At 56.2% G+C, this 115,037-nt stretch carries 103 protein-coding genes and 1 riboswitch; of the genes, 50 read left to right on the top strand and 53 right to left on the bottom strand.

Translation table 11 applies throughout. The annotated features are described in order from the left end of the window. Positions 1 to 53: 53 nt before the first annotated feature. Positions 54 to 557, bottom strand: a complete 504-nt coding sequence (gene mobB / locus INF61_RS07055; RefSeq protein WP_023295648.1) for a molybdopterin-guanine dinucleotide biosynthesis protein MobB — start codon at positions 555 to 557, stop codon at positions 54 to 56. Then, positions 554 to 1,138 (bottom strand): molybdenum cofactor guanylyltransferase MobA, encoded by a 585-nt coding sequence (gene mobA, locus INF61_RS07050; protein ID WP_032672242.1) that lies wholly within the window; start codon positions 1,136 to 1,138, stop codon positions 554 to 556. Before mobA ends, mobB begins: the two co-directional genes overlap by 4 nt. 68 nt (positions 1,139 to 1,206) lie before the next feature. Between mobA and INF61_RS07045 the strand changes: the two genes are divergently transcribed. From INF61_RS07045 to dsbA, 3 genes are all read left to right on the top strand, one after another. Next, positions 1,207 to 1,476 (top strand): YihD family protein, encoded by a 270-nt coding sequence (locus INF61_RS07045; protein ID WP_003861904.1) that lies wholly within the window; start codon positions 1,207 to 1,209, stop codon positions 1,474 to 1,476. 75 nt (positions 1,477 to 1,551) lie between these two features. Then, complete coding sequence (locus INF61_RS07040; RefSeq protein ID WP_023295647.1) at positions 1,552 to 2,538, top strand: serine/threonine protein kinase; 987 nt, start codon at positions 1,552 to 1,554, stop codon at positions 2,536 to 2,538. A 27-nt stretch (positions 2,539 to 2,565) separates the two neighbouring features. Continuing rightward, positions 2,566 to 3,189 carry a thiol:disulfide interchange protein DsbA gene (gene dsbA / locus INF61_RS07035; protein ID WP_003861908.1) on the top strand — a complete coding sequence of 208 codons (624 nt, stop codon included), beginning with the start codon at positions 2,566 to 2,568 and terminating at the stop codon, positions 3,187 to 3,189. A 22-nt stretch (positions 3,190 to 3,211) separates the two neighbouring features. Here dsbA and INF61_RS07030 read toward each other — a convergent pair whose 3' ends face one another. Continuing rightward, positions 3,212 to 4,120, bottom strand: a complete 909-nt coding sequence (locus INF61_RS07030) for an acyltransferase (protein WP_032620765.1) — start codon at positions 4,118 to 4,120, stop codon at positions 3,212 to 3,214. Between the two features lie 439 nt (positions 4,121 to 4,559). Here INF61_RS07030 and polA point away from each other — a divergent pair, with 439 nt between their 5' ends. Beyond that, entirely contained in the window at positions 4,560 to 7,352 is a 2,793-nt protein-coding gene (gene polA / locus INF61_RS07025; RefSeq protein WP_062938420.1) for a DNA polymerase I, read from the top strand. Positions 7,353 to 7,664: 312 nt separating this feature from the next. On the opposite strand, the gene yihA is transcribed toward polA, so the two are convergent. Next, the gene (gene yihA / locus INF61_RS07020; RefSeq protein WP_032668938.1) at positions 7,665 to 8,294 is read right to left on the bottom strand and encodes a ribosome biogenesis GTP-binding protein YihA/YsxC; all 630 of its coding nucleotides are present in this window, start codon (positions 8,292 to 8,294) and stop codon (positions 7,665 to 7,667) included. A gap of 579 nt (positions 8,295 to 8,873) precedes the next feature. Between yihA and yihI the strand changes: the two genes are divergently transcribed. Next, on the top strand, positions 8,874 to 9,389 hold the full coding sequence (yihI, locus tag INF61_RS07015) for a Der GTPase-activating protein YihI (RefSeq protein ID WP_015569898.1): 516 nt from the start codon (positions 8,874 to 8,876) through the stop codon (positions 9,387 to 9,389). Positions 9,390 to 9,577: 188 nt separating this feature from the next. Further along, positions 9,578 to 10,951, top strand: coding sequence for an oxygen-independent coproporphyrinogen III oxidase (hemN, locus tag INF61_RS07010; RefSeq protein ID WP_193547642.1), 1,374 nt, complete (start codon positions 9,578 to 9,580; stop codon positions 10,949 to 10,951). 100 nt (positions 10,952 to 11,051) lie between these two features. Here the strand turns inward: hemN and INF61_RS07005 are convergent, their stop codons facing one another. From INF61_RS07005 to glnA, 4 genes are all read right to left on the bottom strand, one after another. Further along, positions 11,052 to 11,162, bottom strand: a complete 111-nt coding sequence (locus INF61_RS07005; RefSeq protein WP_017382667.1) for a YshB family small membrane protein — start codon at positions 11,160 to 11,162, stop codon at positions 11,052 to 11,054. 110 nt (positions 11,163 to 11,272) lie between these two features. Next, positions 11,273 to 12,685: a nitrogen regulation protein NR(I) gene (gene glnG / locus INF61_RS07000; protein WP_003861919.1), complete on the bottom strand. Its 1,413-nt coding sequence runs from the start codon at positions 12,683 to 12,685 to the stop codon at positions 11,273 to 11,275. Between the two features lie 11 nt (positions 12,686 to 12,696). Beyond that, on the bottom strand, positions 12,697 to 13,746 hold the full coding sequence (glnL, locus tag INF61_RS06995) for a nitrogen regulation protein NR(II) (protein ID WP_003861923.1): 1,050 nt from the start codon (positions 13,744 to 13,746) through the stop codon (positions 12,697 to 12,699). A 167-nt stretch (positions 13,747 to 13,913) separates the two neighbouring features. Beyond that, positions 13,914 to 15,323, bottom strand: coding sequence for a glutamate--ammonia ligase (glnA, locus tag INF61_RS06990; RefSeq protein ID WP_193547641.1), 1,410 nt, complete (start codon positions 15,321 to 15,323; stop codon positions 13,914 to 13,916). Between the two features lie 377 nt (positions 15,324 to 15,700). Here glnA and typA point away from each other — a divergent pair, with 377 nt between their 5' ends. Next, complete coding sequence (gene typA, locus INF61_RS06985) at positions 15,701 to 17,524, top strand: ribosome-dependent GTPase TypA (protein WP_006808726.1); 1,824 nt, start codon at positions 15,701 to 15,703, stop codon at positions 17,522 to 17,524. An 80-nt stretch (positions 17,525 to 17,604) separates the two neighbouring features. On the opposite strand, the gene ompL is transcribed toward typA, so the two are convergent. The 7 genes from ompL to yihU form a co-directional block, all read right to left on the bottom strand. Continuing rightward, positions 17,605 to 18,291: a porin OmpL gene (ompL, locus tag INF61_RS06980; protein ID WP_047726134.1), complete on the bottom strand. Its 687-nt coding sequence runs from the start codon at positions 18,289 to 18,291 to the stop codon at positions 17,605 to 17,607. Positions 18,292 to 18,365: 74 nt separating this feature from the next. Continuing rightward, positions 18,366 to 19,790, bottom strand: a complete 1,425-nt coding sequence (locus INF61_RS06975) for an MFS transporter (RefSeq protein ID WP_045331508.1) — start codon at positions 19,788 to 19,790, stop codon at positions 18,366 to 18,368. A 43-nt stretch (positions 19,791 to 19,833) separates the two neighbouring features. Beyond that, positions 19,834 to 21,216 carry an MFS transporter gene (locus INF61_RS06970; RefSeq protein WP_193547640.1) on the bottom strand — a complete coding sequence of 461 codons (1,383 nt, stop codon included), beginning with the start codon at positions 21,214 to 21,216 and terminating at the stop codon, positions 19,834 to 19,836. Positions 21,217 to 21,261: 45 nt separating this feature from the next. Continuing rightward, positions 21,262 to 23,286, bottom strand: a complete 2,025-nt coding sequence (locus INF61_RS06965; RefSeq protein WP_193547639.1) for an alpha-glucosidase — start codon at positions 23,284 to 23,286, stop codon at positions 21,262 to 21,264. 16 nt (positions 23,287 to 23,302) lie between these two features. Further along, positions 23,303 to 24,544, bottom strand: a complete 1,242-nt coding sequence (gene yihS / locus INF61_RS06960; protein WP_032668940.1) for a sulfoquinovose isomerase — start codon at positions 24,542 to 24,544, stop codon at positions 23,303 to 23,305. 14 nt (positions 24,545 to 24,558) lie between these two features. Further along, positions 24,559 to 25,434 carry a sulfofructosephosphate aldolase gene (gene yihT / locus INF61_RS06955; RefSeq protein ID WP_045327147.1) on the bottom strand — a complete coding sequence of 292 codons (876 nt, stop codon included), beginning with the start codon at positions 25,432 to 25,434 and terminating at the stop codon, positions 24,559 to 24,561. Between the two features lie 17 nt (positions 25,435 to 25,451). Beyond that, complete coding sequence (yihU, locus tag INF61_RS06950; protein ID WP_032649900.1) at positions 25,452 to 26,342, bottom strand: sulfolactaldehyde 3-reductase; 891 nt, start codon at positions 26,340 to 26,342, stop codon at positions 25,452 to 25,454. A 155-nt stretch (positions 26,343 to 26,497) separates the two neighbouring features. Here yihU and INF61_RS06945 point away from each other — a divergent pair, with 155 nt between their 5' ends. From INF61_RS06945 to fabY, 6 genes are all read left to right on the top strand, one after another. Next, entirely contained in the window at positions 26,498 to 27,394 is an 897-nt protein-coding gene (locus INF61_RS06945; protein WP_193547638.1) for a sugar kinase, read from the top strand. Between the two features lie 34 nt (positions 27,395 to 27,428). After that, positions 27,429 to 28,229, top strand: a complete 801-nt coding sequence (locus tag INF61_RS06940) for a DeoR/GlpR family DNA-binding transcription regulator (RefSeq protein ID WP_017382673.1) — start codon at positions 27,429 to 27,431, stop codon at positions 28,227 to 28,229. A gap of 118 nt (positions 28,230 to 28,347) precedes the next feature. Then, a complete protein-coding gene (yihX, locus tag INF61_RS06935; protein ID WP_017694048.1) occupies positions 28,348 to 28,947 on the top strand; it encodes a glucose-1-phosphatase in 600 nt (199 codons plus the stop codon). Further along, entirely contained in the window at positions 28,941 to 29,822 is an 882-nt protein-coding gene (locus tag INF61_RS06930; RefSeq protein WP_003861949.1) for a virulence factor BrkB family protein, read from the top strand. Before yihX ends, INF61_RS06930 begins: the two co-directional genes overlap by 7 nt. Then, on the top strand, positions 29,819 to 30,256 hold the full coding sequence (gene dtd / locus INF61_RS06925; RefSeq protein ID WP_015569909.1) for a D-aminoacyl-tRNA deacylase: 438 nt from the start codon (positions 29,819 to 29,821) through the stop codon (positions 30,254 to 30,256). Before INF61_RS06930 ends, dtd begins: the two co-directional genes overlap by 4 nt. 44 nt (positions 30,257 to 30,300) lie before the next feature. Then, a complete protein-coding gene (fabY, locus tag INF61_RS06920; protein WP_015569910.1) occupies positions 30,301 to 31,242 on the top strand; it encodes a fatty acid biosynthesis protein FabY in 942 nt (313 codons plus the stop codon). A gap of 8 nt (positions 31,243 to 31,250) precedes the next feature. Here fabY and INF61_RS06915 read toward each other — a convergent pair whose 3' ends face one another. Next, positions 31,251 to 32,171, bottom strand: a complete 921-nt coding sequence (locus INF61_RS06915) for an alpha/beta hydrolase (RefSeq protein WP_047716219.1) — start codon at positions 32,169 to 32,171, stop codon at positions 31,251 to 31,253. A gap of 198 nt (positions 32,172 to 32,369) precedes the next feature. On the opposite strand from INF61_RS06915, the gene INF61_RS06910 reads away from it, so the two are divergent. Together INF61_RS06910 and INF61_RS06905 are read left to right on the top strand one after the other, a co-directional pair. Beyond that, the gene (locus INF61_RS06910; RefSeq protein WP_015569912.1) at positions 32,370 to 32,612 is read left to right on the top strand and encodes a ribbon-helix-helix domain-containing protein; all 243 of its coding nucleotides are present in this window, start codon (positions 32,370 to 32,372) and stop codon (positions 32,610 to 32,612) included. A 2-nt stretch (positions 32,613 to 32,614) separates the two neighbouring features. Beyond that, positions 32,615 to 32,986, top strand: a complete 372-nt coding sequence (locus tag INF61_RS06905) for a PIN domain-containing protein (protein ID WP_193547637.1) — start codon at positions 32,615 to 32,617, stop codon at positions 32,984 to 32,986. A 39-nt stretch (positions 32,987 to 33,025) separates the two neighbouring features. Here the strand turns inward: INF61_RS06905 and fdhE are convergent, their stop codons facing one another. The 4 genes from fdhE to fdnG are packed head-to-tail and all read right to left on the bottom strand — an operon-like array spanning position 33,026 to position 38,549. Further along, positions 33,026 to 33,955 carry a formate dehydrogenase accessory protein FdhE gene (gene fdhE / locus INF61_RS06900; RefSeq protein ID WP_149121140.1) on the bottom strand — a complete coding sequence of 310 codons (930 nt, stop codon included), beginning with the start codon at positions 33,953 to 33,955 and terminating at the stop codon, positions 33,026 to 33,028. Then, the gene (fdoI, locus tag INF61_RS06895) at positions 33,952 to 34,587 is read right to left on the bottom strand and encodes a formate dehydrogenase cytochrome b556 subunit (protein WP_003861958.1); all 636 of its coding nucleotides are present in this window, start codon (positions 34,585 to 34,587) and stop codon (positions 33,952 to 33,954) included. Before fdoI ends, fdhE begins: the two co-directional genes overlap by 4 nt. Continuing rightward, the gene (gene fdxH, locus INF61_RS06890) at positions 34,584 to 35,486 is read right to left on the bottom strand and encodes a formate dehydrogenase subunit beta (RefSeq protein WP_014072386.1); all 903 of its coding nucleotides are present in this window, start codon (positions 35,484 to 35,486) and stop codon (positions 34,584 to 34,586) included. Before fdxH ends, fdoI begins: the two co-directional genes overlap by 4 nt. A gap of 12 nt (positions 35,487 to 35,498) precedes the next feature. Next, positions 35,499 to 38,549 (bottom strand): formate dehydrogenase-N subunit alpha, encoded by a 3,051-nt coding sequence (gene fdnG / locus INF61_RS06885; protein WP_085929672.1) that lies wholly within the window; start codon positions 38,547 to 38,549, stop codon positions 35,499 to 35,501. Positions 38,550 to 38,920: 371 nt separating this feature from the next. On the opposite strand from fdnG, the gene fdhD reads away from it, so the two are divergent. From fdhD to INF61_RS06855, 6 genes are all read left to right on the top strand, one after another. Then, a complete protein-coding gene (gene fdhD / locus INF61_RS06880) occupies positions 38,921 to 39,757 on the top strand; it encodes a formate dehydrogenase accessory sulfurtransferase FdhD (protein ID WP_109937889.1) in 837 nt (278 codons plus the stop codon). A gap of 114 nt (positions 39,758 to 39,871) precedes the next feature. Continuing rightward, positions 39,872 to 40,084 (top strand): DUF1471 domain-containing protein, encoded by a 213-nt coding sequence (locus tag INF61_RS06875; protein ID WP_032651998.1) that lies wholly within the window; start codon positions 39,872 to 39,874, stop codon positions 40,082 to 40,084. 464 nt (positions 40,085 to 40,548) lie between these two features. Beyond that, positions 40,549 to 41,256: a DUF1120 domain-containing protein gene (locus tag INF61_RS06870; RefSeq protein ID WP_032651996.1), complete on the top strand. Its 708-nt coding sequence runs from the start codon at positions 40,549 to 40,551 to the stop codon at positions 41,254 to 41,256. A 76-nt stretch (positions 41,257 to 41,332) separates the two neighbouring features. Beyond that, positions 41,333 to 42,019 (top strand): fimbria/pilus chaperone family protein, encoded by a 687-nt coding sequence (locus tag INF61_RS06865; RefSeq protein WP_032668945.1) that lies wholly within the window; start codon positions 41,333 to 41,335, stop codon positions 42,017 to 42,019. 26 nt (positions 42,020 to 42,045) lie between these two features. Continuing rightward, positions 42,046 to 44,469, top strand: coding sequence for a fimbrial biogenesis usher protein (locus INF61_RS06860; RefSeq protein WP_109937888.1), 2,424 nt, complete (start codon positions 42,046 to 42,048; stop codon positions 44,467 to 44,469). Next, complete coding sequence (locus INF61_RS06855) at positions 44,460 to 45,059, top strand: hypothetical protein (protein WP_017382680.1); 600 nt, start codon at positions 44,460 to 44,462, stop codon at positions 45,057 to 45,059. Before INF61_RS06860 ends, INF61_RS06855 begins: the two co-directional genes overlap by 10 nt. Positions 45,060 to 45,101: 42 nt before the next feature. On the opposite strand, the gene INF61_RS06850 is transcribed toward INF61_RS06855, so the two are convergent. Continuing rightward, the gene (locus INF61_RS06850) at positions 45,102 to 45,425 is read right to left on the bottom strand and encodes an AzlD domain-containing protein (RefSeq protein WP_015569921.1); all 324 of its coding nucleotides are present in this window, start codon (positions 45,423 to 45,425) and stop codon (positions 45,102 to 45,104) included. Continuing rightward, a complete protein-coding gene (locus tag INF61_RS06845) occupies positions 45,425 to 46,084 on the bottom strand; it encodes an AzlC family ABC transporter permease (protein ID WP_015569922.1) in 660 nt (219 codons plus the stop codon). The genes INF61_RS06850 and INF61_RS06845 overlap by 1 nt, the downstream gene beginning before the upstream one ends. A 103-nt stretch (positions 46,085 to 46,187) precedes the next feature. Between INF61_RS06845 and INF61_RS06840 the strand changes: the two genes are divergently transcribed. The 4 genes from INF61_RS06840 to INF61_RS06825 all read left to right on the top strand — a co-directional run bounded on the left by INF61_RS06840 (position 46,188) and on the right by INF61_RS06825 (position 51,300). Continuing rightward, entirely contained in the window at positions 46,188 to 46,736 is a 549-nt protein-coding gene (locus tag INF61_RS06840; protein WP_003861973.1) for a helix-turn-helix domain-containing protein, read from the top strand. Between the two features lie 17 nt (positions 46,737 to 46,753). Further along, on the top strand, positions 46,754 to 47,749 hold the full coding sequence (locus tag INF61_RS06835; RefSeq protein ID WP_003861974.1) for a LacI family DNA-binding transcriptional regulator: 996 nt from the start codon (positions 46,754 to 46,756) through the stop codon (positions 47,747 to 47,749). Positions 47,750 to 47,854: 105 nt separating this feature from the next. Then, positions 47,855 to 49,978, top strand: a complete 2,124-nt coding sequence (locus INF61_RS06830; RefSeq protein ID WP_047716212.1) for an alpha-galactosidase — start codon at positions 47,855 to 47,857, stop codon at positions 49,976 to 49,978. 44 nt (positions 49,979 to 50,022) lie between these two features. Continuing rightward, entirely contained in the window at positions 50,023 to 51,300 is a 1,278-nt protein-coding gene (locus INF61_RS06825) for an MFS transporter (protein ID WP_015569924.1), read from the top strand. Here the strand turns inward: INF61_RS06825 and rhaM are convergent. From rhaM to rhaB, 9 genes are all read right to left on the bottom strand, one after another. Beyond that, on the bottom strand, positions 51,288 to 51,602 hold the full coding sequence (gene rhaM / locus INF61_RS06820) for an L-rhamnose mutarotase (RefSeq protein ID WP_015569925.1): 315 nt from the start codon (positions 51,600 to 51,602) through the stop codon (positions 51,288 to 51,290). The two genes, INF61_RS06825 and rhaM, sit on opposite strands and share 13 nt — an antisense overlap. Then, complete coding sequence (gene fucO / locus INF61_RS06815; protein ID WP_193547636.1) at positions 51,599 to 52,747, bottom strand: lactaldehyde reductase; 1,149 nt, start codon at positions 52,745 to 52,747, stop codon at positions 51,599 to 51,601. Before fucO ends, rhaM begins: the two co-directional genes overlap by 4 nt. A 97-nt stretch (positions 52,748 to 52,844) precedes the next feature. Continuing rightward, entirely contained in the window at positions 52,845 to 53,849 is a 1,005-nt protein-coding gene (locus INF61_RS06810; RefSeq protein WP_015569926.1) for an ABC transporter permease, read from the bottom strand. Beyond that, positions 53,846 to 54,850, bottom strand: a complete 1,005-nt coding sequence (locus INF61_RS06805; protein WP_193547635.1) for an ABC transporter permease — start codon at positions 54,848 to 54,850, stop codon at positions 53,846 to 53,848. The genes INF61_RS06810 and INF61_RS06805 overlap by 4 nt, the downstream gene beginning before the upstream one ends. Further along, positions 54,851 to 56,353 (bottom strand): sugar ABC transporter ATP-binding protein, encoded by a 1,503-nt coding sequence (locus INF61_RS06800; protein WP_193547634.1) that lies wholly within the window; start codon positions 56,351 to 56,353, stop codon positions 54,851 to 54,853. A 99-nt stretch (positions 56,354 to 56,452) separates the two neighbouring features. Further along, positions 56,453 to 57,439, bottom strand: coding sequence for a rhamnose ABC transporter substrate-binding protein (gene rhaS, locus INF61_RS06795; RefSeq protein WP_032649875.1), 987 nt, complete (start codon positions 57,437 to 57,439; stop codon positions 56,453 to 56,455). Positions 57,440 to 57,521: 82 nt separating this feature from the next. Next, a complete protein-coding gene (rhaD, locus tag INF61_RS06790; RefSeq protein WP_015569930.1) occupies positions 57,522 to 58,352 on the bottom strand; it encodes a rhamnulose-1-phosphate aldolase in 831 nt (276 codons plus the stop codon). A 96-nt stretch (positions 58,353 to 58,448) separates the two neighbouring features. Continuing rightward, complete coding sequence (rhaA, locus tag INF61_RS06785) at positions 58,449 to 59,708, bottom strand: L-rhamnose isomerase (protein WP_015569931.1); 1,260 nt, start codon at positions 59,706 to 59,708, stop codon at positions 58,449 to 58,451. After that, positions 59,705 to 61,174 carry a rhamnulokinase gene (gene rhaB, locus INF61_RS06780; RefSeq protein ID WP_149121147.1) on the bottom strand — a complete coding sequence of 490 codons (1,470 nt, stop codon included), beginning with the start codon at positions 61,172 to 61,174 and terminating at the stop codon, positions 59,705 to 59,707. Before rhaB ends, rhaA begins: the two co-directional genes overlap by 4 nt. A 301-nt stretch (positions 61,175 to 61,475) precedes the next feature. Between rhaB and rhaS (INF61_RS06775) the strand changes: the two genes are divergently transcribed. Both rhaS (INF61_RS06775) and rhaR read left to right on the top strand, forming a co-directional pair. Further along, positions 61,476 to 62,312 carry an HTH-type transcriptional activator RhaS gene (gene rhaS, locus INF61_RS06775; RefSeq protein ID WP_015569934.1) on the top strand — a complete coding sequence of 279 codons (837 nt, stop codon included), beginning with the start codon at positions 61,476 to 61,478 and terminating at the stop codon, positions 62,310 to 62,312. Positions 62,313 to 62,385: 73 nt separating this feature from the next. Further along, positions 62,386 to 63,234 (top strand): HTH-type transcriptional activator RhaR, encoded by an 849-nt coding sequence (gene rhaR, locus INF61_RS06770; RefSeq protein WP_017382695.1) that lies wholly within the window; start codon positions 62,386 to 62,388, stop codon positions 63,232 to 63,234. Here rhaR and rhaT read toward each other — a convergent pair whose 3' ends face one another. Beyond that, on the bottom strand, positions 63,235 to 64,269 hold the full coding sequence (gene rhaT / locus INF61_RS06765) for an L-rhamnose/proton symporter RhaT (protein WP_017694058.1): 1,035 nt from the start codon (positions 64,267 to 64,269) through the stop codon (positions 63,235 to 63,237). A 288-nt stretch (positions 64,270 to 64,557) separates the two neighbouring features. Here rhaT and sodA point away from each other — a divergent pair, with 288 nt between their 5' ends. Together sodA and yiiM are read left to right on the top strand one after the other, a co-directional pair. Continuing rightward, entirely contained in the window at positions 64,558 to 65,178 is a 621-nt protein-coding gene (sodA, locus tag INF61_RS06760) for a superoxide dismutase [Mn] (RefSeq protein WP_003861999.1), read from the top strand. Between the two features lie 66 nt (positions 65,179 to 65,244). Then, positions 65,245 to 65,928, top strand: a complete 684-nt coding sequence (gene yiiM, locus INF61_RS06755) for a 6-hydroxyaminopurine reductase (protein ID WP_063135449.1) — start codon at positions 65,245 to 65,247, stop codon at positions 65,926 to 65,928. Positions 65,929 to 65,971: 43 nt separating this feature from the next. Here the strand turns inward: yiiM and cpxA are convergent, their stop codons facing one another. Continuing rightward, positions 65,972 to 67,345, bottom strand: coding sequence for an envelope stress sensor histidine kinase CpxA (gene cpxA / locus INF61_RS06750; protein WP_015569937.1), 1,374 nt, complete (start codon positions 67,343 to 67,345; stop codon positions 65,972 to 65,974). After that, positions 67,342 to 68,040, bottom strand: a complete 699-nt coding sequence (cpxR, locus tag INF61_RS06745) for an envelope stress response regulator transcription factor CpxR (RefSeq protein ID WP_003862004.1) — start codon at positions 68,038 to 68,040, stop codon at positions 67,342 to 67,344. The genes cpxA and cpxR overlap by 4 nt, the downstream gene beginning before the upstream one ends. Positions 68,041 to 68,190: 150 nt before the next feature. On the opposite strand from cpxR, the gene cpxP reads away from it, so the two are divergent. The 6 genes from cpxP (at position 68,191) to INF61_RS06715 (ending at position 74,318) form a co-directional block, all read left to right on the top strand. Further along, a complete protein-coding gene (cpxP, locus tag INF61_RS06740; protein WP_003862006.1) occupies positions 68,191 to 68,697 on the top strand; it encodes a cell-envelope stress modulator CpxP in 507 nt (168 codons plus the stop codon). A gap of 153 nt (positions 68,698 to 68,850) precedes the next feature. Beyond that, on the top strand, positions 68,851 to 69,735 hold the full coding sequence (fieF, locus tag INF61_RS06735) for a CDF family cation-efflux transporter FieF (protein ID WP_023304638.1): 885 nt from the start codon (positions 68,851 to 68,853) through the stop codon (positions 69,733 to 69,735). A 184-nt stretch (positions 69,736 to 69,919) separates the two neighbouring features. After that, a complete protein-coding gene (gene pfkA / locus INF61_RS06730) occupies positions 69,920 to 70,882 on the top strand; it encodes a 6-phosphofructokinase (protein WP_003862009.1) in 963 nt (320 codons plus the stop codon). A 213-nt stretch (positions 70,883 to 71,095) separates the two neighbouring features. Continuing rightward, a complete protein-coding gene (locus tag INF61_RS06725) occupies positions 71,096 to 72,085 on the top strand; it encodes a sulfate ABC transporter substrate-binding protein (protein WP_032668967.1) in 990 nt (329 codons plus the stop codon). Positions 72,086 to 72,196: 111 nt separating this feature from the next. Continuing rightward, entirely contained in the window at positions 72,197 to 72,940 is a 744-nt protein-coding gene (locus tag INF61_RS06720; protein WP_045334307.1) for a CDP-diacylglycerol diphosphatase, read from the top strand. A 73-nt stretch (positions 72,941 to 73,013) separates the two neighbouring features. Next, positions 73,014 to 74,318, top strand: a complete 1,305-nt coding sequence (locus INF61_RS06715; protein WP_023304636.1) for an SLC13 family permease — start codon at positions 73,014 to 73,016, stop codon at positions 74,316 to 74,318. A gap of 36 nt (positions 74,319 to 74,354) precedes the next feature. On the opposite strand, the gene tpiA is transcribed toward INF61_RS06715, so the two are convergent. Beyond that, positions 74,355 to 75,122 carry a triose-phosphate isomerase gene (gene tpiA, locus INF61_RS06710; protein WP_003862019.1) on the bottom strand — a complete coding sequence of 256 codons (768 nt, stop codon included), beginning with the start codon at positions 75,120 to 75,122 and terminating at the stop codon, positions 74,355 to 74,357. A 111-nt stretch (positions 75,123 to 75,233) separates the two neighbouring features. Then, positions 75,234 to 75,830: a DUF1454 family protein gene (locus INF61_RS06705; RefSeq protein ID WP_017383094.1), complete on the bottom strand. Its 597-nt coding sequence runs from the start codon at positions 75,828 to 75,830 to the stop codon at positions 75,234 to 75,236. Positions 75,831 to 75,942: 112 nt separating this feature from the next. Here INF61_RS06705 and INF61_RS06700 point away from each other — a divergent pair, with 112 nt between their 5' ends. Beyond that, positions 75,943 to 76,362 (top strand): DUF805 domain-containing protein, encoded by a 420-nt coding sequence (locus tag INF61_RS06700; protein WP_006808672.1) that lies wholly within the window; start codon positions 75,943 to 75,945, stop codon positions 76,360 to 76,362. Here the strand turns inward: INF61_RS06700 and fpr are convergent, their stop codons facing one another. The 4 genes from fpr to INF61_RS06680 all read right to left on the bottom strand — a co-directional run bounded on the left by fpr (position 76,363) and on the right by INF61_RS06680 (position 80,714). Then, a complete protein-coding gene (gene fpr, locus INF61_RS06695; protein WP_017383095.1) occupies positions 76,363 to 77,109 on the bottom strand; it encodes a ferredoxin--NADP(+) reductase in 747 nt (248 codons plus the stop codon). A 96-nt stretch (positions 77,110 to 77,205) separates the two neighbouring features. Continuing rightward, the gene (glpX, locus tag INF61_RS06690) at positions 77,206 to 78,216 is read right to left on the bottom strand and encodes a class II fructose-bisphosphatase (protein ID WP_015569942.1); all 1,011 of its coding nucleotides are present in this window, start codon (positions 78,214 to 78,216) and stop codon (positions 77,206 to 77,208) included. Between the two features lie 122 nt (positions 78,217 to 78,338). Continuing rightward, positions 78,339 to 79,847, bottom strand: coding sequence for a glycerol kinase GlpK (glpK, locus tag INF61_RS06685; RefSeq protein ID WP_006808669.1), 1,509 nt, complete (start codon positions 79,845 to 79,847; stop codon positions 78,339 to 78,341). 21 nt (positions 79,848 to 79,868) lie between these two features. Further along, positions 79,869 to 80,714: an MIP/aquaporin family protein gene (locus INF61_RS06680; protein WP_015569943.1), complete on the bottom strand. Its 846-nt coding sequence runs from the start codon at positions 80,712 to 80,714 to the stop codon at positions 79,869 to 79,871. A gap of 399 nt (positions 80,715 to 81,113) precedes the next feature. Between INF61_RS06680 and zapB the strand changes: the two genes are divergently transcribed. Further along, on the top strand, positions 81,114 to 81,353 hold the full coding sequence (gene zapB / locus INF61_RS06675) for a septal ring assembly protein ZapB (protein WP_003862031.1): 240 nt from the start codon (positions 81,114 to 81,116) through the stop codon (positions 81,351 to 81,353). A 586-nt stretch (positions 81,354 to 81,939) separates the two neighbouring features. On the opposite strand, the gene rraA is transcribed toward zapB, so the two are convergent. The 7 genes from rraA to priA all read right to left on the bottom strand — a co-directional run bounded on the left by rraA (position 81,940) and on the right by priA (position 89,874). Next, the gene (rraA, locus tag INF61_RS06670) at positions 81,940 to 82,425 is read right to left on the bottom strand and encodes a ribonuclease E activity regulator RraA (RefSeq protein ID WP_033487969.1); all 486 of its coding nucleotides are present in this window, start codon (positions 82,423 to 82,425) and stop codon (positions 81,940 to 81,942) included. Between the two features lie 92 nt (positions 82,426 to 82,517). Further along, complete coding sequence (gene menA / locus INF61_RS06665) at positions 82,518 to 83,444, bottom strand: 1,4-dihydroxy-2-naphthoate polyprenyltransferase (protein ID WP_085929678.1); 927 nt, start codon at positions 83,442 to 83,444, stop codon at positions 82,518 to 82,520. A gap of 62 nt (positions 83,445 to 83,506) precedes the next feature. Next, positions 83,507 to 84,838, bottom strand: coding sequence for an HslU--HslV peptidase ATPase subunit (gene hslU / locus INF61_RS06660; RefSeq protein ID WP_015569947.1), 1,332 nt, complete (start codon positions 84,836 to 84,838; stop codon positions 83,507 to 83,509). A 9-nt stretch (positions 84,839 to 84,847) separates the two neighbouring features. Further along, entirely contained in the window at positions 84,848 to 85,378 is a 531-nt protein-coding gene (hslV, locus tag INF61_RS06655; protein ID WP_193547633.1) for an ATP-dependent protease subunit HslV, read from the bottom strand. A 94-nt stretch (positions 85,379 to 85,472) separates the two neighbouring features. Then, complete coding sequence (ftsN, locus tag INF61_RS06650) at positions 85,473 to 86,441, bottom strand: cell division protein FtsN (protein WP_017383099.1); 969 nt, start codon at positions 86,439 to 86,441, stop codon at positions 85,473 to 85,475. Positions 86,442 to 86,533: 92 nt separating this feature from the next. Continuing rightward, positions 86,534 to 87,559, bottom strand: a complete 1,026-nt coding sequence (cytR, locus tag INF61_RS06645; protein ID WP_017383100.1) for a DNA-binding transcriptional regulator CytR — start codon at positions 87,557 to 87,559, stop codon at positions 86,534 to 86,536. Between the two features lie 119 nt (positions 87,560 to 87,678). After that, positions 87,679 to 89,874 carry a primosomal protein N' gene (gene priA / locus INF61_RS06640; RefSeq protein ID WP_193547632.1) on the bottom strand — a complete coding sequence of 732 codons (2,196 nt, stop codon included), beginning with the start codon at positions 89,872 to 89,874 and terminating at the stop codon, positions 87,679 to 87,681. A 200-nt stretch (positions 89,875 to 90,074) separates the two neighbouring features. Here priA and rpmE point away from each other — a divergent pair, with 200 nt between their 5' ends. After that, entirely contained in the window at positions 90,075 to 90,287 is a 213-nt protein-coding gene (gene rpmE, locus INF61_RS06635) for a 50S ribosomal protein L31 (protein WP_003862040.1), read from the top strand. 48 nt (positions 90,288 to 90,335) lie between these two features. On the opposite strand, the gene metJ is transcribed toward rpmE, so the two are convergent. Next, complete coding sequence (gene metJ / locus INF61_RS06630; protein WP_006179183.1) at positions 90,336 to 90,653, bottom strand: met regulon transcriptional regulator MetJ; 318 nt, start codon at positions 90,651 to 90,653, stop codon at positions 90,336 to 90,338. Positions 90,654 to 90,928: 275 nt separating this feature from the next. On the opposite strand from metJ, the gene metB reads away from it, so the two are divergent. The 4 genes from metB to katG all read left to right on the top strand — a co-directional run bounded on the left by metB (position 90,929) and on the right by katG (position 97,953). Then, positions 90,929 to 92,089, top strand: a complete 1,161-nt coding sequence (metB, locus tag INF61_RS06625) for a cystathionine gamma-synthase (RefSeq protein WP_017383102.1) — start codon at positions 90,929 to 90,931, stop codon at positions 92,087 to 92,089. Positions 92,090 to 92,091: 2 nt separating this feature from the next. After that, positions 92,092 to 94,524: a bifunctional aspartate kinase/homoserine dehydrogenase II gene (locus INF61_RS06620; protein ID WP_193547631.1), complete on the top strand. Its 2,433-nt coding sequence runs from the start codon at positions 92,092 to 92,094 to the stop codon at positions 94,522 to 94,524. A gap of 213 nt (positions 94,525 to 94,737) precedes the next feature. Then, on the top strand, positions 94,738 to 95,628 hold the full coding sequence (gene metF / locus INF61_RS06615; protein WP_023295622.1) for a methylenetetrahydrofolate reductase: 891 nt from the start codon (positions 94,738 to 94,740) through the stop codon (positions 95,626 to 95,628). Positions 95,629 to 95,772: 144 nt separating this feature from the next. Further along, on the top strand, positions 95,773 to 97,953 hold the full coding sequence (gene katG / locus INF61_RS06610; RefSeq protein ID WP_017383105.1) for a catalase/peroxidase HPI: 2,181 nt from the start codon (positions 95,773 to 95,775) through the stop codon (positions 97,951 to 97,953). 94 nt (positions 97,954 to 98,047) lie between these two features. On the opposite strand, the gene INF61_RS06605 is transcribed toward katG, so the two are convergent. The 3 genes from INF61_RS06605 to argE form a co-directional block, all read right to left on the bottom strand. Continuing rightward, positions 98,048 to 99,151 (bottom strand): glycerol dehydrogenase, encoded by a 1,104-nt coding sequence (locus tag INF61_RS06605; protein WP_003862047.1) that lies wholly within the window; start codon positions 99,149 to 99,151, stop codon positions 98,048 to 98,050. Between the two features lie 206 nt (positions 99,152 to 99,357). Further along, positions 99,358 to 102,009, bottom strand: a complete 2,652-nt coding sequence (gene ppc / locus INF61_RS06600; RefSeq protein ID WP_017383108.1) for a phosphoenolpyruvate carboxylase — start codon at positions 102,007 to 102,009, stop codon at positions 99,358 to 99,360. Positions 102,010 to 102,280: 271 nt separating this feature from the next. Beyond that, entirely contained in the window at positions 102,281 to 103,432 is a 1,152-nt protein-coding gene (gene argE, locus INF61_RS06595) for an acetylornithine deacetylase (RefSeq protein ID WP_193547630.1), read from the bottom strand. 88 nt (positions 103,433 to 103,520) lie between these two features. Here argE and argC point away from each other — a divergent pair, with 88 nt between their 5' ends. The 4 genes from argC (at position 103,521) to oxyR (ending at position 108,020) form a co-directional block, all read left to right on the top strand. Continuing rightward, complete coding sequence (argC, locus tag INF61_RS06590) at positions 103,521 to 104,525, top strand: N-acetyl-gamma-glutamyl-phosphate reductase (RefSeq protein ID WP_193547629.1); 1,005 nt, start codon at positions 103,521 to 103,523, stop codon at positions 104,523 to 104,525. Between the two features lie 6 nt (positions 104,526 to 104,531). Then, complete coding sequence (gene argB / locus INF61_RS06585) at positions 104,532 to 105,308, top strand: acetylglutamate kinase (protein WP_096159761.1); 777 nt, start codon at positions 104,532 to 104,534, stop codon at positions 105,306 to 105,308. 105 nt (positions 105,309 to 105,413) lie between these two features. Further along, a complete protein-coding gene (argH, locus tag INF61_RS06580; RefSeq protein ID WP_032104309.1) occupies positions 105,414 to 106,787 on the top strand; it encodes an argininosuccinate lyase in 1,374 nt (457 codons plus the stop codon). A 315-nt stretch (positions 106,788 to 107,102) separates the two neighbouring features. Further along, positions 107,103 to 108,020 (top strand): DNA-binding transcriptional regulator OxyR, encoded by a 918-nt coding sequence (gene oxyR / locus INF61_RS06575; RefSeq protein ID WP_003862055.1) that lies wholly within the window; start codon positions 107,103 to 107,105, stop codon positions 108,018 to 108,020. On the opposite strand, the gene sthA is transcribed toward oxyR, so the two are convergent. Continuing rightward, a complete protein-coding gene (gene sthA, locus INF61_RS06570; RefSeq protein WP_003862057.1) occupies positions 108,003 to 109,403 on the bottom strand; it encodes a Si-specific NAD(P)(+) transhydrogenase in 1,401 nt (466 codons plus the stop codon). The two genes, oxyR and sthA, sit on opposite strands and share 18 nt — an antisense overlap. A 196-nt stretch (positions 109,404 to 109,599) precedes the next feature. Here sthA and fabR point away from each other — a divergent pair, with 196 nt between their 5' ends. Then, positions 109,600 to 110,238, top strand: coding sequence for an HTH-type transcriptional repressor FabR (fabR, locus tag INF61_RS06565; protein WP_003862059.1), 639 nt, complete (start codon positions 109,600 to 109,602; stop codon positions 110,236 to 110,238). A gap of 9 nt (positions 110,239 to 110,247) precedes the next feature. After that, positions 110,248 to 110,607, top strand: a complete 360-nt coding sequence (locus tag INF61_RS06560) for a YijD family membrane protein (protein WP_017383113.1) — start codon at positions 110,248 to 110,250, stop codon at positions 110,605 to 110,607. A 79-nt stretch (positions 110,608 to 110,686) separates the two neighbouring features. On the opposite strand, the gene trmA is transcribed toward INF61_RS06560, so the two are convergent. After that, entirely contained in the window at positions 110,687 to 111,787 is a 1,101-nt protein-coding gene (trmA, locus tag INF61_RS06555) for a tRNA (uridine(54)-C5)-methyltransferase TrmA (RefSeq protein ID WP_003862063.1), read from the bottom strand. A gap of 104 nt (positions 111,788 to 111,891) precedes the next feature. Next, positions 111,892 to 112,068: riboswitch (cobalamin riboswitch) on the top strand. 65 nt (positions 112,069 to 112,133) lie between these two features. Between trmA and btuB the strand changes: the two genes are divergently transcribed. After that, on the top strand, positions 112,134 to 113,984 hold the full coding sequence (btuB, locus tag INF61_RS06550; RefSeq protein WP_017694253.1) for a TonB-dependent vitamin B12 receptor BtuB: 1,851 nt from the start codon (positions 112,134 to 112,136) through the stop codon (positions 113,982 to 113,984). Further along, complete coding sequence (gene murI / locus INF61_RS06545; RefSeq protein WP_003862067.1) at positions 113,929 to 114,780, top strand: glutamate racemase; 852 nt, start codon at positions 113,929 to 113,931, stop codon at positions 114,778 to 114,780. The genes btuB and murI overlap by 56 nt, the downstream gene beginning before the upstream one ends. Positions 114,781 to 115,037: the final 257 nt, after the last annotated feature.

Here is a 115,037-nt window from a genome sequence, read left to right as displayed (position 1 = left end):
TGTTTGTTGAAAAACGGCAGACCGGGTAAGGCGAAGCCGCCACCCGGCAGATCTCAGACTGCACACCACGCCAAAATAAACGCTGTAATCCCCTCCACATTATTCAAATCCAGAACCGGTACTTCCAGCGACAACGCAACGTCACTGGCCACGGCAATCACATGCTCATCCAGCATTAGTTCGCTAACATCATGCCCGGCGCCGTTTCTGAACAGCAAGATCTTAGGCACGGCCTCATGCTTAAACCCCTCAACCAGCACCAGATCCAGCGTGGAGTGATCCATCCGGCTGACAAGATAAGCGAGATCCAGCGGTGCTTCATCCGGTGTTTCTGTCATTAACGCCCAGCGCTGGTTACTCGCCACCATCGTTTGTGCAGCGCCAGCCTTACGCAGCTCATAGCTATCTTTCCCCGGCTTATCGACATCCATGTTATGGTGCGTATGCTTAATCAATCCGGGACGAATGCCTTTGGCGCAAAGTGCAGGTATTAGTTTTTTTAGCAGCGTAGTCTTCCCGGTGCCACTCCAGGCAGAGATCGCTAATACGGGTATCATTTCTTCTCCTGCATTATCTGCAAATCTTCCGTCGTGTTTACATTCACAAACGCCGATTTCATGTCGCTGAAATCAACGGAATGCCCTCCGGACTGACGCATAAATACCATAACGCGTCGCTCTCCTGCGGCCAGGTAATCTTCCAGCGCGGATATTAACGAGCGATTAATCAATGCGATCGCTGGATGGTCGCGTTCACCGTCGTGTACCCAGACGACGGGAGCACCACCGCGCCGCTGCACCAGACGTTCAACCAGGCAGGACGGGATGAAGGGCGTATCACATGAACAAAAGAGAAACCACTCTCCATGCGACTGCTGCATAACGGAAAGCATTCCCGCCAGCGGACCGGGGTAGTCCACCAGGTTATCCTGATAAACCGGATACCCGCTGCGCTGATAAATATCAACATGTCGGTTAGCGCTGATCGCCATCGAGGACACCTGATCTGCAAGCGTATCAGCAACATGCTGCCATAATGGTGTGTTGTTCAGGAGCTGAAGCCCCTTATCCTTTCCGCCCATTCGCGTTGCCCTGCCTCCGGCCAGAACAACTCCGATGATTTCCTGGCATTGATTCACGAATATCGCCTCTTTTATTGTGGGATTGACCCTGCTAACGTGTCTCTCTAAATGAAAGGAGCACTACCATGAAATGTAAACGTCTTAATGAAGTCATTGAGCTTCTCCAGCCGGCCTGGCAAAAAGAGCCAGAGCTGAATCTGATGCAATTTTTACAGAAACTGGCGAAAGAGTCAGGTTTTGATGGCGAACTGGCAGACCTTTCTGACGACATCCTGATCTACCACCTGAAAATGCGTGACTCGGCTAAAGATGCTGTTATTCCTGGCATTCAGAAAGATTATGAAGAGGATTTTAAAACCGCATTACTGCGTGCCCGAGGCGTAATTAAAGAGTAAAAGCTTGTAAGCGGAGCCACCGAAATCGCCACAAGATGATATCCTGAACCATTCGTATAATTTCCGGATGATCGGATGAACGACCAGGCTTTTACTTTCCAGACACTACACCCGGATACCATTATGGATGCGCTGTTCGAACAGGGTATTCGGGTGGATTCCGGGTTAACCCCTTTAAACAGCTACGAAAACCGTGTCTACCAATTTCAGGACGAAGAGCGCCAGCGCTTTGTCGTAAAGTTTTACCGTCCACAGCGCTGGTCCGCAGAACAAATTCAGGAAGAGCATCAGTTTGCCCACGATCTGCTGGATGACGATGTTCCCGTTGCGGCACCCATTAAATTCAATAACCAAACTCTGCTGACCCATCAGGGCTTTTACTACGCGGTATTTCCGAGCCTGGGCGGAAGACAGTTTGAGGCAGATAATATAGATCAGATGGAATGGGTTGCCCGCTATCTGGGGCGCATTCATCAGACGGGACGTAAAAAACCGTTTGTTGCCCGTCCGACGATTGGTGTTCAGGAATATCTTATTGAGCCGCGACAGGTATTCGAAACATCGGCGCTGATCCCGAATGCGCTAAAGGATAATTTCCTCACGGCGACCGATAAGCTTATTGATGCTGTAAAAGCCTGCTGGCGGGATGATATTACTACTCTGCGCCTGCACGGTGACTGCCACGCCGGGAATATTCTCTGGCGCGATGGCCCACTATTTGTCGATCTTGATGACGCACGTATGGGACCCGCGGTGCAGGATCTGTGGATGCTGCTCAACGGTGATAAAGCCGAGCAGCGCATGCAGCTTGAGACCATAATTGAAGCTTATGAAGAATTTAGCCCCTTTAATTCAGACGAAATTGCCTTGATAGAACCTTTACGTGCGATGCGATTTGTTTATTATCTCGCGTGGTTAATCAGGCGTTGGGAAGACCCGGCTTTTCCCCGAAATTTCCCCTGGCTTACCGGGGAGGATTACTGGCGCAACCAGATATCCACATTTACCGCGCAGGTTAAGGTTCTACAGGAACCCCCTTTGCAATTAACGCCGATGTATTAATTGGACACACCCAGGAGAGAGTTAATCATGAAAAAAATTTGGCTGGCGCTGGCTGGTATGATTCTGGCATTTAGCGCAACTGCTGCGCAGTTTACCGACGGCAAGCAGTACATTACGCTGGACAAGCCTGTTGCTGGCGAGCCTCAGGTGTTGGAGTTCTTCTCCTTCTACTGCCCGCACTGCTACGAGTTTGAGCAGGTACTTCATGTTTCTGACAACGTGAAGAAAAAGCTGCCGGAAGGCACCAAAATGACGAAATACCACGTTGAGTTCCTTGGCCCACTGGGTAAAGATCTGACTCAGGCATGGGCGGTCGCGATTGCGCTGGGTGTGGAAGATAAGATCACCGCGCCTATGTTTGAAGCCGTACAGAAAACCCAGACCGTACAAACTACGGCAGATATCCGTAAAGTGTTCGTGGATGCCGGTGTTAAAGGTGAAGACTACGACGCTGCCTGGAACAGTTTCGTGGTGAAATCTCTCGTGGCACAGCAGGAAAAAGCTGCCGCTGACTTCCAGTTGCAGGGCGTGCCGGCGATGTATGTTAACGGCAAATACCAGGTGAATATGCGTGGTATGGACACGACCAGCATGGATATCTTCGTACAACAGTACGCTGATACCGTGAAATACCTGGTTGAGAAAAAGTAACAAACATAAAGAAAAACGCCGGTCACTGACCGGCGTTTTTGTATGAAGATTTAATCTTCGCTATCTGCTCGTCTTTCTCTTTCCAGAGTGTATTAAGCCAAAGCTGGAAACGACGTTTGAAGTTTTTATCGTTGACATAATCCCCGTGCAGTTCAGTGTTGACGGGCATCAGATCAACGCGGACAACGATACGCGTCAGCCTGCCGCTGAGCATATCGTAGAACGGCGTCCTGTCATTTTCCGGATAGCAGAGCGTTACGTTCAACAATTTATCGAACTGCTCACCCAGCACGTTGAGCGCCATTGCGATGCCCGCAGCCTTTGGCGGCAACAGGTTCTGATAAGGAGAACGAGTCTGCTGGCGCTTCTCTTCGGTAAAGCGTGATCCTTCGACGAAGTTAACAATGGTGGTGGGATGCGCGCGAAACTTCTCGCAAGAACGGCGCGTGGTTTCCACGTCCTTACCGCGGCGTTCCGGATGACGAATTAAATAGCTGCGTGAATAGCGTTTCATAAACGGCATATCCAGCGCCCAGCAGGCCAGTCCAATGAAAGGCACCCAGGCCAGCTGCTGTTTCAGAAAGTATTTGTTCATCGGAATGTGTTTGCGAAACAGTACGCACAATACAACGATGTCGGCCCAGCTGTGGTGATTGCAGATCAGCAGATACCAGTTCTTTTTGTTCAGCTTCTCCAGCCCCTGAACATCCCACTTCAGCCAGGGGTTCAGATGCAGCAGGATCGCCAGCCCTTCACACCAGCAGTACATCATAAAATTACAAAAAGCAGACACCGCGCGCCATACCGGAGGGACAGGCAGCAGAAGTTTAATTATTCCGGCAACGATGATTGGCACAGAACAGGCGATGGTAACCAGAATAGTTAAAATGACGCTTAACCATAATGTTATCGCTGCGAGTATTCTCGACATAATGAATTTATTCAGATAGTTAGCTGTAATTGAGCAGCCGGCTATCCGGTGCTGGGCGCCGATCTTATCAGAAATTCGCTCAGACCAGGGCGGTTTCACACCAGGAGGCTGCGGCTTTTCCTGCCAGGCAGCGAATTTTTGCATATAGACAGAGTGCTTAAGTCTTATATCCACATAGACTAAATAAACATCAGTGAAGCGCGATCTTAAGTGATCTTATAACAATACTTTGATTTTATTAGATAAATAAGTTTTCAGTATCACTTTTATAAAGCTGTTATTCACCTGTATTAAAAATATGCACAAACTTATCCACAGTTTTGTTTTGCGAGCGATCTTCCCGATCGCAAAATCTTTTTCTGTATAAAGCGCTAAAACCTGATGTTTTCATCCTTCTGTGGCATCCTTTACCCATAAATTCATAAAAGGCACGGACATTATGGTTCAGATCCCAGAAAACCCACTTATACTCGTCGATGGCTCTTCTTACCTGTATCGGGCGTATCATGCGTTTCCTCCTCTGACCAACAGCGCAGGGGAACCTACCGGCGCAATGTACGGCGTGCTGAATATGCTTCGCAGCCTGATTCTGCAATACCACCCAACCCATGCGGCCGTGGTGTTTGATGCGAAGGGTAAAACCTTCCGCGATGAATTATTTGAGCATTACAAATCTCACCGTCCCCCTATGCCTGACGATCTGCGTGCGCAAATTGAACCGTTGCACGCTATGGTGAAAGCGATGGGGCTGCCACTGCTGGCGGTCTCAGGCGTTGAAGCTGATGACGTAATTGGTACCCTGGCGCGCGAAGCGGAAAAAGCAGGCCGCCCGGTTCTGATCAGTACCGGTGATAAAGACATGGCGCAGCTGGTAACGCGCGGGATCACGCTGATCAACACCATGACAAACACCATTCTTGGCCCGGAAGAAGTGGTCGCCAAATATGGCGTGCCGCCAGAGCTCATTATTGATTTCCTCGCCCTGATGGGCGATTCCTCGGATAACATTCCGGGCGTACCGGGCGTAGGCGAAAAAACAGCTCAGGCGCTGCTGCAAGGGCTGGGCGGGCTGGATACGCTGTATGCAGAACCCGACAAAATTGCCGGTCTTACCTTCCGTGGCGCAAAAACCATGGCCGGAAAGCTCGCCGATAACAAAGAGGTGGCTTATCTCTCCTATCAGTTGGCCACCATCAAAACTGACGTAGAGCTGGAGCTTACCTGCGAGCAGCTGGAAGTGCAGGAACCCGCCGCCGACGAACTGCTTGGCCTGTTCAGAAAATACGAATTTAAACGCTGGACCGCGGATGTTGAAGCCGGGAAATGGCTTCAGGCGAAAGGGGCTAAACCTGCGGCGAAGCCGAAAGAGACCATCGTTGTCAATGCCGAAGAGCAGGCAGAAGAAGAGGCGGTAGCGCTCTCCTTCGACAACTATGAAACCATCCTTGAAGAGCCACGGCTCATCGCCTGGATTGAAAAGCTGAAAAAAGCGCCAGTATTTGCTTTCGATACCGAAACGGACAGCCTTGATAACATTACGGCTAATATGGTGGGCCTGTCATTCGCAACGGAGCCGGGTATTGCAGCCTATGTTCCGGTGGCTCACGACTATCTGGATGCGCCGGAGCAAATCTCCCGCGAGCGCGCCTTAGAACTGCTGAAGCCGATTCTGGAAGACGAGAAAGTGCTGAAGGTTGGGCAAAACCTGAAGTACGACCGCGGTATTCTGCAAAACTACGGCATTGAGCTGCGTGGTATCGCTTTTGACACCATGCTGGAATCTTACATTCTGGACAGCGTGGCGGGCCGCCATGATATGGATTCCTTATCCGATCGCTGGCTGAAACACAAAACCATCACCTTTGAAGAAATTGCCGGTAAGGGCAAAAATCAGCTGACCTTTAACCAGATCGCGCTGGAAGAAGCAGGCCGCTACGCCGCGGAAGACGCTGACGTCACGCTACAGCTGCATCTCAAAATGTGGCCGAAATTGCAGAAGCACGAAGGGCCGCTGAATGTGTTCCAGAACATTGAGATGCCGCTGGTGCCTGTGCTGTCCCGCATTGAGCGCAATGGCGTTAAAATCGACCCAACGGTGCTGCATAACCACTCTGGTGAGCTGGCGCAGCGCCTGACCGAGCTTGAACAGAAAGCGCATGAGCTTGCTGGCGAGGCATTTAACCTGTCTTCACCGAAACAGCTGCAAACCATCCTGTTTGAAAAACAGGGTATCAAGCCGCTGAAGAAAACCCCGGGTGGCGCCCCTTCAACGTCTGAAGAGGTGCTGGAAGAGCTGGCGCTGGACTATCCGCTGCCAAAAGTTATTCTGCAATACCGTGGTCTGGCTAAGCTGAAATCGACCTATACCGACAAACTGCCGTTGATGATCAACCCGAAAACGGGCCGCGTGCACACCTCCTATCACCAGGCTGTGGCGGCGACCGGGCGACTTTCGTCAACCGATCCTAACCTTCAGAACATTCCGGTGCGTAATGAAGAGGGCCGCCGTATTCGCCAGGCTTTCATTGCGCCAGAGGATTATCTGATTGTCTCCGCGGACTACTCGCAAATCGAACTGCGTATTATGGCGCACCTGTCACGCGACAAAGGCCTGCTGACGGCCTTTGCCGAAGGGAAGGACATCCACCGGGCAACCGCTGCCGAAGTGTTTGGGCTGCCGCTGGAGAGCGTGACAAACGAGCAGCGTCGTAGTGCAAAAGCGATCAACTTCGGTCTGATTTACGGCATGAGTGCCTTTGGTCTTTCACGCCAGCTCAATATACCGCGTAAAGAGTCGCAGAAGTATATGGATCTCTACTTCGAGCGGTATCCGGGCGTGCTGGAATATATGGAACGTACCCGCGCACAGGCGAAAGAGAAAGGCTACGTTGAAACGCTGGATGGCCGTCGTCTCTACCTTCCGGACATCAAATCCAGCAACGCCGCGCGCCGGGCTGGTGCTGAACGTGCTGCGATCAACGCCCCTATGCAGGGCACTGCGGCGGACATCATTAAACGCGCAATGATTGCCGTCGATGCCTGGCTCGAAAAAGAGAAACCGCGCGTGAAAATGATCATGCAGGTACACGATGAACTGGTCTTTGAAGTTCATAAAGACGATCTGGAGACGGTCTCTCAGAAGATCCATGAACTGATGGAAAACAGCATGAAGCTGGACGTACCATTGCTGGTGGAAGTGGGTAGCGGCGAAAACTGGGATCAGGCTCACTAAGGGTTATCGGAATAACGCGCGTTTTATGTAAGTAAGCAACATAAGTACGCGCGTTTTGTGACGATCATTAGAATTCCCTATGTAAAGAATGAAAAAAAACTACAAAAAGTGCTTTGTCCAGCGATAAAAAAAGAGTAGAGTTAACGACGTAGGGTACAGAGGTAAGATGTTCTATCTTTCAGACCTTTTACTTCACGTAATCGGATTTGGCTGAATATTTTAGCCGCCCCAGTCAGTAATGACTGGGGCGTTTTTTATTGCGGCAAAGAAAGTTTCAGGCGAAAAAAAGCGCGGTCATCGCCGCGCCTGTTGTTACTCTGCTTCCGCTTCAGTCGCCGGTTCCAGATCGTTAAACCAGCTGTCGAGCTTCTGTCGCAGTTTATCCACGCCCTGCTTTTTCAGCGAGGAGAACGGTTCAACCTGTACATCACCGTTGAATGCCAGCACCGCTTCACGAACCTTGTTCACCTGCGCCTTGCGCGCGCCGCTTGCCAGCTTATCCGCTTTTGTCAGCAGCACCAGCACCGCAATATCGCTTGCCACCGCCCAGTCAATCATCTGCTGGTCGAGATCTTTTAGCGGATGACGAATATCCATTAGCACCACCAGACCTTTCAGACACATGCGTTTTTCCAGGTATTCGCCCAGCGCACGCTGCCATTTGAGCTTCATCTCTTCCGGTACCTGCGCGTAACCGTAGCCCGGTAAATCGACCAGGCGTTTGCCTTCAGCCACTTCAAACAGGTTAATCAGCTGAGTACGGCCAGGTGTTTTCGAGGTACGCGCCAGGTTTTTCTGATTGGTGAGCGTATTCAGGGCACTGGATTTTCCCGCATTGGAGCGGCCAGCAAATGCCACTTCAATCCCTGTGTCTGAGGGCAGGTGGCGAATATCGGGCGCACTGGTGACAAAATGCGTCTGTTGGTAGTTCCAGGTAGTCACGTGGTCGTCTCCAAAAATCGTAATCTGCGGGGATTATACCTGAATGCGGGCAAAAGGCTTTTCCCTTCGTCATTGACATGTAAGTGAAAGCCCTACGGAATGTAAGAGATCTGCCCTTAAGCGTATGAGAAATTTAAGAGAAATCGCAGGCGCTAAAAAACTCAAAATATTAAAATTCAAAGAGTTATTAATGAGTAATTATCTGAAAATCCGGTTTTGTACCTTTTCATAGCTTGTTAGTTTAAGGGAACAAGGTAAAGTGTGTGCCAGGGCGAGGATGCCAACAGGATAACGACTTAAGGATAAGGGTCAGGAGCGCCAGGAGGCGAAGACTCAGGATTGTCAGGACGACCGGCGCCTGGAGGCGTTTTTAACAGGAAACGGAACCGTATCACGGACGGTAGTAGCCAAGGGATAAACAGGGTTTGTTGCAGGCAAACAGGGAATGTCTGACCCGTTAAGGGTTGTGAGTCAGGAAAAAAGGCGACAGATTGCTCTGTCGCCTTTTTTCTTTGCTTGCTTTCTGCTAGATTTCGCCGCAATTCTATACTGAAGAAAACGACTTAAAGATAAAACATCATGAAAAAACCGACCTCCGCTGCGGGCGTGAAACGCCCTGCAAAAGCACGCCGCAAAACGCGCGAAGAACTGAATCAGGAAGCGCGCGATCGCAAACGCGATAAAAAACATCGTGGCCATGCTGCGGGTAGCCGTGCTAACGGTGGCGGTGCCGCAGGCGCTTCTGCAAAAGGCAAGCAGCAGAAAGATCCTCGTATCGGCAGTAAAACTCCCATTCCACTGGGCGTGACAGACACGCCGGTCACTAAGCAGCACAAACCAAAGAGCGAGAAACCTATGCTTTCACCGCAGGCTGAGCTGGATATGCTGGAGAACGATGAGCGCCTGGATGCGCTGCTGGAACGTCTTGAAGAGGGTGAAACCCTGACCGCTGAAGAGCAGTCCTGGGTGGACGCCAAACTGGACCGCATTGATGAACTGATGCAGAAGCTGGGTCTGTCCTACGATGATGAAGAAGACGAAGAGGAAGACGAAAAGCAGGAAGATATGATGCGTCTGCTGAAAGGTGGAAACTAACATTTGCACCCGGCAGGTACACTCGTCCTGCTTATAACCCTTCCGGTTATATGTTATCTGGTGTGGTTATTCGTTAAACTACGGCGGTTGTCGCGGCGACAGAAGTGGCTGCGCACCCGAATGATGTCCCGCAACGGGACCAGAAGGGGCCGCCGTATACGAACGCGACACCAACGGAAGGAGTGAGCATGTCTGTACCATTTATCGACTGGGATTTGGCCCTGATCCAGAAATATAACTATTCCGGGCCGCGTTATACCTCATACCCCACCGCGCTGGAGTTTTCTGACGCTTTCGGCGAGGCGGATTTTCAGCAAGCTGTGGCGCGCTATCCCGAGCGCCCGCTGTCGCTCTACGTCCATATTCCGTTCTGCCATAAGCTCTGCTACTTCTGCGGCTGCAATAAAATCGTTACCCGCCAGCAGCACAAAGCCGATCAATACCTCGATGCGCTCGAACAGGAAATTCTGCACCGCGCACCGCTGTTTAAAGGGCGTCACGTCAGCCAGCTTCACTGGGGCGGTGGTACGCCAACTTATCTGAATAAAGCGCAGATCAGCCGCCTGATGGCGCTGCTGCGCGGCAATTTTAGTTTTAACGACGACGCCGAAATTTCGATCGAGGTCGATCCGCGTGAAATCGAGCTGGATGTGCTGGATCATTTACGCGCCGAAGGTTTCAACCGCCTGAGTATGGGCGTACAGGACTTCAACAAAGAAGTACAGCGCCTGGTAAACCGCGAGCAGGACGAAGCGTTTATCTTTGCCTTACTCAACCATGCGCGTGAAATCGGCTTTACCTCAACGAATATAGACCTGATTTACGGCCTGCCGAAGCAGACGCCGGAGAGCTTCGCCTACACGCTTAAACGCGTGGCTGAGCTTAACCCGGACCGTCTGAGCGTCTTTAACTATGCGCACCTGCCGACGCTGTTCGCCGCTCAGCGCAAAATCAAAGATGCGGATCTGCCTTCCGCCCAGCAGAAGCTGGACATTTTGCAGGAGACCATCGCCTCGCTGACCGAAACCGGCTATCAGTTTATCGGAATGGATCACTTTGCCCGCCCTGACGATGAACTGGCGATTGCCCAACGCGAAGGTGTTCTCCACCGTAACTTCCAGGGCTACACCACCCAGGGCGATACCGATCTGCTCGGAATGGGCGTCTCCGCCATCAGCATGATTGGCGACTGCTACGCCCAGAATCAGAAAGAGCTGAAGCTGTACTATCAGCAGATAGACGAAACCGGCAATGCGCTGTGGCGCGGCATCGCGCTAACCCGCGACGACTGCATCCGTCGTGATGTGATTAAGGCGCTTATCTGCAACTTCCGTCTCGAATTTCGCGAGGTGGAGTCGCAATGGGATCTGCAATTCAGCGATTACTTTGCCGAAGACCTGAAGCTTCTGGCGCCGCTGGCGAAAGACGGGCTGGTGGATGTGTCGGAGAGTGCGGTTGTCGTCACGCCGAAAGGACGTCTGTTGATTCGTAATATCTGCATGTGCTTCGATGCCTATCTGCGTCAGAAGGCGCGTTTACAGCAGTTCTCGCGGGTGATTTGAGCTGTAATGCCGGGTGGCGGCTTTGCCTTACCCGGCCTACTTAAGTGCGAGATGTAGGCCGGGTAAGCGAAGCGCCACCCGGCTTTTCATCGACAGCTCGTTAGCTAAACAGCCCAACCAGTGCCGCACACAATACCGCCGCAACGGCAGTTTGTGGCGTGTGGCTTTCTGCTGCTCCGCTCGAAAGCAAAGTCACTAATGATTCCAGCATGATGCTCCCCCCTGTTTCCGGGCACGATCATACAAAACTCATCGGAACAGTAAAGCGCAAAATAACGGCACTTTGCGCTCAATTAGTAACCTTTACACAGCGGAGTAAGATCACTCCATTCCCAGCTCTTTCAGCTTGCGCGTCAGGGTGTTTCGACCCCATCCCAACAGGCGAGCCGCTTCCTGTTTGTGGCCCTGGGTATGACGAAGCGCGGTAGTCAACAGCGTGCGCTCCATCTCAGGCTGCGCTTCGGAGAGCAGATTTTGATGACCGGAACGCAGCGCGCGATCTGCCCACTGCGCCAGCAGCGTCGCCCAGCTGTCCGGCAGCGCATGTCCGGCGGTGCTTTCGGGCACGGTGGCTTCAAACAGCTCGGCGGGGAGATCCTGAATCAACACTTCCTGTCCGGCGGCCATTACGGTCAGCCAGCGACAGGTGTTTTCCAGCTGACGCACGTTGCCCGGCCACGCCAGACGGGTGAGGGCGGCATCCGTTTCCGGATGAAGCTGCTTGGCTTCCACGCCCAGCTCGCGGGCCGCCACTTGCAGGAAATGGCGCGCCAGACGCGGGATATCTTCCCGACGCTCGCGCAGCGGCGGGAGGTGGACGCGGATCACGTTCAGACGATGGAATAAATCCTCACGGAATTTCCCCTCCTGCACGCGCAGCTCCAGGTTCTGGTGCGTCGCGGCAATAATACGCACGTCCACCTTCACCGGCGCATAGCCGCCCACGCGGTAAAACTGGCCATCTGCCAGCACGCGCAGCAGTCGGGTCTGAACATCCAGCGGCATATCGCCGATTTCATCCAGGAATAGCGTTCCGCCGTCAGCCTGTTCAAAGCGTCCCTGACGAATGGTATTTGCCCCGGTAAACGCCCCTTTTTCGTGGCCGAACAGCTCAGATTCAATCAAATCTTTGGGGATCGCCGCCATGTTCAGGGCGATGAAAGGCGCTTTCGCCCGCGGGCTGTGGCGATGCAGGGCGTGCGCAACCAGCTCTTTACCGGTCCCTGATTCACCGTTAATCAAGACGCTGATAGACGAGCGCGACAGACGCCCGATGATGCGAAACACGTCCTGCATGGCCGGCGCTTCACCGATGATGTCCGTCGTAGGCCCGAAATCCGGCGCGTGGCGGGGCTGCTGTTGCTCCTGATAGTGGCTGATGGCGCGTTCGACCAGGGCAACGGCTTCGTCGATATCAAACGGTTTTGGCAGGTAATCAAACGCCCCCTGCTGGTAGGCGCTAACGGCGGCATCCAGGTCGGAGTGGGCGGTCATTATGATGACCGGAAGCATGGGGTGGCGCTGTTTGATCTGCTTTAAGAGCGCCAGTCCGTCCATGCCCGGCATGCGAATATCCGAGAGCAGAACGTCCGGCGTTTTGGTGGTGAGTGCGTCGAGCACTTCGCTGCCGCTCTCAAACGTCGTGCAGCTTAATCCCGCTCCTGTGAGCGCGCGTTCAAGCACCCAACGGATGGAGCTATCGTCATCGACTACCCAGACTATCCCTCGTTGCATAAACGTCACCTTTATTTTTTAATCGGCAGGAAAACCGAAAACTCGGTATGTCCCGGCCAACTGGTAAATTCAATTTTGCCGGAGTGTTGGTCAATCAAATTACGGGCTATGGATAACCCCAGCCCGGTGCCGCCTTCGCGACCGCTGACCATCGGGTAGAACAGGGTGTCCTGGAGATGCGGCGGGATCCCCGGCCCGTTATCTTCCACATCAATACGTGCCGCCAGACGATAACGCACGCCGTGCAGCGTCAGCTGGAACGCGGTGCGGGTACGCAGAATAATTTCGCCACCCTCCGGGCCCAGCGCCTGCAACGCGTTACGCACAATGTTCAACAGCACCTGTTCAATCTGGTCCGGATCGTGCGCCAGCTCCGGCAGGCTTGGGTCGTAATCACGCACCAGCGTGACGTTATCCGGCAGCTCCATAGAGACGAGTTTCACCACCCGCTCCGCGACCTTGTGAATGCTTTCTGAAACATGCATCCCCGGCTGCTGCGGCCCGAGCAGGCGATCGACCAGATTACGCAGACGGTCCGCCTGCTCGATAATGACGTTGGTATACTCCGCCAGGGCAGGGTCAGGCAGCGCTTTGGTCAAAAGCTGTGCCGCACCGCGTAAGCCACCCAGCGGGTTTTTAATTTCATGAGCCAGCCCGCGTACCAGGTCGCGCGCCGCAATCTGCTGAGCATGCTGTAGCTGCTCCTGGCTGAGACGACGCTGGTTATCCATCGGCGCCATTTCCAGCAGAATCATGCCATCTGGCAGGCGCTGTGCGGTGAGGGACAAAATATGCGAGCGTCCGTCAATCACCAGCGTCACTTCGTTATCGGTGAAGCCCTGACCCGCCTGCAAACTCTCCTGCATCAGACCAATATTCAGCGAGAAATAGCTCAGCAGTTCAGGCAGCGGCGTGCCAAACAGTTTACGGGCGCTTTGAGCGAGCAGCTGCTGCGCCGCCGGGTTGGCGTAATGCACCGCCAGCTCGTCGTCGACCAGCAAGATACTGTTAATCAAAGAATTGAGGATCTGCCCAGCATCGGGCAGCGTGCCAGTTGCCATTCAGCAGTCTCCTGGAGTCGTTGCACTATTTTAGTGCAGTATAGCGTTTTAGAGGTAAAAAGCGCGTGAGATCAGGTTGTTGGTGGAGAAAAAAGCCCATCCGAAGATGGGCTAAAGTTTCCACGGCAACTACTCCCGACGCGTATGCGCCGGGTAAAACAAATCAATTAAACGCTGTAGTACAGTTCGAACTCAACCGGGTGCGGCGTCATGCGAACGCGGTCGTTTTCTTCGGTACGCAGCGCGATGTAAGCGTCGATTGCTTCATCGGTGAACACGCCGCCAGCGGTCAGGAACTCACGGTCTGCGTCCAGCGCTTGCAGGGCTTCTTCCAGCGAGCCGGCGACCTGTGGGATCTCTTTCGCTTCTTCTGGCGGCAGGTCGTACAGGTTTTTGTCCATGGCTTCGCCCGGGTGGATCTTGTTCTTGATACCGTCCAGACCGGCCATCAGCAGTGCTGCGAAGCACAGGTATGGGTTAGCCGCCGGATCCGGGAAGCGCACTTCGATACGACGCGCTTTCGGAGACGCCACCACCGGGATACGGATAGAAGCAGAACGGTTACGGGCAGAGTACGCCAGCATCACGGGTGCTTCGTAGCCTGGGACCAGACGCTTGTAGGAGTTCGTGGTCGGGTTCGCCAGGGCGTTGATCGCTTTAGCGTGTTTGATAACACCGCCGATGTAGTGCAGCGCCTGCTCAGACAGACCCGCGTATTTGTCGCCAGAGAACAGGTTGGTGCCGTTCTTGGACAGGGACATGTGGCAGTGCATGCCGGAACCGTTGTCGCCGAACATGGGTTTTGGCATGAAGGTCGCGGTTTTACCGAAACGGTGCGCAACGTTGTGCACAACGTATTTGTAGATCTGAATCTCATCCGCTTTCTTGGTCATGGTGTTGAAGCGGGTTGCGATTTCGTTCTGGCCAGCCGTTGCCACTTCGTGGTGGTGCGCTTCAACAACCAGGCCCATCTCTTCCATGATCAGACACATGGTAGAACGGATGTCCTGTGAAGAATCGACCGGAGGAACCGGGAAGTAACCGCCTTTCACGCCCGGACGGTGACCTTTGTTACCACCTTCGTATTTGGTGGAAGAGTTCCATGCGCCTTCGATGTCATCGATAGCGACGTGGGAACCAGAAATGGAAGCACCAAAACGGATGTCATCGAACAGGAAGAACTCTGGCTCTGGCCCGAACAGAACGGTGTCTGCGATACCGGTAGAACGCAGGTACTCTTCAGCGCGTTTTGCGATAGAGCGTGGGTCACGGTCATAGCCTTGCAGCGTGCCAGGTTCCAGGATATCGCAGCGGATGACCAGCGTAGGTTCTTCGTAGAACGGGTCAATGAGCGCAGTGGTTGCATCTGGCATCAGAACCATGTCGGATTCGTTAATGCCTTTCCAGCCGCCAATGGAGGAGCCGTCAAACATTTTGCCTTCTTCAAAGAATTCGGCGTTCACCTGATGAGCAGGGATCGTGACGTGCTGTTCTTTACCTTTGGTATCGGTGAAGCGCAGATCAACAAACTTCACTTCATGTTCGTTCAGCATCGTCAAAACGTGTTCAGCGGACATACTTAACTCTCCAGATTGGTCATTGTCGTCGTGGTAACGAGGTCTTCAAATCGGCTGGGCTGCCATATTTTTACTGTATTTCTGTAAAGCGAAATCTGTGCCAACTTTTAAAACACCCCAAAAAGGCGTTATCATGCGCACCATAGTGCAGAAGGGCTGCACCACATTGGATTTGTTGCACCATTATAGTGCTTCTGTGTGAACATCGAGCACCATATTGGTGCAATTTACGTTAAAGTGCCCTTTTACCGCTCCGTGAAAGCGATCACAAAGCATCTCTGCAATACTTGTTTGCGGGGGATGTTTGTGATCCTGTTTTGTAGTGCGATTAATCCGTGTACAATAACGCGCTATTTCTAAATGCCTGAGGCAAAGTTGTGATCGAAAAATTGCGTAATATCGCCATCATCGCGCACGTCGACCATGGTAAAACTACCCTGGTTGATAAGCTGCTACAGCAGTCCGGTACGTTTGATGCTCGTGCCGAAACTCAAGAGCGTGTGATGGACTCCAACGATTTGGAGAAAGAGCGTGGGATTACCATCCTCGCCAAAAACACCGCTATCAAATGGAATGACTACCGTATCAACATCGTTGATACCCCAGGGCACGCCGACTTCGGTGGTGAAGTTGAGCGCGTGATGTCCATGGTGGATTCCGTGCTGCTGGTGGTTGACGCATTTGATGGCCCTATGCCGCAAACGCGCTTCGTGACCAAAAAAGCATTTGCCCACGGCCTGAAACCTATCGTTGTGATCAACAAGGTTGACCGTCCTGGCGCGCGTCCTGACTGGGTTGTTGACCAGGTCTTCGACCTGTTCGTTAACCTCGACGCGACCGACGAACAGCTGGACTTCCCTATCGTTTATGCGTCTGCGCTGAACGGTATCGCCGGTCTGGATCACGAAGACATGGCGGAAGACATGACTCCGCTGTACCAGACGATTGTTGACCGCGTTCCTGCGCCAAACGTTGACCTGGAAGGCACCCTGCAAATGCAGATCTCCCAGCTCGACTACAACAACTATGTTGGCGTAATCGGCATTGGTCGTATCAAGCGCGGTAAAGTGAAGCCTAACCAGCAGGTCACTATCATCGATAGCGAAGGCAAAACCCGTAACGGTAAAGTCGGTAAAGTTCTGACTCACCTGGGCCTTGAGCGTATCGAGAGCGACATCGCTGAAGCGGGCGACATCATCGCCATCACCGGTCTGGGTGAACTGAACATCTCCGACACCATCTGCGATCCGCAGAACGTCGAAGCGCTGCCAGCCCTGTCCGTTGATGAACCAACCGTATCCATGTTCTTCAACGTCAACACCTCTCCGTTCTGTGGTAAAGAAGGTAAGTTTGTTACCTCTCGTCAGATCCTTGACCGCCTGAACAAAGAGCTGGTGCACAACGTTGCGCTGCGCGTTGAAGAAACCGAAGACGCTGATGCATTCCGCGTTTCGGGTCGTGGTGAGCTGCACCTGTCTGTTCTGATTGAGAACATGCGTCGTGAAGGTTTCGAGATGGCGGTTTCCCGTCCGAAAGTTATCTTCCGCGAAATCGATGGCCGTAAACAAGAGCCATTCGAAAACGTAACGCTGGACGTTGAAGAGCAGCACCAGGGTTCTGTGATGCAGGCACTGGGTGAGCGTAAAGGCGACCTGAAAAACATGAATCCAGATGGCAAAGGCCGCGTACGTCTCGACTACGTGATCCCAAGCCGTGGCCTGATCGGCTTCCGTTCTGAGTTCATGACCATGACTTCCGGTACTGGTCTGCTGTACTCCACCTTCAGCCACTACGACGACGTTCGTCCGGGCGAAGTGGGCCAGCGTAACAACGGCGTGCTGATCTCCAACGGTCAGGGTAAAGCGGTTGCGTTTGCGCTGTTCGGTTTGCAGGATCGCGGTAAGCTGTTCCTGGGCCACGGCGCTGAAGTTTACGAAGGCCAGATCATCGGTATTCACAGCCGTTCTAACGACCTGACGGTAAACTGCCTGACCGGTAAGAAACTGACCAACATGCGTGCGTCCGGTACTGACGAAGCAACGGTTCTGGTTCCACCGATCAAGATGACGCTGGAGCAGGCTCTGGAATTCATCGATGATGACGAACTGGTCGAAGTGACGCCTCAGTCAATTCGTATCCGTAAACGTCACCTGACCGAGAACGATCGTAAACGTGCAATGCGCGGTGCGAAAGAAGAGTAATTCGGTTATGCCATAGGCCGGGTAAGCGCATGCGCCACCCGGCAACGAAAAAGCCGCTGAGCGATCAGCGGCTTTTTTTATTAGAACGAATACCGCAACCCTAAACGGATCCGGTACTGCTCGCGGTTGTAATCATTCCATCGGTCCAGCCACTGTAGCTCAAGATACGGCAGCCAGTTTTTGTCGATCTTATAGCTGAATTTATTGGTAATTTCCCAGTGATGGTCTTTGCCATTTTTGCTGTGGTAATCATTCACCCGCTGGAAAAAGTGCGGCTCAAAGGTGTAGAAAAACGCATCCGTCACTTTGAAATTCCAGTAGTTGGCAAATTCATGTGTGTCGTTCTTATCCATCTGCCCGTTATAGTCCGGCGTATCGTAATTGTTATGGTTATAGCGATAGCGGAACGTCAGATTAAACCAGTCCGTAAATTTGTAATTGGTATCTAAATAAACCGCGCCACCTGATCCTGCGCTGCTGTCATTAATCAAGCCGCCGGGCTGGAAGGTCAGTTTGTCGGTCGGTTTGAAGAGTGGATACCACCCCTCAATTTCGTTATAGCTGTGCTTCAGTTCGTCCCATTTCCCCACGTTATAAGCGTTGGTGAACATCAGTCCCGCGCCCATATCGAAGTTATAGCCCGCACGCAGGATCACTTCGTGCAGCTCAGAGGCGGTGTTGTAGGCTTCGCGCGTTTCGACATAGGCCCCGGCAAAAACCGGGCAGGACACAGACGACACGATCAGTACGGTGATGATTCTTTTCATAATTTGTCCATGTATCAGGTACAGAAAGGCCTCCCTCCTGATAAACAGGAAGGACATACTGGCCGGATTTATTGTTATAAAGTGACTGCTGACGCTTTATTGTTGGTGGTTATCTCAGGGGTATTTGCTGTCTGTTTTTTCCGTTTTCCAATCTCCTCGATAATAAAGGCGAAGCGCGCTTCGTTGAGTTTATAAAACAGCCCCATGGTCACGGCGGCAACGATCGCCAGGCCGCACGGCCAGAGGAAAATAAGCTGGCGCAACCCCAGCAGCGTGCCCGCGCTCTGCACGGCATGGGGAACGTAGCCAATCTGGGTCAGCATAATACCGGGCAGAAAACCGGCCAGCGCCGCGGAGATTTTGCGCGAGAAGGTATAGCCGGTATACACCGACCCTTCGGCGCGGATCCCGGTTTTCCACTCGCCGTAATCAACCGTATCCGGCACCAGCGCCCAGTTCAGGCTGTTCACAAACGCGGTGCCGAAAAAGGCCATGCAGGAAAAGAGCACGAACAGCAGGGAACTGGTTCCCCAGACGAAGTTCAGCACGTCGCCCACCGCCCACAGCGTCAGCCCGCCCAGATAGACCGGTTTCTTGCCAAAGCGCTTCACCGCGCCAGGCACCAGAAACACGCCAATCAGAATGCAGCCCATGCTGAAAAAGCCCATCCACGACAGGAGATGCACATCGTTCAGCACGTACTGGGTGTAATAGACCTGAATCGCCAGCTTGATGTTAAACGCGGCGAGGGTACACAGGTTGGCGATGCACAGCACCAGCAGCGGCGGGTTACGGAAAATCGCGCAGAACGATTTCAGAATGCCGGGCTTATGGTGATCGGGCGTAAGCTCGACGTAGCGCTCTTTCACCCCGCTGTAGCACCACCACATGCAGAACAGCCCCCCGGTGACAAACACCAGCGCGGCCACCAGATAGCCGAGTGAGGGCTGGCTGACGAACAGCGCCTGTATCGGCATAAAGCCGACGGTGCAGAGCAACAGCCCTACCGTTGCGCCGCCCTGACGCCACGCCGCAAGCTGCGCGCGCTCGTTCGGGTTTTTGGTGATGGCCGGAACCATTGCACCGTAGGCACAGTTCATCAGGCTGTAGCAGAGGCCAAACATCATGAAGAGCACGGTGGCGAGGGCCGTTTTCACCGTCAGGCTAAAGTCGTTGGCCATAAACTGCGCCGTGGCCACCAGCGCCACCGGAACGGAGGCGTAGAGAATGAATGGCCGGAATTTACCCCGCGCGCCGATATTACGCCGGGAGTCCAGCAGCACCCCGGTCAGCATGTCGGTAAACGCGGTAAAGAACTTGGCGACCAGAAAAATGATGCCGCCGTAGAACGCGGGCATGCCCAGCTCGTCCGTGTAAAACTTCAGCAGATACAGCGTGCCAATACATAGCATCAGGTTCGAGCCAAAATCACCCATCCCGTAGGCGCACTTCTCTCGCAGGCTCAATTTCAGGGTTAACGGATCAGTATTATGTGTCATGGTCGATCCTCAAAGCGCCCCGCAGGGCGCTCAATCACGTCATTTATGCCGTACGTTTGCGCAGCTCAATTTCTTCCACGATGCGCACATACATCTTCTCGTTAAGGTTGTAGAAGCAGCCCATCGCCACGATGGTGATGACTGCCAGCAGACTCGGATAGATAAATATCAGCTGCCGTAGCCCTTCAACCGTGCCGGCGGACTGCACCATGTTGGGCACATAGCCGATCTGCGTGAGCATGATCCCCGGGAAGAAGCCCGCCAGCGCCTGCGAGACCTTACGGAAGAAGGTAAAGCCGGTGTAGACCGTCCCCTCGGAGCGTACGCCGGTGCGCCACTCGCCGTATTCCACGGTATCGGACACCAGCGCCCAGTTCAGGCTGTTCACGAACGCGGAGCCAAAGAACGCCAGGCAGGAGAACGCCACGAAGCTCACCGAGCCGCCGCCGAAGAAGTAGTTAAGCAGATCGCCCGCCACCCAAATCATCAGCCCGCTGATGTAGACCTTTTTCTTACCGAAGCGCCGCACCGCGCTGGGCATCATAAAGACGCCGATAAAAATACAGCCCATGCTGAAGAAGCCCATGTACGACAGCAGGATCGGGTCGTTCAGTACGTACTGCGTGTAGTAGACCTGAATGGCGAGCTTAACGTTAAAGGCGCCCAGCGTGCACAGGTTAGCGATGCACAGGATAAACAGCGGACGGTTCCCGGCGATGGCGCGAAACGACTGCAACAGCCCCGGTTTCTGCGCCGGGTTAGCAGGCTGCGTCTCGACGTAACGCTCGGTTACGCCTTTATAGCACCACCACATAAAGAACAACCCGAACAGCGAGAAGAGGGTGGCGGCAAAGATGTAGCCAAGCTGGTCGTTGCCCTCAATCAGGTTCATCACCGGGACAAAGCCCACCGTACAGAGCAGCAGACCCAGCGTGGCGCCGCCCTGGCGCCAGGCGGCCAGCGAAGCACGCTCGTCCGGGTTTTTGGTAATGGCGGGTACCATCGCGCCGTAGGAGCAGTTCATCATGCTGAAGAACAGGCCGTACAGCATGAACAGCACCGTCGCCATCACCGTTTTACCGGTAATTTCAAACGGTGTGCCGACGAAGTTAGCTATCGCCAGCAACGTTACCGGGAAGGCTGCATACAGCACGAACGGGCGGAATTTCCCTTTCGGGCCGATCTTGCGCCGGGAATCGAGCATGATCCCGGTGCCCATGTCGGTGAAGGCGGTAAAAAACTTCGCAATCAGGAAGATAATCCCGCCGTAGGTGCCAGGCAGCCCCAGCACGTCGGTGTAGAACTTCAGCAGATACAGCGTGCCGATATCAAGCAGGATGTTAGAGCCGAGATCGCCCATCCCGTAGGCGAGTTTTTCTTTAAACGGCAGGCGCAGGGTTGCCGGATCAGAAGTATGTTGACTCATTATTGTTCTCCGTCTGCCCGCAGGTTTCCCCGCGGGCGAGCCTTATCAGATATGACGTAAGGTGCTAAACAGATCTGCCCATTCGCTGTGCTGGCGATAGAAGACCGGCGGTTTGCCGAGCGGGGCATCAACGGTGATGTCACCGCCCTGGCAGGTTTCCCCGGTCCACGCATTGACCCAGGTGTCCTGCGGCAGATAGAGCGACCAGTCGCGGCGTCCCTCTTCATGAACCGGCGCCACCAGCAGATCGCGGCCAAACAGGTACTGGTATTTCAGCGTGTAGGCGCGCGCGTCGTCCTCGTAGTGCAGGAACAGCGGGCGCATCACCGGTAGGCCGCTCTTCGCGTTCTGCGCTACCGCAGCTTTGATGTACGGCTTCAGAGTGGTGAAGACGGTGGTCATGCGCGCGAAGTGGGCGATGGTTTCCGCGTCGCCGTCGAACTGCCAGTTGTCGCCAGGGCGGTTGCCCTCGTGGGTACGCATCATCGGCGTAAAGGCGCTGAAGTCGCACCAGCGCAGCAGCAGCTCTTTGCTGCGCTTCATCTCGAAGAGGGTCGTATAGCCGCCAATGTCGCTGTGGTGCAGCCCGTGCCCGGTCATCGCCAGCGACAGCGCCGCCGGTACGACGGACGCCAGACCATCGTCCAGGCTCCAGTCGACGTTCTGATCCCCCGCCCACATCATCACCGAGTGCTTCTGGCTGCCGGTGTAGCCCGCGCGCATGAAGAACAGGATCTCCCCGAGCTTGCCGGTCTCCTCCAGCGCTTCGTAGTTACATTTCGCCCACAGGGCTGGCCAGGCGTTATGCATGATCTCCGCGCTCACGCCGTTGTGCAGGAAGGTATCGGTCGGCAGATATTCCCCGAAATCGGCCATCCAGCCGCCGCAGCCCAGTTCGATCAGGTTCTTTTTGATCACCTCTTTGTACCAGCTGTAGGCTTCCGGGTTAGTCAGGTCGATAACGCCCGCGTAGAACTCGCCGAACTCAACGTGGTAATCCTTGCCGTCGGCATCTTTGGTCAGATAGCCGCGCTTCGACGCCTCTTCGCAGAGATCTTTATCGCTGGCGACGTAAGGGTTGATATAGGAGAGGAACTGCACGCCTTCTTCTTTCCACTGCGCAATCCGCTCATCAAGCTGCGGATAGAGCGCGCTGTTCCACTTCCAGTTCCACATTACGCGTTTGCCAAAGGAGGTCATCCGGATGCCGGACCAGTCCTGCGCCCAGATGCCGTTTACCTTCACGCCGCCCTCGCGCATGGCGTCGAGCTTCTGCTGACACACCTCGGTGCCGCCCTGAATACCCAGCGTCACGCCGTTGTAAACCCAGTCCGGCAGTTCAGGCTGACGCCCCAGCAGGCCGGTCAGTTTTTCCAGCAGATCGACGTAGGTTTCTGCGCATTCGAAGCGCAGCGTGGCGTTATCTTCCCAGAATGCTAGCTCGTGGAAGTCCGGCGCGCTGAAGTCGAAGTTCATATAACAGCTGTTATCCACGTGGCAGTAGTACTTCTGGGTGCTCACGAAGGTAGGCTGTGGGAAGAAGGTCCAGTAGTAGTCGCCGCCCGCGTTCTCTTTGCAGTCGGCCTGCCAGGTGACGTAGGTCTGCTTATTGCGGCCCACGCCCTGCTCGCTGGTCCACAGCGGGAACGGCTTGCCGCGCAGATCGAAATACGAGAACTGCTCGCCGCAGCCGTAGATATGATCGTCAGGCTGAGCCGCCAGCCGCAGCCAGATGCGGTTATGGCTGGCGGCGTCATTTTTCAGCTTCAGCTCCAGACGGCCCTCACCATCCACGCCCACCAGCAGCGTCGCGCTCACCGCGTCGCCGCGGGTAAAGCGGATTGCCCAGCCCGCGCTTTGCTGCGTGACGGTCGCGTTCGTCAGGGCAATCTTTTCGTTAAGCTTGTCTTTGATGATGAAATTGCCGCGAAACATCTCGATATCCGCTTCGCCTGCACCGATCCACAGGCAGGGGGCATCCGCAGAGTGGGATAAAATCAGACGGTCCTGCCAGCGCAGGGTGAAACCACTTTCGTTATTTTTCAGGTCAATATTGTGTAGGGTACGCATAAAAACTCCGTCTTTATTATTTGGCCAGGCTATCCAGTAATCCGGCGGCGACGGCAGGGGCTAAGCCCGGCGCCAGCGGCAGGCGGGGGATCACCAGGCAGTGCAGCAGGTGGTAAATATCCTGCTTGCCGTCCCAGACTTTGGTGGTCACTTCGTTATTGGTGTCCAGCTCCTGCCACCATGAACCGTTTTCGTAATCCATCAGGTACTTGATGCAGTAATCCCACCATTTCTGATACCAGGCTTCGTACTGCGCCTCGCCGGTGACGGTGTAGAGCGCGTAAGCCGTGCCCATCGCCTCGACGATTGGCCAGCGCACGCGTTCGCGCACGATAGGCTTGCCGTCCCAGCCCACGGAGTAGACAAAGCCGTCCGCCCCGTCGGGTGCCCAGGCGTCGCGAATAGTGGCGTGAAACAGGCCTTTCGCATCTTCCAGCAGCCACTCCGGCGGGGTTTCAAAGCGGGCTTCCAGCGCGGCACGCAGGTGCAGCATCAGGCGGCCCCACTCGATCCAGTGCCCCGGCGTGCCGCCGTAGGCGCGGAAGCGGTGGGCAGGGTTATCGATGTTGTAATCGCGGATCGGGTTCCAGCTGGTGTCGAAATGCTCGTTAACGCGGTACTCCCCTTTGCGCGCCACGTCGTGAATAATCACCGAGGCGATACGCAAGGCGCGGTCGAGCCATTTCCGGTCGTGGGTCACGTCATAGACGATGAGGAAGGCTTCCACGGCGTGCATATTGGCGTTACCGCCGCGATAGTCTTCCGTTTTGCTGAAGGCTTCGTCCCAGGACTCCAGGCACATCTGCTCCTGTTCGCTCCAGAAGTAGCGCTCAATCACCTCGATGGCATTGTCCAGCAGCTTGCGTGCCTGCGGGTGGCCGGTGGTGACGGCGCTCGCCGCGCCCAGCAGGACGAAGAAATGCTGATAGCCCTGCTTGGACGCATCAATCACGCCTTCATCGTTTACGCAGGCGTACCAGCCGCCGTGCTGTTTGTCGCGCAGCGGACCGTTCAGGGCATTAATGCCGTGCTCAACCAGGGCGTACGCGCCGGGACGGCCCATGTTCGCTGCCACCGCGTACACGTGCAGCATGCGGGCGGTGATCCACAGATGGGTGCCCATATCGCTGCGCACCTGCCCGTTATTGCCCAGCCAGCCAAAGCCGGTTGGTACGGCGGCGTTTTTGCCGAAATCGAAAATGCGGTCGGTCTCTTGTTCGAGCCAGCGGTTATGGCTCAGGGTGTTAAACCATTTCATGTTCGGGTCCTTTTTCAACGGCGAGCCATCATTTCGTCGACGATCTCACCCAGACGCTGAAGTTTTGGTACGGAAATATCACGCAGCATCAGCTCGGTGTCCGGCAGGCCAATCACCGATGACCAGACGGCGCGCCCGGCTAAAAAGCCCGATGCCCCCGCCTGCATGGCGACGCTTACGGCACGCGGGAATAACTTATCGTCCACACCGGAGGAGAGGATCACCCACGGCATGGCGATGTTCTCGTTCAGCTTCTGCGAGGCCGTCAGTAGCTCGTGCTGTGTGCCCTTACCAAACAGCGGCATTTCCACTTTGTAGAGGTCGGCGCCGCTGTCGCCCAGCTCTTTGGCCGCATCGATGATCGCCTGCTCGCGGTCAAACGCGGCGCCGCGGCGCGGGGGACGCACCACCGGCTCGATAATGCTCAGCAGCCCGTTGTCGTGGCACAGCGTATTGAACGCTTTCACCATTTCCAGGCGCTGCTGCGGATCTTCATCGCTGCGCCACAGCACCAGCAGCTTCAGCGCCTTACCGCCATCGCGTTTGACCGCCTGCGCGTCAACGTTCTTGTCGATCACCACGCTGTCGACCGGAATGCCGTTCCCCGGGATAAACTCGTCGGCGGCGACAATCATTGCGCAGCTTTTGGCTACGGCCTGCTGCTCGACAATCTGGCGGTAGCAGAACTGCTGGTCGACGAGGATCGCAGAGGCGTACGGCGACAGAATTTTCGCCGCATTGACCTTGAAATCCGTCAGGTGCTGGTCGGTTACCGCCACCGGCGCGCCTGCGGCAGCAAACATCAGGCGCATCGCTTCGCGCTGATCCACGGCCAGCATCGCAAAACCGCCGGAAGGTCGGGTGATATCTTTCAGGGTGTACATCGTCATTCCTCAGTCCTTTCGTATCAGTGTGTTTTTTTCAGCCCGGCAGATGCGCGAACCTGTTCAAGAATGGCTGTCCAGTCTTCGCGCCCGCGCCCGGCGGCGCGTGCCTGGTTGTAAACTTCGCGGGAAGCCGCGCCCAGCGGCATCGGAACGTGGAGCTGGTTGGCCACGTCGAGGGCGATCCCCAGATCCTTATGCGCAAGGTCGATCATAAAGGCGGGTGAAAGATCCCCTTTCAGTACCTTGTTCGGCCATGACGTGGTGAAGTGGCCTTTACCCGCCGGCGTGCCGCTCATCACCTTGAGCGCCACGTCAAAGGAGAGGCCAAGCGCTTCGCACAGTACGGCGGCTTCGGCGGAAAGGGCGTTCAGGGCGATGCTCATGTAGTTATTGATGAGCTTCACGCGGATGCCCATTCCCGGCCCGCCGGCGTTAATCAGTTCATTGCCCATCGCCATTAAAACGGGGGTGGCGCGCTCAACCTGCTGCGCCGTACCGCCCGCCAGCAGGAGCAGCGTACCGGCGATGGCATGATCAGAGGTGCGTCCGACGGGCACGTCCATCAGGCTGAAGCCTTGCTCAGCCATGTCGCGGATCAGTGCGTCGGTTTGCAGCGGGTGAATGGTGGACATATCAATGACCAGCGCGTCGCGGGATAACCCTTCGCATACGCCGTGCTCGCCGAACAGCACGCTGCGCACCAGGTCGCCGTTTGGCAGCATGGTAATGACGAATTCGGCCTCCGTTACGGCCTGCGCTGGCGTTCCCGCCGCCCGGGCGCCGCTCTCTACCAGCGCCTGAACCGCCTGCGGGTTCACATCAAAAACGTTAAGCTGGTGGCCCTGTTTCAACAGATTCTTCGCCATGGGCGCGCCCATCTGTCCTAAGCCGATAAATGCGATTGCTGACATGCCTCTCTCCTGTCACATCGTGTCAATTTTTGCGCGTTTGTGGTGTCTGTTTTTGATCGTATTTGTAATTTATAGTCAAAAAATTGACACGGGTCACTTTTTAAACATTTGGTGAAATTAAAATGAAGGCATCAGAAATCGCAGAAGGAATCACCATGACTCGCATCGTTTGTGTCGGCATTACCGTGCTGGATCGCATCTGGTATCTCGATGATTTACCGAAAGAAGGTGGGAAATATGTCGCAAAAGAATATACGGAAGTGGGCGGCGGCCCGGCGGCAACGGCGGCAGTGGCAGCCGCAAAACTGGGCGCGGAAGTGGATTTTATTGGTCGGGTGGGGGACGACGATACCGGCAGACGACTGCTTGCGGAGCTGGAATCCCTGGGGGTGAACACCCGCTATACGCACATAGTTAAGGGAGCCCGATCGTCGCAATCGGCGGTGCTGGTGGATGCAAGCGGAGAGCGCGTTATTGCCAACTACCCCAGCCCCGATCTCCCTGCGGCGGCAGACTGGCTGCATGAAATCGACTTCTCTCAGTGGGACATTGTCTTAGCCGACGTGCGCTGGCATGACGGGGCAAAACAGGCATTTACCCTGGCCCGCCAGCAGGACGTACCGACGCTGCTGGATGCGGATGTCACCCCGCAGGATATCGCGGATCTGATTGCCTTAAGCGACCACGCGGCCTTCTCCGCGCCAGGACTGCGGCGTTTAACGCAGCTGGATGAAACCGAAAACGCGCTGAAGAAAGCACAAACGCTCACAAATGGACATGTGTATGTTACGCAGGGGCGAGACGGCTGTTTCTGGCTGGAAAACGACACGCTATGTCATCAGCCTGGTTTTGAAGTGAACGTCATTGATACCACCGGGGCGGGCGACGTGTTCCACGGTGCGCTGGCGGTCAGCCTGGGGCAGAAATTACCCGCCGCAGACGCCGTGCGTTTTGCCAGCGCCGTCGCAGCACTGAAATGTACAAAGCCCGGCGGGCGCGCGGGTATACCCGACTGTGATCAAACCCGCTCTTTTTTGTCACTTTTTGTATAAAATGCGGGGCGTGATGGTTTTCAGAGGACAGCCCATGAGCCTTACCGAACTGACCGGCAACCCGCGTCACGATCAGCTGCTGACGCTGATTGCCGATCGCGGCTATATGAACATTGATGAACTGGCGCAGCTGCTGGATGTCTCCACGCAAACCGTGCGCCGGGATATCCGTAAGCTCAGCGAGCAGGGGCTGATCACCCGTCATCACGGCGGCGCGGGCAGGGCATCCAGCGTGGTCAACACGGCGTTCGAACAGCGTGAAGTCTCGCTTACCGAAGAGAAACGGGCGATTGCCGAAGCGATTGCGGACTATATTCCCGACGGTTCGACCATTTTTATCACCATCGGGACGACCGTGGAGCACGTTGCCCGGGCACTGCTTAACCATAATCATCTGCGCATCATCACTAACAGCCTGAGGGTGGCACACATTCTTTATAAGAATCCGCGCTTTGAGGTGATGGTGCCCGGCGGTACGCTGCGCCCGCATAACGGCGGCATTATCGGTCCTGCGGCAACGGCGTTCGTGTCAGGATTTCGCGCGGATTACCTGGTCACCAGCGTCGGGGCGATAGAGCAAGACGGCGCGATGATGGAATTTGACGTTAACGAAGCCAGCGTGGTGAAAACCATGATCGCTCACTCCCGTCACATTTTACTGGCGGCCGATCATACGAAATACCACGCCTCCGCGGCGGTTGAAATTGGCAACGTGGCGCAGGCGACGGCGCTGTTCACCGATGAGCTGCCCGGCCCGGCGCTGCAAAATCACCTCAAATCCAGCAAGGTTGAGGTTGTCGAAGTCAATTCCGGAGAAGAGCAGCAGGCTGGCTGAAAATCCTATGGCCCGATATTGCGATTCGGGCCTTTCCTTTCTCTAAGCTGAATCTGGCGCATAGCTAAAGTTTCTCTTTCCCGCTACAGTTACTTTTCCACGGCGAAAGGAGATAAACATGCTTTATATCTTTGACTTAGGAAATGTAATCGTCGATATCGATTTTAACCGGGTGCTGGGCGCATGGAGCGATTTTAGCCGTGTTCCGCTGGCGACGTTAAAGCAGAATTTCGCGATGGGTGAGACTTTCCATCTGCACGAGCGCGGTGAGATCAGCGATGAAGCGTTCGCAGAGCGTTTCTGTCAGGAAATGGGTCTCTCGTTAAGCTACGAGCAGTTTTCCCACGGCTGGCAGGCCATATTTGTCGCGATCCGCCCCGAAGTGATCGACATCATGCACAAGCTGCGCGAGCAGGGGCATCGTGTCGTCGTCCTGTCGAATACCAACCGCCTGCATACCACCTTCTGGCCGGATGAATACCCGGAAATCCACGCGGCGGCAGATAAGGTGTATCTCTCCCAGGAGATGGGGATGCGTAAACCTGAGGCGCGTATCTATCAGGCGGTATTGCAGGAAGAAGGATCCACGGCGGCGGATGCGGTCTTTTTTGACGACAACGCCGATAATATAGAAGGGGCTAATCAGTTAGGTATCACCTCCATTCTGGTGACCGGAAAAGAGACGATACCGAACTACTTTGCGAAGCAGTTATGCTAAAAACCGTTCATCAAAAAGCCAATCACCACACGCGCCCGCTGAGGGCGTGGCTGAAACTCCTCTGGCATCGCATTGACGAGGACAACATGACCACGCTGGCGGGCAATCTCGCTTACGTGTCCTTGCTCTCGCTGGTGCCGCTGGTGGCGGTGATCTTTGCGCTTTTTTCGGCGTTTCCGATGTTTGCCGATGTGAGCATGCAGCTTCGCCATTTTGTTTTCGCGAACTTTATTCCTGCCACCGGCGATGTGATCCAGAACTACATTGAACAGTTTGTCGCTAACTCCAGCAAGATGACGGCGGTGGGGGCATGTGGGCTTATTGTTACCGCGCTGCTGCTGATGTACTCCATCGACAGTGCGCTCAACACCATCTGGCGGAGCAAAAAAGTCCGCCCGAAGGTTTACTCCTTTGCCGTCTACTGGATGATTTTAACCCTTGGCCCATTGCTAGCGGGGGCAAGCCTGGCGATCAGTTCCTACCTTCTTTCGCTGCGCTGGGCGACCGACTTAAACAGCGTGATCGATAACGTGCTGCGTATCTTCCCGCTGATTTTATCGTGGCTTTCGTTCTGGCTGCTCTACAGCGTGGTACCAACCACGCGCGTACCCAACCGGGATGCCGTGGTGGGTGCGCTGGTCGCGGCGTTGCTCTTTGAGCTGGGCAAGAAAGGATTCGCGCTTTATATCACCATGTTCCCCTCTTATCAGCTGATTTACGGCGTGCTGGCGGTGATCCCCATTTTGTTTGTCTGGGTCTACTGGACGTGGTGTATCGTCTTGCTTGGCGCCGAAATAACTGTCACTCTCGGGGTCTACCGCGAACTCAAAAAAGCAGCAGAAGCTGAAAAACAACAAGAAGCAGACCAACCATGATTGCATTGATTCAGCGCGTAACCCGTGCCAGCGTCACCGTGGCGGATGAGGTGACGGGTGAAATTGGCCCAGGACTTTTGGTGCTCCTGGGGGTCGAAAAGGATGACGACGAACAAAAAGCCAACCGCTTGTGTGAGCGCGTACTGGGCTACCGCATTTTCAGCGATGCGGAAGGCAAGATGAACCTGAACGTTCAGCAGGCGGGCGGCAGCGTGCTGGTGGTCTCCCAGTTTACGCTGGCCGCGGATACCGAACGCGGCATGCGCCCGAGTTTTTCGAAGGGCGCGGCACCGGATCGCGCAGAAGCCCTTTACGAGTACTTTGTTGAGCGCTGTCGCCAACAGGACATGAATACACAAACCGGACGATTCGCTGCGGATATGCAGGTTTCGCTGGTGAACGATGGCCCCGTCACATTCTGGCTCCAGGTATGAGCCAACTGGCGGCATGGCCGCGGGTAACAAGAGAGAGTACAGCTATGTATCACCTTCGAGTACCGCAAACGGAAGAAGAATTAGACGCTTATTACCATTTCCGCTGGGAAATGCTGCGCAAGCCACTGCATCAACCTAAAGGCTCTGAACGCGACGCCTGGGACGCGATGGCGCACCACCAGATGGTGGTTGATGAAGAGGGCAACCTCGTTGCCGTGGGACGTCTGTATATCAATGCCGACAACGAAGCTTCAATCCGCTTTATGGCCGTTCATCCCTCCGTGCAGGACAAAGGCCTTGGAACGCTGATGGCTATGACGCTGGAATCCGTTGCCCGTCAGGAAGGGGTCAAGCGTGTCACCTGTAGCGCCCGCGAAGATGCCGTTGAGTTCTTTGCCAAGCTTGGTTTCGTGAATCAGGGGGAAATCACCGCCCCGCAAACTACGCCGATTCGTCACTTTTTGATGATCAAACCCATCGCCACGCTGGACGATATTCTCCATCGCGCCGACTGGTGCGGGCAGCTCCAGCAGGCATGGTATCAGCACATTCCGCTCAGTGAAAAAATGGGTGTGCGTATTCAGCAATATACCGGGCAAAAATTTATTACCACCATGCCGGAAACCGGCAACCAGAACCCGCACCATACTCTGTTTGCCGGCAGCCTGTTTTCACTTGCCACGCTCACCGGCTGGGGACTGATCTGGCTGATGCTGCGCGAACGTCATCTCGGCGGCACCATTATTCTGGCCGATGCCCATATCCGCTACAGCGCCCCGATCAGCGGCAAGCCGAGCGCGGTTGCTGACCTGGGCGCACTGGGCGGCGATCTCGACCGTCTGGCGCGTGGACGTAAAGCACGCGTACAGATGCAGGTGGAGCTGTTCGGCGATGAAACGCCAGGCGCGGTGTTTGAAGGCACCTATATCGTTCTGCCTGCGAAGCCGTATGGCGCGTATGAAGAGGGCGGGAACGAGGAGGAGTAGTCTCCTTCTCACTCTCGCCCGGCATGGTTAATGCGCCAGGCAATATCTCGCATAACGTCTCGCGCTGACTGGCTAATTCCACCCAACTGGAAGAAGCCGTGTATTACACCCCGCCATCGTTGAGCGGTACACTTCACGCCTTGCTCCGTGAGGCGCTGATAAAGCGCCTCGCCTTCGTCGCGTAACGGATCATATTCCGCGGTAACAATATGGACCTTCGGCAGACCGCTAAAGTCGTTGCGCCACAGTGGGCTGACTTCAGGATGTTGACGGTCGGCTCCAGCCAGATACATTTCATAGCCGCTCAAAAGGGTATCGCGAGTAATCACGTAATCCATGCCATTGAGGGTATAGCTTTCAAAACTGGCCGTAGCGTCGAGCATGGGGTAGATAAGAATGAGCTGCGCGGGATCCCAGAGACCTTTGGCCTTAAGCCGCAATGACGTTACCAGCGCAAGATGACCTCCCGCGCTGTCTCCACAAAGTGTAATCCGGTTTTTATCCACACCTAATTGTTCTGCATTTTGCCAGACAAGATCTGCCGCTCTCTCTGCATCGTCATGCGCAGCGGGGAAAGTATTCTCGGGTGCGAGTCTGTACTGAACCGCAATGACCCGGCAGTTACCGTAAAACGCCAGTTGGCGAAGCTGATTATCATGGGTTTCAAACCCACCGCTGACAAAACAACCGCCATGATAGTAGAGGGCACAAGATAACGTTTCAGGGGCATTGAAAGGCGAAAATACCCGAAAGGTCATATCCTCAAGAACAAGCGTTACAACCTGGACACGCGTTTCTGTTTCCCCGGCTAGCGCTGTGCTGGCGACATATCCGCTTCTCCGGTCATCAATACTCTGCTTTCGCGAGGAAGGTCGTCCTGCGGCAATAAACTCCTGTACCAGCTTATCAATACCCTTTTCCAGTGCCATGATTACGTCCTTTTACTGTGTTTTTATACAGTTTATAGCCTGGTTTACAGCAGATGAAAACAGAGAAATATTGAGAGGTGCATATTGTGGAAAGCGGCTCGCAAAATCGATCATTCCCTAAAAAACGTCCTTTCACCCTAAATTGATAAAGAGTATTTTGCCTGAAAATTAACCAAAGATGATATACTAAGGTGATATATGAGCGTTTTGGCGGAACTTGATATGGGCAGAATACTTATCGATTTGTCTGATGACGTGATTCAACGTTTGGATAATCTCAAGCAATTGCGAAATCAACCACGTGCTGAACTGCTTCGGGAAGCGATAGAACTGTATCTCGACCAGCAGAGTTCTTCTGTTATCCGAAATGCGCTTGGTCTGTGGGGAGACAGAAAAGAGGACGGGCTTGAGTATGAACGCAAGCTGCGTGAGGAGTGGTAATCATGGAGCACATGGCAGTGTTTGATACCAATATTCTCATTGATCTCTTCAACAACCGTATTGAAGCTGCGGATGCGATTGAGCATACCGCGTCGCATCGTGCCATCAGCTTAATTACCTGGATGGAAGTAATGGTGGGCGCTCGCAGGCATGGTCATGAAGCGAAAACGGCAGCCGTTATGGGCGCTTTTGAAATTATTGATGTGTCTCGGGATATTGCGGAAAGAAGCGTTTTACTACGTGAGAAGCATGGAATGAAACTGCCTGATGCTATCATTCTGGCCATAGCGCAGAGCAGAAAATGTCCGTTGATTTCTCGCAACACGAAAGATTTTGCGGGTATTGACGAGGTCCTTACGCCTTACCAGGTGTAGGCCGGGCAAGCTCGCGCCGCCCGGCACTCTCACTGGAGATTACTCCCCTTCACCCGGGAACAGGAACGGGTTGATCGAGCTGCGGGCAAAGCCCTCCTGCTCCATCTTCGCGTCCAGAATCAGCGAGGCGAGATCGTCGGCCACGGCTTCGACTTTCGGGTCTTTTTCCTGATACAGAATCTTCAGGTAGGTCCCGCAGTCGCCGCAGCTCTCCGCTTTCACCGCCGCGTCTTCATTTTCCAGCGACCAGTAGTTCAGATCGCGGGTCTGTTCGCAGTTGCTGCACTTGATGCGCACCACGTGCCACTCGGTTTCACACAGGTTGCAGTGCAGGTAGCGCAGCCCCTGAGTGGTGCCGATTTGCACCATGCTGGAGACCGGCATTGAACCACACACCGGGCAGAACTGGCGCGCTTCGCCGTATTCGGCGCGGGCTTTACCTGGAATCAGGCTCGCCATTTGCGCCCAGTAGAGAGACAGCGCAGCCCAGATGAACGGCGCTTTATCGCTGCTCACCAGTGAGAAGTCGGAAGCAAACAGCGCGCTCGCCATCTCTTCCAGCTCCTGATCGGAGGCTTTTTCCAGGTTCTCAATGACTGCCAGCGCCGTGCCGCTCATCTCGGGCTTCAGCTCGGCGATCAGGGAATGCAGCAGCTTATGCCAGTGCTTGTCGCGCGGCAGGACGTGAATATCCAGCGGCGGTTTGCCATGCTCATTGGCTTCTTTGATGCGTGCGGTCAGGTCCATTTGCAGCGGATGGTCGTACAGCACCACTTCCTGCGCATGGGCGACCAGCGCGGCAAAACGCAGAAAATCGCCCAGCGGGTTGTTCTCTGCCAGCTCGCGCAGACGCTCTGCGCGGCGGTTGTAGAGGTTCTTGAGTCTGGGGAATAACAACGGCGGAATATACTCCGCCGTACGTTTCTCGCTCGACCCCAGCTCATCTTGCGGGATTATGCGAATACTCATTCAGATGACTTTTCCTGTTTCTGGCGGACTTCTCGGTACCAGCGCGGGTGATGTTTCTTCGCCCACGTTTTGGTGACCCAGCCTTCCACCATCGCGGTAATGGTGCCTTTCACCCAGAGGGCGGCGTAAATATGCACCATGATAACCACAATTAACGCCACTGCGGCAAATGAATGCAGCATCAGCGCGAATCGGATCACCGGGATTGAGAAAGCAGGCGCAAAGTACGGACGCCAGATGATCACGCCGCTCACCAGCAACAGGACCAGGAAGATAATCGCCGCCCAGAATACGCATTTCTGGCCGAAGTTATAACGCCCGGTATCACCCACTTCCTCGTTGACGACGATCTTACGAATATTCTTCGCCCAAAAGATATCATCCCGATTGATTAGGTTATGGTGCCAGTAACGGAAAAACATGATGATGAACGACGCGAACATGATGACGCCCACAAACGGGTGCAGTATACGCGCCAGCTGTGGTGTCCCCATGATCTGCATCAGCCAGTTGAAGGACGGGAAGAAGAACCCCAGCCCGCTTATCGCCGCCAGCATGAAGCAGAAGGCGGTGACCCAGTGGTTGATGCGTTCCGGCGCGGTGTAGCGCACGATGGTGTCACGTTTTCTCATTTGCGCACCTCGTCTTTCTCTTCATGCAGGTTGTCGTCTTCCTCTTCCGCACGGTTCGGACCAACGCCGACGTAGTGGAAGATGCTCGCTGCGAAGGTGGCCGCAAAACCGACCGCGGCCAGCGGTTTCCAGATGCCTTTCCAGAACTTCACGGTCGCGCTGATTTCCGGGTTCTCCGGCAGGCCGTGATACAGGTTCGGCTTGTCGGCGTGGTGCAGCACGTACATCACGTGCGTACCGCCAACCCCGGCCGGATCGTACAGGCCCGCGTTATCGTAACCACGAGTTTTCAGCTCGCCCACGCGCTCTGCCGCCAGCGTTTTCATATCCTCTTTGGAGCCAAAGTGGATAGCGCCAGTTGGACAGGTCTTCACGCACGCTGGCTCCTGGCCGACATTTACGCGGTCAACGCACAGCGTACATTTGTAGACGCGGTTGTCTTCCGGGTTCAGGCGCGGCACGTCAAACGGACAACCCGCGATGCAATAGCCGCAGCCAATACACTGCTCGGACTGGAAGTCGACGATGCCGTTGGCATACTGAATGATAGCCCCTTCTGACGGACACGCCTTCAGGCAGCCCGGATCCGCACAGTGCATACAGCCATCTTTGCGGATAAGCCATTCCAGTTTGTCGTTCTGCTCCACTTCCGAGAAACGCATTACCGTCCAGGACTTGGCGGTCAGGTCCGCCGGGTTGTCGTACACCCCGACGTTGTGACCCACTTCGTCACGGATGTCGTTCCACTCTGAACAGGCCACCTGACAGGCTTTACAGCCGATACAGGTGGTCACGTCGATAAGCTTCGCCACTTCCTGCTGGTGGTCCCGCGCCTGAGGCGCGGGCGTGAAACCGTTAGTCGCGGAACGACGGATAATGTCTTGAGATTGATAAGCCATAAGTCGTCTCCGTTACACCTTTTCCACGTTCACGAGGAAGGCCTTAAACTCCGGCGTCTGCGTGTTCGCATCACCGACGAACGGCGTCAGGGTGTTCGCAATGAACCCTTTCTTCGCCACGCCCTCATAACCCCAGTGAATTGGGATGCCGATGGTATCCACCTGCTGACCGTGAACGTTCAGCGTGCGAATACGCTTGGTCACCACCGCCTTGGCTTTGATGTAGCCGCGGTTAGAGGAGACCTTCACGGTATCGCCATGGGCAATGCCGAGTTTGTTCGCCAGCTTCTCGCCGATCTCCACAAACTGCTCCGGCTGCGCGATGGCATTCAGCAGCGCGTGCTTGGTCCAGTAGTGGAAGTGCTCGGTCAGACGGTAAGTGGTGCCGACATAAGGGAACTTGTCCTTTTTACCCAGCGCTTCAAAATCGCCTTTGAAGATGCGGGCTGCCGGGTTAGAGACCACGTTCGGGTGCAGCGGGTTAGTACCCAGCGGCGTCTCAAACGGCTCGTAGTGTTCCGGGAACGGACCTTCCGCCATCTTATCGATAGCAAACAGGCGCCCCATCCCTTCAGGCTGCATGATAAACGGCCCGACATCGCTGCCCGGTGCGGCAGTGCTGTAGTCCGGAATATCCACGCCGCCCCATTTCGCGCCGTCCCACTTCAGTAGCTGACGCTTCGGATCCCACGGGTTGCCTTGCGGGTCAGCAGAGGCGCGGTTATAGAGGATGCGGCGGTTAAGCGGCCATGCCCATGCCCAGCCCAGCGTATTGCCGAGGCCCGACGGGTCGGCGTTATCGCGGTTGGCCATCTGGTTGCCTTTTGGCGTCCAGCTACCGGCAAAGATCCAGCAGCCGCTGGAGGTCGTACCGTCATCGCGCAGGTGCGCAAAGGTGCTGAGCTGATCGCCTTTCTTCGCCAGCACCGCACCGGTCGCCGGGTCGATAACGTCCGCCAGCGCCTTACCGTTGCTCTCCATCGCCACTTCTTCCGGAGACGGATTCTCTGGCGTCGAGTAGTTCCAGGTCATGTTCAGCACCGGCTCAGGCGTTGCGCCGCCTTCAGCCGCGTACATTTTACGCAGACGTAAGAAGATACCGGCCAGGATCTCGCCGTCGTTCAAGGCGATGCCCGGGGCATCCGCGCCTTTCCAGTGCCACTGCAACCAGCGGCCGGAGTTGACGATAGACCCGTTCTCTTCCGCGAAGCAGGTAGACGGCAGACGGAACACTTCGGTCTGAATCTTCGACGGATCGACATCGTTCGACTCACCGTGGTTCTGCCAGAACGTCGACGTTTCGGTATTGAGCGGGTCAATCGTCACCAGGAACTTCAGCTTCGACAGAGACTCGACAACCTTGTTCTTGTTCGGGAACGACGCCACCGGGTTAAAGCCCTGGCAGATATAGCCGTTGACCTGGCCCTGGTGCATCATTTCGAAGTACTGAAGTACGTCGTAACCTTTGTCCCACTTCGGCAGCCAGTCAAAGCCCCAGCTGTTTTCTGCCGTCGCCTTGTCGCCGTAGAAGGCTTTCATCAGCGAGACGAAGAACTTCGGATAGTTGCCCCAGTAGTTCACCTGGCCTTCGAGCAGCGGTTTTGGCGTGCTGGCCGTCAGGTAGGTTTGCAGGTCGGTCTGTTTCTCGCTCGGCAGGTTCATGTAACCCGTCAGGCTCTGAGACAGCAGGCCGAGGTCGGTCAGACCCTGAATGTTGGAGTGACCGCGCAGGGCGTTCACACCGCCGCCTGCCATCCCCATGTTGCCGAGGAGCAGCTGAACCATCGCCATGGTGCGGATGTTCTGCGCGCCGATGGAGTGCTGCGTCCAGCCGAGCGCATACAGGAACGACGCGGTTTTATCTTTCGCGCTGGTTTCCGCTATCAGCTCGCACACCTTCAGGAAATCCGCTTTCGGCGTCCCACAGATGTTTTCGACAACCTCCGGCGTGTAGCGGGAAACGTGCTCTTTCAGCAGGTTCCACACGCAGCGAGGGTGTTGCAGGGTGGTGTCGCGCTTCGCAAAGCCGTTTTCGTCCAGCTCGTAGTTCCAGCTGGTTTTGTCGTATTTGCGTTTTTCGGCGTCATAACCGCTGAACAGGCCATCTTCGAAGTGGTAATCCTCACGCACGATCAGGCTGGCGTTGGTATAGGCTTCGGTGTACTCGCGGTTATATTTTTCGTTGGTCATCAGGTACAGCAATACGCCTGACAGGAAAGTGATGTCAGTACCTGAACGAATAGGGGTGTAGAAATCCGCCACTGACGCTGTACGCGTAAAGCGGGGATCGATCACAATCAGCTTCGCGCCGTTGTGGATTTTGGCTTCCATCGCCCAGCGGAACCCGACAGGGTGCGCTTCAGCGGCGTTACCGCCCATCACCACAATGAGGTTGGCGTTTTTGATGTCGACCCAGTGGTTGGTCATCGCACCGCGACCAAATGTTGGAGCAAGACTTGCTACCGTTGGTCCGTGTCAGACACGCGCCTGGTTGTCGACCGCGAGCATACCGAGTGCGCGCGTAAATTTCTGGGTTAAATAGCCGGTTTCGTTACTGGACGCAGAAGCACACAGCATGCCGGTGGAGAGCCAGCGGTTAACGGTGGTGCCTTCGGCATTCTTCGCGATAAAGTTGGCATCGCGGTCTTCTTTCATCAGCTTAGCGATGCGATCGAACGCTTCCTCCCAGCTGATTTGCTGCCATTTGTCAGAGCCGGGAGCGCGATACTCAGGAAACTTCAGGCGGCTTTCGGAGTGGATAAAATCTACCAGACCGGCCCCTTTCGGACACAGCGCACCACGGTTGACCGGGTGATCCGGATCGCCTTCGATGTGGAAAATGGATGCTTTGGCGTTTTTCGCACCGTCGCCGAGGCTATACATTAACAGCCCACAGCCGACGGAGCAGTACGTACAGGTGTTACGGGTTTCGCGGGTGCGCAGCAGTTTATACTGCCGTGTTTCCGCCAGCGCTACACCGGGCGCAAAGCCCAGTGCCGCCGCCGTGGTGCCTGCCATACCGCCAGCGCAGATCTTAAAGAACTGCCTTCTGCTGACCTGCATGGGTCACTCCTTGGTTCATTACGACATTGCTATGTAGTTTTACTTTGCGGTTGAGAATTAACCGCAAAGGAGAAAAATTTGCATTAATCCCTCATTTCTCCGAGGGATAAGCTCAGAATACCACAATGTCGGTACGCCTGTTCTAACGGGGTTAAAACAAAGTGAACGTATTATCACGGCATTGATTATAAAATGTGATATCAATCACATTTTATCCTGTGCATGTTAAAGAGGTGTAGCAGCTGATCGGTTGCACCCCTCCGTATTGAGTAGGAGAATGGTTGCTGAAAAGTTGATCCATACTATGCGTAAGGCCTGCCGTTTGTGTTGCAATAGCAGGCTCACTTCCGTGGTTGTTCAGGAATACCGTTGTGTCTAAACAAAACCGTGCTGCCCACGTGTCGCCAATGCCTGCGGGCATTGTGGAACTGTCGGTACACAGACCGCCTCACATTTCACATGCCACGCCGGATTTTCTGGCGGAAGAGGTCCCCGTTGCCCTGGTTTACAACGGGATTTCGCATGTGGTGATGATGGCTTCGCCGAAAGATCTGGAACTGTTCGCCATAGGTTTTTCCCTCTCGGAAGGCATCATTGCGCATCCGCAGGAGATCTACGGTATGGATGTGGTTCAGGCCTGTAATGGCCTTGAAGTACAAATCGAACTCTCCAGTCGTCGCTTTATGGGGCTGAAAGAGCGCCGCCGGGCGCTGGCCGGACGCACCGGCTGCGGCGTGTGTGGCGTTGAACAGCTTAACGATATCGGTAAGCCCGTCGCGCCGCTGCCGTTTACCCAGACTTTCAACCTCGGTAACCTCGACAAAGCCCTGGAGCACCTCAATGATGTCCAGCCCATAGGTCAGCTGAGCGGCTGTACACATGCTGCGGCGTGGTTGCTCCCGTCGGGCGAGATCGTCGGAGGTCATGAAGATGTGGGCCGCCATGTGGCGCTGGATAAACTGCTGGGCCGTCGCGCGCGTGAAGATGCCGTCTGGCAGCAAGGGGCCGCGCTCGTTTCCAGCCGCGCCAGCTATGAAATGGTGCAGAAAGCGGCCATGTGCGGCGTGGAGATCCTGTTTGCGGTGTCGGCTGCGACAACGCTGGCGGTCGAAGTGGCAGAGCGCTGCAACCTGACGCTGGTGGGGTTCTGCAAGCCGGGCAGGGCGACAATTTACACCCATCCGCAGCGATTAATTGTTAATCAGTAATTTTGAATGAGTATAGCAAAACCTTCCGCTTTTAGTTGTTCATGATGAGGGCTAGTATTTGTCTCATCAAGGCACGGTGCCTTATCTAAACAACTTAACGAAAAGGTTTATCTCATGAAAAGCATCAAAACTTTTGTCGCTTTAATCGCTCTGGCTACTTCTTTCGGTTCTTTCGCTGCGCAGACTGTGACTGCATCCGCCTCTACGCTGGATGGTGCAGAAGCTAAAATCGCCGCACAGGCTCAGGAAGCGGGCGCGTCATCCTACAAAATTACCCAGGCATTCACCGGTAACCGCGTACACATGACCGCTGAACTGAACAAATAAGTCATATAGCCGCTGTCCCTTGCTTTTCGGAGCAGGGACAGGTTTCATTCTTCTTCCTTCTGCTTAATTTTCTTTTGACTCCTCCCAAAACAGTCATATCCTCCTGGATAAACCTTATTAACTAAATAAAATAAGTAATAATCCGCTTTTTAATGTGACTTTTGTTTAAAAAACAACAATCCCATAAGTATATCAAGTAAATGGTCTGGCCAGTTGATTCCTTGTATTTATTCAATGAATGTTTTTGGCGGTTGCATTCGGTTATTTTAAGTTTCATATATAAAATATTTATTATTGATCTTGAGATTTAAGGAATTCCTCAGGCTCTAATCCTAAAACGTTTTGGGGTTATTGATCTGAGCTATCTGTAATGCTACTTTCTAAAACAATGTTTAGTAGTACCCCCTTAGGCCAAATATTAATTATTTGGCATATTTTGTATTTCACTTTTATAAGGAAATTAAATGAACGCGATGTTTAAAAAAGGAATGCTGGCGTCCGCGCTGGCTGTCGTGGCGTCCTCTGCTCTGGCAGCTTCCAGTGTTGATATTCAGGTGACGGGTAAAATCGTCCCCTCTTCCTGTACGCCTACATTTATTAGCGGTGGTGGTATTGCCGATTATGGCACGATAAGTGCGTCTTCACTGAATTCCACTTCGGCTACACCATTGGCGGATGTTAAAATTATTCCTGTTTCCATTACCTGTGAAGAGGCCACCCGCATTGCAGTAACGTTTAATGATGCCCATGCAGACTCAGGACCAACTCAAGTTTTGCCGACCAGTTTTATTGATACGGAATTTGGGAGAGAGGCGTACCAAACCGCCGGGCTGGGTATGTACAATGGTAAGAAAATTGGTGCCTACTCATTAGGGATTCAGCTTACGAAAGGCGCTGTCACGAACGACGCAGGCGATGAACTGTATCCTACTGCATCGCGCGATAACGGAACAACGTGGGCAACAACAGGCGGACAGCGCTATTTAAAAGTAAACACAGACAAAAGCGAATTATATTCCTTCAGTGACACATTGGGCGGCACGCCTGTCGCACAAACCAAGGTTAACTTTAATGTGGGTGTCGCCGCGATGATTAACCCAACCGATGATTTAAATATCACGGATGAAGCCACCCTGGACGGCTTAACCAACGTTGAGCTGGTTTATCTGTAATCGCACCCACGCATCATGAAATACCTGACACCCCACTCCGGCGGGGTGTCATTACCAATATTAATGGACTAATATTATGCTGCTTTTAAAGAGAACGCTGATCTGTGCCTGCCTGCTGGCCTCATTTAACGGTATGGCTGCCGGGATGGTGCCGGATACCTCGCTGCTTATTGTCAATGAAGACAAGCAGGGGGCCAGCATGGATGTTAAAAACACGGATGCTGAAGCACAGCTGCTGTACACCAAAATTATTGATCTCCCGGACGACCCCAAGCCGGGCCTGTTTGCCACGCAGCCGGTTGTGCGCGTAGATGCGGGTAAAACCCAGCGCGTACGTTTTGTGCTGAAAAGCAGCGCTGAGCCGCTGAAGGTGGAACATTTCAAGCGTGTCATTTTTACCGCTATCCCTCAGCGTGAAAAAAATAAAGTTAAAGTGGTGTTTAGCCAGAACCTTCCCGTCATTATTCACCCGGCTGGCCTGGCGGTAAATATTGAACCCTGGAAGGCACTCACCTGGCAGATAAAAAATGGCAATGTCACGGTTGAGAATAATACGCCTTATGTCGTCCGACTGGAGCAAAAGGTGAAATTAATGGCCTCGGGTACGATCGCGACATTAGCTAAGACTTACATTCTTCCTGGCGAAAAAATGATGGCCAGCGCCCCAGCCAAAATATCAGCATCCGAAAAACAAATCGAAATCTATCCGGCAACGCGTTATGGCTATAAGGCAGGGAATTATATCGCCGACCTTCAGCAATAAAATCACTTAACAAACATGGAGTAGTTATGTTAAACGGTTCCTGTAAAAAGGGAATGCTCGTGTTTTGCCTTAGCGTGCTGGCATTTAATATTCGGGCTGAGATTTCCTCTAATGCGAATGAATCTCTGGAACTGGCGCGAGCCATATTTGACAGCGATGCTTTAAAAAATAACGGGCTTGATCCGGCCATTGCGGATTACTATTCCCTCACTCCCCGTTTTACCCCTGGCTACCATAATGTGACGGTTAATATTAATGGTAAGCAGCGCAATATTATGCCCGTGAAATTTGATGAGGAAGGAACGCCCTGTATTGATAAAGCGTTTCTGGAAAACGCGGGCCTGATTAAACAGACGAAAAGAGGCACCTGCCCGAAGATTTATCACTACTGGTCCGGATCAACGATTCAGACTTCGCCGGATATTGATGAAATATCGGTTGTTGTACCACCTGAAGCGATCGACCCTGATTATGGCCGACAGTTCGCCGAGGTGCGCGGCGGACGTGCAGCCATGCTGAATTACTCCATGTTTGGCACCCATAATCACTATGATGATGAGAACGCTGACCGTTTCCAGTCGACCTTTGAAATGGGCTTTAATGCCGGAGACTGGATTGTGCGCAGCACGCAGTTCATTAGCGACGGCAGCGATCAGGATTTTGAGGTTGACTCCCTCTACACCTATGCCCAGCGTACCTTTACCGATTATGGCGTGATGGTGCAGGGTGGCCAGATTAACATCGCCAACAGCCGCTTCAGTATTCCGGGAATTTACGGGGTCCAGATGATGCCGGATACCGCACTCACTCCTCAGGTGGGGACGGGCGTCGAAGTCAGCGGTATTGCCCGTAATCCGCAGGCGCGCGTCGATATCCGCCAGGGCGGACAGCTTATTTACTCAACGCTGGTTCCTGCCGGTCCGTTCAACCTGGATGACGTGCCGCTGGCGAACCTCAACACCGACCTGAACGTAACGGTCACCGAGACTGACGGCAGCGAAAACCGATTCACTGTCTCGGCAAGTACGTTCCGCAGCAATCATATAGGCCGTGCCCCGGGCTTTACGCTGGCTATGGGCCGCGTTGAAAACATGGACTCACGCTTTGAAAATCCGTGGGTGGTGTCCGCCAACAACGGCTGGTCTGTCAATAAGCGTGTCAATTTCCTGGCCGGTATGGTGATGGCGGATAACCACTATTATGGCTTCTCCGGCAACCTCGATACCATACCGATGCAGAACCTGTATGCCTCGTTGGGTTTTCTGGCGTCAATAGACAACCAGACGCAAACTGACGGCAACAAAACGACGCTGGATCTGGGTTACTCCCTGCCGTGGGGCATTGGGCTTTCGCTGGGCGGTAGCTATGGCACACCGGACTATCGCGAGATGGCGGAACTTTACGGCGACGATGACGATATGTCGCAAACCAAATACGACACCAGCGTCGGTATCAACTGGTCGAGTACCACGCTGGGCCGCTTTTCCCTCAGCTATTATCGCAACGAGAGCTGGAACAGCGACTATGACAGTCGCCGGTTTATCTCGTCGTGGTCACAGACTTTTAAATACTTCAACGTGAGCGTGAACTGGGAGTCGGATGTCAGCCGGCACGACAGCAGCGACAACGATCAGTTTTACGTAAACGTGTCGATCCCGCTGGGACGCTCAGGCGTGACAACCAGCTCCTGGTATCGCGAGAGCGAAGGTAAGCGTTCTTACGGCACGCGGGCGATGGGCTCGCTCAACGCTGAGAACCAGTACACGGTGGGGGTCACTCAGGACCAGGAAGAGAACACCACCAGCTGGGACAGCTCGCTGAACAGTAATCTGCATTACACCAACCTGGCGCTGGCGGCAGGAGGAGATAACGACAGCAATACCAACTACTCAGCAGCATTAAGCGGCGGGATTGTCGCCCACAGCGACGGGGTGACCTTCTCGCCTTACCGCGTGACCGATACGTACGCCATTGCCAGACTGGATAAACCGGTGGCTGGCATCGAGATAGGTACCCCGCGCGGCGCGGTATGGACCGATAAATGGGGCCAGGCGATTATTCCTGCGCTGCCGCCGTTCCGTGAAAGCACGATTGAGATCAACACGGAAAGCCTGCCAGGCAATCTGGACGTAAGAAATGGCAGAACAGCGATCAAAGCGTCTCACGGCGCTGTGGCGAAGTGGGAGTTTGCGACGTTAAGCCAGCGCCGCGTGCTGCTCAGTATACGCCGTGCGGACGGTACGCCGCTGCCGGAAGGTGTCTCGATTGTGGACGCGGCAGGGGAGTATGTTACGAGTGCGCCAGAAGACGGCGTGATCTTCCTGAACGATATCTCTGCCAGCCAGCAGCTGTATGCGAAGCTGGATGAAGGGCGTTGCAGGCTGACGTACACCCTGCCGGAGGCAGAACCGAATAAATTCTATGAAGAGGTGACAGGGAAATGTCTCTGAATAACGTTCGTCAATACGCGCTGATGCTTATGCTGCTCTGCGGCGCAGCGGGACTTTCGGGAATGGCGCAGGCCGATGACGGCGCCTGTGAAATGATGTCGGCGGTGAAGAAAGTCGATTACGGGCGCTACCGTAAAGAGGATATGCGGCAAACGTCCGCTGAACATATTGGCAAAGTGTACAACGGTTATGCTTCTGTGATGCGTGAAGTTCAGGTTTCGGTGCTGTGTCCGGATGTGCGCAAAATGCGCATCTCCGTAGACGGGATTGCCCGACAGAACCTGGCGTATCGTTTTACGGACAGCGGCGCGATGAAAATCGAATTCAAAGATGGGCGGGTGGACGGGAACCCCGTGCAGCTGGCCGCGGTCGATATTGGCGCGGTAGCCGTTCAGGGAGGCGCTTCTCAGGTGACGCTGAAGCCGGAAAAAGCGCTGGCTGCGGTTAACGGCACGGAAGTGGCGGGCGAGCAGTTTGTCGCCACCATGATGATCACGACCTACCTTTCAGACAAGGCATTTAGCGTTACTAACACAACGGATTTTGAAGAAACGCTGACGCTCAATGTTGATACGCTTCCTGCGCGATAATCTCTGTTATGCCCGGCCGACCTGTTATGTCGGGCATATTTTCTAGTGGATCCCCGCCAGACGCAGCAGCGCCGTCACCACCGCCGCCGCGACGATCACCACAATTAACGGCATTTTGCGCCAGGCCAGAAACACCGCGAACCCCACCCCCAGTACGCGCGCCATCCCGGCAAAATGGTCCCCTTCATAAAACGTTGTTGCCAGCGCGACGGAGAACAACAAAACGGTTGCCGCGTCTGAAAGCAGCGCCTGCGACCGTTCAGAAAGCGCCAGCCGGCTACCGAGTTTCGCCCCGCCGAGACGCATCAGATAGGTTCCGGCAGAAAGAATGGCGATGCCGAGAATAAAGACCGTCATGTTTTCCATTATTTTTTCCTCGCGGCAAGGCCGAGCAAAGAGAGCAGCACCGGCAGGCCAACCGGCGCAAACGGTACGGCGGCCAGCGACAACACTGCGCCGCTACAGGCGCGGATCAGCGTGGTACGGTTTTTAAATGCCGGCACCACTAACGCCAGCAGGATCGCCGGGAACACCGCGTCCAGACCGATGGTTTCCGGGTCCGGCAGCAGCTTGCCGACCATCGCGCCCAGCACCGCCCCCAGCGGCCAGATGATTGCCACGCCCAGGCCGCACAGCCAGTAGGCCGCTTTACGCTGCTCGGCGGTTTTTTGCGACAGGCCGAACACCACACTTTCATCATTCATGATATGACAGCCCAGAAAGCTCAGGCCGCGCTTGCCCACCAGTTCACGCACCGTAACGCCGAACGGCACATGGCGCGCGTTAACCAGTAAACCGGCCGCTGCCGCTGCCAGCGGATTGCCGCCGCTCGCCACGATGCCGATAAACATAAACTCGGATGCGCCTGCCAGCACCGTGAGGGAGAGGACAAACGGCACCCACAGCGGGAAACCGTAGGCCATCGCCAGTGAGCCATAAGACATGCCGACCACGCCCACCGCGAGGCAGACCAGGACGATCGCTTTTATCGTGTCGCCTTTCAGGCAAGAGAGGTGATTCTTCATACCATTTTAGCCATATCGAACGTATTTCCATTATAATGAACGCATCAGAAACGTTTTACAAGACGAACGATTCGTTCGTTATAGAGAGAAAGAGGCCGTTATTATGACGCAGCCAATCAGCGTGATCGCCAAAAGCCTGGTGCGAGAGCGCCTGCGAACCGGGCTCTCACTGGCGGAAATTGCCCGCCGTGCCGGGATCGCCAAATCCACGCTTTCTCAACTGGAGTCTGGCAACGGCAATCCTAGCCTGGAAACGCTGTGGTCGCTTTGCGTGGCGCTGGATATTCCGTTTGCTCGGTTACTGGAGCCGCAGCAACCCGTCACGCAGGTGATCCGCCGCGGCGAGGGCACAAAAGTGGTTGCCGGGCAGGCGAACTACGAGGCGATTTTGCTCGCGGCGTGTCCGCCGGGGGCGCGTCGGGATATCTATCTGCTGCTGACTCAGCCGGGGGCAGACCGTATTTCCCAGCCCCATCCGCCTGGGTCGGTTGAGCATATTATCGTGACCCAGGGGCGGGCGATGGTCGGTCTGATCGACGCGGCGGAAGAGCTCGGCCCGGGAGATTACATTTGCTACCCCGCTGACCAGCCGCATATCTTTAAGGCGCTGGAGCCGGATACGCACGCGCTGCTGGTGGCGGAACAAAACTAACGAAGATACGGAAAATCATGTCGCTTAAAGCCATTGCCAAAGAACTGGGGCTGTCTGTTACCACCGTCAGCCGCGCCCTCAACGGGTATGACGACGTTTCTGCTGAGACGCGCGCCCGCGTGGAAGCGGAGGCCCAGCGCCGTGGCTACCGACCAAATACCTTTGCCCGTCGCCTGAAGATGGGCAAAATCGACGCCGTCGGGCTGGTGTTTCCGGTGCATCCTGTTCCGCTCAATAACAGCGTTTTTATGGACATGGTCGGCGAAATTAGCCACGAACTGGCGCGACATGAGATTGACCTGCTGCTCATCGCTGACGACGATCTGGCGGACAAACACAGCTATATGCGCATGGTGCAGAGCCGACGCGTGGATGCGCTGATTGTGGCGCATACGCTGGATCACGATCCGCGTCTTGAGCAGCTACAGGCCGCCGGGTTCCCGTTCCTGGCGCTCGGCCGCAGCCAGCTCCCGCAGCCGTACGCGTGGTTCGATTTCGACAACTATGCCGGCACATATCAGGCCACCCGCTGGCTGATCGAGAAAGGCCATCAGCGCATTGCGCTGCTGGGCGAAAGCAACAACCAGGCATTCATCACCCAGCGCCGCCAGGGCTACCTGGACGCGCTGCGGGAAGCCGGACTTTCCAGCGAATGGCTGCGCGCCATGCCCCCTTCGCGTCGCGTGGGGTATGCCACCACGCAAGAACTTCTCTCCCTGCCGCAGCCGCCCACGGCCATCATTACTGACTGCAACACCCACGGCGACGGCGCAGCGATGGCCCTGGCGCAGATGGGGCGCTTAACCGGTGAAAATGCCGTTTCGCTGGTGGTCTATGACGGCTTACCGCAGGACAGCATTGTCGATATCGACGTCGCGGCGGTGATCCAGTCTACCCGTCAGGGTGTCGGGAAACAGATTGCCGATATGGTGCGCCAGCTGATTAATGGCGACGACATTGACACCCTTCAGGTGCTCTGGCAGCCAGAATTCTCCCCAGGCCAGACTGCCTGATTACACCAAAAATTCCAAACCCGATCACAGATCCGAAACGTTTTGGTTTGTATCCGAAACGTTTCGGATCAACACTCAGGACATCCCGATGACAGGAGATGTCTGATGCAAGATTCCATTTTTCGACTTGAAAGCAATACGGTTGACGTGGTGGTAAAAACCCACCCGTTCGCCGAAATTCTCTACTGGGGGGCACACCTTCAGCACTTTTCGCCGCAGGATGTGCTGAGTATTGCGCGCCCGGTTGCTAATGGCAGGCTGGACGTCGACTCCCCCGTCACGCTGATGGCAGAGCTGGGGCATGGGCTGTTTGGCTCGCCGGGCATCGAGGGGCACCGCCAGGGGCTGGACGGATCGCCGGTATTTAAAACCACGCAGGTGCAGCAGGCGTTAAACGCCCTGACAATCACTGCTGAAGACGAGCATGCAGGCCTGCGTCTGACCAGTGAAATAACGCTGGATGCCAGCGGCGTACTGGTGGTGCGTCATGGGTTAACCAACCTGAAAACGCAGGCGTGGCAGGTGGATCGCTTTGCCGTGACGCTGCCGGTGGCCGAACGCGCGCAGGAGGTGATGGCCTTCCACGGACGCTGGATCAGGGAGTTTCAGCCGCACCGCGTGATGCTTGAACATGACAGCTTTGTGATTGAAAACCGTCGGGGTAAAACCTCCCATGAACATTTCCCGGCGCTGATTTCAGGTACGCCGTCATTCAGTGAAATGCACGGCAACGTCTGGGGTATACATCTGGGCTGGAGTGGTAACCACCGCTTGCGCGCAGAGGCGAAAACCGATGGCCGCCGCTATATGCAGGCCGAAGCGCTCTACCTGCCGGGTGAAATGGCGATTGAAGAGGGGGAAACGCTCTGGACGCCGCGCCTGTATGCCAGCCACTCCCCGCACGGGCTGAACGGCATGAGCCAGCAGTTCCACCGCTACCTGCGCGACAATGTTATCCGCTTCCCGGAAGATAAACCGCGCCCGGTACACCTCAACACCTGGGAGGGGATCTACTTCAACCACGACCCGGACTACATCATGCGCATGGCCGACGAGGCCGCAGCGCTGGGTGTCGAGCGCTTTATCATTGACGACGGCTGGTTCAAAGGCCGCAACGACGACCACGCCGCGCTGGGCGACTGGTATCTGGACGAGAAAAAATACCCGAACGGCCTAAAGCCGGTAATCGATCACGTTAAACAGCTCGGCATGGAGTTTGGTATCTGGGTTGAGCCGGAGATGATTAATCCGGATTCCGATCTGTATCGCGCGCACCCTGACTGGGTGCTGGCGCTGCCGGGCTACGCCCAGGCGACCGGGCGACACCAGCTGGTGCTCAATCTCAATATTCCGCAGGCCTTTGAATATCTGGTCGAACGCATGAGCTGGCTGCTGGGCGAACACGCGGTCGACTACGTGAAATGGGATATGAACCGCGAGCTGGTGCAGCCAGGGCACAAGGGCAAAGCCGCCGCCGACGCCCAGACGCGCCAGTTTTACCGCCTGCTGGACGTGCTGGGCGAGCGCTTCCCGCACATTGAGTTTGAATCCTGCTCGTCGGGTGGCGGGCGTATTGATTACGAAGTGCTGACCCGCAGCCACCGCTTCTGGGCGTCCGATAACAACGACGCGCTGGAGCGCAACACTATCCAGCGCGGCATGAGCTACTTCTTCCCGCCGGAGGTGATGGGGGCGCATATCGGTCATCATAAATGTCACGCCACCTTCCGCCAGCACAGCATTCAGTTCCGCGGGCTAACAGCGCTGTTTGGTCACATGGGGCTGGAGCTGGATCCGCTCACCGTCGATGCGCAGGAGCGTGAAGGCTATCGCCATTACGCCGCGCTGCACAAGCGGTGGCGAGAGGTCATTCATCACGGCACCCAGTGGCGCGTGGATATGCCGGACGCCACCACCCTGGCGCAGGGTATAGTGAGTGAAGATAAGACGCAGGGGCTGTTTTTGGTCAGCCAGCTCGCGATGCCGGATTACACCCTGATGATGCCGCTGCGCATGCCGGGGTTAGACGCCAGCGCGCTGTACCGCATCACGCTGCTCGATCACCCGAACATCCAGATTACGGGCGAGGGCGGGCACACCATGCGCAAGCTGCCTTCGTGGATGGAAGCGCCGCAAACGGTGAGCGGCGAGTGGCTGATGCAGGCGGGTATTGCGCTGCCGATTCTGGATCCGGAAACCGCCATTCTGATTGGTGTGGAACGCGTGTAAGGGTGACGGGCCGGGCAACCGGCCCTCCGTTGAGGATAAAAATAATGAACACAACAACCTGTACCCACAAAGACAACCCTAATTTCTGGATCTTCGGGCTGTTCTTCTTTCTCTACTTCTTCATCATGGCCACCTGCTTTCCGTTCCTGCCGATCTGGCTGTCGGACATCATCGGCCTGAACAAAACCCATACCGGGATTGTTTTCTCCTGCATCTCGCTGTCGGCCATTGCCTTCCAGCCGGTGCTGGGGGTCATTTCGGACAAGCTGGGGCTGAAAAAACACCTGCTTTGGATCATCTCGGTGCTGCTGTTCCTGTTCGCGCCGTTCTTCCTGTACGTCTTCGCCCCGCTGCTGAAAACCAATATCTGGCTGGGGGCGCTGAGCGGTGGGTTGTATATCGGCTTTGTCTTCTCAGCGGGGTCGGGGGCGATTGAGGCCTATATTGAGCGCGTAAGCCGCAACAGCTTTTTTGAGTACGGCAAGGCGCGTATGTTCGGCTGTCTCGGCTGGGGGCTGTGCGCCTCAACGGGCGGCATCCTGTTCGGCATCGATCCGTCGTACGTCTTCTGGATGGGGTCGGCCGCGGCGCTGTTGCTGATGCTGCTGCTGGTGGTCGCGAAACCGAAGCCTAACCAGACGGCGCAGGTGATGAACGCCCTGGGCGCGAATCAGCCGCAGATCACCGCTAAAACCGTTTTTACCCTGTTCCGCCAGCGCAGAATGTGGATGTTCATCCTGTACGTGATTGGCGTGGCCTGCGTGTATGACGTCTTCGACCAGCAGTTTGCCACCTTCTTCAAAACCTTCTTCGCCACGCCGCAGGAGGGGACCCGTGCCTTTGGTTTCGCCACCACGGCGGGGGAAATCTGTAACGCGATCATTATGTTCTGCTCGCCGTGGATCATTAACCGCATCGGCGCGAAAAACACGCTGCTGATTGCCGGGGTGATCATGGCGACGCGCATTATCGGCTCGTCGTTTGCCACCACTGCCGTGGAGGTGATTGCCCTGAAGATGCTGCACGCGCTGGAAGTCCCGTTCCTGCTGGTGGGGGCATTCAAGTACATCACCGGGGTGTTTGATACGCGCCTGTCGGCCACCATCTACCTGATTGGCTTCCAGTTTGCCAAACAGTCGGCGGCGATCTTCCTCTCCGCCTTTGCCGGAAATATGTATGACCGGGTCGGCTTCCAGGAGACGTATCTGATACTGGGCTGCTTCGTGCTGGCGATCACGGTGGTGTCGGCGTTTACGCTGAGTGGCAGGCGGGAGATTGCTGCCGCCTCGGGGGCAGCAGCGTTAACACATCAGTCCAGGTAAAACACCTCTTTCAGCGCCGAACTCACCGGGCTGTTATCCGGGTTCGACGGCATAACGTCACCCATATATTTCCACCAGCGCTGGCAGACATCGGTGTTTGCCACCGCGTTCCAGCGCTCTTCCGATTCAATCTCCACCGTCGCAAACAGCAGGTTGCGAGCTTTGTCGAGATAGATGGCGTAGTGGTGCGCGCCGTGGGCTTTCAGTACCGCCTCCAGCTCAGGCCAGATCGGGTTGTGGCGACGTGCGTACTCCTCGTGCGCGTCCGGGTTTACCTGCATCACAAACGCTTTGCGGATCATAAAGCCTCCAGGTACAGCTCGCGGACCTCATCGCGGCTGGCGGTGCGCGGGTTGCACGGCGCGCACGGGTCGGCGAGGGCTTTATCCAGCCAGCCTTCAATATCGGCTTTGGTGACGCCGAGCTGGCTAAATCCGGACGGAATGCCGACGCGAGCGCTCAGGTCGCGAATCGCCTGAATGGCCGACATGCTGGCCGCTTCATCGCTCATGCCGCGCGTGTCAACGCCCATCGCCTGCGCCACGCGGGCAAATCGGGCAACCGCGTTCGGGCGGTTAAAGTTTTCGATGATCGGCAGCAGAATGGCGTTGCACACGCCGTGCGGCAGGTTGTGCGTCGCGCCCGGCTGGTGCGCCAGGGCGTGCACCAGCCCCAGACCGGCGCTGTTAAACGCCATGCCCGCCAGATACTGACCAAAGGCCATCTGCTCGCGCGCTTCCAGGTTGTGACCGTCGTCGACCGCTTTCGGCAGCCAGAGGTTGATCAGGCGAATCGCTTCCAGCGCGTTGGCATCGGTCAGCGGGTGCGCGCCGACGGACACGTAGGCTTCAATGGCGTGGGTCAAGGCATCCATGCCGGTTGCGGCGGTCACGGAGGCCGGAATATCAAGCATCACGCTGGCATCGTCCACGGCGATATCCGGGATGATGTTCGGGTCGATAATCACCTCTTTCACCTGTCGCGCGGCGTCAATGATCACCGCGTTGCTGGTCATCTCCGCCGCCGTGCCTGCGGTGGTGTTGATCGCCACCAGCGGTACGCCCGCGTTTTTTACTTTGCCGACGCCGGAGTAATCGGTTGACGGACCGGGATTGGCGGTGAGGATTTTGATCGCCTTGGCGGTATCAATCGGGCTGCCGCCGCCAAAGGCAATCAGGTAATCACACTCCGCATCCTGATATGCCGCATAGCCTTTTTGCACCAGCGCTTCCGTCGGATTCGGGAATACCTCATCGAACAGGTGATACGACATCTGAAGGGCGTCGAGCGCGGAAAACAAACTGTCGAGCAGGCCAAGTTTCACCAGCTGGCCGTCGGTGACAATCAGCGCTTTTCCCCACTGTTTGTTTGCCACCAGATTGACCATATCGCCGATCGCGCCCGCGCCGTGCAGGCTGATTTTGGGGAGTGCCAACATAAAGCTCATGATAATTCTCCTTAATTACTGTGATTTTTATGCCCGGCGGCGCTGCGCTTGCGCGGGCCTACGGTTAAGTAGGCCGGGTAAACGCAGTGCCACCCGGCTATGAGATCCGTCTTCGCTGCATCACCCGGCGGGTAATAATCGGCAGCGAAATCACCACGATCAGCATCGCGCCGATAATCACCGACATCACAATGCCGGGCACGTTGAGCAGGCTCAGGCCGAAGGTCACCAGCCCCATCAGGAAGGCGGCGATAATCACGCCCACCATGCTGCCGGACCCACCGAGAATATTGACGCCGCCGAGCACCGCCATCGTCACCACCGCCAGCTCCCAGCCCATCGCGATGGTCGGGCGGGTACTGCCCAGACGCGAGGTGAGTAGCACCGACGCCAGGCCGGACATCAGTCCTACCAGCGCAAACAGGATCAGGTTGTGGCGCTTCACGTTGATGCCGGAGTACCACGCGCCGGTCGGGTTGTTGCCGATGGCGTAGGTGCGGCGGCCAAAATTGGTGCGGTGCAGCACAAAGGCAAACAGAGCGGCCAGCACGATAAACAGCGCGAACTCAAACGACAGCGCGCCCCAGACGTAGCCCTGGCCGAACCAGGCGAAGCTCTCCGGGTAGCTGTTCAGCGCCTGGTCCCCGAGCAGGATGTAGGTGATCCCGCGGTACAGGCTCATGGTGCCGATGGTGATGACGATGGACGACAGGTTAAAGCGCGTCACCAGAATGCCGTTGAACAGCCCGCACAGTAGCCCGACGCCTAATCCCACGCACACCAGCAGCGGCGTATCGACGCCCGCCGCCGCGCAAAAGCCCATCACCGTGGAGCTGAGCGCGATGGTGGAGGCCACAGACAGGTCAATTTCCCGGGCGATAATCAGCATCGCCATCGGCAACACAATGATCGCTTTTTCCGTGAAGTTGAACGTCGCGTCGGAGAGGTTCCAGATATTGAGGAAGTAGGGCGAGGCGAGCGCGTTCACCACAAACACCGCCAGCGTCACCGCCAGCAGGAAGCCCTCCCAGCACAGCAGGCGCTGGAAGATGCCCGGCGCAGAAGTGGGTTTGAACTCTTCAGATGTCATCATTTTGCTCATGGTTTCACCGCCAGTTTCTGACGTGCCAGCGCCGCGTCGCGCAGGATCAGCCTGCCTTTGCGCCTGTTGCCGCGCTCGTTCAGCAGCACAGCGATGACAATGACCGAGCCGGAAATCGCCATCTGCCAGAACGGGGAGACGCCGATCACCGGCAGGGCGTTGTTGATGACGCCAAGGAACAGCGCCCCGAACAGACAGCCGAGCACGCGGCCGGTGCCGCCCATGGTGCTGATCCCGCCAATCACACAGGCTGCCACCACCTGCAATTCAAAACCGTTAGCGACGTCAACATACGCAACGGCAAAGCGTGATATCCACAGGTAGCCGCAGAACCCGGCCAGCAGACCGGAAAGGCAGAAGCTGATGAACTGCATTTTCCCGGCGTTGATCCCGGTGTAGTACGCTGCCGTGGCGTTCCCGCCTGCGGTGTAGAGCGCCCGTCCGGTGCGACTGTAGCGCAGGAAGTAGCCCACCAGCAGCAGTACGGCGATGGTGCACCAGCTCAGCACCGGCAGGCCCAGCACTGACGCACGCGGCAGGCCGAGGAAGTCTGCACCCATCTGGTTGGAGTTCACCCAGCCGCCGCCGGAGAGCAAAAAGATCATTCCGCGGTAGATGCTCATGGTGCCGAGCGTCACCACAATCGCCGGAATGCCCAGTTTCCACACCAGCAGGCCGTTTATTGCGCCCATCAGCAGCCCAAGCGCGCTGGCAAGGATCAGCAGCGCCCAGACGGGCACGTCCGGGTAATGGAAATTAATCAGGGCGACAATCATCCCGGTCAGGGCCAGATTAGCCGCCATCGACAGGTCGATGCCTTTAGTGAGCAGCACCATCATCTGCCCGAGCGCGAGGACGATCAGAATGGCGGTGTCGTTAAACATCTCCACCAGGTTGCCCGGTGCGATAAACGATGGCACGCGGCTGCCAATGGCGACGACCATCAGGACAATCACCGCGCCAAGCAGCGCCTCGCGGTGTTTTAAGAGTGAGCTAAGCATTTATGCCGCCTCCTGTTTTGCACCGCTGGCGGCGCTGACGATGGTTTCCGCCGTCGCGTCTCCCGCCTGGTATTCGGCCACCATCAGCCCCTCGTGCATGACGATAATGCGATCCGCCATGCCCATCACTTCCGGCAGTTCGGACGAGACCATAATCACCGCCAGCCCCTGACTGACCAGCTCGGACATAAACTGATGCACGGCTGCCTTTGAGCCGATATCGATGCCTTTTGTTGGCTCATCGAGGATGATCACGTCAGGGTACGTCGCCAGCCATTTGCCGATCACCACCTTTTGCTGGTTGCCGCCAGAGAGGGTCTCCACCGCCTGCTTCCAGCTGAAGGCTTTCACTTGCAGGCGTTTGGCGTACTCGTCTGCCAGCTTCCATTCGCGGTCGTCGTGCAGTACGCCGTTCGGATTGAGCCTGCTGAGCTGAGGCAGGCTGATGTTCTGGGCAATCGGCAGGGCGATAATCGCCCCCTGTTTCTGCCTTTCTTCCGGCACGCAGACGATACCGGCTTTGATCGCATCCGCAGGCTGGCGGAAGCGCCGGGGCTGGCCATTGAGGATAATTTCCCCGGACGATGGCCGCGTGACGCCGGAAAGCGCCTGCATCAATTCGGTACGCCCGGCACCCACCAGCCCGTAAAAGCCGAGGATTTCCCCTTTACGCAGGGAGAACGAGATATGCGCAAACTCGGTCGGATGGCAGAGGTTTTTCACCTCCAGCACCGTCTCGCCTTTTTCGCAGTCGATTTTCGGGAAGGTTTGGGTAATGGCGCGCCCGACCATCATCGACACCATCCGCTCCTCGGTGATCTCATTTATTGCCCCTGCACCGACGAACACGCCGTCGCGCAAAATGGTGTAGTGATCGGCCAGCTCAAAAATCTCGTCGAACTTGTGGGAGATAAACAGGATGGCTTTTCCCTCCTGCTTTAAGCGCTCCACAATCTGGTAAAACTCGAGGATTTCATGCTGTGACAGCGCCGCCGTGGGTTCATCGAGGATCACCACCTGCGCCTCAAACGACAGCGCGCGGGCAATCGCCACCATGTGACGCTGGGCGATGCTCAGGGTTTTCAGCGTTGCGCGCGGGTCGATTTGCACCTCAAGGCGGGCGAGAATAGCCTGCGCCCGGCGGTGCATTTCCGGCCAGTCGAGCTTTTTCAGGAAGCCTTTGTGAAGGTACTGACCGACAAAGATATTTTCGGTGACCGAGAGTTCATCAAACAGCACGGTTTCCTGGTGAATGGCGGTGATGCCCATTTTATGCGCCGACTCCGGCGTCGGAAGGTGAACGGGGATCGCCTTGTAGAGAATTTCTCCCTCGTCGGGCTGGTATATGCCGGTCATCACTTTGACCAGCGTCGACTTGCCCGCGCCGTTTTCGCCTATCAGGGCGGTCACTTTGCCGGGCCACAGCGCAAGCTGCACGTTCTCAAGAGCACGCACGCCGGGGAATACCTTGGTGATGCCAGAAAGCTGTAGCAATGGGGTCATGATAGTTCTCCTGGACAGGGGAATTTGTAGGGCGGGTAAGCGGCAGCGCCACCCGCCTTTTGCCGGATGGCGCTACGCTTATCCGGCCTACAAATCGCATCAAAAGATTTTTGAGAACTTATCAATATTGCTGGCATCGTAAACGAACGGCTCGGCCATCGCGCCGTTGCCGTCGGCATCCAGCTTCACTTTGCCCAGCTTGCCCATGCTGGCCTCACCTTTCGTGGCGGTGCCTTTCACCAGGTCATCCGCCAGGTAGGTTGCGGCATAGCCCAGGTCAATCGGGTTCCAGATGGCAAAGCTCTTGCTTGCGCCGGACTTCACCGCGCCCGCCATCTCAGACGGCAGGCCTAAACCGGTGACGTACACTTTGCCAATCTTGCCCTGGTCCTTCACCGCCTGCGCGGCAGCCACAATGCCCACGGAAGAAGGCGAAACAATCACTTTCAGCTCCGGGTAGGTTTTCAGCAGGCCGACCGCTTCGCGGTAGCTCTTGTCAGAGAGATCGTCCCCGTAGGCCACGGTCACCAGATTGACGGACGGGTACTTCGGCAGCACCTTTTTCATCTCCGCAATCCAGGTGTTCTGGTTGGTGGAGGTTGGCGTGGCGCTCAGCACCGCCACATCGCCTTTCTCCACGTTCAGCGCTTTCAGGGCATCGGCGGCGAGCTTGACGTTAGTTTCGCCAATCAGGGCGTTATTGGACGGGTTGAGGTGGATCTGACGCCCGGCTTTCGCCACCCCGGAATCCCACGACACAACCTTGATGCCGCGCTGCATCGCTTTTTTCAGCACCGGCACGACGGCGTCCGGATCGTTCGCGGAAATCGCGATCGCATCCACGCCCTGGGCGATCAGCCCGTTCAGCACCTCGATCTGCGCTTCCGCCGTGGTGGTGGTCGGGCCGGTATAAATCACTTTTACATCGCCTAACTCTTTGGCCGCCTCCTGCGCGCCGACGTTCGCTGCCTCGAAGAATCCATTCCCTAAGGACTTCGCCACCAGGGCGATTTTCACTTCTGCTAAAGCGGAACCGGACAACGCCAGAGCGGCAACGGTGAGGATCAAGCTTGCTTTTATTTTCATTGCTTTTACTCCACTGACTTGAGTTAGTTGTAGGGATTGCAGGTGGTTTTCGCCCCGTCTCGGTGAGCGGGGCGCGATGTTGTTATTGGTACAGATCTAACGCCGACTGCATGGGGGTGACGCCAAAGCGTTTGCCCAGGGCGATCAGCTCTTCCCGGGTGATGGTCTGCTTCATGCCGCCCATGGAATAGACCTTCACCAGCACTTCCGCGGATTTCTCGGCGGTGTCGATCAGGCCGAAGGTTTCATCCAGCGTCGGGCCGCTGCCGAAGACGCCGTGGAACGGCCACAGCACCAGTGAATGTTTCTGCATGTCCGTCGCGGTTGCCTGGCCGATTTCGTCGGTGCCCGGCACCATCCACGGCAGAATGCCGACGCCGTCCGGGAACACCACCAGACACTCGGTGCTGCCTTCCCACAATTTGCGGGTGAAGAAATCAGAATTGTTTTCCAGCACGTAGGTCAGGGCGATCAGGTTGGTGGCGTGGCAGTGCATGATCACGCGGTCCTTGCCATTGGTCGCCTTGATGCGCTCGCAGTGGGAGAGGAAGTGCGCCGGCAGCTCAGAGGTTGGCACCGCCTCATCCGTCAGCCCCCACAGAATGTGGTAGCCCGCGCCGTCGCTATCCACTTTCACTACGCCGAGGTTGGCCTGCGGGTCGAGCTGAACGTTGCGGAAGAACTTCCCGGAACCGGTGACGATAAACGGCGTGTTGGCGAGCAGCGGCATCGGCTGGCTCAGGGCGATATAGCGCGGCTTCTGGTGGAAATCGGCGGCAAATGGCTCGATATCCGCGTCGTCCAGACGTAGCGTCAGGTTGCCGCCGTTGCGCTCGTCCCAGCCCTTCAGCCAGGCGTCGGAGGTGGCTTTGATCATGCCCTGGACGAACCAGGAGGTGGTGATGGTCTGCATACTGTGTTTCCTTTGAAAATGCCGGGTGGCGCGTTGCTTACCCGGCCTACTTTTACCTGTAGGCCCGGCAAGCAACGCGCCGCCGGGCAATGTTTTTTACTGACGAGCGGCAAGAACGTCTTTCTCATATGCCCGCACGTTGTCCAGCCACTGGCTGCCCGCAGGCGCATCGTGACGCTGGCAGTACATCTCCCACACCGCCTGCCACGGCAGGGATTTCTGCTCTTCCAGCAGCGCCAGGCGCGCGGTGTAGTCGCCGTTTTCTTCCAGCTGTTTCAGGGCGGCGACAGGCTCCAGCAGCGCGCGCAGCAGGGCTTTCTTCATGTTGCGGGTGCCGATAACCCACGCCGCGATGCGGTTGATGGAGGCGTCGAAAAAGTCGAGGCCAATGTGTACGCGGTCAAAGAGGTTGTGGCGGATGATTTCGCTGGCAATGGCCTGGGTTTCGTCATCCAGCAGCACCACGTGGTCGCTGTCCCAGCGCACCGGACGGCTGACGTGCAGCAGCAGGCGTGGCACGTAGAGCATGGCGGCGGAGATCTTGTCGGAGATCACCTCGGTTGGGTGGAAGTGGCCGGCATCCAGGCACAGCGCGGTCTGGCGGCTGGTGGCGTACCCCATGTAGAACTCGTTTGAGCCCACGGTGTAGCTCTCTGCGCCAATGCCGAACAGCTTGCTCTCGACGGCATCGATGTGGTGCGCCGGGTCCAGCTTCTCGCTGATGGCTTCATCCAGCGCGGCCAGCAGGCGCTGGCGCGGGGCCAGTCGGTCTACGGTGATATCCTTCATGCCGTCCGGGATCCAGATGTTCATCACCGACGGCGTGCCAAGCTGCTCGCCGAAATACGCAGAAACGCGGCGGCTGGCTTTGACATGGTCGATCCAGAACTGGCGGATTTCGTCGTTGGCGTGCGCAAGGGTAAAGCCGTCCGCGCTCAGCGGGTGCGAGAAGCAGGAGGGGTTAAAGTCCAGGCCCAGCTTGTTGGCTTTCGCCCACGCCACCCAGTTCGTAAAGTGCTCCGGTTTGATTTCATTACGCGCCACCGGCTCGTCGGATTCGAGATAAATGGCGTGCAGATTCAGGCGCTTTGGCCCGGGGATCAGGCTCAGCGCCAGCTCCAGATCCGCACGCAGTTCGGTGGCGTTGCGCGCTTTGCCCGGATAGTTACCCGTGGCCTGAATACCCCCCGTCAGGGAACCGCCCGGGTTCTCGAAGCCAGCAACGTCATCACCCTGCCAGCAGTGCATGGAGACGGGCAGACGGTCGAGCTGGCGCAGCGCCTCTTCGACATCCACGCCGACGGCGGCGAAACGCTGTTTAGCCAGGTCCCAGGCTTGTTCAAGTTGAGTGGTCATGCGCAAAGCTCCTTAGTCAGTCGTTTTTGCTGAAACTGCGCCCGGTAGCGGGCAATTTCATGGCAGGGATGGGGGGTGAAGGTGGTCAGGCTGTTATTCGCCGTCACCACCGAACGGAAATCGTCGACGTTTGAAAGTTCGTCCAGGGTCATCAGCTGAATGCCGATATTGCCGAGCGTGGAGGCTTCAATCGGACCTGCCACCACGGTAATGCCGCAGGCATCCGCGCAGAGCTGGTTCAGCAGCTGGTTCTGGCAGCCGCCGCCCACGATATGCAGCTGCGTGAACGGTTTGCCGCGAAGGTCAGCCAGCTCGCTCAGGATGTCGGCATAGAGCAGGGCGAGACTGTCAAAAATGCAGCGCGCCAGCTCGGCCGGGCTGGACGGCACCGGCTGCCCGGCCTCGACGCAGGCGGCCTGGATTTCAGCGCTCATGTGCGCCGGATTGATAAAGCGGTCGTCGTTCGGGTTAATCAGGAAGGTGCAGGCCTTCAGCGTTTCGGTTTCCGCGATAAGCGCGGGCAGGTCGGTGATGTTCTGCTCTTTCAGCACCCGCTGGAGCAGCCACAGGCCCATGATGTTCTTCAGCACCCGGTAGCGCCCTTCGGCGCCACCTTCGTTAGTGATGTTCGCCGCCAGTGCGGCATCGCTGGTGTAGGGTGTTTTGCTCTCGAAGCCCATCAACGACCAGGTGCCGGAAGAGAGGTACGCCGCGTCTTTGCCGGCGAGCGGCGAGGCAATGACCGCGCTCGCGGTGTCGTGACTGGCGACGGCGACAACAGGGATTTCATTCCCCTGCGGGCAAAGCCAGTGGCCGATCACATTGCCCGGATGGGTTGGCGCGCCGAACCAGGACGGCGAGGCGCCCGTCCAGGCCAGCAGATGTTCATCCCAGTTATCGGTGTTGATGTTAACCAGCTGCGTGGTGGTGGCGTTGGTGTATTCCCAGTTCATGTTGCCGGTCAGACGGTAGCTTAAGTAGTCCGGGATCAGCAGCGCATGCGCCACCTTTTCGACCAGCTCTGGCTGTTGCTCAACCAGCGCGCGCAGCTGATACAGCGTGTTAAACGGCAGAAACTGAATGCCGCTGCGACCATAGATGTTCTCCTTGCCAAGCTGGGCGATGGCGTGCGCCATTAGCCCATCGGTGCGGCTGTCACGGTAGGAGACGGGCAGGCCGACGCGTTCGCCGTGACTGTCCAGCAGTACGTAATCCACACCCCAGGTATCAATGCCGATACTGTCGATGCGAATACCGTCTTCGCAGACGTTGTGAAGTCCGGTGCGGATCTCTGCTTCCAGGGCGTCGATATCCCAGGTAACAAAACCGTCCTGTTTTTGCAGACAATTGGCGAAACGGTGCATTTCGCGAAGCGTAAGGGTGTGCAGGTCGCAGTCCCAGGTGGCGAGCATTACACGGCCGCTGGATGCGCCTAAATCGACAGCCACACAATGGCGAAAAGTCATGGTCGGGTCCTTTCTTAAGTCATTAGCGAGGAGTGTAAGAAAGGGAAGAAATAGCCACCTTCTCGCCACTGACAGCCCAAATCTCGCGCTGGCAAGAAAGCAAAGATGAACGTGAGGGAGTTCACAGTTTCCAGTAATGGCGGGGTTTGCAGGCAGTGTGACGCTGACCGCATTTCCTGATTTTTCCGCCTGTTTCTTGAAAAACCGACAGCTTTTGCGCGGTTTGCTGTCAAAAATTTAAGGTGAGCGTGGAAGGCCTTAATTACTATTTTGAGAACTTTTCTCATTGGTGGGGGCCGTTATGACCGTACTGCACAGCGTCGATTTTTTTCCTTCGGGGGCTTCGCCGGTCGCGATTGAGCCACGGCTGCCTCAGGCTGCGTTCCCGGAGCATCATCATGATTTTCATGAAATTGTGATTGTTGAGCACGGAACGGGCATCCACGTGTTTAACGGTCAGCCGTATACCATCAGCGGCGGTACGGTGTGCTTCGTGCGCGATCACGACAGGCACCTGTATGAACATACCGACAACCTTTGCCTGACCAATGTGCTCTATCGTTCTCCGGATGCGTTCCAGTTTCTCTCCGGGCTGAATCAGCTGTTGCCGCAGGAGAAGGACGGTCACTACCCCTCGCACTGGCGGGTGAATCAGTCCACGTTGCAGCAGGTGCGTCAGCTGGTGAGCCAGATGGAGCAGAGCGAGGATGGACAGGAGACGCACGCCATTGCTACCCGCGAGCTGCTGTTTATGCAGCTGCTGGTGCTGCTGCGGCGCAGCAGCCTGGTGGAAGGGCTGGAAAATAACGACGCGCGCCTGAATCAGCTGATGGCCTGGCTGGAAGATCATTTTGCCGAAGATGTCTGCTGGGAAACGCTGGCGGATGACTTTTCGCTCTCGCTGCGCACGCTGCATCGTCAGCTCAAGCAGCATACCGGGCTGACGCCGCAGCGCTACCTCAACCGTCTGCGCCTGATCAAAGCGCGGCACCTTTTACGTCATACCGACGAAAGCGTCACCGATATCGCCTATCGCTGCGGATTCGGCGACAGTAACCACTTTTCGACGCTTTTTCGCCGGGAGTTTAACTGGTCGCCGCGCGATATTCGTCAGGGGAAAGACGCGTTGCTTCAGTAACGCGAGGGCAGTCACCGTTTTTTTGCTGCAAAAAGGCTAATAATGTCCGGTTATTCGCCGTAGAGGTTGTGGTGTGGCTGCTCAGCTCATTCTTCGCAAAGATGATTTTTTTGCCTCCGCGAGTCAGGCCGTCGCGGTGGCCGACCGCTACCCGCAAAACGTCTTTGCCGAGCACACCCACGAGTTTTGCGAGCTGGTGCTGGTATGGCGAGGCAACGGCCTGCACGTCCTCAACGACCGCCCCTACCGCATCACGCGCGGAGACCTGTTCTACATCCGCGCTGAAGACAAACACTCCTACGCCTCGGTTAACGATCTGGTGTTGCAGAACGTCATCTACTGCCCCGACAGACTTAAACTGAATGTCGACTGGGCGGGCAATATCCCCGGTTTTCATGATGCCAGAGGCGAACCGCACTGGCGCTTAAGCAGCAACGGCATGGCTCAGGTGCGCCAGACGATTTCCCAGCTGGAGCAGGAGAGCCAGAAGAGCGATCCGGTGGCAAACCAGATGTCGGAGCTGCTTTTTGCCCAGCTGGTGATGACCCTGAAGCGGCATCGTTACGCTACGGATAATCCCTCTGCCACCACGCAGGAAGCGCTGCTGGATAAGCTCATCACCCGGCTTGCGGGCAGTCTGAACAAGAGTTTCGTGCTGGAAAAATTCTGCGAGCAGGAGCAGTGCAGCGAGCGCGCGCTGCGCCAGCAGTTCCGCACCCAGACGGGGATGACGGTCAACCACTATCTGCGCCAGCTGCGCATCTGCCACGCCCAGTACCTGTTACAGCATACGGAGCTGATGGTGAGTGAAGTGGCGATGCGCTGCGGCTTTGAGGACAGTAACTACTTTTCGGTGGTGTTTAACCGTGAGGTGGGGATGACGCCGGTTCAGTGGCGTCATCGCAGTCGAAAGGCAGCGTAATCAGTTCGCCATGCCGAGGCCGACGATATTGGCCGCAATGATAATCACCACACAGCCCAGGCTCAGCACGCCAACCGGACGACGCCCGGCATTGTTCCACTCTTTCAGCACCAGCCCAACCAGCCCGCCGCACAGCACGTAGAAGCTCATGTGCAGCATCCAGCTCATGTAGTCATACTGCGCCGGAATACTGGCGTGACCCCAGGCGTAGAAGAAGAATTGCAGATACCACATCAGACCGCCGAGGGCGGAGAGCAGGACGTTGGTGACGATCAGCGGTTTTGCCAGCGAGAAGTCGGCTTTTACCGACAGGTTCTTCACTTTTGCCAGACGAATGAAGCAGAAGCCGAGGTTTACCAGCGCGCCGCCGCCCATGATCACCACGTAGCTTGGCAGGGCAGCGTACAGCGGATCGACGCCCAGCGCCGCAGCGGCGTCGTGCATCGGTTTGGCGGCGTTCATGGCGAACGACATGCCCGCCGAGAATACGCCGCACATCACCGCCAGCAGCAGCCCTTTCTTCAGGTTGAACTCTTCGGCTTTGATGCCCATCTTGCGTTCTTTCAGCTGGCCTGCGCGGGTGACGATGCCCACGCCGATCACCGCCACCAGCACGCCCAGCAGCGTCATTCGCCCGCCCTGAGTGTTGATCAGCACGTCGAAGTGGCCGTTGAGGATTGGCGTCATCAGGGTGCCAACAATCAGCGTAATGCCAATCGCGATGCCAATCCCCATCGACATGCCTAGGTAGCGCATGGTGAGGCCGTAGTTGATATTACCGATGCCCCACATCGCGCCGAACAGGAATACCGGCAGCAGGGTGGAGGCGTTGAAGGAGGAGAAGTAGCCCCAGAAATCGGGCAGCAGCATGGCGCTGATTGTCCATGGCAAAATCAGCCAGGACACGGTGCCGCCAACGGACCACATGGTTTCCCATGACCAGCCTTTCACCTTTTTAAACGGGGCATAGAAACAGGCTGCACTGGCCGCGCCTATCAAATGCCAGAAAATACCCATCGTAATCGCATGATTCATTTTTACATCCTCATCGTTTTTATAGCCGGAGGCTTCCCGCCGACTTGATGAGTGTAAAAATGAGGCGGTTTGGGAACCTTCAGAAGGTTGCCGCACTTTTGTTCAGGATGGCAATCAGCACGTTAAGCACGTGAGCAGACTCACAATTTTGTCATTTATCAAAAATCTAATAACCTTATAAAAACTACGGCATTGATAATCATTTTCAATATCATTTAATTAACTATAATGAACCAACTGCTTACGCGGCATTAACAGCTGTGCCGCCCGACAATAATGGAGAGGATTATGAGTTATACACTGCCATCCCTGCCGTATGCCTACGACGCACTGGAACCGCATTTCGACAAGCAGACGATGGAAATCCATCACACTAAACACCACCAGACCTATGTGAACAACGCGAATGCTGCGCTGGAAAGCCTGCCAGAGTTCGCTAATCTGCCTGTTGAAGAGCTGATCACCAAACTGGACCAGCTGCCGGCAGACAAGAAAACCGTGCTGCGCAACAACGCGGGCGGTCACGCTAACCACAGCCTGTTCTGGAAAGGCCTGAAAACCGGCACCACCCTTCAGGGCGACCTGAAAGCGGCTATCGAGCGTGACTTCGGTTCCGTTGACAACTTCAAAGCGGAATTCGAAAAAGCCGCTGCAACCCGTTTCGGCTCTGGCTGGGCGTGGCTGGTCCTGAAAGGTGACAAACTGGCGGTCGTTTCTACCGCTAACCAGGACTCCCCGCTGATGGGTGAAGCTATCTCTGGCGCATCCGGCTTCCCAATTCTGGGTCTGGACGTGTGGGAACACGCTTACTACCTGAAGTTCCAGAACCGTCGCCCTGACTACATCAAAGCCTTCTGGGATGTAGTGAACTGGGACGAAGCAGCAGCGCGTTTCGCCGCTAAAAAATAAGGTTGCATTGACGCCTGTGAGAAGCGAGTCTGATGACTCGCTTTTTTTGTATCTGAAGGAGTGGAGATGCATTACCCGGTGAATGTGTTTACAGGCAAGGTAAGGGAGTACGAAGGCAGCCGCCCGAGCGCCATCGCCAAAGTGCAGGTCGACGGTGAGCTGACGTTGACCGATCTCGGGCTTGCGGGTGACCAGCAGGCTGAAAAGAAAATCCACGGCGGGCCTGATCGCGCGCTGTGCCACTATCCGCGCGAGCACTATCAGCACTGGAAAGCCGAATTTCCTGAACAGGCGGACCTCTTCGTCGCCCCCGCGTTTGGCGAAAATCTCTCAACGGAGGGGCTGACGGAGAAGAACGTCTTTATCGGCGATATTTACCGCTGGGGCGATGCTTTGATTCAGGTCACCCAGCCGCGCTCACCGTGCTTTAAGCTTAATTACCATTTCGGCATTCAGGATATGTCGGCCCAGCTGCAAAACGCGGGTAAAACCGGCTGGCTGTATCGCGTTGTGCAGGCGGGACAGGTTTCGGCGGATGCGCCGCTTGAGCTGGCTTCGCGCTTGAGTGAGGTGTCGGTATACGAGGCCTGCGCAATTGCCTGGCATATGCCGTTTGATGACGAGCAGTATCACCGCCTGCTGTCAGCGGCGGGATTATCCACCAGCTGGACCAGAACGATGCAGAAGCGGCGGTTAAGCGGCAAGATCGAGAGCAGTTCGCGGAGATTGTGGGGGAAAGAGATTCCGTAGAAAGTAGGCCGGGTAAGGCGAAGCCGCCACCCGGCACATACGGTTACGAACGCTTATACAGCGGCAGCCACAGCGTTAACCTCAGCCCGCCCAGCGGGCTGTCATCGGCTTTCACCCAGCCACGGTGCTGTTGCATGGCGGTTTCAACAATCGCCAGACCTAGCCCCGTACCACCAGATTCACGGTCGCGCGCCTCGTCGGTGCGGTAGAACGGACGGAAAATCTGCTCGCGATCTTCCGGGCTGACGCCAGGACCATCGTCATCGACAATGACGGTAATCCCGTCTTTATCCACCGAAAACGCCACTTCAATCTTCGTGTGCGAATAGCGCAGGGCGTTACGCACGATATTCTCCAGCGCGCTTTCCAGCGTGTTGGGGTTACCGTAGAGTGGCCACGGGCCCGGCGGGAAGTTGACGGTGAACGATTTGCCCATCTGCTCCGCTTCGAACGCCGCGTTGTCCAGCACCTCATGCCAGAGGTGATTGGCTTTCACCGTTTCGCTCACAAGCGCGTTTTTCTGCTGATTGCGAGACATCACCAGCAGATCGTTGATCATGCTGTCCAGGCGATGCGCTTCCGTCTCAATACGCTCCAGCTCTTTGCTCTCACCGCTGCGGCGGCGCAGCAGGGCGGTACCCAGCTGTAAGCGCGTGAGCGGCGTCCGCAGCTCGTGGGAGATATCCGACAGCAGGCGTTGCTGCGCGGTCATCATGCGGTCAAGAGCAGAGACCATCTGGTTAAAACTGGTTCCGGCGGCCAGGAACTCCTGCGGCCCGGATTCCAGCTCCGGATGCTGCCTCAGGTTGCCCTGCGCCACTTCGTCCGCCGCATTTTTCAGCTTACGCGCCGGTTTCGCCAGGCTCCACGCCAGCCATAACAGCAGCGGGGAACTGACCAGCATCGTGACAATCAACAGCAAAAGCGGACGGTCAAACAGCAGGTTGATAAAGTCGGACTGTGAACTGCTCGCAGGGCGAATCAGATAGAGCTGGTAATTGTCTTCCCCATCCCGCACCGAGAAAGGACCGACCATCTCTACCCGACCATATTTCTTTTTCTGTGGGTGATCGGCATTATCCGCCTGGCCAATAAAGTTGCGGATAATCTGCATTTCATTGCGATCTGCCCCAATCACGCGGCCTTCACTAGTGACCAGTAAAAGACGTTGTCCGGGGGGCGCCCACTTGTCGATAGCGCGAAACAGCCTGCGCCACCACATTAAATCGTTCGGCGGATCGTTTGCCAGCTCCGCTTCCACGTGCTGCTCGATCATCACGCCCTGACGTTGCTCGCTGTCGAGTAGCTCCGTCATCTGGCGTGAGTCGAGTTTTGGCAACATCAAAACGAGCATTAAAACCAGTGCCAGCGTCAGCCAGAAGATGGCGAAGATGCGGGCGGTTAAGCTGCCTATCATGAAGCGGAAACCATCAGATAACCGCGACCACGCAGGGTTTTAAACCAGGGATGACCGTCTTTACGCTCCGGCAGCTTACGGCGCAGGTTAGAGATGTGCATGTCGATGGCGCGATCAAACGGGGTGAGGCGTTTGCCGAGCACTTCCTGGCTTAAGTGTTCACGCGACACCACCTGGCCGAGATGCTGCGCCAGCAGATACAGCAGGGTGAACTCGGTGCCGGTTAGCTCCAGCGTTTCACCGTCGAAGCTCGCTTCCTGGCGGCCCGGGTTCAGGCTCAGGGAGTCCACTTCCAGCGTAGGTGAGCTGTTGTCGGTATTCTGCTGCTGCTCGCTCCAGTGAGAGCGGCGCAGGATCGCGCGAATACGGGCCACCAGTTCACGGTCGTTGAACGGCTTAGGTAAATAGTCATCCGCACCCAGCTCAAGGCCGAGTACGCGGTCAAGCTCGCTGCCGCGTGCGGTCAGCATAATGACGGGGGTCTGGTGTGTCTGGCGAAGCTCTTTCAACGTATCAATACCGTTTTTCTTCGGCATCATGACGTCGAGCAAAAGTAAATCGATGCTGTCGTCAAGGAGACTCAGCGCCTGCTCGCCATCATGGGCAACCAGGACGTTGAAACCTTCCATGTCGAGCAACTCCTTTAAAAGAGATGTGAGCTCTCGGTCATCATCAACTAACAGGATTTTATTCATTGTTTAAATACCTCCGAGGCAGAAATTACGACATCAAGGCTATCTAATCCATGACTTTACGTTGTTTTACACCCCCTGACGCATGTTTGCAGCCTGAATCGTAGACTGTCTCTCGTTGAATCGCGACACGAAAGATTTTGGGAGCAAGTGATGCGCAAAGTTACCGCTGCCGTCATGGCCTCAACGCTGGCCTTCAGTGCGTTTAGCCAGGCTGCTGTAGCTATCATCAGCGATAACGGTTCCTCAGCAGAGGGCGCAACGCAGCACAGCAGCCAAAGCCATATGTTTGACGGCATAAGTTTAACCGAACATCAGCGTCAACAGATGCGAGATCTGATGCAGAGGGCAAGACACGACCAGCCCCCTGTTAATGTTAGCGAAATGGAGACAATGCATCGCCTTGTCACCGCAGAAAATTTTGACGAAAGCGCTGTACGCGCTCAGGCCGAAAAAATGGCGCAGGAACAGGTTGCCCGTCAGGTAGAGATGGCGAAGGTTCGCAACCAGATGTTCCACCTGCTAACGCCCGAGCAGCAAGCGGTTTTGAATACCAAACATCAGCAACGGATGAACCAGTTGCGTGAGGTTGCACGGATGCAGCGAAGCTCAGATATGACGCTTTTCAGTAGCAATAGCAGTACCCGTAGTAACCAGTAAACCCTGTTTTCCTTGCCATAGACACCATCCCTGTCTTCCCCCACATGATGTGGGGGTTTTTTTTGCCCATCGTTCAGGTTTGTTAACGCTTTATTCATCCTTTCACTCCACCACCATCCGTTATACTAGCGCCATGGCATGACAGGAGTGTTTATGAATCAATCCTATGGACGGCTGGTAAGCCGGGCCGCAATAGCCGCGACGGTGATGGCGTCGTGTTTGCTGATCATTAAAATTTTCGCGTGGTGGTACACCGGGTCGGTCAGTATTCTGGCGGCACTGGTGGATTCACTGGTGGATATTGCCGCCTCGCTGACCAACCTGCTGGTGGTGCGCTACTCGCTGCAACCGGCGGATGAAGAGCATACGTTTGGCCACGGCAAAGCGGAATCGCTGGCCGCGCTGGCACAAAGCATGTTTATTTCGGGCTCTGCGCTTTTCCTGTTTTTGACCGGTATTCAGCATCTTATTTCGCCTTCTCCGATGAACGATCCGGGCGTTGGCGTGGTCGTAACGGTAGTTGCACTTATAAGCACACTTGTTCTTGTAACGTTCCAGCGCTGGGTTGTACGCAAAACACAAAGCCAGGCTGTACGGGCCGATATGCTTCATTATCAGTCTGATGTTATGATGAATGGGGCTATTCTTATTGCGCTCGGTCTGGCCTGGTATGGCTGGCATCGGGCCGATGCGTTGTTTGCGTTAGGGATAGGGATCTATATTTTATACAGCGCGTTGCGGATGGGGTATGACGCGGTGCAGTCGCTTCTTGACCGTGCGCTTCCGGACGCAGAACGTGATGAAATTTATGCCATCGTGACCAACTGGCCTGGCGTCAGTGGTGCTCACGATCTTCGTACGCGGCAGTCAGGGCCGACCCGCTTTATTCAGATTCATTTGGAAATGGAAGACAACCTGCCACTGGTTCAGGCGCATATGGTCGCTGAACAGGTGGAGCAGGCGATTTTGCAGCGTTTCCCTGGGTCAGACGTCATTATTCATCAGGATCCGTGCTCTGTCGTACCCAGGGCGTTTTGAGCTTTCGTAATTCGTTGTAAAAAAGTGAGCCAGAGCAGCATTTTGTGGATAAATTACCACCATATGGCCTGACCTGAATCAATTCAGCTGGAAGGGATTGATATACTATTTGCAGTATTCGACGGTTGAACAGTTTCTTCCGGCAGCAGATTTCAATTTTGCATTCCTAAGTTCAGAGGTAGTCATGATTAAGAAAATCGGTGTGTTGACAAGCGGCGGTGATGCGCCGGGCATGAACGCGGCAATCCGTGGGGTTGTCCGTGCAGCGCTGACGGAAGGTCTGGAAGTTTTTGGTATCTATGACGGTTACCTGGGTCTGTATGAAGACCGCATGGTTCAGCTCGACCGCTACAGCGTGTCTGACATGATCAACCGTGGCGGTACTTTCCTCGGTTCTGCGCGCTTCCCGGAATTCCGTGACGAACACATCCGTGAAGTGGCTATCGAAAACATGAAAAAACGGGGTCTGGATGCGCTGGTGGTTATCGGCGGCGACGGCTCGTACATGGGTGCAAAACGTCTGACTGAAATGGGCTTCCCGTGCATCGGCCTGCCTGGCACCATCGACAACGACATCAAAGGCACCGACTACACCATCGGTTACTTCACCGCGCTGGGTACCGTTGTGGAAGCGATTGACCGCCTGCGTGACACCTCTTCCTCTCACCAGCGTATTTCTATTGTTGAAGTGATGGGCCGTTACTGCGGTGACCTGACTCTGGCGGCGGCAATTGCCGGTGGCTGTGAGTTCGTGGTGGTGCCGGAAGTGGAATTTAGCCGTGAAGATCTGGTCGCTGAAATCAAAGCCGGTATCGCGAAAGGTAAGAAACACGCCATCGTTGCTATCACCGAGCACATCTGTGACGTTGACGAGCTGGCGAAGTACATCGAAACCGAAACCAAACGCGAAACCCGCGCGACCGTTCTGGGTCACATTCAGCGTGGTGGTTCCCCAGGCCCGTACGACCGTATCCTGGCGTCCCGCATGGGCGCGTACGCGATCGAGCTACTGCTTCAGGGTCACGGCGGCCGCTGCGTCGGTATCCAGAACGAGAAACTGGTTCACCATGACATCATCGATGCCATTGAAAACATGAAGCGTCCGTTCAAAGGTGACTGGCTGGACTGCGCGAAAAAACTGTACTGATTGATTGACTCTGTTGCCCGGTGGCGCTGCGCTTACCGGGCCTACAAAAGCACGATTCGTAGGCCGGGTAAGGCGTAGCCGCCACCCGGCTTTTTTATGCGTGCACGCTTTTTTATTCCACTACGTTATAGCCAATCTTTTTTTATTCTTTAATCATCGGTTAGCTTTCTGGCACGCTGCATTCATCAAAACACTACACAAGAGAGCTGGGCGATGAATAAATGGGGCGTGGGGTTAACATTATTGCTGGCATCGACCAGCGTTCTGGCAAAGGACATTCAGTTACTGAACGTGTCGTACGATCCGACGCGTGAACTGTACGACCAGTACAACAAAGCTTTCGCGGCGCACTGGAAACAGGAAACCGGCGATAACGTGGTGGTTCGCCAGTCTCACGGCGGTTCCGGTAAGCAGGCGACATCGGTGATCAACGGTATTGAAGCCGATGTGGTTACCCTGGCGCTGGCTTATGACGTGGACGCGATCGCGGAGCGTGGCCGTATCGACAAAAACTGGATCAAGCGTCTGCCGGACAACTCTGCGCCATACACCTCGACCATTGTCTTCCTGGTGCGTAAAGGCAACCCGAAACAGATTAAGGACTGGAACGACCTGATTAAGCCAGGCGTGTCTGTCATTACCCCGAACCCAAAAAGCTCCGGCGGCGCACGCTGGAACTATCTGGCAGCCTGGGGCTACGCGCTGCACCACAACAACGGCGATCAGGCCAAAGCACAGGACTTCGTCAAAGCACTGTTTAAAAACGTCGAAGTGCTGGACTCCGGCGCGCGCGGCGCAACCAACACCTTCGTCGAACGCGGCATTGGCGACGTGCTGATCGCCTGGGAAAACGAAGCCCTGCTGGCGACCAACGAGCTGGGTAAAGACAAGTTCGAGATCGTCACCCCGAGCGAATCCATCCTCGCTGAGCCGACCGTCTCCGTCGTCGATAAGGTTGTTGATAAGAAGGGCACCAAAGCGGTGGCGGAAGCCTATCTGAAGTACCTCTACTCACCTGAAGGGCAGGAAATTGCGGCGAAAAACTTCTACCGCCCGCGCGATGAGACCGTCGCGAAGAAATACGAAAACGCCTTCCCGAAACTGAAGCTGTTCACTATTGATGATGTGTTTGGCGGCTGGACCAAAGCGCAGAAAGAGCACTTCTCTAACGGCGGCACCTTCGACCAGATCAGCAAGCGCTAAGCGTTTTACACAGAACGACACGGTAACCCGGTGTGAGAAATCCGCCGGGTTTTTTATTTGGTCATCATTTTGCGTTACTCTTTTGCCTCTATTGAAAACAGGGAACGCGTTGTGAAAAAAATTATCTTACTGATTCTGATCGTTATCGCCCTTGCCGCAGGCGGCGTGTACTGGATGAAAGCGGGTAATCCGAATGCGTTGCGTCATATCGTTCTCGACCAGTGTGTGCCCAACCAGCTGCACAACCGTAACCCGGCACCGTGCGCGCAGGTGAAGCCAGATGCGGGCTACGTGGTGTTCAAGGACCGCAACGGGCCGCTGCAATACCTGCTGATGCCCACGTACCGTATCAACGGCACCGAAAGCCCGCTGCTGACTGAGCCGCAGACACCGAATTTCTTCTGGCTGGCATGGCAGTCGCGTAACTTTATGAGCATGAAACGGGGGGCCGACGTGCCTGACAGCGCCGTTTCGCTGACCATCAACTCCCCGACCGGGCGCACGCAAAACCATTTTCATATCCACATCTCCTGTCTGCGCCCGGACGTGCGTGAGAAGCTGAACGCGTCGCAGGGGCAAATCAGCACCCAGTGGTTACCGCTTCCGGGCGGGCTGGAAGGGCATGAATACCTTGCCCGTCGGGTGACGGAGAACGAACTGGTGCAGCGCAGCCCGTTTATGATGCTGGCGGAAGAGCTGCCGGAAGCCCGCGATCATATGGGACGCTTCGCGCTGGCGATGGCGCAGCAGTCGGACGGCTCGTTTGTATTGCTGGCGACAGAGCGTAACCTGCTTACCTTTAACCGCGCGTCGGCTGAGGAATTGCAGGATCATCAATGCGATATCCTGAAGTGACCCCACCATAAATAGCGTTTACTCGCCCTGCCTGTCGCCGTAGACTTGCTGAAAAATTCTACAGGAGACAGGTATGTCGCTCTGGTTAACGCATCCTCTGCTGCTTCCCTCGCTGATCGTCGGCGTCACCATCGTGCTGTGGGCGACGTCGCTGTTGCCGGAATTTATCACCGCGTTGTTGTTTTTCACGGCGGCGATGACCGCCAGAATCGCCCCGCCGGAAGTGATCTTCGGCGGCTTCGCCTCGTCTGCCTTCTGGCTGGTGTTCAGCGGCTTTGTGCTGGGCGTGGCGATTCGGAAAACCGGCCTGGCGGACAGGGCCGCCCGGGCGCTGTCGGCAAAGCTTACCGACTCCTGGGTGCTGATGGTGGCGAGCGTTGTGCTGCTGAGCTATGCCCTGGCATTCGTGATGCCGTCGAACATGGGACGTATTGCACTGCTGATGCCGATTGTCGCCGCGATGGCGAAGCGGGCCGGCATTCCTGATGGCTCGCGGGCCTGGTTTGGCCTGGCGCTGGCGGTCGGGTTTGGCACCTTCCAGCTCTCGGCCACTATTTTGCCCGCCAACGTGCCCAACCTGGTGATGAGCGGCGCGGCGGAAGGCTCATACGGTATCCACCTCAACTATGTCCCGTATCTGCTGCTGCACACCCCGGTGCTGGGTATTCTCAAAGGCCTGATTCTGATTGGCCTGATCTGCTGGCTGTTCCCCGGCAACCCGAAACCGGCGAAGGATCTCACGCCATCGGAACCGATGGGGCGTGACGAAAAACGACTCGCCTGGCTGCTGGCGGTGGTGTTGACGATGTGGGTGACGGAGAGCTGGCACGGCGTTGGGCCAGCGTGGACGGGGCTGGCGGCCTCGGTCATCGTTATGCTGCCGCGCATCGGTTTTATCACCGGGGAAGAGTTCTCGGCGGGGGTGAATATGCGCACCTGTATTTACGTCGCGGGTATACTCGGGCTGGCCATTACGGTGACGCAGACCGGCATCGGTGCGGCCGTAGGCGAGGCGTTGCTCCATATCATGCCGCTGGATGCAGACCGCCCGTTTACCAGCTTCCTGGCGCTGACGGGGATCACCACGGCGCTCAACTTCATTATGACCGCCAACGGCGTTCCTGCGCTGTACACCACGCTGGCGCAGAGCTTCTCGGACGCGACCGGCTTCCCGCTGCTGTCGGTGATCATGATTCAGGTGCTGGGGTATTCCACGCCGCTGCTGCCGTATCAGGCGTCGCCGATTGTAGTGGCGATGGGCTTAGGGAAAGTGCCTGCGAAAGCGGGGATGCTGCTTTGTCTGGCGCTGGCGATTGCGACGTATCTGGTGCTGCTGCCGCTGGATTATTTGTGGTTTAGCGTGTTAGGTCGTTTGTAGGGCGGGTTAGCGAAGCGCCACCCGCCACAAAGGCAATTACGCCTGCTTAGCCGCTTCTGCCGCTTTAACGATCACCGCGAAAGCGTCTGCTTTCAGGGATGCGCCGCCAACCAGTGCGCCATCGATGTCTGGCTGGGTGAACAGCTCAGCTGCGTTTGATGCGTTAACGGAACCGCCGTACTGGATGATGACCTGCTCAGCCACTTTCGCGTCTGCTTTTGCAATGTGGTCACGGATGAACTTGTGCACCGCCTGTGCCTGCGCTGGAGTTGCAGATTTGCCGGTACCGATCGCCCAGACTGGCTCGTAAGCGATAACCGCGCCTTCGAACGCTGCCGCGCCCTGGGTTTTCAGCACAGCGTCGATCTGACGTGCGCACACTTCTTCGGTTTTGCCTGCTTCGTTTTCTGCTTCGGTTTCACCGATGCACAGAACCGGGATCAGACCCTGCTCTTTCAGCACAGCGAATTTCTTCGCGATGAACTCATCGGATTCTTTGTGATAGGTGCGACGCTCGGAGTGGCCGATGATGATGTATTTCGCGCCGATATCTTTCAGCATTTCAGCGGAGGTTTCACCGGTGAACGCGCCAGACAGGTTAACGTCAACGTTCTGCGCGCCCAGAATGATGTGGCTGCCGTCAGCGGCACGTTTAGCCAGATCCAGGTACATATCCGGCGGAGCGATAGCAACCGCGCAGCCGGTCACGCCAGCCAGCTCTTTACGCAGGTTAGCAACCAGTTCGTTTACCATGTGGCGGCTGCCGTTCAGTTTCCAGTTACCCATCACTAAAGGATGTCGCATTTCAATTCTCCACGCTCAATAAGCGAATTAAGGAATATGGCCGCCCTGTCGGGCAGCATGGTCTGTGAATCAGTATAGAGATTTTCCCTCGAAAGGCTTTGCTTTTTGTCATTAATTCGCCCCCTCGAGTGCGTCTGATAGGGCCAGCTTAATCGGTTCAACCGCGAAGGTCAGCCCCTTTTCGCCGTTATCTGCGACGACATAGCGAACGGCACCTTCCGTATCGGCGTAATAGCGTTTGTTTTTCCCGGCGGTAAGCAGTTTTTGCAGCTTTTGCTGGCTTTGCGCTTTCGTGAAGGTGGGGGTAAAGGCGCGCAGAATAGCGCTCATGTACTCCAGCGCTTTCGCTTTCGCCGCTTTCTGCTCTGGCCCCTGAATCGGCAGCCAGGTGATCTGCATACTTTTGATTTTTAACGTTCCGCGCTCAAGGGCGGTAGAGGCATACAGATTCTCGTTAATTTTGCTGGCCGCGCGGGTCAGGGTCGGCGTATCGCGGGCGCTGTCAATCGCACGGAACTCTCCCAGCGGAAGTGAGGGGTTTTCTTTGTTGAAGGCTTCGCGGAACTGGCTGATAGATTGATCGAAAGAGGGGGCGCCCGCCAGAAGATAGGGGGCGGTGACCGGGGAAGCCGTTTCCGCGGCATACAGGGAAAAACTGGCGCTCAGCATCGCTAAACACAAATAAAGAGAGTGTGCCGAACTTTTCATCAACATTGCCCCTGGCCGTCATTGCCCATGATTAAAACGATATCTGGTCGGCTTGTCAAAAGGTCACAACTCCAGGGTAAAATGCGGGCTAAACAATAATAAGGAACCTTACATGACCATACAGCAGTGGCTGTTTTCATTCAAAGGGCGTATTGGACGCCGTGACTTCTGGATCTGGATTGCAACGTGGGTTGTCGCCATGCTGCTTCTGTTTTTTGTTGCCTACAACGCATGGCTGAGCACGCAAACGGCGGCATTTGCGCTGGTCTGTTTACTGTGGCCAACCGCCGCCGTAGTGGTGAAACGTCTGCACGATCGTGGCCGCTCCGGCGCATGGGCTTTCCTGATTATTCTGGCGTGGATGCTGGTGGCGGGGAACTGGTCAATGCTGCCCTCAATCCTCCCATGGGTGGTGGGCAGACTGCTGCCGACGGTTATCTTTGTAATGATGGTTGTCGAACTGGGCGCGTTTATCGGCACCCAGAGCGAGAACAAATATGGAAAAGATACCCTTGAGGTGAAGTACCGCTGATCACCAGTAGTGTTCGGCGGTCATGTGGCCCGGCCGGCGGCGAAGGTGCTTCGTCATCTGCCGGGTATCCTTCAGCAACTGCTGCGTATCGCGTACCATCTGCGGGTTACCGCACAGCATCACATGGCTGGTTTCGGTATTCATCGGTAAACCCACCGCTTCTTCCAGCGCGCCGCTTTCAATCAACGCCGGAACGCGACCGGTTAACGAGCCGGCTGCGGTTTCGCGGCTGACCACCGTCTGAATTTTTAACTTCCCGCCATATCGCTGTTCCAGCGCCTGCATCTGCGGCAAATAGCTCAGGTCTGCGGCGTAGCGCGCGGCGTGAACCAGCACGATATTTTTAAAGCGCTCCAGATCTTTGCCGTATTGCAGAATGGAGAGATACGGGCCGATGGCCGTGCCGGTCGCCAGCATCCAGAGCGTGTCACAGTCGGGGATTTCATCCAGCACGAAGAACCCCGCCGCGTCGGAGACAATCTGCACGTCATCGCCCGGCTTCAGCGCGGCGAGGCGCGGGCTGAGCTTACCGTCCGGGACGGTGACCAGATAGAACTCAAGGTCCGGGTTATCAGGCGCATTAACGTAAGAGTAGGCGCGCTGTACGCGTTCACCGTCGATATCCAGCCCGAGTTTGGCAAACTGCCCGGCAGTAAACGGATGAACGGGAGCGTGCAGCGTGAGGCTAAATAGCGCATCGGTCCAGAACTGTACCTTTGTGACTTTACCTGTTACCCAGTCCGCCATGATCTTCTCCTGTGCTGTTTCTCTCTTCTATCTTCCGTACTTGTGGGAAACATTTCCAGCCCATTCGGGCCGGAAAGCTCTATCGATCAAACGGTTTTACAGAATGTGCGTCTGTACGTCCGGATCTTTACGATCGAGATAATGAATGGACTTAATGCGGCGAATAGTGCGGGATTTACCGCGGATCAGCAGGGTTTCAGTGGTGGCCATGTTGCCCTTGCGGGTGATGCCGTCCAGCAGATCGCCTTTGGTGATGCCGGTTGCGGAGAAGACCACGTTATCGCTGCGGGCCATCTCGTTCAGCGCGAGCACTTTATTGGCCTCGATGCCCATCGCCGCGCAGCGCGCCAGTTCGTCTGCACCAATGCGAAGGTTCTCGTCGCTGTCGCCTTTGACCTCATGGCGTGGCAGCAGACGCGCCTGCATATCGCCGTCCAGCGCGCGGATCACTGCCGCAGAGACCACACCCTCCGGCGCGCCGCCGATGCCGTAAAGCACGTCGACTTCGCTGTCCGGCATGCAGGTCAGAATAGAGGCGGCAACGTCGCCATCCGGAATAGCAAACACGCGTACGCCGAGCGCTTGCAGGTACGCAATGGTGGCGTCGTGGCGCGGTTTCGCCAGAATGGTCACGGTGAGTTCGCTGAGCGCTTTACCCAGCGCCGCGGCGATATTGCGCAGGTTGGCGTCCAGCGGCAGGCTAAGGTCGATAGCGCCTTTAGCGCCAGGACCGACGATCAGTTTTTCCATGTACATATCGGGCGCGTTGAGGAAGCAGCCCTTATCGCCCACCGCCAGTACCGCCAGCGCGTTGGCCTGGCCCATCGCCGTCATGCGCGTGCCTTCAATCGGGTCGACCGCGATATCCACCGCATCGCCTTTGCCCGTCCCGACTTTTTCACCTATATAGAGCATCGGCGCTTCGTCGATTTCGCCTTCGCCAATGACGATAGTGCCATCGATATTGACCTGATTAAGCACAATGCGCATGGCGTGGACGGCAGCGCCGTCTGCGGTATTTTTGTCGCCACGGCCCAGCCACTTGTAGCCTGCGAGGGCGGCAGCTTCGGTGACGCGGGAAAACTCGATAGCAAGTTCACGTTTCATGAGGTACTCGTACAATCAAAAGGAATTGCACGAAGTTTATCACAGAGTGGGGAGGGGCGAGGGGACCGGTGCGGTCGGAGCCCCTCACCCTAACCCTCTCCCAGGGGAGAGGGAATATAGGTTTACTCGTCGTGCTCTTCCCACGCCAGGGCACGTTTCACCGCTTTCTTCCAGCCGCTGTAGCGGTAGTTGCGCTCGGTGGTTTCGATGCCAGGACGGAATTCGCGTTCGATAACCGCTTTTTCCTGAAGCTCGTCGAGGTTTTGCCAGAAGCCAACCGCCAGACCTGCCAGATACGCCGCGCCCAGCGCCGTCACTTCTCGCACCTCAGGACGTTCAACGCGGGTGCCCAGAATGTCGGACTGGAACTGCATCAGGAAGTTGTTCGCGACCGCACCGCCGTCCACGCGCAGGGCGTGCAGACGAATGCCGGAGTCAGCCTGCATCGCTTCCAGCACGTCGCGCGTCTGGTAGGCGATGGATTCCAGCGTCGCGCGAATGATGTGGTTTGAGTTCACGCCGCGCGTCAGGCCGAAAATCGCGCCGCGGGCATACGGATCCCAGTACGGTGCGCCCAGACCGGTGAACGCTGGCACCACGTACACGCCGTTGGTGTCTTTCACTTTGGTCGCGAAGTATTCGGAGTCAAACGCGTCGCTGATCAGCTTCATCTCGTCGCGCAGCCACTGAATGGAAGCACCCGCCATGAATACCGCGCCTTCCAGGGCATAGTTCACTTCGCCGCGCGGGCCGCAGGCGATGGTGGTCAGCAGACCGTTTTCTGATTTCACCGCTTTCTCGCCGGTGTTCATCAGCATAAAACAACCGGTGCCGTAGGTGTTCTTCGCCATCCCTTCCTTGACGCACAGCTGGCCGAACAGGGCCGCCTGCTGGTCACCGGCGATACCGGCGATAGGAATACGGGTGCCACCTTTACCGCCAATGTTGGTCTGGCCATACACTTCTGAAGACTTACGGACTTCTGGCAGCATCGCGCGCGGAATGTCCAGCGCGTCCAGCATCTTGTCATCCCACTCAAGGGTGTTGATGTTGAACAGCATGGTGCGCGAGGCGTTGGTGTAGTCGGTAACGTGAACGCGTCCCTGAGTCATCTTCCAGATAAGCCAGGTATCGACGGTGCCGAACAGTAGCTCGCCACGTCGTGCGCGCTCGCGTGAACCTTCCACGTGGTCGAGGATCCACTTCACTTTGGTGCCGGAGAAATAGGGGTCAACCACCAGGCCGGTGGCGCTGCGCACGTACTCTTCCATTCCTTCGCGCTTCAGCTGTTCGCAGATCTCTGACGTACGACGGCACTGCCAGACAATGGCGTTGTAGATGGGCTTACCGGTTTCGCGCTCCCAGACCACAGTCGTTTCACGCTGGTTGGTGATACCGATAGCGGCAATCTGGTCAGAACTGATGTCGGCTTTCGCCAGCACTTCCACCAGCGTGGAGCTTTGCGACGCCCAGATCTCCATCGGGTCGTGTTCTACCCAGCCTGGACGCGGATAAATTTGCTCAAATTCGCGTTGAGACACGCTGACAATGTTCGCGTCATGATCCATTACGACAGCGCGGGAGCTGGTGGTGCCCTGGTCGAGCGCAACGATATATTTTTTTTCGGTCATGGTATGTGTCCCGTAGTCAGATTACAGCGAAGCTTTTTGTTGTGTGGTGGAAGCCGTCTCTTTCTCCTCTTCCACACAGGTGTCGCACGGTAAGTGGCGACCAATTAATTTGCGATAGCCGAATGCGCCCAGCGCCGCCCCTACGATTGGCCCGAACAGCGGAACCAGGAAGTAAGGAATGTCTTTGCCGCCCGTGAAGGCGACATCGCCCCATCCCGCAAAGAAGGCGAAGGTTTTTGGACCCAGGTCACGCGCCGGATTCATCGCAAAGCCGGTCAGCGGACCCATGGATGCGCCAATTACCGCAATCAGAAGGCCAATCAAAAGTGGCGCCAGCGGGCCGCGCGGAATGCCGTTTCCGTCGTCGCCCAGCGCCATGATGACGCCCATCAGAATAGCGGTAATCACCATCTCAACCGCGAACGCCTGCACAAAATTGATATGCGGATTCGGATACGTTGAGAAAATGCCTGCCAGATCCAGACTTTCGACACTGCCACGCACCATATGATGCGTCTGTTCGAAGTCGATGAAAAGATTGTAATAAAGCCCGTAAACTAACGCCGCTGCGCAAAAGGCGCCGGCAAATTGCGAAATGATGAAAGGAACAACTTTGCGTCCGTCAAAACACGCGAATAGCCACAACGCGATGGTCACCGCCGGGTTAAGATGTGCACCGGAAACCCCTGCGGTCAGGTAGATGGCCATCGCCACGCCCAGACCCCAGATAATACTGATTTCCCACTGACCAAAACTGGCACCCGCCACTTTCAGTGCTGCGACACAGCCTACTCCGAAGAATATCAACAACCCGGTACCCAGGAACTCGGCAATACACTGGCCTTTTAAGGTTGATGTCTGACTCATAATCGGAATCCTGCAAAAGAGTAATGTTTATTGTTTGCGTGACCGCCCGTGACAGTCACGATGCCCTGTAGACATAGTGTTAATTTATCGTTAACGAGCACAAACGAGAAATATCGAAATCGAAATGTGTGGTCTGCGTCAATAAAATGAGCGTTTTCGCGCCATAAAGCGCGTTTTTGCATCAGATAAGGATTATGGGCTGAATCATTTCTTTAACTTATGGGTTAACAACTTAGGGGTATATGCGGCGAACGCACCAGGACGAGGCCGAAAAGTGTTGCAAACCGCGATCTGCGTGGCATGCCGCTGGACAGGGGCGACGGCGCTCCATACAATCGGAACATATGTTGTGCGCGTTTACGTTAAAGCGTCGCCTTGCAATTCAGGAGAGGTAGGATCATGTCTTTAGAAGTGTTTGAGAAACTGGAATCGAAAGTACAGCAGGCGATTGACACCATCACGCTGCTGCAAATGGAAATTGAAGAGCTGAAAGAAAAGAACAACTCCCTGTCACAGGAAGTTCAGAATGCTCAGCACAGCCGTGAAGAACTGGAGCGCGAAAACAACCAGCTGCGCGAACAGCAGAACGGCTGGCAGGAACGCTTGCAGGCGCTGCTGGGACGTATGGAAGAAGTTTGATTTCCTTAGGGAATGCATTGAACAGGCCGGGTAAGGCGAAGCCGCCACCCGGCTTTTTTATGGTTTCCGCTAACCGATATCAAACCATAAAAAAGGCCGCCCTGGGCGGCCTTAACGCTACTTGTCCTGCGCTGTCGTAGCAAAAGCAACAAACCCAACAGGTTCATCGCTCTTTACAACGAGTACGCTGGCGACAATGAACGCGATACATAAATAGCGTTTCATTATGCGGTCCCTGCTGCTTACCGCTCCACCGTTCACCACCGGTGATAAGTCGGTGGACACAAGCCTTGATGTTAGCCTGCTTTACGGTAGTGAATACACCTTTCCCTGGACCGATGCCCATTTGCGAGATGGCGGAAAGGGACGCGGTATCATAATGAGCATCAACCAGGTAGTTAAGGTATTCACAGACAATTAGGATTTTATAAAGGTTAGGAAGGGTTGCCCAAGGTTTGGGCGAGAGTATGATGAAGTTCCTTGGTGTTAGTCTGTAAGACGTCCCAACGGACCGCGAATCCCGAGGGACAAAAAAACCGCCACATTGCTGTTGGCGGTTTTTTTATGCATCTCGCTTACCGATTAACTACTCAATATCCAGCGCATCTTCAGAAAGGATAATGCCGGTATTGTCAGCATAAAGGTGGTCGCCCGAGAAGAAGGTCACGCCGCCGAAATTGACGCGCACGTCGCTTTCGCCGATGCCGTCGCCCGCTGCGCCTACCGGTATGGCCGCGATGGCCTGAATCCCGATATCCAGGTCTTCGAGATCGTCCACCTGACGCACGGAACCGTACACCACAATGCCTTCCCACTCGTTCTGGACGGCAATTCCCGCCAGTTCAGCATCAATCAATGCACGGCGCACGGAACCGCCACCATCCACCAGCAGGACGCGACCACGACCGTTCTCTTCGAGCAGATCGTACAGCAACCCGTTGTCCTCGAAACATTTCACCGTGATGATTTGTCCGCCAAACGACGACCGTCCACCAAAGTTGGAGAACAGGGGTTCAACGACGTTGACATCTTCCTGGTAGATGTCACAAAGCTCGGAGGTATCGTATTTCATAGGTTTAACGCTCTGTTGCTGCGAATGTGTTCAGTATATCGTGCGAAATGCGTTGTTGGCAAAATCATCAATTGTTAATTGATATTTGTCAGCTAACTCAGCGTCTGGCTTAAGACAATCCCGATGACGAACAGCAGGTTAGTCAGTAACGCGCCTTTTACCGTACGTTCCAGCATCGGTGGCATGGCGGCCGGGCTGAGTTCACGCATGACGTAGCGGGCCTGCTTAATCAGCAGCGGTGCGGCGAGCACAAACAGCCAGCCCCAGAGGCTGTGCAGCGAACTCAGATTGAACAGCGCCAGGCAGACCAGCGCGCCGATGAGCAGGCAGGCGTGATAGCGGCGTGCATTCACCGGACCCAGACGCACGGCCAGCGTGTTTTTACCGTTCTCGCGGTCGCTATCGATGTCGCGCAGATTATTGATATTCAGCACCGCCGTCGCCAGCAGACCACAGGCGGTCGCCGGCAGGAACAGGGCAGGGATCACCGTGTGCGCCTGTAAGTACCAGCTTCCCATCACGCTCAGCCAGCCGAAGAACACCAGCACGGAGATGTCGCCCAGACCAATATACCCGTAAGGACGCGTCCCGACGGTATAGGTAATGGCTGCAATAATGGCGAGCAAGCCCAGCACCAGGAAGCCAATGAAATCACTGGTGGTTTTCGAGGCGACCGTCACCAGCGCCAGCCCGGACAGGCAAATCAACACCACGGTGATAATCAGCGCCCGCTTCATCTGTGCCTGGGTAATCACCCCTTTTTGCATGCCGCGCAGCGGCCCGATGCGGTCAGGCTTGTCGCTGCCTTTTACCGCATCGCCGTAATCATTGGCGAGATTAGAGAGGATTTGCAGCAGCCCGGCGGTGACAAGCGCCAGACCTGCTACCAGCGGATCGAAATGACCCTGCCACCAGGCAAGCGTGGTACCGACGATAATGGCGGCAAAAGCCAGAGGAAGCGTTTTAGGACGCAGACTTTCGAGCCACGCCTGTGTACGGCTGATATCAGTCATAGTTATTTAGCCAATAAAAATGGGGGCCATAGCCCCCATCAACAGTGATGAAAATGCATTGAACGCGATTATAGAATAAAACGGCTCAGATCTTCATCTGCCACTAACGCATCCAGGTGTTTGCCCACATAGTCTGCGTCAATGGTAATGCTTTGACCGTTAAGGTCGCTCGCATCATAAGAGATGTCTTCCATCAGGCGTTCCAGCACGGTGTGCAGACGACGCGCACCGATGTTTTCGGTGGTTTCGTTGACCTGCCACGCGGCCTGGGCGATGCGCTTGATACCGTCATCGGTAAATTCAATGTTCACGCCTTCGGTCGCCATCAGCGCTTTGTACTGTACGGTCACAGAAGCGTTTGGCTCAGTCAGGATACGTTCGAAATCTTCGGTGGTCAGCGCCTGTAACTCGACGCGGATTGGCAGACGTCCCTGAAGTTCCGGGATCAGGTCAGACGGGCTGGCAATCTGGAACGCACCGGAGGCGATAAACAGAATGTGGTCAGTTTTAACCATGCCGTGCTTGGTGGAGACGGTGCAACCTTCCACCAGCGGCAGCAGGTCGCGCTGAACGCCTTCGCGTGAGACATCCGGGCCGGACGCGTTGCCGCGCTTACAGATCTTGTCGATTTCGTCGATAAACACGATACCGTGCTGCTCAACCGCGTCGATAGCATCCTGTTTCAGCTCTTCCGGGTTAACCAGCTTCGCGGCTTCTTCTTCAATCAGCAGCTTCATCGCGTCTTTGATTTTCAGCTTACGCGCTTTCTGCTTCTGCCCGCCCAGGTTCTGGAACATGGACTGCAACTGGCTGGTCATCTCTTCCATGCCCGGAGGCGCCATAATTTCCACGCCCATTGGCGCGGCAGCGAGATCGATCTCAATCTCTTTGTCGTCCAGCTCGCCTTCGCGCAGTTTTTTGCGGAATGCCTGACGCGCAGCAGAAGGTTCAGGCTGCTGTTCAGCCTGTCCCCAGTTGTTTTTTGCCGGTGGGATCAGCACGTCGAGAATACGCTCTTCGGCCATCTCTTCGGCGCGATAGCGGTTTTTCTCAATTGCCTGGACACGTACCATCTTAATCGCCGAGTCGGTCAGGTCGCGGATGATGGAGTCCACTTCTTTACCCACATAGCCCACTTCGGTGAACTTGGTGGCTTCAACTTTGATGAACGGCGCGTTAGCCAGTTTGGCCAGACGACGGGCGATTTCGGTTTTACCCACACCGGTCGGGCCGATCATCAGAATATTTTTTGGCGTCACTTCGTGGCGAAGCTCTTCGTCGAGCTGCATGCGACGCCAGCGGTTACGCAGTGCGATAGCCACGGAGCGCTTGGCGTCGTCCTGGCCGATAATGTGCTTGTTCAGTTCGCTGACAATTTCGCGTGGGGTCATTTCAGACATGGGCGATCCTTACGCTTTAGACAATAATTCTTCGATGGTGTGATTGTGGTTGGTATAGATGCAGATATCACCTGCAATATCCAACGCTTTCACCGCGATATCGCGCGCGTTCATGTCGGTATTTTCCAACAGCGCACGGGCTGCGGCCTGGGCGTACGGGCCGCCAGAGCCGATGGCAATCAGGTCGTTTTCAGGCTGAACCACGTCGCCGTTACCGGTGATGATCAGCGAGGCGTTTTCGTCAGCCACGGCCAGCAGCGCTTCGAGCTTGCGCAGCATGCGGTCGGTACGCCAGTCTTTTGCCAGCTCAACGGCGGCTTTCACCAGATGACCCTGATGCATTTCCAGTTTGCGTTCAAACAGTTCAAACAGCGTGAAGGCATCAGCCGTGCCGCCTGCGAAACCGGCGATCACTTTGTCGTTATAAAGACGACGTACTTTCTTCACGTTGCCTTTCATGACGGTATTACCCAGCGTGGCCTGGCCATCACCGGCAATTACCACCTGGCCGTTACGGCGTACACTTACTATTGTTGTCACGAGCAGACCCCCTGGTTACAGATTCGGGAAACAGAAGCCCTGAGCCTGTGCTCAGGGCTGAATTAAATGATAGATGGGGGGGATTTTGGGGGTTTCAACCCCCGGAGGCGAGTCGAATGCAGTTTGTGTGGCCAGCCACTTTCAAACGGGAAATGGTGCCGTCTGCGTTTTCTTTGCCTTTGACCGGTCCAATCACTACGCGATTCCAGCCGTTGTTGGTGGTAATGCGTGAGTCAAATCCTTCAAATGCCAGCTGAGCACGCACCGTTTCTGCCTGTTCGGCGCCTTTAAACGAACCGCACTGAACCATCCAGCGGCGTTCATCTTTTTTCTCAGCCGTCTGCTTCGGTGCCTCGGTCTCTTTGGTGACCGGCGCAGCCTGCTGCGTTTTTGGCTGTTGCGCAGTGGTATGCGCAGGCGTCTGCAACAGATCCTGATACGGCTGTGCCGTTTGCTTCTGCGGCTGCGCCTTCGGTTGCTGCTGGACAGGCTGAGTTTGTACGGTACGCGTCTGCTGCTGCGGTTGTGTACGCGGCTGCTGTACCGGCTGCGTCTGCGTCCACTGCTGCTGTTGCGTTTGCTGCTGAGCCTGACGCTGGCGCTGCAACGTTTGCTGACGCTGCGCCGGGGTTTGTTCGTTCCACGGTACTTCGTTCAGCTGCGTAGGCTGCTGGCGCATGTCCGCCTGCATCTGAGCGAGCAATTGACGCTGTTCGTCCGTCAGCTGATCGGCATTCTTTACTTCACCCCCGGCAGAAGGCTCGGTAGGCGCACGTACGCCAGGCTGGCGGCTTTCCAGCTCTTTAATGTAGCGCCAGCGCTCTTCAGGCTTCGGCGGCAGGCCGTTGCCGACGACCTTATTACCCTGAAGGGCTTCAGACTCTTCTTTTTTATGATGCGTAATGAAGTAGAGGCCGCCAATAAAGGCCACCAGCACAGCCGCAGCAATGGCGACCATAGCTGGGGAGACAGCAGACAGGCTGCGTTGCTTGCTTTTTGAACTACTCTTTTTGCGTCGCGAAGGTGCCGGCTGGCCGCGACGTACATAATCTCGTTGTGCCACTATCGTTTCGCTGTATTTATTCGTTCGTCAGCCCGCCATGTTACTTAAGCGACGGGGCTTTGACCAGATAAGGGTGTCGAAAGGTATTTACTTTAAGTTAATGCCTGGGTAGAGCCGCGCACAATCAGCTCACAATCCAGTAGCCGTGACCCACTGCTAACTGATTGACCGTGCAGCTGATCCAGCAAAAGCAGCATCGCTTCACGGCCGATGTCATACCGCGGCTGTGCAACGGTCGAAAGCGGCGGATCGCAAAACTCCGAAAGTGAAATATTATCAAAACCGATTATCGACAGGTCCTGCGGCACGCGCAGGCCGTGACGTTTGGCGTAGGATAACGCCCCCAGCGCCATCACGTCGCTGTGGCAGAAGACCGCGGTGGGCGGTTCTGGCAAGGCCAGCAATTTTTCCAGCGCCTGCCCGCCCGCTTCAAAGGTGAAATCACCGCGCGCAATGTAGTGCGGATCGACGATAGCCCCGGTACGGCGCAGCGCCTGAACGTAGCCCTGCAAGCGGTAATGACACAGCGGCATCTCTTCTGGTCCGGCGATACAGCCGATACGCTTATGCCCCAGTTCCTGAAGATAGTTCACGGCGTTGAATGCGGCGGTGAGGTTATCGATATGAACGGTTGGCAGCTCCAGCTCCGGCGCGAATTCGTTCGCCATGACCATCGGCGGTAAATTGCGCTGTTCTTCAATGCTGGCATCAAACGGCAGGCGTGAGCCAAGCAGCAGCATGCCATCAATCTGCTTGGTGATGATCAGGTCGATGAACGTTTTTTCCTGCTGGTTCTGGTGAGCACAATCGCCAATCAGCACCAGATAGCCCTGGGCGGCGGCCGTGACCTCAATGCCGCGGATGATTTCGCTGAAGAAGGGATCGCAGATATCCGGCACGATCACCAGGATGGTGCGGGATTCGTTGCGTTTAACGTTGCGCCCCATGGCTTGCGGGAAATATCCGACCTCAAGCGCCGCCTTTTCAACCCGGTTTCGGGTCGCCTGGGAGACTTTGTCAGGGTTCATCAATGCGCGGGACACGGTTGCTGTTGAGACTTGTGCTTTCTCGGCAACGTCTTTCATGGTCGCCGAGGCAACCTCTTTCCTGGACTTCAACGTCTTCTCCTCGCCTGAACACCGAACTGCGGACAGCACCATTTTTACAGATAGTTAATGGAATCGGTTACAGAATTTTCATAAAAAGTGTGAGGCGCATTAAATTTTTCGATCCGTCTTCAGCCTTCAATCGGATCGACGTCAAGAACCCACTTCACTTTTCGCGCTTCCGGTAGGGTATTGATCAGCGCCAGCGTGCCGCTGACGATCTGCTGTAAACGGATACGCGAGGGGTGCTGAAGTAAGAGTTGCCAGCGGAAACGGCCCCCGCGTTTCGGGGCGAGCGCGGGTACCGGGCCTAAAATCCACAGCTGATTATCCACCAGCGGGCTGGCTTGCAGGAGGTTTCTCAGCTGTTGCAGGAACAGCGGCGCCTGCTGGTTATTATGATCTTCCGCACGGATGATAACGTGGCTGGTCCACGGGGGAAGCTGCATCGTCTGACGTTCGGCCAGCGCCTGGTCCGCGAAGGCGCCATAGCCTTTGTGCAGCAGAGTTTGCAGCAGCGGATGTTCAGGGTGGTGCGTTTGCAGCACCACCTCGCCCTGCTTACCCGCTCGACCAGCGCGACCGGCAACCTGGGTATAAAGCTGGGCGAAACGCTCGGCGGAGCGAAAATCCGCGGAGAACAGCGCGCCGTCGACGTCCAGCAGGGCGACCAGCGTCACGTCCGGGAAGTGGTGCCCTTTCGCCAGCATCTGAGTACCAATCAGGATGCGCGCGCCGCCGCGATGCACTTCCGCCAGTTGCTGCTCCAGCGCCCCTTTACGGCTGGTGGTATCCCTGTCGATACGGGAGATGGGTACGTCCGGGAAGAAGGGCGCGAGCGCCTGTTCAAGCTGTTCCGTTCCCAGACCGACCGGCACGATGTGCGTTGAGCCGCAGGACGGGCATTGACGGGGGACCGGACGCTGGCTGTCGCAGTGGTGGCAGCGTAAATGGCGCTGAGCCTGGTGGAAGGTGTAGTAGTGATCGCAGCGCGGGCACTCCGCGATCCAGCCGCAGTCGTGGCACAGCAGCGCAGGCGCGAAGCCGCGGCGGTTCAGGAACAGGATCACCTGGTTGCCCGCCTGCAAATGCTGGTGCATGCGGCTAATCAGCGCAGGCGCTAACCCGGCCTGCACCTGCTGGCCTTTCAAATCCAGCACATGCTGAATGGCCGGGCGGGCATTCCCCGCACGGCGCGTCAGGCGCAGCATGTGGTATTTACGCTGGCGAACGTTGTGCAGCGTTTCAAGCGCGGGGGTGGCGGACCCGAGAATAATGGGGATTTGCTCGCTGTGGGCGCGGTACACGGCTAAGTCGCGGGCGTGATAGCGCCAGCCTTCCTGCTGTTTATAGGAGCTGTCATGCTCTTCATCGATTACGATAACGCCGAGATTTTTAAAGGGCGTAAACAGCGATGAACGGGTGCCGATCACAATTGCTGCTTCGCCGTTTTTCGCTTTCAGCCAGGCGCTGAGGCGCTCGCTGTCGTTCAGGCCGGAGTGCAGGACCTCAACGGGCGCATTAAAGCGTTCACGAAAACGCGCGATGGTTTGCGGCGTCAGGCCGATTTCCGGCACCATCACCAGCGCCTGTTTGCCCTGCGCGAGCACGTTTTCCAGCACGCTCAGATATACTTCGGTTTTACCGGAGCCGGTGACGCCCGCCAGCAGCCAGGCGGAAAAACGATCGGCGGCGCTGTGAATCGCGCCCACGGCGGTGGCCTGCTCGGTATTCAGACGCAGGCGATCGCCCGAGACGGAAAAGCCGTCGCGCCAGTCGTGAAGGGCAGGTGCTTCACTGGCCAGCTCGCTCAACCCTTTCTTCCTTAATGCCTGCAACGCGGTTTCGCTTACCTCAAGCTCGTCGACCTGATGGCGCCAGATTTTTCCCTGGCGCAGCGCGGCCAGCGCCTGCTGCTGTTTCTGCGAGCGCTTCAGGCTGTTAATGTCCACAGCCTGGCCCTGCTCGGTGGCAAACCAGTACCACATTGGCGCGTGGCTGGCGCTCTTGCCCTGGCGCAGCATAATGGGCAGGGCATGGAACAGCACGTCGCCAATCGGATGATGATAATAATCTGCCGCCCACAGCAGCAGTCGCCAGGTGCTGGTGGAGTAAACCGGCTCGCTGTCCAGCACCTCAACAACCGATTTCAGCTCGTTAAGCGGCAGTTCGCTGTGTTCGCTGACGGACACCACGATCCCCACGCGCTGCTGTTTGCCAAACGGCACGGTCACGCGACAGCCCGCTTTGGCGCTCATGCTGTCGGGCAGCAGGTAGTCAAAGGTGCGGGGAAGCGGAACGGGCAGGGCAACGTGAGCGACGGGCATCGAATCTTCCTGACTTGAAAAGTGGCGCGTTAGTATACACATTAGTGAAAGCGGCGTGCGGATCAGTTTGCATACGTTGGTCAAATTCTGTATGATTCGCCGCCTTTGGTGTATTTTACGCCAAAGAACTTACATTCAACATCGCGTGGTGTCTGGCGTTAGGGCTGGAAGAGCGACGCGGCCTTAACTGAGGTTCTCCCATGAAAAAAGATATTCACCCGAAATACGAAATGATTACTGCAAACTGCTCTTGCGGTAACTCTATCCAGATCCGCTCTACCGTGGGTCACGATCTGAACCTGGACGTGTGCGGCAAATGCCACCCGTTCTACACTGGTAAGCAGCGTGATGTTGCAACCGGTGGCCGTGTTGACCGCTTCAACAAGCGTTTCAGCATCCCGGGCGCTAAATAAGTTTCCCGAAAAAAAGGCACCGCAAGGTGCCTTTTTTGTATCCGCTTATCAGTATTCCCACGTATCCGGGTCGATACCCAGTTCACGCATGATCACCTTCGCCTCTTCTGGAATTTCGTCACTGCGCTCTTTGCGCAGATCGTCATCGTTCGGCAACGGTTGGCCGGTAAACGCATGCAGGAACGCTTCGCACAGCAGTTCGCTGTTGGTGGCGTGACGCAGGTTGTTCACCTGACGACGCGTACGTTCATCGGTGAGGATCTTCAACACCTTCAGAGGAATGGACACCGTGATTTTCTTGACTTGCTCACTCTTCTTACCGTGCTCAGCGTATGGGCTGATATATTCGCCGCTCCATTCAGCCATGAGATACCTTTAATCCTCTCAGTCATTAATCTAAAGGTGCAAAACCGGTAACCATCAGTTTTGAACCGTAATCTTGCGTAGTTTACCGTAGAGACGATACCGAGGCACGGATATTGCCGCTGTAGCGTGTCCTAAAGCATATAATTTTAACGGCTATTTGCGCATTGCTCAATCTATACGCAAAGAAGTTTAGATGTCCAGATGTATTGACGTCCATACTTTCAATGTTTACTCTGGTGCCTGACTTTTCACCTCATTCGCCAGGAAGCCTCACCATGACGCGTAAACAGGCCACCATCGCAGTGCGTAGCGGATTGAATGATGACGAGCAGTACGGCTGCGTTGTCCCGCCAATTCATCTCTCCAGCACCTATAATTTCACCGGATTTAATGAACCTCGTGCGCATGACTACTCGCGTCGCGGCAATCCTACGCGTGACGTCACCCAGCGCGCGCTGGCGGAACTGGAAGGCGGCGCGGGTGCGGTATTAACCAATACCGGCATGTCTGCCATTCACCTGGTGACTACGGTGTTCCTGAAACCTGGCGATCTGCTGGTGGCGCCGCACGACTGTTATGGCGGCAGCTATCGTCTGTTTGATAGCCTGGCGAAACGTGGCTGCTACCGTGTGCTGTTTGTCGATCAAAACGACGAACAGGCGCTGAAACAGGCGCTTGCCGAGCAGCCGAAGCTGGTGCTGGTGGAAAGTCCAAGCAATCCATTGTTGCGCGTAGTCGATATTGCGAAAATTTGTCAGCTCGCAAGGGATGCGGGAGCGATAAGTGTAGTGGATAATACGTTCCTCAGTCCGGCCCTTCAGAACCCACTGGCACTGGGTGCCGATCTGGTGTTGCATTCATGCACTAAATATCTGAACGGCCATTCTGACGTAGTAGCAGGTGTGGTGATTGCCAAAGATCCTGATGTAGTCACCGAACTGGCATGGTGGGCCAATAACATTGGCGTCACCGCGGGCGCGTTCGACAGCTATTTGCTGTTGCGCGGCATCCGTACGCTGTCGCCGCGTATGGACGTGGCGCAGCGTAATGCCCAGGCGATCGTGGATTTCCTGAAAACCCAGCCGCTGGTGAAGAAGCTTTATCACCCGTCGCTGCCGGAAAACCAGGGGCACGAGATTGCCGCGCGCCAACAGAAAGGATTTGGCGCGATGTTAAGTTTTGAACTGGACGGTGACGAGCAAACGCTGCGTCGCTTCCTGAGCGGGTTGTCATTGTTTACGCTGGCGGAATCCTTAGGGGGAGTAGAAAGCTTGATCTCCCACGCCGCAACCATGACGCACGCAGGTATGGCACCCGAAGCACGTGCCGCCGCCGGGATTTCCGAGACGCTGCTGCGTATCTCGACCGGTATTGAAGATTCTGAAGATTTAATTGCCGATCTGGAAAATGGCTTCCGGGTCGCAGCCAAGGGGTAATCATGAGTGTGATAGCGCAGGCAGGGGCGAAGGGTCGTCAGCTGCACAAGTTTGGTGGTAGTAGTCTTGCTGATGTGAAATGTTACCTGCGTGTCGCAGGGATCATGACCGAGTATTCACAGCCGGGGGACATGATGGTTGTCTCTGCGGCGGGCAGCACCACCAACCAGTTGATTAGCTGGCTGAAACTGAGCCAGACCGATCGCCTCTCTGCGCATCAGGTGCAACAGTCCTTACGTCGTTACCAGAGTGAACTGATTGCCGGTTTGCTGCCTGCGGACGTGGCGGACGGGCTGATTAGCGCTTTTACGCACGACCTTGAGCGTCTGGCCGCTCTGCTGGACAGCGGCATTACCGATGCAGTGTATGCGGAAGTGGTTGGCCACGGTGAAGTGTGGTCTGCGCGCCTGATGGCCGCCGTGCTGCAACATCTTGGTGTGGAAGCCGCCTGGCTCGACGCGCGTGATTTCCTGCGTGCCGAACGTGCCGCACAGCCGCAGGTGGACGAAGGGTTATCTTACCCGCTGCTGCAACAGCTGCTGGTGCAACATCCTGGTAAACGTATTGTCGTCACCGGTTTTATCAGCCGCAGCAATGCTGGCGAAACCGTTCTGCTGGGCCGTAACGGCTCTGACTACTCGGCAACGCAGATTGGCGCCCTGGCGGGCGTGTCCCGCGTCACCATCTGGAGCGACGTGGCCGGTGTCTACAGCGCGGACCCGCGCAAAGTAAAAGATGCCTGCCTGCTGCCGCTGCTGCGTCTCGACGAAGCGAGCGAACTGGCGCGTCTGGCGGCCCCGGTGCTGCACGCGCGCACGCTACAGCCGGTTTCCGGCAGCGACATCGACCTGCAACTACGCTGTAGCTACACGCCGGATCAGGGTTCCACCCGCATTGAACGCGTGCTGGCATCCGGTACGGGCGCGCGCATTGTCACCAGCCATGATGACATCTGCCTGATTGAGTTCCAGGTGCCTGCGGGCCAGGATTTCAAACTGGCAAACAAAGATATCGACACCATCCTGAAACGTGCCCAGGTGCGTCCGCTGGCCGTTGGCGTACATAACGATCGTCAGCTGTTGCAGTTCTGCTATACCGCTGAAGTGGTGGACAGCGCCCTGAAAATTCTGGATGAAGCGGGCCTGCCGGGCGAGCTTCGCCTGCGTCAGGGGCTGGCGCTGGTGGCGATGGTGGGCGCGGGCGTCACCCGTAACCCGCTCCACTGCCACCGCTTCTGGCAGCAACTGAAAGGTCAGCCGGTGGAGTTCACCTGGCAGTCGGAAGAGGGCATCAGTCTGGTTGCCGTGCTGCGTAAAGGGCCAACCGAAAGCCTGATTCAGGGTCTGCACACCTCCCTGTTCCGCGCGGAAAAACGCATCGGCCTGGTACTGTTCGGGAAAGGGAACATCGGTTCCCGCTGGCTGGAGCTGTTCGCCCGCGAGCAGGTAACGCTTTCGGCGCGTACCGGGTTTGAATTTATTCTGGCAGGGGTGGTGGACAGCCGCCGCAGCCTGCTGAACTACGAAGGGCTGGACGCCAGCCGGGCGCTGGCCTTCTTTAACGATGAAGCGGTTGAGCAGGATGAAGAGTCGCTGTTCCTGTGGATGCGCGCGCACCCGTACGACGATCTGGTGGTGCTGGATGTGACCGCCAGCGAACAGCTGGCCGATCAGTATCTGGATTTCGCCAGCCACGGTTTCCACGTCATCAGCGCCAACAAACTGGCGGGCGCGAGCAGCACTGATAAATACCGTCAGATCCATGACGCATTCGAAAAAACGGGCCGTCACTGGCTGTATAACGCCACCGTTGGCGCGGGCCTGCCGGTGAACCATACCGTGCGCGACCTGATTGAAAGCGGCGACAGTATTCTGGCGCTGAGCGGGATCTTCTCCGGCACGCTCTCCTGGCTGTTTTTGCAGTTTGATGGCACCGTTCCGTTCACCGACCTGGTGGATCAGGCGTGGCAGCAGGGCTTAACCGAGCCGGATCCGCGCGTTGACCTTGCCGGTAAAGATGTGATGCGCAAGCTGGTGATCCTGGCGCGTGAAGCCGGCTACGACATTGAGCCGGGTCAGGTACGCGTTGAGTCTCTGGTGCCTGCGGGCTGCGAGGAGGGGTCCGTCGATCACTTCTTCGAGAACGGTGACGAGCTGAACGAGCAGATGGTGCAACGTCTGGAAGCGGCTAACGAGATGGGCTTGGTGCTGCGTTACGTGGCGCGTTTCGAGGCGAACGGTAAAGCGCGCGTGGGCGTGGAGGCGGTGCGTCCTGAACATCCGCTGGCGGCGCTCCTGCCGTGCGACAACGTCTTCGCCATCGAAAGCCGCTGGTATCGCGATAACCCGCTGGTGATCCGTGGCCCGGGCGCGGGACGTGATGTCACCGCCGGAGCCATTCAGTCTGATATTAATCGTCTGGCTAAGCTGCTGTAACCCCTCACCCTAACCCTCTCCCCAATGGGGAGAGGGCGTGCTTCTCACCCCCATCATGAGCGCCCTTCATCTTCCCTGAACAAACCTCACCGTTAATGTTGATTATTTCTGTTGACGTCATCCCGCTTTTCCGTCATTTTTACATCTGGACGTCTAAACGTATAGAAGTTCACAACACAACAAACAACGACACGCGAAAGATAGAGGTAAGGTATGAGCTTTTTTCACGCCAACCAGCGGGAAGCCCTGAATCAGAGCCTGGCCGAAGTAAACGGCCAGATTAACGTCTCTTTTGAATTTTTCCCGCCGCGCACCAGTGAAATGGAGCAAACCCTGTGGAGCTCTATCGATCGCCTGAGCAGCCTGAAGCCGAAGTTCGTCTCCGTAACCTACGGCGCCAACTCCGGTGAGCGTGACCGCACGCACAGCATCATTAAGGGCATTAAAGATCGAACCGGTCTGGAAGCGGCACCGCACCTGACCTGTATCGACGCCACCCGTGATGAACTGCGCGCCATTGCCCAGGACTACTGGAATAACGGCATTCGCCACATTGTGGCCCTGCGCGGCGACCTCCCGCCAGGCAGCGGCAAGCCAGAGATGTTTGCCGCCGATCTGGTCGGGCTGCTGAAAGACGTTGCCGACTTTGATATCTCCGTGGCTGCCTACCCTGAAGTTCACCCGGAAGCCAAAAGCGCCCAGGCGGATCTGCTCAACCTGAAGCGTAAAGTGGAGGCCGGTGCTAACCGCGCGATTACTCAGTTCTTCTTTGACGTGGAAAGCTACCTGCGCTTTCGCGACCGCTGCGTCTCGGCGGGTATTGATGTCGAAATCATTCCTGGCATTCTGCCGGTCTCGAACTTCAAACAGGCGAAGAGATTCGCAGATATGACCAACGTGCGCATTCCGCTGTGGATGTCCAAAATGTACGAAGGGCTGGACGACGATCCGGAAACCCGTAAGCTGGTGGGGGCCAATATCGCGATGGACATGGTGAAGATTTTAAGTCGCGAAGGGGTGAAAGATTTCCATTTCTATACCCTGAACCGCGCGGAAATGAGCTACGCCATTTGTCATACGCTCGGTGTTCGCCCGGCGCTGTAAAGTAAAAAACCCTCATAAAATGAGGGTTTTTTAATCGAACGGAGAGTTAAAAGGTATTAGCTATCGAATCTGTGGATTAATTCAACTATCTCTTATCGCTAGTGGTGTATATCGTAACGGTAACACTGTAAAGGGAGCATAGCGATGAGCATGTCAGACGAGACCAATAACGCGGCATCCGCCGGCAAATGTCCGTTCCACCAGGGCGGCGTCGATCATAGCGCGGGTGCAGGTACCGGCAGCAAAGAATGGTGGCCTAAACAACTTCGCATCGATCTACTTAATCAACACTCCAGCCGTTCTAACCCTCTGGGTGAAGACTTCGACTACCGCAAAGAATTCAGCAAGCTCGACTATTCCGCCCTTAAGGGCGATCTCAAAGCACTGTTAACCGACTCACAACCGTGGTGGCCTGCCGACTGGGGCAGCTATGCGGGCCTGTTTATCCGTATGGCCTGGCACGGTGCGGGTACCTATCGCTCCGTTGACGGTCGCGGCGGCGCCGGACGCGGTCAGCAACGCTTTGCACCGCTGAACTCCTGGCCGGATAACGTCAGCCTGGATAAGGCTCGCCGCCTGCTGTGGCCAATTAAGCAAAAATACGGACAAAAAATCTCCTGGGCTGACCTCTTTATCCTCGCGGGTAACGTGGCGCTGGAGAACTCCGGCTTCCGCACCTTTGGTTTCGGTGCCGGGCGTGAAGACGTTTGGGAACCGGATCTGGACGTGAACTGGGGCGATGAAAAAGCCTGGCTGACCCACCGTGACCCGGAAGCGCTGGCGAAGCGCCCGCTTGCGGCCACCGAAATGGGCCTGATTTACGTTAACCCGGAAGGGCCGAACGCCAGCGGTGAACCGCTGTCTGCGGCGGCGGCGATCCGCGCTACCTTTGGCAACATGGGCATGAATGACGAAGAGACCGTCGCGCTGATTGCGGGCGGCCATACGCTCGGTAAAACGCACGGCGCAGGTGAAGCCACGCACGTGGGCACTGACCCGGAAGCGTCGCCGATTGAAGCGCAGGGCCTGGGCTGGGCCAGCACGCACGGCACCGGTATTGGCGCTGACGCCATCACCTCCGGGCTGGAAGTTATCTGGTCTCAAACCCCGACCCAGTGGAGCAACTACTTCTTCGAGAACCTGTTCAAATACGAATGGGTGCAGACGCGTAGCCCGGCGGGCGCCATTCAGTTTGAAGCCGTGGATGCGCCGGAAATTATGCCTGACCCGTTCGACCCGTCGAAAAAACGCAAGCCAACCATGCTGGTCACCGACCTGACGCTGCGTTTTGATCCGGAATTCGAGAAAATTTCCCGTCGCTTCCTGAACGATCCGCAGGCCTTCAACGAAGCCTTTGCGCGCGCGTGGTTCAAGCTGACCCACCGCGATATGGGGCCAAAAGCGCGGTACATCGGCCCGGAAGTACCGAAAGAAGATCTGATTTGGCAGGATCCGCTGCCTCAACCGGTGTTCCATCCGACGCAGGAAGATATTGAAAGCCTGAAAGCGGAAATCGCGGCCTCTGGTCTCTCCGTGAGCGAGCTGGTTTCCGTGGCCTGGGCGTCGGCATCGACCTTCCGCGGCGGCGACAAGCGTGGCGGCGCTAACGGCGCGCGTCTGGCGCTGGCACCTCAGCGCGACTGGGATGTGAACGCCGCGGCGGTGCGGGCGTTACCGGCTCTGGAAGCAATCCAGCGCACCACTAATAAAGCCTCACTGGCCGATATCATCGTGCTGGCAGGTGTTGTGGGCGTTGAGCAGGCGGCGAAAGCCGCGGGCGTTTACGTCAACGTACCGTTCACGCCGGGCCGCGTGGATGCGCGTCAGGACCAGACGGACATCGAGATGTTTAACCTGCTCGAACCGGTTGCTGACGGTTTCCGCAACTACCGTGCGCAGGTGGATGTGTCCACTACGGAGTCGCTGCTGATCGACAAAGCCCAGCAGCTGACCCTGACTGCGCCGGAACTGACGGTGCTGATCGGCGGTTTGCGCGTACTGGGTGCAAACTTCGATGGCAGCAAGAATGGCGTGTTTACCAACCGCGAGGGCGTGCTGAGCAACGACTTCTTCGTTAATCTGCTGGATATGAACACCCAGTGGAAAGCGACCGACGACTCAAACGAGCTGTTTGCCGGTAGCGATCGCGCCAGCGGGGAAGTGAAATACACCGCGACCCGCGCCGATCTGGTCTTCGGTTCAAACGCCGTCCTGCGTGCGCTGGCCGAAGTTTACGCCAGCAGTGATGCACACGAGAAGTTCGTTCGTGATTTTGTTGCCGCATGGGCACGAGTGATGGATTTGGACCGGTTTGATGTGAAGTAACCATTGTGCCGGGTGGCGGCTACGCCTTACCCGGCCTACAAATTAAAGTGCCATGTAGGCCGGGTAAGGCGTAGCCGCCACCCGGCTTTTTTCGTTACTCCCACTCCTGCAAGAATCGCTGTCCGTACTGGTCCGCCACCAGCAGCGCCGCATAGACCTGATCCGGCGTGACGCCGCCAGGCATGTTGTGAATGGTTTCCCCTTCGGCACAGGACGCCTCCGCGATCAGCCGCATTTTGGCCGGAATATCCTCTTTGATATTCAGCTGCGCCAGCGTGATCGGCAGCCCAACACTGTGGCAAAGCGCGGCGACGGTCTCAATTTCTTCAACCGGCGCGTTCTCCAGTACCAGTTGCGTCAGCGTGCCGAACGCGACCTTTTCACCATGGTAGAAATGATGCGCATCCGGCACCGCCGTCATGCCGTTGTGAATGGCATGCGCCGCCGCCAGCCCGCCGCTTTCAAAGCCCACGCCGCTGAGATAGGTGTTGGCTTCGATAATGCGTTCCAGAGCCGGTGTGACCACGTGCTGTTCCGCCGCCAGCATCGCTTTCTCGCCCTCTTCAACCAGCGTGTTGTAGCACAACTCTGCCAGCGCTAACGCTGCCTGCGTGCACTTGCCGCCCGCCATGGTCGTCGCGCCGCTACGTGAGCAGGCACGCGCTTCAAACCAGGTTGCCAGGGCATCGCCAATCCCGGCGGCCAGCAGGCGTGCAGGTGCGCCCGCCACCACTTTGGTATCGACAATCACCATGTTCGGGTTGTGCGGCAGCATCAGGTAGCGATCGAACTCGCCGCTGTCGGTATAAATCACGGAAAGGGCGCTGCACGGCGCATCGGTGGAGGCAATGGTCGGGGCAATGGCCACCGGCACGTCCATAAAGTGGGCCAGCGCTTTGGCAGTATCCAGCGTTTTTCCGCCGCCGATACCCAGCACCGCCAGACAGTCAGCGCTGTCGGCCAGCTTTTTCAGGCGATCGATTTCATTTTGCGAACATTCGCCACCAAATGGTGCAATTTCGGCATGGAGTCCGGCTTTTTTAAAACTCTGGCGCAGGGTTTCTTCAGCAAAACCCAGCACAAATTTATCGCCCACCACCAGCCAGCGATTTGCCAGCGGCTTCAGGTAGTCGCCGAGGCGAGTGAGAACATCTGCGCCCTGGATGTATTTTCCCGGGGATTGAATGACACGGTCCATAACATTACTCCCTTAGTGTTTGAGGTAAATTCTGTCCTGTTCGAACTGCACTAAGAGTGACTCTACTCCCGGCGTGCCGGTCATTTGTTGCGCTACGTCTAAGGGAAACGTGATTGCCTTACCGGTGGCAAAGATTGAGGGGGAGATCAGGGAAGGGGGAAGATCGAGAAGTGCCCGGCAAGCGTAGCGCTGCCGGGCACTGAGCATTAACCGGTGTTGCGCATACCTGCCGCAACGCCTGCTATCGTTACCATCAGCGCCTGTTCAACGCGCGGATCCGGCTCTTTACCTTCCTCCTCCGCCAGACGCGAACGGTGTAGCAGTTCAGCCTGTAAAACGTTCAGCGGGTCGGTGTAGATGTTACGCAGCTGGATAGACTCGGCGATCCACGGCAGGTCTTCCATCAGGTGGGAGTCATTAGCGATATCCAGCACCACTTTAATATCGCCTTCAAGCAGCTCGCGCAGCTCTTTACCCAGCGCCCACAGCTCTGGTTTCACCAGACGCTGATCGTAGTATTCCGCCAGCCACAGGTCGGCTTTCGAGAAGACCATCTCCAGCATGCCCAGACGGGTAGAGAAGAATGGCCAGTCGCGGCACATGGTTTCCAGTTCGCTCTGCTTTCCGTCTTCCACCACTTTTTGCAGCGCCGCACCGGCACCCAGCCAGGCCGGCAGCATCAGACGGTTTTGCGTCCAGGCGAAGATCCACGGAATGGCGCGCAGGGATTCAACGCCGCCGGTCGGGCGACGCTTGGCCGGGCGCGAACCCAGAGGCAGTTTACCCAGCTCCTGCTCAGGCGTTGCTGAGCGGAAGTAAGGCACAAAGTCTTTGTTTTCACGCACGTAGCCGCGATAGAGGTCGCAGGAGATGTCAGACAGCTCGTCCATGATCCGGCACCAGGACTCTTTTGGCTCCGGCGGCGGCAGCAGGTTGGCTTCCAGGATCGCACTGGTATAGAGCGACAGGCTGCTGATGGTCACTTCCGGCAGGCCGTACTTGAAGCGGATCATCTCGCCCTGCTCGGTCACGCGCAGGCCGCCTTTCAGGCTTCCTGGTGGTTGAGAGAGCAGCGCTGCGTGTGCAGGCGCACCGCCACGACCAATGGAGCCGCCGCGTCCGTGGAACAGGGTCAGTTCAATACCGGCTTTTTCGCAGGTTTTGATTAGCGCATCCTGCGCCTGATACTGCGCCCAGGAGGCTGCCATCACGCCCGCATCTTTCGCGGAGTCGGAATAGCCAATCATCACCATCTGTTTGCCCTGAATAAAGCCGCGATACCAGTCGATGTTCAGCAACTGGGTCATCACGTCGTTAGCGTTGTTCAGGTCGTCGAGGGTCTCAAACAGCGGGGCCACTGGCAGAGCATAGTCAATGCCCGCTTCTTTCAGCAGAAGGTGAACGCCCAGCACGTCGGACGGGGTCTTCGCCATGGAGATCACATAGGCGGCCACCGATCCTTTCGGCGCATCCACGATCGCTTTACAGGTGTTGAGCACTTCGCGGGTGTCGTTGCTTGGCTCCCAGTTGCGCGGCAGCAGCGGGCGCTTGGAGTTCAGCTCGCGGATCAGGAACGCCTGTTTGTCGGCTTCTGACCAGCTTTCATAGTCGCCGATGCCGAGGTAGCGGGTCAGCTCGCCCAGTGCTTCGGTATGACGGGTACTTTCCTGACGAACGTCGATACGCACCAGCGGCACGCCGAAACACTTCACGCGGCGCAGGGTGTCGAGCAGTTCGCCGTTGGCAATGATGCCCATCCCACAGGCCTGGAGCGATTTATAGCAGGCGTACAGCGGCTCCCAGAGCTGTTCGTTCTGGCTCAGCAGACCTTCCGGCTTCGGCAGGCGCTGGCCTTTAAGGCGCGCTTCCAGCCAGGCCTGAGTGGCCATCAGCTGACCGCGCAGTTTTTTCATCAGGAAACGGTACGGTTCGCTGGCGCCTTCTTCACCGGCCAGCGCGCGCAGTTCCGGCGTGGCTTCCACCATCGACAGCTCGGAGATCAGCACCTGAATATCTTTCAGGAACAGGTCGGTCGCTTTCCAGCGGCTCAGCAGCAGGACGTGGCGGGTGATTTCCGCCGTCACGTTCGGGTTGCCGTCGCGGTCGCCGCCCATCCAGGAGGTGAAGCGCACCGGAACAAAATCAACCGGCAGGCGGTAGCCCAGGTTCTCTTCCAGCTGTTCGTTCAGCTCGCGCAGGTAGTTGGGGACCCCTTCCCACAGGCTGTTTTCCACCACCGCAAAGCCCCATTTGGCTTCGTCGACCGGGCTTGGGCGATGCTTACGAATTTCATCCGTGTGCCAGGACTGGGCAATCAGCTGGCGCAGACGGCGCATAAGCTGGTTACGTTCGTAGTCGGCAATGTCTTTGTTATCCAGTTGCTTCAGACAGTTGTTCACTTCCACCATTTTGTGGATCAGCGTACGACGGGTGATTTCGGTTGGGTGTGCGGTCAGCACCAGCTCCAGCGAAAGGGATTCCACCGCTTTTTTGATGGTCGCTTCGTTGAGGTCGGGCTGGTCTTTGAGTTTACGAAGGGTGCGGGCAATGACTTCCGGGTTGCTGGCCGCTTCGCCTTTTGGCGAAATGCTGTGGTATTGCTCAGCGGTGTTTGCCAGGTTCAGAAACTGGCTGAAGGCGCGGGCAACGGGCAGCAGCTCATCGTTAGAGAGGTTCTGCAAGGTGGTGAGCAGCTCCTGACGATTGGCCTCGTTACCGGCGCGGGAAGATTTGGACAGCTTGCGGATGGTTTCAACGCGGTCGAGGATGTTCTCCCCCAGTGCGTCTTTGATGGTATCTCCAAGCACTTTGCCGAGCATACTGACATTACTACGCAACGCGGAATATTGTTCGTTCATAAAAACCCAGTCACCCCATCATTTTTGTTTATGCCCATGCGAAAATCTTCTGGACATTATTTTGTCATCTCCCTTTATAAAGCCACGTAAAACCCCCGTCGTCAATTGCTGCGAAAACGGTTCAGCAAACGAATAAATGTGGGCAATTTACGAAATTTAATTCGTATTGCGTCAGATAAGAGATGCTTATGGGAATGTGACGAAGATCATGCGATTTGTTGCCCTCACCCTAACCCTCTCCCACAGGGAGAGGGGACTGTTCGGTGCGTTTTTAATGCCAGCAGAAGTGATGCACAACCTGGGTAATGAGTTCGCGAGTGGGCTTGATGAAGCGGGTTTCGAGATATTCGTCCGGCTGGTGGGCCTGGTTGATGGAGCCAGGGCCCAGAACCAGCGTCGGGCACAGCGTCTGAATAAACGGCGCTTCGGTGCAATAGTTCACCACGTCGGTTTTCTCGCCGAGCAGTTTTTCCACCACCTGAACCAGCTGATGGTCAGGCGGACATTCGTAGCCTGGAATCGGCGGATGCAGTTCGGAGACCGTCAGACGGCCCGGCCAGCGCTCGCTGACCGGTGCCAGCGCTTCGTTCAGTAAGCCATCCAGATCGCTCAGCGTCATGCCCGGCAGAGGACGGATATCCATATGCAGTTCGCAGCAGGCGCAGATACGGTTGGACGCATCACCGCCGTGCAGGCTGCCGAGGTTTAGCGTCGGATACGGCACGGTGAACGCCTCGTAGTGATAGCGCTCTTTCAGATCGTCGCGCAGGGTCATGATGCGGCCAATCGCGTCATGCATCAGCTCGATGGCGTTCACGCCGCGCGCCGGATCGCTGGAGTGGCCGGACTGTCCGAGCACGCGCACCGCGGTAGAAATATGGCCTTTGTGCGCCCGAATCGGTTGCAGAGAGGTCGGTTCGCCGATGATCGCGCAGTCAGGACGAATCGATGTGTTTTCAGAGAAATAACGTGCGCCCGCCATGCTGGTCTCTTCATCGGCGGTCGCCAGAATGTAGAGCGGCTTTTTCAGGGTTGTCACGTCCACGTCACGCAGCGCGTCGAGGATAAAGGCGAAAAAGCCTTTCATGTCGGCGGTGCCCAGACCATAAAGCTTGTTGTCATGCTCGGTCAGCGTGAACGGATCGCGCGTCCAGCGGCCATCATCAAACGGCACGGTGTCAGTGTGGCCAGCCAGCAGCAGGCCGCCCGCGCCATGTCCGATACTGGCGAGCAGGTTAAATTTGTGGCGTGTTCCGGGGACGGGCTGAACCTCAACGTTAAACCCAAGATCGCTAAACCAACCCGCCAGCAGATTGATTAAAGACTCATTGCTCTGATCCAGGGCTTCTTCCGTCGCGCTGATGGAGGGTGTGGCAATCAGGGCGCGGTAAATCTCGATAAATGGCGGTAAGTTCATTTTCATTGTTGACACACCTTAGGTCGTGATAGTATCAATATTCATGCAATAAATGTGAATAAAAATACATTATCGTTGAGCATAAAGGAACCCGATGTTGAATACGCTGATTGTAGGCGCTAGCGGTTATGCGGGCGCAGAGCTTGTAAGCTACGTAAATCGCCACCCTCATATGACCATAACCGCTTTGACCGTGTCAGCGCAAAGCAATGATGCCGGAAAGTTAATTTCCGATTTGCATCCACAGCTTAAGGGCGTGGTTGATTTGCCTTTGCAGCCCATGTCTGGCATCAGCGAGTTCACCGACGGCGTTGACGTTGTGTTTTTAGCCACGGCGCATGAAGTTAGCCACGACCTGGCACCGCAATTTTTAGCGGCCGGCTGCGTGGTCTTTGATCTCTCCGGCGCGTTTCGCGTTAACGACAGCGCGTTCTACGAAAAATATTATGGTTTCACCCATCAGCACCCGGATCTGCTCGAAAAAGCGGTGTACGGCCTGGCGGAGTGGAGCGCTGACAAACTGAAAGAAGCGGATCTGATTGCCGTGCCGGGCTGCTACCCGACGGCGGCGCAGCTTTCCCTGAAGCCGCTGATCGACGCGGGTCTGCTGGATCTGCATCAGTGGCCAGTCATCAACGCCACCAGTGGCGTGAGCGGCGCCGGGCGCAAAGCGGCGATCTCCAACAGCTTCTGCGAAGTGAGCCTTCAGCCGTATGGCGTGTTTAATCACCGTCATCACCCTGAAATCACCACCCATCTGGGCGCGGACGTGATTTTCACCCCGCACCTCGGCAGCTTCCCGCGTGGGATCCTCGAAACCATTACCTGCCGCCTGAAACCGGGTGTGACCAAAGAACAGGTGAGCGAGGTCTTCACGCAGGCGTATGCGGATAAACCGCTGGTGCGCCTGTATGACAAAGGCGTGCCGGCGTTGAAAAACGTGGTTGGCCTGCCGTTCTGCGACATCGGCTTTGCCGTGCAGGGCGAGCATCTGATTGTGGTCGCCGCAGAAGATAACTTACTCAAAGGCGCTGCCGCACAGGCAATGCAGTGTGCAAATATTCGTTTCGGCTTCCCTGAAACGCAGGCTCTTATTTAAGGTGTGATGATGAATCCATTAATTATCAAACTCGGTGGTGTACTGCTGGACAGCGAAGAAGCGCTGGAGCGCCTGTTTACCGCACTGGTGAACTATCGCGAATCACACCAACGTCCGCTGGTGATTGTGCACGGCGGCGGTTGCGTGGTGGATGAGCTGATGAAAGGGCTCAACCTGCCGGTGAAAAAGAAAAATGGCCTGCGCGTGACGCCAGCGGATCAGATTGACATCATTACCGGCGCGCTGGCGGGAACGGCGAACAAAACGCTGCTGGCGTGGGCGAAGAAACACCATATCGCCTCCGTTGGCCTCTTTCTGGGCGATGGCGATAGCGTAAAAGTGACCCAGCTCGACGAAGAGCTTGGCCATGTTGGACTGGCGCAGCCAGGTTCGCCTGAGCTGATTAACACCCTGCTGGAAGGCGGTTTCCTGCCGGTGGTGAGCTCAATCGGCGTGACCGAAGAGGGCGAGCTGATGAACGTCAATGCGGACCAGGCGGCAACCGCGCTGGCGGCCACGCTGGGCGCAGATCTGATCCTGCTCTCCGACGTGAGCGGCATACTGGACGGCAAAGGCCAGCGTATTGCGGAAATGACCGCCGCAAAAGCCGAGCAGCTGATCGATCAGGGCATTATCACCGACGGCATGATCGTTAAAGTTAACGCCGCGCTGGATGCGGCCCGCACGCTGGGCCGCCCGGTGGATATCGCCTCCTGGCGTCATGCGGAGCAGCTTCCGGCTCTGTTTAACGGTACGCCGATTGGTACGCGTATTCTGGCTTAAGATTCTGTGCCGGATGGCGCTTCGCTTATCCGGCCTACGTGAATTTTGTAGGCCCGGTAAGCGCAGCGCCACCGGGCAAAAATATCATCATTAAGGAAATTCGTTATGGCACTTTGGGGTGGGCGTTTTACACAGGCAGCGGATCAGCGGTTCAAACAGTTCAACGACTCTTTGCGCTTCGACTACCGCCTGGCCGAACAGGATATTGTCGGCTCTGTGGCCTGGTCCAAAGCGCTGGTGACCGTTGGCGTGCTGACCGCAGACGAACAGCAGCAGCTGGAAGAGGCGCTGAACAACCTGCTGGAAGAGGTGCGTCTGGATCCGGAGCAAATCCTCCAGAGCGATGCCGAAGATATTCACAGCTGGGTGGAAGGCAAACTGATCGACAAAGTCGGCCAGTTGGGTAAAAAGCTCCATACCGGGCGTAGCCGTAATGACCAGGTGGCGACCGACCTGAAGCTGTGGTGCAAAGAGACCGTCGGCGAACTGCTGGCGGCGAATCGTCAGTTGCAGAGCGCGCTGGTGGACACCGCGCAGAGCAATCAGGATGCGGTGATGCCGGGTTATACCCACCTGCAACGCGCGCAGCCGGTGACGTTCGCGCACTGGTGTCTGGCCTACGTTGAGATGCTGGCGCGTGATGAGAGCCGTTTACAGGATACCTTAAAGCGTCTGGACGTCAGCCCGCTGGGCAGCGGCGCGCTGGCCGGTACGGCGTATGAAATCGACCGTGAGCAGCTGGCAGGCTGGCTGGGCTTTGCCTCCGCCACCCGCAACAGCCTGGACAGCGTCTCTGACCGTGACCACGTGCTGGAGCTGCTCTCGAATGCCTCTATCGGGATGGTGCACCTGTCGCGCTTTGCCGAAGACCTGATCTTCTTTAACTCTGGCGAAGCGGGGTTTGTAGAGCTGTCCGACCGCGTGACGTCCGGCTCCTCCCTGATGCCGCAGAAGAAAAACCCGGATGCGCTGGAGCTGATCCGCGGTAAGTGTGGCCGTGTGCAGGGCGCGCTGACCGGTATGATGATGACCCTGAAAGGGCTGCCGCTGGCATACAACAAAGACATGCAGGAAGACAAAGAGGGGCTGTTCGACGCGCTCGACACCTGGCTGGACTGTCTGCATATGGGCGCGCTGGTGCTGGACGGCATTCAGGTGAAACGTCCGCGCTGCCAGGAAGCGGCGCAGCAGGGGTATGCTAACTCTACCGAGCTGGCGGACTACCTGGTGGCGAAAGGCGTACCGTTCCGCGAGGCGCACCATATTGTGGGTGAAGCGGTGGTGGAAGCGATTCGTCAGGGTAAAGCCCTTGAAGAGCTGGCGCTTGCCGACCTGCAAAAATTCAGCGCGGTTATCGGGGATGATGTCTACCCGATTCTGGCCCTGCAATCCTGTCTGGATAAGCGTGCAGCGAAAGGTGGCGTGTCGCCGAAGCAGGTAGCGCAGGCGATTGCGGATGCGAAAAACCGGTTGGTTTGAATTGGTTTGAATAGTGCGGGCTGGTGCCCTCACCCCGGCCCTCTCCCACAGGGAGAGGGAGAAAAACGGAGCCTGGCTTAGTGCTGGGCTTTTTTTTACGCAAAAAAAAGCGGACCACGGGGTCCGCAAAAGTTCACGTTGGCTTTAGTTTTTCGAGTTTTGAGAGAAACTCGCTGACGGTGCGGGGACGTCAAGGGTCAAACACGTGCCGCCTCGTCTATGTGATGTATTATTCAACAGAATGCTTGATAGGGATAATCGTTCGTTGCTATGCTATCTATCGCCATGAACTATCGTGGCGACGGAGGATGAATAATGAATATTCGTGATCTTGAATACCTGGTAGCGTTAGCTGAGCATCGCCATTTTCGCCGCGCGGCAGACTCCTGCCACGTCAGCCAGCCAACGCTGAGCGGTCAGATCCGCAAGCTGGAAGATGAGCTGGGCGTGATGCTGCTGGAGCGCACCAGTCGTAAGGTACTGTTCACGCAGGCAGGTCTTCTGCTGGTGGATCAGGCGCGCACCGTACTGCGCGAGGTCAAAGTGCTCAAGGAAATGGCAAGCCAGCAGGGGGAAGCGATGTCCGGCCCGCTGCATATTGGCCTGATCCCAACCGTTGGCCCGTACCTGTTGCCGCAAATCATTCCGATGCTGCACCAGACGTTCCCGAAACTCGAAATGTACCTGCATGAAGCGCAAACCCATCAGCTGCTGGCGCAGCTGGACAGCGGCAAGCTCGACTGCGCGATCCTGGCGCTGGTCAAAGAGAGTGAAGCGTTTATTGAAGTACCGCTGTTCGATGAGCCGATGATGCTGGCGATCTATGAAGATCACCCGTGGGCGAACCGCGATCGCGTGCCGATGGCCGATCTGGCCGGGGAAAAGCTGCTGATGCTGGAAGATGGCCACTGTCTGCGCGATCAGGCGATGGGCTTCTGCTTCGAAGCGGGTGCCGATGAAGATACCCATTTCCGCGCAACCAGCCTGGAAACGCTGCGTAATATGGTGGCGGCGGGAAGCGGTATTACGCTGCTGCCTGCGCTGGCGGTGCCGCACGAGCGTAAACGTGATGGCGTGGTCTATCTGCCGTGTATTAAGCCGGAGCCGCGTCGCACCATTGGTCTGGTTTATCGTCCGGGGTCACCGCTGCGCAGCCGCTATGAGCAGCTGGCAGAGGCCATCCGGGGTGCGATGGATGGCCATTTCGACAGCGCGTTAAAACAGGCGGTTTAAGCCGTTCAGCGCAGCTACCCGATAGGCTTCCGCCATGGTCGGGTAGTTAAAGGTGGTGTTAACGAAGTACTCAATGGTGTTGCCACCACCTTTTTGCTCCATGATCGCCTGGCCGATATGAATGATTTCCGCCGCGCGTTCACCGAAGCAGTGAATACCGAGGATCTCTTTCGTCTCGCGATGGAACAGGATCTTAAGCGTACCTACGCTCATTCCCACGATTTGCGCCCGCGCCAGATGTTTAAACTGGGCACGACCCACCTCGTAAGGCACCTTCATGGCCGTCAGCTGCTGCTCGGTTTTGCCGACAGAACTGATTTCCGGAATGGTGTAGATGCCCGTCGGGATATCTTCAATCAGATGCGCCGTCGCTTCACCTTTCACCAGCGCCTGTGCGGCGATGCGGCCCTGATCGTACGCGGCGGAGGCCAGGCTTGGGTAACCAATCACGTCGCCCACCGCGTAAACGTGCGGCAGCGCAGTCTGGTACATGCTGTTGACCTTGAGTTGACCGCGGCTGTCGGTTTCAAGCCCGATATTCTCCAGCTGCAATGAATCCGTGTTGCCGGTACGGCCGTTGGCGTACAGCAGGCAGTCCGCCTTCAGCTTCTTACCAGATTTCAGGTGCATGATCACACCGTCGTCGCAGCCTTCGATTTTCTCGTACTCTTCGTTGTGGCGAATCACCACGCCGCTGTTCCAGAAGTGGTAGGAGAGGGAATCTGACATCTCCTGATCGAGGAACGCCAGCAGGCGGTCGCGGGTGTTGATCAGATCAACTTTGACCTCCATTCCCCTGAAAATCGACGCATATTCGCAGCCAATCACGCCCGCGCCGTAGATGATCACATGGCGTGGCTCGTGGTGCAGGCTGAGGATGGAGTCGCTGTCGTAAATGCGCGGGTGCGAGAAATCCACGTCTGCCGGATGGTAAGGACGGGAGCCGCAGGCGATCACAAATTTTTCAGCGGTGAGCGTCTCAACCGAACCGTCGTGGCACTCCAGCGCCAGGGTGTGTTCATCCACAAAATGCGCGTTCCCTTGCAGAATTTCACAGTGGTTGCGCTCATAGAAACCCTGACGCATGCGCGTCTGCTGGTTAATGACCGTGTCTGCGTGATTCAGGATATCGGCAAAGGAGGAACGAAGAAGTCGGGAGTGGTCGCTGTAAAGAGGGTTCTGGTTAAATTCGATAATGCGGCTAACGGCGTGGCGGAGGGCTTTCGAAGGGATGGTGCCCCAGTGGGTGCAACCGCCGCCGACGTTATGGTAGCGCTCAATAACCGCTACTCTGGCTCCCTGTTTTACCAGACCCATAGCAGCACCTTCGCCGCCGGGGCCGGAACCAATAACTATTGCGTCGTAATCGTAGGAATGTGGCATGGCAAGGCTTACCTGTTCTTATACATAAAAGCAACAGAATCATAACATCATTGCCAGGGTAACCCAATTATCGTTGTGCTTTTTTCGGGCAGTGGAGCACAAACCGCCCGTAAACAATCATTCACAAAGCCAGGTAAACAGATTAATTTTATTCTCTGGTATAGTGCCAACGGGCCTTTGGAAGGATTCAACTATCGTGATGGGCGTAAGAGCACAACAAAAAGAGAAAACCCGGCGTTCGCTGGTGGAAGCCGCATTCAGTCAACTGAGTGCTGAGCGGAGTTTTGCCAGTTTGAGCCTGCGTGAAGTGGCGCGCGAGGCCGGGATTGCGCCAACGTCCTTCTATCGTCATTTCCGTGATGTGGATGAACTGGGCCTGACCATGGTCGACGAGAGCGGTTTGATGCTGCGCCAGCTTATGCGTCAGGCGCGTCAGCGTATCGCCAAAGGCGGCAGCGTGATCCGCACCTCCGTGTCGACATTTATGGAATTTATCGGCAATAACCCTAACGCATTTCGCCTGCTGTTGCGTGAGCGTTCCGGAACGTCAGCCGCGTTTCGTGCCGCCGTCGCGCGTGAAATTCAGCATTTCATCGCGGAACTTGCCGACTATCTTGAACTCGAAAACCATATGCCGCGTGCGTTTACTGAAGCACAGGCCGAGGCGATGGTGACGATTGTTTTCAGCGCGGGTGCCGAAGCGCTGGATGTCAGCATTGAACAACGTAAGCAACTCGAAGAGCGACTGGTATTGCAGCTGCGGATGATTTCTAAAGGTGCGTACTACTGGTATCGCCGTGAACAAGAGAAGTTGGCACATCAAAACGATGAGTGAAGGTGAGTAATGAAACAGTCAGGTCAGGATAAAGGAACGCTGTTGCTGGCATTGATCGCTGGCTTATCCATTAATGGTACGTTTGCCGCGGTTTTTAGCTCAATTGTACCGTTCTCGATTTTCCCGATTATCGCGCTGGTGCTGACGGTGTACTGCCTGCATCAACGTTATCTGAACCGCACGATGCCGGTTGGGTTACCGGGACTGGCCGCAGCCTGTTTTATTCTGGGTGTACTGTTGTACAGCACCGTCGTGCGCGCGGAGTATCCGGATATTGGCTCTAACTTCCTGCCTGCGGTACTGTCCGTGGCGCTGGTGTTCTGGATTGGCTCGCGCATGCGTAGCCGCAAGAGCCAGTTACCGGAGTAATGAATTATTTGTAGGGCAGGTAAGCGAAGCGCCATCTGCCAAAAATGCCGGATGGCGCTAAGCTTATCCGGCCTACAGATCACCGTGCGGTAAGTAAAACGCCGCACTCCATATGGTGCGTATACGGGAACTGATCGAACAGCGCCAGACGTTCAACCTTGTGCGTCTGGCTTAATGTTTCCAGATTCTTGCACAGCGTCTCCGGGTTACAGGAGATGTACAAAATACGCGGGTACGCCTGCACCATCTTCTCGGTTTCGCTGTCCAGGCCACTGCGCGGCGGATCGACAAAAATTGTCTCACACTGGTAGCTCTTCAAATCAATCCCTTGCAGGCGGTTAAACTCGCGTACGCCGTTCATCGCCTGGGTAAATTCTTCTGCCGCCATACGAATAATTTGTACGTTATCAATATGGTTAGCGGCGATGTTGTACTGCGCGGCGGCCACCGACGGTTTGGCGATTTCCGTCGCCAGCACGCGCTCGAAATTACGCGCCAGCGCCAGCGAGAAGTTGCCGTTACCGCAGTAGAGCTCCAGCAGATCGCCCTTAGACCCTTCTGTCGCCTTCAGCGCCCACTCCAGCATCTGCACGTTCATGGCGGCGTTCGGCTGGGTGAAGCTGTTCTCTACCTGACGGTAAACCATCTCTTTACCTGCTACCGGCAGACGCTCGTCGATGTAATCCTGGTCCAGCATGATTTTGGTTTTGGTCGCGCGGCCAATCAGGTGCACGTTGATGTTCTGTGCGCGCAGCGCATCGCGCAGGGCTTCTGCCTGCTCGCGCCACTCGTCGGTCAGCGCTTTGTGATAGAGCAGAGAAACAATGGCCTGATTGCTTTGAGTGGTCAGGTAGTCAATCTGGAACAGCTTGTTGCGCAGCACCGGATTATTGCGTACACCGTCGATCATTAGCGTCATCAGCTGGTTGATGAGCTCACTCGCCGCCGGAAAACTGTCTACGCGAATGCGGGATTTCGTCTGCTGATCGAAAATGATGTGGTACAGGTCATCGCCATCGTGCCAGATGCGGAACTCAGCGCGCATACGGTAGTGGCTGACCGGAGAACGAAACACCTCGGGAACCGGCGCGTTGAAAGGCGTCATCATACTTTGCAGGCGGACAACTTTTTCTGCCAGCTGTGCGTCGTACTGTTCTGTCGGGAGGTGTTCGGGGGTCATGATGCGTCCTGAGTGATAAAGAATTACGCGGGGATTGTAGGGATTGTGCAGTGGATGTCCAGATTTAATGGCTAATAGCTATCTGGACATCTATACGTGTCTAATTGTAGCATTCTGTTTCCGGTCTCCTGAGAGTGAAAAGGGAATCCAGTGCAAATCTGGAGCTGACGCGCAGCGGTAAAGACTGGCGGGATGAGAGTTGTAGACACTGTGAAAATGGGAAGTCTTCATCCGTATAACGCCACCCAGCCCGAAGACCTGCCGGGATCACGTCGCATTTGGTTTCATCATCGCGTGCTATCGATGAGGCCTGCGGCATCCTTCTTATATTGTGGATGCTTTAACAATGATTAAAAAAGTATCGCTGTTGACGGCGTTTTCCGTCACGGCATTTTCGGGCTGGGCGCAGGAAAGCGCCGACTCGTTGGTGGTGACAGCAAACCGTTTCGAACAACCAGCAAAAACCGTTCTGGCTCCGACCTCCGTCGTGACCCGTGAGGATATTGAACGCTGGCAGGCAACGAGTGTTGTGGAAATCATGTCACGCCTGCCGGGTGTGGACATCGCACAAAGCGGCGGGATGGGGTCGACCTCTTCAACGTTTATTCGCGGTACGGAATCCCGCCATGTTCTGGTACTGATTGATGGTATCCCCCTGAATAATGCCGGGATCAGCAATGTTCCCGATTTAAGCCAAATTCCGACGTCGCTGATTCAGCGTATTGAGTACATTCGCGGCCCACGTTCGGCGCTGTATGGCTCCGACGCGATTGGCGGTGTGATTAACATCATTACCGGGCGCGACAAGCCGGGTGCGGAAATTTCTGCGGGTGTCGGTTCAAAGGGGTATCAAAACTATAACGGTGCCTTCCAGCAGGTGTTCGATAAAACCAAAATCACCATGGCCGGTGATTATACCTATACCCGTGGTTTTGATATTGCCGCAAAAGATGCCCCGCGCCAGCCAGACCGCGATGGTTTTATGAGTAAATCGCTATTTGGCTCGGTGGAGCAGCAGTTTACCGACAGCGTCAGCGGATTCGTCCGTGGCTTTGGCTACGATAACCGCTCCGCGTATGACGGTTACGATCACTATGGCGCGACCGGCATTGATGGGCGGCCGGACACGCGTCAGGTTTACAGCCAGAACTGGGACACCGGGTTGCGCTATAACCAGGGTATTTTCCAGTCACAGCTGGTGGCAGGGTATGGCCGTAGCAAAGATCAGAACTATGATCCGAAAAAAGGCCGCTACGCTGACTCCGCAACCATGGATGACGTGAAGCAGTACACCACCCAGTGGCTGAATACGGTTGAAGTGGGTCACGGCAATATCGGCGCGGGTCTGGACTGGCAGAAGCAGAAAACCCAGGCGGGTACGGGCTATCTGGAAAAAGGTTACGAACAACGTAATACCGGCGTGTTCCTTTCGGCGATGCAGCAGTTCAACAGCGTGACGCTGGAAGCGGCGGCGCGTAATGACGATAACTCTAATTTTGGCAATCACGCCACCTGGCAGACCAGCGCCGCATGGGAGTTCATCGAGGGGTATCGCATCATCGGTTCTTACGGTACAGCGTATAAAGCACCGACCATGAGCCAGATCCACAGTAAAGATTACGGTAATCCGGATCTGAAGCCAGAAGAGAGTAAGCAGTGGGAAGGTGGCTTTGAAGGTCTGACGGGGCCGGTAAACTGGCGTGTGACGGGCTATCGTAATGATATCGATAACCTCATTAATAGCGACCCGCGGACTTACCGTTATTACAACGTCGATGAAGCCCGTATTAAAGGAATCGAGGCGACGGCCCAGTTCGACACTGGCCCGGTAGGGCATCAGATTTCTTACGACTACGTCGACCCGCGTAATGCGAAAACTAACGAAGTCCTGGCTCGTCGCTCAAAGCAACAGGTTAAGTATCAGCTTGACTGGCAGGTGTGGGATCTCGACTGGAATCTGGCGTACCGTTATCTGGGCACTCGCTATGACGTTGCCGTTGATCCGAATACCTACGCCACAGAACGCGTGAAAATGGGCGGCGTCAGCCTGTGGGACGTCGCGGTTTCATATCCTGTCACCTCTCATCTCACAGTTCGTGGTAAAATAGCCAACCTGTTCGATAAAGATTACGAGACAGTTTATGGCTACCAAACTGCAGGACGGGAATACACCTTGTCTGGCAGCTACACCTTCTGATCCGCGTCCCACCGTGCTGGTGTTTGATTCCGGCGTCGGTGGGCTGTCGGTCTATGATGAGATTCGGCAGCTCCTGCCGGATCTCCATTACATCTACGCCTTCGATAACGTCGCGTTCCCGTATGGGGAAAAGAGTGAAGACTTTATTGTTGAACGTGTGGTTGAAATCGTCACCGCGGTACAAAAGCGTTATCCCCTGGCGCTGGCGGTCATTGCCTGTAATACGGCAAGCACGGTCTCTCTTCCTGCCCTGCGCGAAAAATTCCCGTTCCCGGTTGTGGGCGTTGTTCCGGCAATCAAACCTGCGGCGCGTCTGACGGCGAACGGCATTGTGGGGTTGCTGGCTACGCGCGGTACGGTAAAACGTCCTTATACGCGTGAGCTTATAGAGCGCTTTGCCAATGAATGCCAGATCGCCATGCTCGGCTCCGCGGAGCTGGTGGAAATGGCGGAAGCAAAACTGCACGGCGAGACGGTATCGCTTGAAGAGCTGCGCCGTATTCTGCGTCCATGGCTGCGGATGCAGGAACCACCGGATACGGTTGTTCTCGGCTGCACCCATTTCCCGCTATTACAGGAAGAGCTGTTAAAGGTTCTGCCTGAAGGGACCCGGCTGGTGGATTCCGGTGCTGCAATTGCGCGTCGGACGGCCTGGCTGCTGGAACACGAGGCGCCGGATGCGAAATCAGCGGATGCGAACATCGCTTTCTGTATGGCGATAACAAAAGAAACCGAACAACTTTTGCCCGTTTTACGTCGTTATGGCTTCGAAACGCTCGAAAAACTGGCGCTGTAGCACGGTTTTGAGCAAAAAAGAGACGGTTGAACGTTTTTTTTCAAAGAGGGGTTGTCAACGTCGGAGAACTCCCTATAATGCGCCTCCACTGACACGGAACAACGGCTTACAAGCCGCCGGGACAGCGGGGTTCAGAGATGAACGCCAACAGAGAAAAGTGAAAATAATTGCTTGACTCTGAATGAGGAAAACGTAATATACGGGACCTCGCAACGATGAGCTGAAAGCCGCGTTGCAACTGCTCTTTAACAATTTAT

Origin of the sequence: Enterobacter cloacae complex sp. P18RS (assembly GCF_014982105.1) — a bacterium.
GTDB lineage: Bacteria > Pseudomonadota > Gammaproteobacteria > Enterobacterales > Enterobacteriaceae > Enterobacter > Enterobacter hormaechei_C.
This window is presented reverse-complemented; position numbering and strand designations above follow the sequence as displayed.

Coding starts and splice junctions, on each gene's coding strand:
- mobB (WP_023295648.1), bottom strand. CDS start 557: ATGATACCCGTATTAGCGATCTCTGCCTGGAGTGGCACCGGGAAGACT.
- INF61_RS07045 (WP_003861904.1), top strand. CDS start 1,207: ATGAAATGTAAACGTCTTAATGAAGTCATTGAGCTTCTCCAGCCGGCC.
- INF61_RS07040 (WP_023295647.1), top strand. CDS start 1,552: ATGAACGACCAGGCTTTTACTTTCCAGACACTACACCCGGATACCATT.
- dsbA (WP_003861908.1), top strand. CDS start 2,566: ATGAAAAAAATTTGGCTGGCGCTGGCTGGTATGATTCTGGCATTTAGC.
- INF61_RS07030 (WP_032620765.1), bottom strand. CDS start 4,120: ATGTCGAGAATACTCGCAGCGATAACATTATGGTTAAGCGTCATTTTA.
- polA (WP_062938420.1), top strand. CDS start 4,560: ATGGTTCAGATCCCAGAAAACCCACTTATACTCGTCGATGGCTCTTCT.
- yihI (WP_015569898.1), top strand. CDS start 8,874: ATGAAAAAACCGACCTCCGCTGCGGGCGTGAAACGCCCTGCAAAAGCA.
- hemN (WP_193547642.1), top strand. CDS start 9,578: ATGTCTGTACCATTTATCGACTGGGATTTGGCCCTGATCCAGAAATAT.
- INF61_RS07005 (WP_017382667.1), bottom strand. CDS start 11,162: ATGCTGGAATCATTAGTGACTTTGCTTTCGAGCGGAGCAGCAGAAAGC.
- glnG (WP_003861919.1), bottom strand. CDS start 12,685: ATGCAACGAGGGATAGTCTGGGTAGTCGATGACGATAGCTCCATCCGT.
- glnL (WP_003861923.1), bottom strand. CDS start 13,746: ATGGCAACTGGCACGCTGCCCGATGCTGGGCAGATCCTCAATTCTTTG.
- glnA (WP_193547641.1), bottom strand. CDS start 15,323: ATGTCCGCTGAACACGTTTTGACGATGCTGAACGAACATGAAGTGAAG.
- ompL (WP_047726134.1), bottom strand. CDS start 18,291: ATGAAAAGAATCATCACCGTACTGATCGTGTCGTCTGTGTCCTGCCCG.
- INF61_RS06975 (WP_045331508.1), bottom strand. CDS start 19,790: ATGACACATAATACTGATCCGTTAACCCTGAAATTGAGCCTGCGAGAG.
- INF61_RS06970 (WP_193547640.1), bottom strand. CDS start 21,216: ATGAGTCAACATACTTCTGATCCGGCAACCCTGCGCCTGCCGTTTAAA.
- INF61_RS06965 (WP_193547639.1), bottom strand. CDS start 23,286: ATGCGTACCCTACACAATATTGACCTGAAAAATAACGAAAGTGGTTTC.
- yihS (WP_032668940.1), bottom strand. CDS start 24,544: ATGAAATGGTTTAACACCCTGAGCCATAACCGCTGGCTCGAACAAGAG.
- yihT (WP_045327147.1), bottom strand. CDS start 25,434: ATGACGATGTACACCCTGAAAGATATCACCCGACCTTCCGGCGGTTTT.
- yihU (WP_032649900.1), bottom strand. CDS start 26,342: ATGTCAGCAATCGCATTTATCGGCTTAGGACAGATGGGCGCGCCCATG.
- INF61_RS06945 (WP_193547638.1), top strand. CDS start 26,498: ATGACTCGCATCGTTTGTGTCGGCATTACCGTGCTGGATCGCATCTGG.
- INF61_RS06940 (WP_017382673.1), top strand. CDS start 27,429: ATGAGCCTTACCGAACTGACCGGCAACCCGCGTCACGATCAGCTGCTG.
- yihX (WP_017694048.1), top strand. CDS start 28,348: ATGCTTTATATCTTTGACTTAGGAAATGTAATCGTCGATATCGATTTT.
- INF61_RS06930 (WP_003861949.1), top strand. CDS start 28,941: ATGCTAAAAACCGTTCATCAAAAAGCCAATCACCACACGCGCCCGCTG.
- dtd (WP_015569909.1), top strand. CDS start 29,819: ATGATTGCATTGATTCAGCGCGTAACCCGTGCCAGCGTCACCGTGGCG.
- fabY (WP_015569910.1), top strand. CDS start 30,301: ATGTATCACCTTCGAGTACCGCAAACGGAAGAAGAATTAGACGCTTAT.
- INF61_RS06915 (WP_047716219.1), bottom strand. CDS start 32,171: ATGGCACTGGAAAAGGGTATTGATAAGCTGGTACAGGAGTTTATTGCC.
- INF61_RS06910 (WP_015569912.1), top strand. CDS start 32,370: ATGAGCGTTTTGGCGGAACTTGATATGGGCAGAATACTTATCGATTTG.
- INF61_RS06905 (WP_193547637.1), top strand. CDS start 32,615: ATGGAGCACATGGCAGTGTTTGATACCAATATTCTCATTGATCTCTTC.
- fdhE (WP_149121140.1), bottom strand. CDS start 33,955: ATGAGTATTCGCATAATCCCGCAAGATGAGCTGGGGTCGAGCGAGAAA.
- fdoI (WP_003861958.1), bottom strand. CDS start 34,587: ATGAGAAAACGTGACACCATCGTGCGCTACACCGCGCCGGAACGCATC.
- fdxH (WP_014072386.1), bottom strand. CDS start 35,486: ATGGCTTATCAATCTCAAGACATTATCCGTCGTTCCGCGACTAACGGT.
- INF61_RS06875 (WP_032651998.1), top strand. CDS start 39,872: ATGAAAAGCATCAAAACTTTTGTCGCTTTAATCGCTCTGGCTACTTCT.
- INF61_RS06870 (WP_032651996.1), top strand. CDS start 40,549: ATGAACGCGATGTTTAAAAAAGGAATGCTGGCGTCCGCGCTGGCTGTC.
- INF61_RS06865 (WP_032668945.1), top strand. CDS start 41,333: ATGCTGCTTTTAAAGAGAACGCTGATCTGTGCCTGCCTGCTGGCCTCA.
- INF61_RS06860 (WP_109937888.1), top strand. CDS start 42,046: ATGTTAAACGGTTCCTGTAAAAAGGGAATGCTCGTGTTTTGCCTTAGC.
- INF61_RS06855 (WP_017382680.1), top strand. CDS start 44,460: ATGTCTCTGAATAACGTTCGTCAATACGCGCTGATGCTTATGCTGCTC.
- INF61_RS06850 (WP_015569921.1), bottom strand. CDS start 45,425: ATGGAAAACATGACGGTCTTTATTCTCGGCATCGCCATTCTTTCTGCC.
- INF61_RS06845 (WP_015569922.1), bottom strand. CDS start 46,084: ATGAAGAATCACCTCTCTTGCCTGAAAGGCGACACGATAAAAGCGATC.
- INF61_RS06840 (WP_003861973.1), top strand. CDS start 46,188: ATGACGCAGCCAATCAGCGTGATCGCCAAAAGCCTGGTGCGAGAGCGC.
- INF61_RS06835 (WP_003861974.1), top strand. CDS start 46,754: ATGTCGCTTAAAGCCATTGCCAAAGAACTGGGGCTGTCTGTTACCACC.
- INF61_RS06830 (WP_047716212.1), top strand. CDS start 47,855: ATGCAAGATTCCATTTTTCGACTTGAAAGCAATACGGTTGACGTGGTG.
- INF61_RS06825 (WP_015569924.1), top strand. CDS start 50,023: ATGAACACAACAACCTGTACCCACAAAGACAACCCTAATTTCTGGATC.
- rhaM (WP_015569925.1), bottom strand. CDS start 51,602: ATGATCCGCAAAGCGTTTGTGATGCAGGTAAACCCGGACGCGCACGAG.
- fucO (WP_193547636.1), bottom strand. CDS start 52,747: ATGAGCTTTATGTTGGCACTCCCCAAAATCAGCCTGCACGGCGCGGGC.
- INF61_RS06810 (WP_015569926.1), bottom strand. CDS start 53,849: ATGAGCAAAATGATGACATCTGAAGAGTTCAAACCCACTTCTGCGCCG.
- INF61_RS06805 (WP_193547635.1), bottom strand. CDS start 54,850: ATGCTTAGCTCACTCTTAAAACACCGCGAGGCGCTGCTTGGCGCGGTG.
- INF61_RS06800 (WP_193547634.1), bottom strand. CDS start 56,353: ATGACCCCATTGCTACAGCTTTCTGGCATCACCAAGGTATTCCCCGGC.
- rhaS (WP_032649875.1), bottom strand. CDS start 57,439: ATGAAAATAAAAGCAAGCTTGATCCTCACCGTTGCCGCTCTGGCGTTG.
- rhaD (WP_015569930.1), bottom strand. CDS start 58,352: ATGCAGACCATCACCACCTCCTGGTTCGTCCAGGGCATGATCAAAGCC.
- rhaA (WP_015569931.1), bottom strand. CDS start 59,708: ATGACCACTCAACTTGAACAAGCCTGGGACCTGGCTAAACAGCGTTTC.
- rhaB (WP_149121147.1), bottom strand. CDS start 61,174: ATGACTTTTCGCCATTGTGTGGCTGTCGATTTAGGCGCATCCAGCGGC.
- rhaS (WP_015569934.1), top strand. CDS start 61,476: ATGACCGTACTGCACAGCGTCGATTTTTTTCCTTCGGGGGCTTCGCCG.
- rhaT (WP_017694058.1), bottom strand. CDS start 64,269: ATGAATCATGCGATTACGATGGGTATTTTCTGGCATTTGATAGGCGCG.
- sodA (WP_003861999.1), top strand. CDS start 64,558: ATGAGTTATACACTGCCATCCCTGCCGTATGCCTACGACGCACTGGAA.
- yiiM (WP_063135449.1), top strand. CDS start 65,245: ATGCATTACCCGGTGAATGTGTTTACAGGCAAGGTAAGGGAGTACGAA.
- cpxA (WP_015569937.1), bottom strand. CDS start 67,345: ATGATAGGCAGCTTAACCGCCCGCATCTTCGCCATCTTCTGGCTGACG.
- cpxR (WP_003862004.1), bottom strand. CDS start 68,040: ATGAATAAAATCCTGTTAGTTGATGATGACCGAGAGCTCACATCTCTT.
- cpxP (WP_003862006.1), top strand. CDS start 68,191: ATGCGCAAAGTTACCGCTGCCGTCATGGCCTCAACGCTGGCCTTCAGT.
- fieF (WP_023304638.1), top strand. CDS start 68,851: ATGAATCAATCCTATGGACGGCTGGTAAGCCGGGCCGCAATAGCCGCG.
- pfkA (WP_003862009.1), top strand. CDS start 69,920: ATGATTAAGAAAATCGGTGTGTTGACAAGCGGCGGTGATGCGCCGGGC.
- INF61_RS06725 (WP_032668967.1), top strand. CDS start 71,096: ATGAATAAATGGGGCGTGGGGTTAACATTATTGCTGGCATCGACCAGC.
- INF61_RS06715 (WP_023304636.1), top strand. CDS start 73,014: ATGTCGCTCTGGTTAACGCATCCTCTGCTGCTTCCCTCGCTGATCGTC.
- tpiA (WP_003862019.1), bottom strand. CDS start 75,122: ATGCGACATCCTTTAGTGATGGGTAACTGGAAACTGAACGGCAGCCGC.
- INF61_RS06705 (WP_017383094.1), bottom strand. CDS start 75,830: ATGAAAAGTTCGGCACACTCTCTTTATTTGTGTTTAGCGATGCTGAGC.
- INF61_RS06700 (WP_006808672.1), top strand. CDS start 75,943: ATGACCATACAGCAGTGGCTGTTTTCATTCAAAGGGCGTATTGGACGC.
- fpr (WP_017383095.1), bottom strand. CDS start 77,109: ATGGCGGACTGGGTAACAGGTAAAGTCACAAAGGTACAGTTCTGGACC.
- glpX (WP_015569942.1), bottom strand. CDS start 78,216: ATGAAACGTGAACTTGCTATCGAGTTTTCCCGCGTCACCGAAGCTGCC.
- glpK (WP_006808669.1), bottom strand. CDS start 79,847: ATGACCGAAAAAAAATATATCGTTGCGCTCGACCAGGGCACCACCAGC.
- INF61_RS06680 (WP_015569943.1), bottom strand. CDS start 80,714: ATGAGTCAGACATCAACCTTAAAAGGCCAGTGTATTGCCGAGTTCCTG.
- zapB (WP_003862031.1), top strand. CDS start 81,114: ATGTCTTTAGAAGTGTTTGAGAAACTGGAATCGAAAGTACAGCAGGCG.
- rraA (WP_033487969.1), bottom strand. CDS start 82,425: ATGAAATACGATACCTCCGAGCTTTGTGACATCTACCAGGAAGATGTC.
- hslU (WP_015569947.1), bottom strand. CDS start 84,838: ATGTCTGAAATGACCCCACGCGAAATTGTCAGCGAACTGAACAAGCAC.
- priA (WP_193547632.1), bottom strand. CDS start 89,874: ATGCCCGTCGCTCACGTTGCCCTGCCCGTTCCGCTTCCCCGCACCTTT.
- rpmE (WP_003862040.1), top strand. CDS start 90,075: ATGAAAAAAGATATTCACCCGAAATACGAAATGATTACTGCAAACTGC.
- metJ (WP_006179183.1), bottom strand. CDS start 90,653: ATGGCTGAATGGAGCGGCGAATATATCAGCCCATACGCTGAGCACGGT.
- metB (WP_017383102.1), top strand. CDS start 90,929: ATGACGCGTAAACAGGCCACCATCGCAGTGCGTAGCGGATTGAATGAT.
- INF61_RS06620 (WP_193547631.1), top strand. CDS start 92,092: ATGAGTGTGATAGCGCAGGCAGGGGCGAAGGGTCGTCAGCTGCACAAG.
- metF (WP_023295622.1), top strand. CDS start 94,738: ATGAGCTTTTTTCACGCCAACCAGCGGGAAGCCCTGAATCAGAGCCTG.
- katG (WP_017383105.1), top strand. CDS start 95,773: ATGAGCATGTCAGACGAGACCAATAACGCGGCATCCGCCGGCAAATGT.
- INF61_RS06605 (WP_003862047.1), bottom strand. CDS start 99,151: ATGGACCGTGTCATTCAATCCCCGGGAAAATACATCCAGGGCGCAGAT.
- ppc (WP_017383108.1), bottom strand. CDS start 102,009: ATGAACGAACAATATTCCGCGTTGCGTAGTAATGTCAGTATGCTCGGC.
- argE (WP_193547630.1), bottom strand. CDS start 103,432: ATGAAAATGAACTTACCGCCATTTATCGAGATTTACCGCGCCCTGATT.
- argC (WP_193547629.1), top strand. CDS start 103,521: ATGTTGAATACGCTGATTGTAGGCGCTAGCGGTTATGCGGGCGCAGAG.
- argB (WP_096159761.1), top strand. CDS start 104,532: ATGATGAATCCATTAATTATCAAACTCGGTGGTGTACTGCTGGACAGC.
- argH (WP_032104309.1), top strand. CDS start 105,414: ATGGCACTTTGGGGTGGGCGTTTTACACAGGCAGCGGATCAGCGGTTC.
- oxyR (WP_003862055.1), top strand. CDS start 107,103: ATGAATATTCGTGATCTTGAATACCTGGTAGCGTTAGCTGAGCATCGC.
- sthA (WP_003862057.1), bottom strand. CDS start 109,403: ATGCCACATTCCTACGATTACGACGCAATAGTTATTGGTTCCGGCCCC.
- INF61_RS06560 (WP_017383113.1), top strand. CDS start 110,248: ATGAAACAGTCAGGTCAGGATAAAGGAACGCTGTTGCTGGCATTGATC.
- trmA (WP_003862063.1), bottom strand. CDS start 111,787: ATGACCCCCGAACACCTCCCGACAGAACAGTACGACGCACAGCTGGCA.
- btuB (WP_017694253.1), top strand. CDS start 112,134: ATGATTAAAAAAGTATCGCTGTTGACGGCGTTTTCCGTCACGGCATTT.
- murI (WP_003862067.1), top strand. CDS start 113,929: ATGGCTACCAAACTGCAGGACGGGAATACACCTTGTCTGGCAGCTACA.